General features: G+C 40.0%; 80 protein-coding genes, 3 tRNA genes, 1 rRNA gene and 3 pseudogenes. 47 read left to right on the forward strand and 40 right to left on the reverse strand.

Annotated elements, in window-relative coordinates; all coding sequences use genetic code 11:
• Nucleotides 1–68: 68 nt before the first annotated feature.
• The 6 genes and pseudogenes from rrf to BKK54_RS11655 all read left to right on the forward strand — a co-directional run.
• A 5S ribosomal RNA gene (gene rrf, locus BKK54_RS08320) occupies nucleotides 69–184 on the forward strand.
• A 12-nt stretch (nucleotides 185–196) separates the two neighbouring features.
• Nucleotides 197–273, forward strand: a tRNA-Asp gene (locus tag BKK54_RS08325).
• Between the two features lie 17 nt (nucleotides 274–290).
• Nucleotides 291–366 (forward strand) — tRNA-Trp (locus BKK54_RS08330).
• A gap of 68 nt (nucleotides 367–434) precedes the next feature.
• Complete coding sequence (gene mazG, locus BKK54_RS08335) at nucleotides 435–1,253, forward strand: nucleoside triphosphate pyrophosphohydrolase (protein ID WP_077542625.1); 819 nt, start codon at nucleotides 435–437, stop codon at nucleotides 1,251–1,253.
• 534 nt (nucleotides 1,254–1,787) lie between these two features.
• Nucleotides 1,788–2,254: pseudogene (locus BKK54_RS12275) on the forward strand (IS481 family transposase); the annotation flags it as partial.
• Between the two features lie 56 nt (nucleotides 2,255–2,310).
• Nucleotides 2,311–2,592, forward strand: a pseudogene (locus BKK54_RS11655) (transposase); the annotation flags it as partial.
• Between the two features lie 112 nt (nucleotides 2,593–2,704).
• Here the strand turns inward: BKK54_RS11655 and pckA are convergent.
• Together pckA and asnA are read right to left on the reverse strand one after the other, a co-directional pair.
• Nucleotides 2,705–4,321: a phosphoenolpyruvate carboxykinase (ATP) gene (gene pckA, locus BKK54_RS08345; protein WP_077542626.1), complete on the reverse strand. Its 1,617-nt coding sequence runs from the start codon at nucleotides 4,319–4,321 to the stop codon at nucleotides 2,705–2,707.
• Nucleotides 4,322–4,604: 283 nt separating this feature from the next.
• Nucleotides 4,605–5,597 (reverse strand): aspartate--ammonia ligase, encoded by a 993-nt coding sequence (gene asnA, locus BKK54_RS08350; RefSeq protein WP_077542627.1) that lies wholly within the window; start codon nucleotides 5,595–5,597, stop codon nucleotides 4,605–4,607.
• A gap of 152 nt (nucleotides 5,598–5,749) precedes the next feature.
• On the opposite strand from asnA, the gene asnC reads away from it, so the two are divergent.
• The 10 genes from asnC to BKK54_RS12170 all read left to right on the forward strand — a co-directional run bounded on the left by asnC (nucleotide 5,750) and on the right by BKK54_RS12170 (nucleotide 14,274).
• The gene (asnC, locus tag BKK54_RS08355) at nucleotides 5,750–6,202 is read left to right on the forward strand and encodes a transcriptional regulator AsnC (protein ID WP_077542628.1); all 453 of its coding nucleotides are present in this window, start codon (nucleotides 5,750–5,752) and stop codon (nucleotides 6,200–6,202) included.
• Between the two features lie 310 nt (nucleotides 6,203–6,512).
• A complete protein-coding gene (locus BKK54_RS08360) occupies nucleotides 6,513–6,959 on the forward strand; it encodes a PTS sugar transporter subunit IIA (protein WP_244153126.1) in 447 nt (148 codons plus the stop codon).
• Complete coding sequence (locus BKK54_RS08365; RefSeq protein ID WP_077542629.1) at nucleotides 6,946–7,416, forward strand: PTS system mannose/fructose/N-acetylgalactosamine-transporter subunit IIB; 471 nt, start codon at nucleotides 6,946–6,948, stop codon at nucleotides 7,414–7,416. The genes BKK54_RS08360 and BKK54_RS08365 overlap by 14 nt, the downstream gene beginning before the upstream one ends.
• Nucleotides 7,413–8,183: a PTS mannose/fructose/sorbose/N-acetylgalactosamine transporter subunit IIC gene (locus tag BKK54_RS08370; protein ID WP_077542630.1), complete on the forward strand. Its 771-nt coding sequence runs from the start codon at nucleotides 7,413–7,415 to the stop codon at nucleotides 8,181–8,183. Before BKK54_RS08365 ends, BKK54_RS08370 begins: the two co-directional genes overlap by 4 nt.
• The gene (locus BKK54_RS08375) at nucleotides 8,180–8,998 is read left to right on the forward strand and encodes a PTS system mannose/fructose/sorbose family transporter subunit IID (protein WP_077493636.1); all 819 of its coding nucleotides are present in this window, start codon (nucleotides 8,180–8,182) and stop codon (nucleotides 8,996–8,998) included. The genes BKK54_RS08370 and BKK54_RS08375 overlap by 4 nt, the downstream gene beginning before the upstream one ends.
• On the forward strand, nucleotides 8,995–9,837 hold the full coding sequence (locus BKK54_RS08380) for a tyrosine-protein phosphatase (protein ID WP_077542631.1): 843 nt from the start codon (nucleotides 8,995–8,997) through the stop codon (nucleotides 9,835–9,837). Before BKK54_RS08375 ends, BKK54_RS08380 begins: the two co-directional genes overlap by 4 nt.
• A gap of 141 nt (nucleotides 9,838–9,978) precedes the next feature.
• Nucleotides 9,979–11,931, forward strand: a complete 1,953-nt coding sequence (locus BKK54_RS08385) for a BglG family transcription antiterminator (RefSeq protein ID WP_077542632.1) — start codon at nucleotides 9,979–9,981, stop codon at nucleotides 11,929–11,931.
• A 64-nt stretch (nucleotides 11,932–11,995) separates the two neighbouring features.
• Nucleotides 11,996–13,102 carry a YdcF family protein gene (locus tag BKK54_RS08390; RefSeq protein ID WP_077542633.1) on the forward strand — a complete coding sequence of 369 codons (1,107 nt, stop codon included), beginning with the start codon at nucleotides 11,996–11,998 and terminating at the stop codon, nucleotides 13,100–13,102.
• Between the two features lie 91 nt (nucleotides 13,103–13,193).
• On the forward strand, nucleotides 13,194–13,595 hold the full coding sequence (locus tag BKK54_RS12165) for a porin (protein ID WP_077542634.1): 402 nt from the start codon (nucleotides 13,194–13,196) through the stop codon (nucleotides 13,593–13,595).
• Between the two features lie 13 nt (nucleotides 13,596–13,608).
• Nucleotides 13,609–14,274 (forward strand): porin, encoded by a 666-nt coding sequence (locus BKK54_RS12170; protein ID WP_158074624.1) that lies wholly within the window; start codon nucleotides 13,609–13,611, stop codon nucleotides 14,272–14,274.
• 116 nt (nucleotides 14,275–14,390) lie between these two features.
• Here the strand turns inward: BKK54_RS12170 and BKK54_RS08405 are convergent, their stop codons facing one another.
• Entirely contained in the window at nucleotides 14,391–15,686 is a 1,296-nt protein-coding gene (locus BKK54_RS08405; protein WP_077542636.1) for an NAD(P)/FAD-dependent oxidoreductase, read from the reverse strand.
• A gap of 134 nt (nucleotides 15,687–15,820) precedes the next feature.
• Here BKK54_RS08405 and BKK54_RS08410 point away from each other — a divergent pair, with 134 nt between their 5' ends.
• Both BKK54_RS08410 and proS read left to right on the forward strand, forming a co-directional pair.
• Nucleotides 15,821–16,873, forward strand: coding sequence for an extracellular solute-binding protein (locus tag BKK54_RS08410; protein WP_077542637.1), 1,053 nt, complete (start codon nucleotides 15,821–15,823; stop codon nucleotides 16,871–16,873).
• 95 nt (nucleotides 16,874–16,968) lie between these two features.
• Nucleotides 16,969–18,681: a proline--tRNA ligase gene (proS, locus tag BKK54_RS08415; protein WP_077542638.1), complete on the forward strand. Its 1,713-nt coding sequence runs from the start codon at nucleotides 16,969–16,971 to the stop codon at nucleotides 18,679–18,681.
• Nucleotides 18,682–18,769: 88 nt separating this feature from the next.
• Here proS and BKK54_RS08420 read toward each other — a convergent pair whose 3' ends face one another.
• The 3 genes from BKK54_RS08420 to BKK54_RS08430 all read right to left on the reverse strand — a co-directional run bounded on the left by BKK54_RS08420 (nucleotide 18,770) and on the right by BKK54_RS08430 (nucleotide 24,936).
• Complete coding sequence (locus tag BKK54_RS08420) at nucleotides 18,770–21,544, reverse strand: M16 family metallopeptidase (RefSeq protein ID WP_077542639.1); 2,775 nt, start codon at nucleotides 21,542–21,544, stop codon at nucleotides 18,770–18,772.
• A 71-nt stretch (nucleotides 21,545–21,615) separates the two neighbouring features.
• A complete protein-coding gene (locus BKK54_RS08425) occupies nucleotides 21,616–23,979 on the reverse strand; it encodes a TonB-dependent receptor plug domain-containing protein (protein WP_077542640.1) in 2,364 nt (787 codons plus the stop codon).
• A gap of 237 nt (nucleotides 23,980–24,216) precedes the next feature.
• Nucleotides 24,217–24,936, reverse strand: a complete 720-nt coding sequence (locus tag BKK54_RS08430) for an MgtC/SapB family protein (protein ID WP_077542641.1) — start codon at nucleotides 24,934–24,936, stop codon at nucleotides 24,217–24,219.
• A 157-nt stretch (nucleotides 24,937–25,093) separates the two neighbouring features.
• Here BKK54_RS08430 and rimO point away from each other — a divergent pair, with 157 nt between their 5' ends.
• From rimO to asd, 3 genes are all read left to right on the forward strand, one after another.
• Complete coding sequence (rimO, locus tag BKK54_RS08435) at nucleotides 25,094–26,431, forward strand: 30S ribosomal protein S12 methylthiotransferase RimO (protein WP_077542642.1); 1,338 nt, start codon at nucleotides 25,094–25,096, stop codon at nucleotides 26,429–26,431.
• Between the two features lie 20 nt (nucleotides 26,432–26,451).
• The gene (locus tag BKK54_RS08440) at nucleotides 26,452–28,449 is read left to right on the forward strand and encodes a UDP-glucose:protein N-beta-glucosyltransferase (protein WP_077542643.1); all 1,998 of its coding nucleotides are present in this window, start codon (nucleotides 26,452–26,454) and stop codon (nucleotides 28,447–28,449) included.
• Nucleotides 28,450–28,598: 149 nt separating this feature from the next.
• The gene (gene asd, locus BKK54_RS08445) at nucleotides 28,599–29,714 is read left to right on the forward strand and encodes an aspartate-semialdehyde dehydrogenase (protein WP_077542644.1); all 1,116 of its coding nucleotides are present in this window, start codon (nucleotides 28,599–28,601) and stop codon (nucleotides 29,712–29,714) included.
• A gap of 107 nt (nucleotides 29,715–29,821) precedes the next feature.
• Here asd and BKK54_RS11660 read toward each other — a convergent pair whose 3' ends face one another.
• Complete coding sequence (locus BKK54_RS11660) at nucleotides 29,822–30,688, reverse strand: tetratricopeptide repeat protein (protein WP_143541446.1); 867 nt, start codon at nucleotides 30,686–30,688, stop codon at nucleotides 29,822–29,824.
• Between the two features lie 66 nt (nucleotides 30,689–30,754).
• Nucleotides 30,755–31,411: a tetratricopeptide repeat protein gene (locus BKK54_RS08455; RefSeq protein WP_077542645.1), complete on the reverse strand. Its 657-nt coding sequence runs from the start codon at nucleotides 31,409–31,411 to the stop codon at nucleotides 30,755–30,757.
• 304 nt (nucleotides 31,412–31,715) lie between these two features.
• Here BKK54_RS08455 and BKK54_RS08460 point away from each other — a divergent pair, with 304 nt between their 5' ends.
• Both BKK54_RS08460 and BKK54_RS08465 read left to right on the forward strand, forming a co-directional pair.
• Nucleotides 31,716–32,663 (forward strand): alpha/beta fold hydrolase, encoded by a 948-nt coding sequence (locus BKK54_RS08460; RefSeq protein WP_077542646.1) that lies wholly within the window; start codon nucleotides 31,716–31,718, stop codon nucleotides 32,661–32,663.
• Nucleotides 32,664–32,871: 208 nt separating this feature from the next.
• On the forward strand, nucleotides 32,872–33,918 hold the full coding sequence (locus BKK54_RS08465; protein ID WP_077542647.1) for an extracellular solute-binding protein: 1,047 nt from the start codon (nucleotides 32,872–32,874) through the stop codon (nucleotides 33,916–33,918).
• Between the two features lie 336 nt (nucleotides 33,919–34,254).
• On the opposite strand, the gene BKK54_RS08470 is transcribed toward BKK54_RS08465, so the two are convergent.
• Together BKK54_RS08470 and BKK54_RS08475 are read right to left on the reverse strand one after the other, a co-directional pair.
• The gene (locus tag BKK54_RS08470; RefSeq protein WP_077542648.1) at nucleotides 34,255–35,283 is read right to left on the reverse strand and encodes a hypothetical protein; all 1,029 of its coding nucleotides are present in this window, start codon (nucleotides 35,281–35,283) and stop codon (nucleotides 34,255–34,257) included.
• A 10-nt stretch (nucleotides 35,284–35,293) separates the two neighbouring features.
• Nucleotides 35,294–35,530 carry an AlpA family phage regulatory protein gene (locus BKK54_RS08475; protein ID WP_077542649.1) on the reverse strand — a complete coding sequence of 79 codons (237 nt, stop codon included), beginning with the start codon at nucleotides 35,528–35,530 and terminating at the stop codon, nucleotides 35,294–35,296.
• A gap of 204 nt (nucleotides 35,531–35,734) precedes the next feature.
• Between BKK54_RS08475 and BKK54_RS08480 the strand changes: the two genes are divergently transcribed.
• Nucleotides 35,735–36,142: a hypothetical protein gene (locus BKK54_RS08480; protein WP_077542650.1), complete on the forward strand. Its 408-nt coding sequence runs from the start codon at nucleotides 35,735–35,737 to the stop codon at nucleotides 36,140–36,142.
• Here BKK54_RS08480 and BKK54_RS08485 read toward each other — a convergent pair.
• Nucleotides 36,132–36,587: a hypothetical protein gene (locus BKK54_RS08485; RefSeq protein ID WP_077542651.1), complete on the reverse strand. Its 456-nt coding sequence runs from the start codon at nucleotides 36,585–36,587 to the stop codon at nucleotides 36,132–36,134. The two genes, BKK54_RS08480 and BKK54_RS08485, sit on opposite strands and share 11 nt — an antisense overlap.
• 41 nt (nucleotides 36,588–36,628) lie before the next feature.
• Entirely contained in the window at nucleotides 36,629–36,997 is a 369-nt protein-coding gene (locus tag BKK54_RS08490) for a helix-turn-helix domain-containing protein (RefSeq protein WP_077542652.1), read from the reverse strand.
• A 107-nt stretch (nucleotides 36,998–37,104) separates the two neighbouring features.
• Between BKK54_RS08490 and BKK54_RS08495 the strand changes: the two genes are divergently transcribed.
• From BKK54_RS08495 to BKK54_RS08505, 3 genes and pseudogenes are all read left to right on the forward strand, one after another.
• On the forward strand, nucleotides 37,105–38,007 hold the full coding sequence (locus BKK54_RS08495; RefSeq protein WP_077542653.1) for a hypothetical protein: 903 nt from the start codon (nucleotides 37,105–37,107) through the stop codon (nucleotides 38,005–38,007).
• A 339-nt stretch (nucleotides 38,008–38,346) separates the two neighbouring features.
• A pseudogene (locus tag BKK54_RS12035) lies at nucleotides 38,347–39,438 on the forward strand (FtsK/SpoIIIE domain-containing protein); the annotation flags it as partial.
• 1,064 nt (nucleotides 39,439–40,502) lie between these two features.
• A complete protein-coding gene (locus BKK54_RS08505) occupies nucleotides 40,503–40,856 on the forward strand; it encodes a DNA translocase FtsK (RefSeq protein ID WP_077542655.1) in 354 nt (117 codons plus the stop codon).
• A gap of 20 nt (nucleotides 40,857–40,876) precedes the next feature.
• On the opposite strand, the gene BKK54_RS12045 is transcribed toward BKK54_RS08505, so the two are convergent.
• The gene (locus tag BKK54_RS12045) at nucleotides 40,877–41,626 is read right to left on the reverse strand and encodes a tyrosine-type recombinase/integrase (protein ID WP_244153127.1); all 750 of its coding nucleotides are present in this window, start codon (nucleotides 41,624–41,626) and stop codon (nucleotides 40,877–40,879) included.
• A 124-nt stretch (nucleotides 41,627–41,750) separates the two neighbouring features.
• On the reverse strand, nucleotides 41,751–42,146 hold the full coding sequence (locus BKK54_RS12050; RefSeq protein WP_244153128.1) for an Arm DNA-binding domain-containing protein: 396 nt from the start codon (nucleotides 42,144–42,146) through the stop codon (nucleotides 41,751–41,753).
• A gap of 174 nt (nucleotides 42,147–42,320) precedes the next feature.
• Here BKK54_RS12050 and mutS point away from each other — a divergent pair, with 174 nt between their 5' ends.
• Nucleotides 42,321–44,906 (forward strand): DNA mismatch repair protein MutS, encoded by a 2,586-nt coding sequence (gene mutS, locus BKK54_RS08515; protein WP_077542656.1) that lies wholly within the window; start codon nucleotides 42,321–42,323, stop codon nucleotides 44,904–44,906.
• Nucleotides 44,907–45,318: 412 nt separating this feature from the next.
• Here mutS and nfuA read toward each other — a convergent pair whose 3' ends face one another.
• The 7 genes from nfuA to BKK54_RS08550 all read right to left on the reverse strand — a co-directional run bounded on the left by nfuA (nucleotide 45,319) and on the right by BKK54_RS08550 (nucleotide 50,318).
• Nucleotides 45,319–45,903 carry a Fe-S biogenesis protein NfuA gene (gene nfuA / locus BKK54_RS08520; protein ID WP_077542657.1) on the reverse strand — a complete coding sequence of 195 codons (585 nt, stop codon included), beginning with the start codon at nucleotides 45,901–45,903 and terminating at the stop codon, nucleotides 45,319–45,321.
• Between the two features lie 83 nt (nucleotides 45,904–45,986).
• Nucleotides 45,987–46,685 carry a ComF family protein gene (locus BKK54_RS08525; protein ID WP_077542658.1) on the reverse strand — a complete coding sequence of 233 codons (699 nt, stop codon included), beginning with the start codon at nucleotides 46,683–46,685 and terminating at the stop codon, nucleotides 45,987–45,989.
• 2 nt (nucleotides 46,686–46,687) lie between these two features.
• Nucleotides 46,688–48,061 (reverse strand): type IV pilus secretin PilQ, encoded by a 1,374-nt coding sequence (locus BKK54_RS08530; RefSeq protein ID WP_077542659.1) that lies wholly within the window; start codon nucleotides 48,059–48,061, stop codon nucleotides 46,688–46,690.
• Nucleotides 48,062–48,069: 8 nt separating this feature from the next.
• Entirely contained in the window at nucleotides 48,070–48,462 is a 393-nt protein-coding gene (locus BKK54_RS08535) for a pilus assembly protein PilP (RefSeq protein ID WP_077542660.1), read from the reverse strand.
• Between the two features lie 2 nt (nucleotides 48,463–48,464).
• The gene (locus BKK54_RS08540) at nucleotides 48,465–48,983 is read right to left on the reverse strand and encodes a hypothetical protein (RefSeq protein ID WP_077542661.1); all 519 of its coding nucleotides are present in this window, start codon (nucleotides 48,981–48,983) and stop codon (nucleotides 48,465–48,467) included.
• Nucleotides 48,980–49,510 carry a PilN domain-containing protein gene (locus tag BKK54_RS08545; RefSeq protein WP_158074625.1) on the reverse strand — a complete coding sequence of 177 codons (531 nt, stop codon included), beginning with the start codon at nucleotides 49,508–49,510 and terminating at the stop codon, nucleotides 48,980–48,982. The genes BKK54_RS08540 and BKK54_RS08545 overlap by 4 nt, the downstream gene beginning before the upstream one ends.
• Nucleotides 49,485–50,318, reverse strand: a complete 834-nt coding sequence (locus tag BKK54_RS08550) for a competence protein ComA (RefSeq protein ID WP_077542663.1) — start codon at nucleotides 50,316–50,318, stop codon at nucleotides 49,485–49,487. The genes BKK54_RS08545 and BKK54_RS08550 overlap by 26 nt, the downstream gene beginning before the upstream one ends.
• A gap of 98 nt (nucleotides 50,319–50,416) precedes the next feature.
• On the opposite strand from BKK54_RS08550, the gene BKK54_RS08555 reads away from it, so the two are divergent.
• Nucleotides 50,417–53,026 carry a penicillin-binding protein 1A gene (locus tag BKK54_RS08555; protein ID WP_077542664.1) on the forward strand — a complete coding sequence of 870 codons (2,610 nt, stop codon included), beginning with the start codon at nucleotides 50,417–50,419 and terminating at the stop codon, nucleotides 53,024–53,026.
• Nucleotides 53,027–53,237: 211 nt separating this feature from the next.
• Entirely contained in the window at nucleotides 53,238–54,083 is an 846-nt protein-coding gene (locus tag BKK54_RS08560; RefSeq protein ID WP_077542665.1) for a 23S rRNA (adenine(2030)-N(6))-methyltransferase RlmJ, read from the forward strand.
• Nucleotides 54,084–54,157: 74 nt separating this feature from the next.
• On the opposite strand, the gene hslO is transcribed toward BKK54_RS08560, so the two are convergent.
• From hslO to BKK54_RS08590, 6 genes are all read right to left on the reverse strand, one after another.
• Nucleotides 54,158–55,024: an Hsp33 family molecular chaperone HslO gene (hslO, locus tag BKK54_RS08565; protein WP_077542666.1), complete on the reverse strand. Its 867-nt coding sequence runs from the start codon at nucleotides 55,022–55,024 to the stop codon at nucleotides 54,158–54,160.
• 407 nt (nucleotides 55,025–55,431) lie between these two features.
• Nucleotides 55,432–56,538, reverse strand: a complete 1,107-nt coding sequence (locus BKK54_RS08570; protein ID WP_077542667.1) for a porin — start codon at nucleotides 56,536–56,538, stop codon at nucleotides 55,432–55,434.
• A gap of 121 nt (nucleotides 56,539–56,659) precedes the next feature.
• Nucleotides 56,660–57,610, reverse strand: coding sequence for a lipopolysaccharide heptosyltransferase RfaC (rfaC, locus tag BKK54_RS08575; RefSeq protein WP_077542668.1), 951 nt, complete (start codon nucleotides 57,608–57,610; stop codon nucleotides 56,660–56,662).
• Nucleotides 57,607–58,653, reverse strand: coding sequence for a lipopolysaccharide heptosyltransferase II (gene waaF / locus BKK54_RS08580; RefSeq protein ID WP_077542669.1), 1,047 nt, complete (start codon nucleotides 58,651–58,653; stop codon nucleotides 57,607–57,609). The genes rfaC and waaF overlap by 4 nt, the downstream gene beginning before the upstream one ends.
• 94 nt (nucleotides 58,654–58,747) lie before the next feature.
• Complete coding sequence (gene rfaD, locus BKK54_RS08585) at nucleotides 58,748–59,677, reverse strand: ADP-glyceromanno-heptose 6-epimerase (RefSeq protein ID WP_077542670.1); 930 nt, start codon at nucleotides 59,675–59,677, stop codon at nucleotides 58,748–58,750.
• Nucleotides 59,678–59,753: 76 nt separating this feature from the next.
• A complete protein-coding gene (locus BKK54_RS08590; protein ID WP_077542671.1) occupies nucleotides 59,754–60,257 on the reverse strand; it encodes a protein disulfide oxidoreductase in 504 nt (167 codons plus the stop codon).
• Between the two features lie 112 nt (nucleotides 60,258–60,369).
• Here BKK54_RS08590 and deoC point away from each other — a divergent pair, with 112 nt between their 5' ends.
• The gene (gene deoC / locus BKK54_RS08595) at nucleotides 60,370–61,041 is read left to right on the forward strand and encodes a deoxyribose-phosphate aldolase (RefSeq protein ID WP_077542672.1); all 672 of its coding nucleotides are present in this window, start codon (nucleotides 60,370–60,372) and stop codon (nucleotides 61,039–61,041) included.
• Between the two features lie 132 nt (nucleotides 61,042–61,173).
• Here deoC and greB read toward each other — a convergent pair whose 3' ends face one another.
• Complete coding sequence (gene greB, locus BKK54_RS08600; RefSeq protein ID WP_077542673.1) at nucleotides 61,174–61,653, reverse strand: transcription elongation factor GreB; 480 nt, start codon at nucleotides 61,651–61,653, stop codon at nucleotides 61,174–61,176.
• A gap of 111 nt (nucleotides 61,654–61,764) precedes the next feature.
• Between greB and BKK54_RS08605 the strand changes: the two genes are divergently transcribed.
• Entirely contained in the window at nucleotides 61,765–64,077 is a 2,313-nt protein-coding gene (locus BKK54_RS08605; protein WP_077542674.1) for a Tex family protein, read from the forward strand.
• 92 nt (nucleotides 64,078–64,169) lie between these two features.
• Here BKK54_RS08605 and BKK54_RS08610 read toward each other — a convergent pair whose 3' ends face one another.
• Together BKK54_RS08610 and yihA are read right to left on the reverse strand one after the other, a co-directional pair.
• A complete protein-coding gene (locus BKK54_RS08610) occupies nucleotides 64,170–65,699 on the reverse strand; it encodes a YifB family Mg chelatase-like AAA ATPase (RefSeq protein ID WP_077542675.1) in 1,530 nt (509 codons plus the stop codon).
• A 114-nt stretch (nucleotides 65,700–65,813) separates the two neighbouring features.
• Nucleotides 65,814–66,431, reverse strand: coding sequence for a ribosome biogenesis GTP-binding protein YihA/YsxC (gene yihA / locus BKK54_RS08615; protein WP_077542676.1), 618 nt, complete (start codon nucleotides 66,429–66,431; stop codon nucleotides 65,814–65,816).
• A 104-nt stretch (nucleotides 66,432–66,535) separates the two neighbouring features.
• Here yihA and BKK54_RS08620 point away from each other — a divergent pair, with 104 nt between their 5' ends.
• Complete coding sequence (locus BKK54_RS08620; protein ID WP_077542677.1) at nucleotides 66,536–67,402, forward strand: VirK/YbjX family protein; 867 nt, start codon at nucleotides 66,536–66,538, stop codon at nucleotides 67,400–67,402.
• Between the two features lie 66 nt (nucleotides 67,403–67,468).
• Here BKK54_RS08620 and glpK read toward each other — a convergent pair whose 3' ends face one another.
• Nucleotides 67,469–68,980, reverse strand: coding sequence for a glycerol kinase GlpK (gene glpK, locus BKK54_RS08625; RefSeq protein WP_077542678.1), 1,512 nt, complete (start codon nucleotides 68,978–68,980; stop codon nucleotides 67,469–67,471).
• 340 nt (nucleotides 68,981–69,320) lie between these two features.
• Between glpK and BKK54_RS08630 the strand changes: the two genes are divergently transcribed.
• A complete protein-coding gene (locus BKK54_RS08630) occupies nucleotides 69,321–70,064 on the forward strand; it encodes an MIP/aquaporin family protein (RefSeq protein WP_077542679.1) in 744 nt (247 codons plus the stop codon).
• Between the two features lie 97 nt (nucleotides 70,065–70,161).
• Here BKK54_RS08630 and glpQ read toward each other — a convergent pair whose 3' ends face one another.
• Complete coding sequence (glpQ, locus tag BKK54_RS08635) at nucleotides 70,162–71,253, reverse strand: glycerophosphodiester phosphodiesterase (protein ID WP_077542680.1); 1,092 nt, start codon at nucleotides 71,251–71,253, stop codon at nucleotides 70,162–70,164.
• A 146-nt stretch (nucleotides 71,254–71,399) separates the two neighbouring features.
• Nucleotides 71,400–72,842, reverse strand: coding sequence for a glycerol-3-phosphate transporter (gene glpT / locus BKK54_RS08640; RefSeq protein ID WP_077542681.1), 1,443 nt, complete (start codon nucleotides 72,840–72,842; stop codon nucleotides 71,400–71,402).
• Nucleotides 72,843–73,124: 282 nt separating this feature from the next.
• Between glpT and glpA the strand changes: the two genes are divergently transcribed.
• From glpA to BKK54_RS08670, 6 genes are all read left to right on the forward strand, one after another.
• The gene (gene glpA / locus BKK54_RS08645) at nucleotides 73,125–74,816 is read left to right on the forward strand and encodes an anaerobic glycerol-3-phosphate dehydrogenase subunit A (protein ID WP_077542682.1); all 1,692 of its coding nucleotides are present in this window, start codon (nucleotides 73,125–73,127) and stop codon (nucleotides 74,814–74,816) included.
• Nucleotides 74,806–76,089, forward strand: coding sequence for a glycerol-3-phosphate dehydrogenase subunit GlpB (gene glpB / locus BKK54_RS08650; RefSeq protein ID WP_077542683.1), 1,284 nt, complete (start codon nucleotides 74,806–74,808; stop codon nucleotides 76,087–76,089). The genes glpA and glpB overlap by 11 nt, the downstream gene beginning before the upstream one ends.
• A 9-nt stretch (nucleotides 76,090–76,098) precedes the next feature.
• A complete protein-coding gene (gene glpC / locus BKK54_RS08655) occupies nucleotides 76,099–77,379 on the forward strand; it encodes an anaerobic glycerol-3-phosphate dehydrogenase subunit GlpC (protein WP_077542684.1) in 1,281 nt (426 codons plus the stop codon).
• A 294-nt stretch (nucleotides 77,380–77,673) separates the two neighbouring features.
• The gene (locus BKK54_RS08660; protein ID WP_077542685.1) at nucleotides 77,674–78,324 is read left to right on the forward strand and encodes a cation diffusion facilitator family transporter; all 651 of its coding nucleotides are present in this window, start codon (nucleotides 77,674–77,676) and stop codon (nucleotides 78,322–78,324) included.
• Between the two features lie 50 nt (nucleotides 78,325–78,374).
• Nucleotides 78,375–78,767, forward strand: a complete 393-nt coding sequence (locus tag BKK54_RS08665; RefSeq protein ID WP_077542686.1) for a MerR family transcriptional regulator — start codon at nucleotides 78,375–78,377, stop codon at nucleotides 78,765–78,767.
• A gap of 70 nt (nucleotides 78,768–78,837) precedes the next feature.
• Complete coding sequence (locus BKK54_RS08670) at nucleotides 78,838–79,155, forward strand: DMT family transporter (RefSeq protein ID WP_077542687.1); 318 nt, start codon at nucleotides 78,838–78,840, stop codon at nucleotides 79,153–79,155.
• Nucleotides 79,156–79,212: 57 nt separating this feature from the next.
• Here BKK54_RS08670 and BKK54_RS08675 read toward each other — a convergent pair whose 3' ends face one another.
• Together BKK54_RS08675 and adhE are read right to left on the reverse strand one after the other, a co-directional pair.
• Complete coding sequence (locus BKK54_RS08675; protein WP_077542688.1) at nucleotides 79,213–79,599, reverse strand: MmcQ/YjbR family DNA-binding protein; 387 nt, start codon at nucleotides 79,597–79,599, stop codon at nucleotides 79,213–79,215.
• 120 nt (nucleotides 79,600–79,719) lie between these two features.
• A complete protein-coding gene (gene adhE, locus BKK54_RS08680) occupies nucleotides 79,720–82,344 on the reverse strand; it encodes a bifunctional acetaldehyde-CoA/alcohol dehydrogenase (protein ID WP_077542689.1) in 2,625 nt (874 codons plus the stop codon).
• Nucleotides 82,345–82,556: 212 nt separating this feature from the next.
• Between adhE and BKK54_RS08685 the strand changes: the two genes are divergently transcribed.
• Entirely contained in the window at nucleotides 82,557–83,120 is a 564-nt protein-coding gene (locus BKK54_RS08685; RefSeq protein ID WP_077542690.1) for an acetate uptake transporter, read from the forward strand.
• 77 nt (nucleotides 83,121–83,197) lie between these two features.
• Here BKK54_RS08685 and BKK54_RS08690 read toward each other — a convergent pair whose 3' ends face one another.
• From BKK54_RS08690 to BKK54_RS08705, 4 genes are all read right to left on the reverse strand, one after another.
• Nucleotides 83,198–84,499 (reverse strand): sodium ion-translocating decarboxylase subunit beta, encoded by a 1,302-nt coding sequence (locus BKK54_RS08690; RefSeq protein WP_077542691.1) that lies wholly within the window; start codon nucleotides 84,497–84,499, stop codon nucleotides 83,198–83,200.
• Between the two features lie 16 nt (nucleotides 84,500–84,515).
• Entirely contained in the window at nucleotides 84,516–86,342 is a 1,827-nt protein-coding gene (gene oadA, locus BKK54_RS08695; protein WP_077542692.1) for a sodium-extruding oxaloacetate decarboxylase subunit alpha, read from the reverse strand.
• 35 nt (nucleotides 86,343–86,377) lie between these two features.
• Nucleotides 86,378–86,638: an oxaloacetate decarboxylase subunit gamma gene (locus BKK54_RS08700; protein ID WP_077542693.1), complete on the reverse strand. Its 261-nt coding sequence runs from the start codon at nucleotides 86,636–86,638 to the stop codon at nucleotides 86,378–86,380.
• Nucleotides 86,639–86,767: 129 nt separating this feature from the next.
• A tRNA-Sec gene (locus tag BKK54_RS08705) sits at nucleotides 86,768–86,862 on the reverse strand.
• Nucleotides 86,863–86,932: 70 nt separating this feature from the next.
• On the opposite strand from BKK54_RS08705, the gene selA reads away from it, so the two are divergent.
• Genes selA through BKK54_RS08720 form a run of 3 tightly spaced genes read left to right on the forward strand, consistent with a single transcriptional unit; the run spans nucleotide 86,933 to nucleotide 91,086 of the window.
• Nucleotides 86,933–88,318 carry an L-seryl-tRNA(Sec) selenium transferase gene (gene selA, locus BKK54_RS08710; protein WP_077542694.1) on the forward strand — a complete coding sequence of 462 codons (1,386 nt, stop codon included), beginning with the start codon at nucleotides 86,933–86,935 and terminating at the stop codon, nucleotides 88,316–88,318.
• Nucleotides 88,315–90,180: a selenocysteine-specific translation elongation factor gene (selB, locus tag BKK54_RS08715; RefSeq protein ID WP_077542695.1), complete on the forward strand. Its 1,866-nt coding sequence runs from the start codon at nucleotides 88,315–88,317 to the stop codon at nucleotides 90,178–90,180. The genes selA and selB overlap by 4 nt, the downstream gene beginning before the upstream one ends.
• Nucleotides 90,181–90,189: 9 nt before the next feature.
• A complete protein-coding gene (locus BKK54_RS08720; protein ID WP_077542696.1) occupies nucleotides 90,190–91,086 on the forward strand; it encodes an RsiV family protein in 897 nt (298 codons plus the stop codon).
• A gap of 36 nt (nucleotides 91,087–91,122) precedes the next feature.
• On the opposite strand, the gene tusA is transcribed toward BKK54_RS08720, so the two are convergent.
• Nucleotides 91,123–91,362, reverse strand: coding sequence for a sulfurtransferase TusA (gene tusA, locus BKK54_RS08725; protein WP_077542697.1), 240 nt, complete (start codon nucleotides 91,360–91,362; stop codon nucleotides 91,123–91,125).
• Nucleotides 91,363–91,473: 111 nt separating this feature from the next.
• Here tusA and BKK54_RS08730 point away from each other — a divergent pair, with 111 nt between their 5' ends.
• The 3 genes from BKK54_RS08730 to hemG are packed head-to-tail and all read left to right on the forward strand — an operon-like array spanning nucleotide 91,474 to nucleotide 94,090.
• Nucleotides 91,474–92,094 (forward strand): YigZ family protein, encoded by a 621-nt coding sequence (locus BKK54_RS08730; protein ID WP_077542698.1) that lies wholly within the window; start codon nucleotides 91,474–91,476, stop codon nucleotides 92,092–92,094.
• A 2-nt stretch (nucleotides 92,095–92,096) separates the two neighbouring features.
• The gene (locus BKK54_RS08735; protein WP_077542699.1) at nucleotides 92,097–93,560 is read left to right on the forward strand and encodes a TrkH family potassium uptake protein; all 1,464 of its coding nucleotides are present in this window, start codon (nucleotides 92,097–92,099) and stop codon (nucleotides 93,558–93,560) included.
• On the forward strand, nucleotides 93,560–94,090 hold the full coding sequence (hemG, locus tag BKK54_RS08740) for a menaquinone-dependent protoporphyrinogen IX dehydrogenase (protein WP_077542700.1): 531 nt from the start codon (nucleotides 93,560–93,562) through the stop codon (nucleotides 94,088–94,090). The genes BKK54_RS08735 and hemG overlap by 1 nt, the downstream gene beginning before the upstream one ends.
• Nucleotides 94,091–94,102 lie beyond the last annotated feature (12 nt).

Here is a 94,102-nt window from a genome sequence, read left to right on the forward strand (position 1 = left end):
AGTAGGGCACCGCCAGGTAGTTATTTCTTAAATTTATTGTTCTAAGAGTAAGTTTAAGAAATAGAATTTTTGGCAGTCATAGTGCAATAGCTCCACCTGAATCCATCCCGAACTCAGAAGTGAAATGTTGTGATGCCGATGGTAGTGTAGGGTTTCCCTATGCGAGAGTAGGACACTGCCAAGTGCCAAATTTAGTGGAGTGGTAGTTCAGCTGGTTAGAATACCTGCCTGTCACGCAGGGGGTCGCGGGTTCGAGTCCCGTCCATTCCGCCAATATTTTCATATCAGATAGGGGCGTAGTTCAATTGGTAGAGCACCGGTCTCCAAAACCGGGTGTTGGGAGTTCGAGCCTCTCCGCCCCTGCCATCTAAATAAATTTCATTTTATCATAAATAAACTTTATACTAGCTCTATTTTTATTTAGGGCTTTATTTATGTCATATTCAATTCAAGACTTTATCAAACTAATCGCTCAGCTTCGTCATCCGGACAAAGGTTGTCCTTGGGATCTTAAACAAAATTATGATTCAATGATCCCCTGTTTAACAGAGGAAACTTATGAAGTCATTGAGGCAATTCAAAAGAAGGATATAGCAAATTTAAGAGAAGAATTGGGTGATTTACTGTTACAAGTTGTATTTTTTAGTCAACTTGCAACTGAGGATAACTATTTTACTTTTGATGATGTACTTAATGATGTCGCTGAAAAAATTATTCGTCGGCACCCACATGTATTTGCAAATGTTACGGCAGAAAATGAAGAGGAAGCCCTTGCCCGTTGGAATAGCATTAAAGCGTTAGAAAAATCTAAAAAACAGACTCAATCTATTCTAGACAATGTCCCTTCTGCTTTTCCCGCATTAATGAGGGCACAGAGGTTGCAAAAACAATGTGCTAAAATTGGTTTTGATTGGAGTGAGATTGGACCTGTTCTCGCAAAAGTAGAAGAAGAGCTGCAAGAAGTTAAAGAGGAATTGAATAAGAACCCACAAAATATTGAAAGAATTGAAGATGAAGTAGGAGATTTATTTTTTGCGACAGTCAATCTATCCCGGCACTTAAAATGTAATGCAGAGGAGAGTTTACGTAAAGCAAATCTTAAGTTTGAGAGACGTTTCCGTAAAATTGAACAAAAAGTAAAAGCAGAGGGGGAAAAACTAGAAAGTCTCTCTTTGATAGAAATGGATATTTTATGGGATGAAGTAAAAGGAGAAGAAAAACAGCGAGCTAGTGAACTTGCCTCAAAAAGTTAGGTTCATTTAATTCAGGACTGAGTTCTGTATTTCTCGGGGGTTAGTCCTTTTAGTTGTAGAAGATCAGACAAATCACAATAAAAAGTGAGCGTTTCCCGTTTAGAATGTGAGCGTCAACTTCAATCTACATAAAAGGAGACGCTTATATTTTATTCTAACAATCCTCTACTTAAACGCAAGACAGGTTTACTCAATTTAGTCGACGAACTGGGGAAAGGGGGATGTATCTTTATCAACGAGCTGCCGAGTAAGGTGGTGTTCAGGTTTTGCTTAGTCAAAATCGCCGTCTTTCTAACTTAAAAATTGTGTCGATGAATCCATAGAGTAAGCTGCGCTTCAATTTGCCTTAGATAATCCAGATTTTGGTCAAGTTCATGTGAGCAATGAATGACGTAAACAAGGTATTTTAGTTTTAGCAGACGATGCTCCATTCTATTTGGTTAAGACATAATTTTGCTAATTTCAAACAAAGATTGACCGCACTTGAGGAATTATTATTCTCAATGAATCCCAAGTTTAAGCCTTAGAGAGTAAAAAGAAGATGAGTTTGCTTATGGTGAAATTGAAATGGTGCATCTGGGCTATTTTGGTGCTCAGGATACTTTCTATGTGGTGAATCTTAAAGGCGTTGGGTGAATTTATCAGCAAACCTTTATAGACAATCTATAGTAAAGCGTTTGCCAAACTCACACCATGAAAACAGCGACTACATCGGCATGCTTAATGATATTGACCATACAAAAACGAAAGTAAAACATCCACAGGCAAGTGGTATCCGTGAACTTTTTCACAAACCCATTTTGCATGAGTTTTATCAAATTGCTTTCAGAAAGCGAATTTATACGGATTTGAGTACATTACAAGCTGACTTGGATGCATGGTTGGTTCATTATAACTATCATTGAACTTATCAAGGAAAAATGTATTGTGGTATAACATCAATAGAAATATTAGTTGATGGAAAACGAATTTGGACGGAAAAGAATTTAAGTTCAAATTAATTTGACAGCTACCTAATTTTAAACGGGGTTTGTCTGACTGGGGTTGAGCTTCTACAATTTATATGCTTTTGAAGATTCCTAAAAAATTGGCACTATCAAGTTTTATAGGATAGCTGAAAGGTAAATCTTCGTTGATGATATTTGAAAGGCACATGCGAATCTAAAATATCAATATGGAAATAGTCCCGATTAGGAAAAGAGGTACTATGTAAGTCCGGTAGGGGTAAACACCAAAGTGGTTGAAGTAATATATAAGAAATCAAGAAAGGGAAGATATGCTTCAGGATAATTTATTGAAGAAAAATATGTTAGTCCCCTTGAGAAAAGATAACCCATAGATTTATTGTAAGGTTGTCGATCTTTTCGTGTACTTCGAGGGGCATGTGAAGTATTAGGACCTTATAGGGCAGGCTAAAAACCGCCCGTTTTACGGGCGGTTTTTTACAACGATTATGCCTTAGGACCTGCCGCAATTAATGCTTTTCCTTCTGTGTTGGTTGCATATTTTTCAAAATTCTTCACGAAACGACCGGCTAAATCTTCTGCTTTTGCTTGCCATTGGGCTTTATCTGCGTAAGTATCGCGAGGATCTAGGATAGTAGGATCTACACCAGGTAAAGCTTTTGGAATTGCTAAATTAAAGATTGGCAACTCACCCATTTCTACTTGCTCAATGGAGCCATCTAAAATGGCATCAATAATACCGCGAGTATCTTTAATAGAAATGCGTTTACCTGTACCATTCCAACCGGTATTCACCAAATAGGCCTCTGCACCAGCAGCTTGCATCCGTTTCACCAGCACTTCTGCATATTGTGTCGGATGAAGCGTTAAGAATGCTGCACCAAAACACGCAGAGAAAGTCGGTGTCGGTTCAGTGATACCGCGTTCCGTACCCGCTAATTTCGCGGTGAATCCCGATAAGAAATAATATTTGGTTTGTTCCGGTGTTAATTTAGAAACCGGTGGCAACACGCCAAACGCATCCGCCGTTAAGAAAATCACTTTAGTCGCATGACCTGCACGGGAAACCGGCTTAACAATGTTGTCAATATGATAAATTGGGTAAGACACACGGGTATTTTCTGTTTTTGAACCATCATCAAAATCCACGGAACCGTCAGTACGTACGACAACATTTTCTAATAATGCATCACGGCGAATCGCACGATAAATATCCGGTTCATTTTCTTCTGAAAGGTGAATAGTTTTCGCATAACATCCCCCTTCAAAGTTAAAGACTCCCACATCATCCCAACCATGTTCATCATCACCGATTAATTCACGTTTTGGATCTGTTGAAAGTGTGGTTTTACCCGTACCGGATAAACCGAAGAAGACAGCAACGTCTCCCTCTTTGCCCACGTTCGCAGAGCAGTGCATTGCCGCTACGCCCTTGAGAGGGAGGAAATAGTTCATAATGGAGAACATTCCCTTTTTCATTTCGCCGCCGTACCAAGTACCACCAATTAATTGAATACGTTCCGTTAAATTAAACGCAACGAAGTTTTCAGAGTTTAATCCTTGTTCTTTCCAGTTTGGATTCGTCACTTTGGAACCATTCATCACTACAAAGTCAGGTTCAAAATTTTCTAATTGTTCTTCTGTCGGACGGATAAACATGTTTTTCACAAAGTGGGCTTGCCACGCTACCTCCGTCACAATACGCACCGCAATACGGTCTTGTTCGCTTGCACCGCAGAAACCATCAATTACAAACAAGCGTTTACGAGAAAGCTGGTTTGTCACCAAATCTTTCAAGCTTTGCCAAGTAGCCTGATTCATTGGCTTATTGTCATTTTTTGCTGCATCAGATGTCCACCACACAGTGTCTTTGGTCTTTTCATCTAATACAATGTATTTATCTTTTGGTGAACGACCAGTAAAAATTCCGGTATCCACAGCCACAGCACCCGTAGTCGTTAATGTACCTTTTTCAAAGCCTTCCAAACCAGGCTTGGTTTCTTCTTCAAATAATTGTTCATAGCTTGGGTTATAAACAACCTCTTTTACATCATAAATGCCTAATGTCTCAAGTTGTTTGATTACTTTGTTTACATCTGTCATAACTCACCTCTATCAATAAAAGTCCAAGATTTAATCTGAGGCTATTCTAAAGAAAGCCAATAAAAAAAAATGTTAAGTAGATCTCATTTTTGAAAATTGATACCAATTTTGGATTATTTTTTAGGGAGATTTGATGCTCAGTATCAAAAGTGCGGTCAGTTTTTGAATTGATTTTGGAGGCGTGACAACTATTTTGCGAATCATACCTAAATAAAAATCCCCTATCCGAACTTAGATAGGGGCGACTATGATTCTCGACTATTCAATAATAGCGATTTATACCTTAGAGAATATGTTCATATTGCTCTAACATTTCTTTTGGCCATACGCTTGATTGAACCTCACCGATATGCTTTTTACGCAATAAGAACATGGCTAAACGTGATTGACCAATTCCACCGCCAATTGAGAGAGGTAATTTTCCGTCTAGCAATTCTTGATGCCAATCCATTTTTAAACAATCTTCTTTGCCGGTTAGTTCTACTTGTAAACGAAGTGCAGATTCATCAACACGAATTCCCATTGAGGAGAGTTCAAATGCGGTATTTAGCTGTTCATTCCAAACAAGAATATCACCATTTAAACCTTTGTAACCGTTTTCGGATTCTGTTGTCCAGTCATCATAGTCCGGTGCACGTCCATCATGTGGTTTACCATCGGATAATTTACCGCCGATACCCACTAAAAATACTGCACCATATTCTTTACAGATTGCATTCTCACGTTCTTTACTAGAAAGATCAGGGTAACGTTTGACTAAATCTTCACTATGAATAAAGGTAATTTGTTTCGGCAAAATGGAAGGAATGTCAAAACGTGCTTCCACGGCAAGTTCTGTGAGACGAATAGCACGATAAATTGAATTAACGGTTTCTTTTAAATACGCAAAGTTACGGCGGCCGGCAGGAATCACTTTTTCCCAGTCCCACTGATCCACATAAACAGAATGGGTTGGATCTAAAGAATCTTCATCCGGACGCAATGCTTTCATATGAACAAATAGCCCCTCGCCTTCTTTGAAGTGAAAACGTGCAAGAGTATGGCGTTTCCATTTCGCTAGAGAATGAACCACTTCATACACAGCGTTCGGAATACATTTCACGTGGACTTGAACCGCTTTCTCAATGCCTGACAAATTATCTTGCATTCCATTGCCCACTTCACTAAGAATTGGTCCTTGAACCTCAATAATACCCAGTTGCTCGATTAGGTTTTGAGTAAAAGTGTTTTTAACAAAACTAATTTCTTGCTGTTGTAAAATAAATGTTTTCTTCATATTTTCCGCCTGTTTTAATAATCAGTAAAATTTTGACTATTATTCAACAAATCATAATTATTATTCAAGCATTTTATTTACATTCAAAATAAATTTAAATACTATCTAATTAAATAGTGATTTATTAGATAACCTCTAAAGGAGAGTGTTTTATGCACAATATTGATAATCTTGATCAAAAAATTCTGCGCGTACTGACTAAAGATGCACGCACACCCTATGCGGAAATGGCAAAAAATTTTGGCGTTAGTCCCGGCACCATTCACGTTCGTGTGGAAAAAATGCGCCAATCCGGCATTATTGAAGGCACAAAAGTGATTATTGATGAACGGAAACTCGGCTATGACGTATGCTGCTTTATCGGGATCATTTTAAAAAGTGCGAAGGATTATGAGAAAGTGATTAAAAAGCTGGAAACCTTTGATGAAGTAGTAGAAGCCTATTATACAACGGGAAATTACTCAATTTTCATCAAAGTCATGACCCACACCATTGCTGAATTACATTCAGTTCTCGCCACGAAAATTCAATTAATTGATGAAATCCAATCTACCGAAACACTGATTTCAATGCAAAACCCTATTTTGAGGGATATTAAGCCTTGACTTTATTTACTTGGTGGACGTTTACCATTTCTAATGGGCTATGCTGGCTACTTGGTTTCTTTTATCTATGAGGAAAATTTGTTTGGTGCTAAGAGCATTCATTCAGCGTTGCGAACAGAATATTATATTGGGCAACGATTCCATCAAGTTCTTTTTATTGGCAAAGTTGTACCAACTTAAGCCAATTAGCTATTTCTCAATCTACTCTGCATTCTCTGTCACCAAGATTTAGTTTGCACGATATATCGTGCAATGCTAAAAATTGAGTCTCTAGCAACTTTCTCCTACATTGTAATCAATACTTAAACTTATGGAGAAAAATACAATGCCGAAAGAAATTGCCCTAATGTTAATGAGCCACGGAAATTTTGCTAAGGCTGCAATAGAAAGTGCGGAGTTAATTGTAGGGAAACAAACTAACTTCGATACCTTATCAGTATTTACCGTAGATAATGTGGCTCATTTAAAACAAGAGCTACAAGAAAAAATTGACGCATTAGATACACAATCGGGGATTATCTTTTTAACCGATATTCTCGGTGGTACCCCTATGAATTTGGCCTCTCACTTACTCACGAAAGAAAACATCTTAGTCTGTTGTGGCTTAAATTTACCACTATTGTTAGATGTACTCATGAATCGTGATTTGCCATTTGATGAAATGAAATCACTCATTAAAAACGCCTATCAAAACGGATTAACCATTCGAGATTTCAATGATCTACAAAAACAGGAGGATGAAGATGATTTGCTTTAGTCGTATTGATGATCGCTTGATTCACGGCCAGGTCGTCACAACTTGGGTCAATCTATTCAAAGTGGAACAAATTGTGGTGCTAAACGATAAATTAGCGATAGATCAAACCCAAAAAAATATTTTGGCCATGGCAGCACCGCAAGGTATCAAAGTCGTCGTACTTACGATTGAAAAATTTGCAGAAATTTATCAAACAAAAGGACTCAGCAGACGCACAATGTTGTTGTTCACTAACAGCATTGATGTGTTATCAACCGTCAATGCTGGCGTTCCTATTAATGAACTAAATGTTGGCGGAATGCGTTTTCAAGAGGGGAGAACTCAATTAACCAAAGCTTTATCGGTGACTAACGAAGAGCGTTCTGCTTTCCAACAACTGTTGGATAAAGAGGTTACGGTTACTATTCAAATGGTACCGAACGATGAAAAAATCAACTTGACGGAGGTGATTAAATGATAGCTGCACTTTTCGTTGCATTATGGGCGGGCATTTGTGCAATTGACGATATTGGTACGCAAATGATTAGACGACCACTATTGATCGCAACAGTTGTCGGCTTGATTATGGGCGACTTACAAACCGCACTTTTAATTGGTGCAACTTTAGAAGTGATGTGGATGGGGGTAGGCAATGTTGGAGCTTATTCTGCACCGGATATGATTTCAGGCACTGCAATTGGCACCGCATTAGGGATTGCCGCCGGAGGTACGGAAGCAGCTATCGCTCTTGCCGTTCCAACATCGTTACTTGCTCAGCAGCTCTTGATTTTATACCGTTCCGGCATTGTGGCTCTAAATCCAATTGCAGAACGTTGGGCAGAAGAAGGGGATTTCGATAAGATTTTTCGGATTCAATATATTCCGATGATAATCGCTTTCTTGATTCGCGCTGTACCTACCTTTTTAGCCGTCTATTTCGGTGCGGATTTAATTGCACAAATCGTGGCGCAATTACCGGATAAAATCATTACCGGTTTGAATGTTGCCGGCAAAATCATTCCCTCTATCGGCATTGCTTTACTCATGTTAATGATGTTGAAAAAAGCAGAACTTTGGCTTTTCTTAGTCGCGGGTTTTACGTTAGCCGTTTACCTTAAATTATCCGTCTTGCCGATTACTCTGATCGCTTTACCGTTAGCATTAATTTATGACTTAGCAATTCATAAAAATACTCAAGCGATAGTTTCTAATCAAAATACTAATGATGAGGATTATGATCTATGACCGAACAAACGTCACACCAAATTACGAAACAAGATTTAAACAAAGTCTTCTGGCGAATGCAGTTACTCAATGTCACCAACAATTATCAATCTATGCAGGCAATCGGTTTTCTATCAAGTTTCATTCCTGTTTTAAAACGTCTCTATCAAGACAAGCCTAAAGAACAGAAAGTAGAGGCAATGAAGCGTCACCTAAAATTCTTTAATAGCCATGTCAATTCAGATGCGCTGATTCTAGGTATTGCCGCAGCGGTGGAAGAGTCCACCCAAGAAAGTGAAAAAGAAACGGTCACTGCAATAAAAACCGGTTTAATGGGACCGCTGGCGGGATTAGGCGACAGTATTTTGAAATTCACTTGGTTACCTATCTGTGGCAGTATCGGTGCGGCACTAGCACTAAATGGTAGCGTATTAGGCCCAATTTTAATGTTCCTGCTTTACAATATTGTGAATGTTGCGTCTAAATATTACGGCATCCATTATGGTTACCATAAAGGTATGGATATGATTAACGGTAACAGCAATGTTTTACAACGAGTCAGCAATATGGCGAATGTTGTGGGGCTAATGGTGATTGGCGCTTTAATCGCTTCGGTTGTGAGGGTGAAATTCGGTGTCGAATTTAGTGTCGGTGAAAATACGATCAAACTCCAAGAAATGTTTGATAAAGTGATGCCCGGTTTGTTCAGTTTATTAGTGACGGTGGGGATTTATTCAATACTGAAGAAAACCAATGGTAAATATGCCGCCACATTAATTATCGGCACAATGCTACTCTGTATCGCCCTCGTATATTTGGGAGTATTAGTAAAATGACGGCAAATTTACAACAGCAAGCCCAGTTACGAACCCTCTCCATAGAAGGAATGAATAACTTTCGTGATATGGGTGGGTATCTCACACGGGATCATCGAAAAGTCAAATGGCAACGGCTTTATCGTTCCGATCATTTATACAATGCGAGCGAAAATGGGATAGCAATGTTAAAACCACTCAACATTCAGGCAGTAATTGACTATCGTAGCCCCAATGAAATTGCCAAATACCCCAATAAGATTATTGGAACGGAGCAAATTTACCAATTTGATCCCAATGCCCATACGGCAGAATTGGCAGCACAATTCACCTCCTCAAAGGAAAACGAAGATGAAAATTTAGTGAATAAAATCATTGAGCAGAAACAAAACGGTAGTTTGGTACATTATGATGATATTGTGATGAGACAATACAAAAATTTTGTGGAAAAGCCGGAATGCCAACAGGCTTTTGCTTCAATGTTAAAAGTTGCCGCGAATCTGAAAGGTGGCGCTTTTATACAGCATTGTCGTGGAGGGAAAGATCGCACCGGTTTTGGAGCAATGTTACTGTTAGGGGTTTTAGGAGTCGATAAGAATCAAATAATTGATGATTATATGCTGACCCATATCAATCGCTTAGAACGCAATCGACAGAAAATGGCGGTTTATCGCCAAATCACTCAAGATCAAGAAGTATTGAATTATCTTTACTCGCTCATTGATACCAAACCTGAGTTTATTGAAATGTCGATCAATACCATTGAGCGACAATATGGTTCAATTCAATACTATGCCGAACAACTGCTTGGTATCAGTCGTGCGGAAATCCTTCAATTACAAGCGGATTATCTTGAATAATCGGGCAATATCTTCTCAAAGTGCGGTCAATTTTGCCGATATTTTTGCATTATGCCGCACTACTCACTCATTGAGGTCTAACATGACAAAATCCTGCCTTCTACTACTCTGTGCTATGAGCTTTAAAATAAAGGAAATTGAATGGACATCAGTCAAATTTTAAGGATATTAGATAAAAACAAACGGTATAAAGCGATTTTTTTACTACTATTGAGAAGTAATCAATATATCAATAGTGAAAAATTATCAACTGAAATACAGGTAAGCAGCCGAACAATAAAAAATGACATTAAATATTTGAAAGAAATGCTAGAGAAATATCATGTTGTTATTTTGTCTAAAGCGGCTTATGGTTATAAATTACATATCGAGCAAGACGAACTCGCCAATGCCTTACTTTCTCACTTTCAAATCTCGCAACTCTCTAATATTAATAATAAATTTGAACATCGGGTGAATTATATTCTACGTAGATTACTTTCCAGTGAACACTATATTAAAATTGAGCAATTGCAAGAAGCACTATTCTTAAGTTTTAATAGCTCATTAAGTAAAGAGTTATGTCAAGTGAGAAAAACACTTGAAAAGTATGATTTAAAATTAGTAAGCAAGCCTTATTATGGTATAAAAGTTGAAGGGGCAACCTTTAAGAAAATTATGCTTACAATAAGAATGTATAAGTATTTTAACTATAAAACGAAACCAAATTTTTTCATACCTCAATTTAATCAACTTTTCATCCACCCTAACAAAGAAAAAATTCGACTTATATTAAATAAAACATTAATTCAATCTGAAATTTTACTTTCCGATATTTATGCAGAAAGATTTTTATTATATTTAATCTATTTTTATCACCAATATGATCGCCAACAAGATTATCGTATTGATTTACCCGTCCTACCCTTCCATTATAAGAAAACAAAAGAATATCTATTTTTAATCCAACTGTTGGAAAATCTACAAAAAGAAGATATAGCTTACTATTTCTCCCCGGAAGTAATACGTTTTCTCACTTATGTTCTCATTATGAGTAATGATCTTTACCGTTATGCTGATTGCAGTAAGGAAAACTACAATAACCTCATCAAACAAACCGCTGAAATTCATCAATTTATTTTTAACGAAATCACCGCTATTTTATATGTAGATATTTCAACGGATCACACAGGCTTCAAGGATCTGTTTAAATTACTCATTCCGATTACAATGAAAATTTCACTTGGCATATCTGATGATGTAGATCTTGGTTTTTACAATACAAATATTACTCAATCTAACCCTTTACTACTGAAAGTTGTTGAACGTTTAAACAAGGTATTTAAACAAAAATATTATTATCAATTCTCACAGCGTGAGAATTATTTTATTTTTGATGTACTTTCCGGCATTTTCAATCGTATAAAATTGAATAAGAAAAAACTTAAACTGGCTATTATCTCAATCAATGGCAGATTAAGTACTCAACAAATAAAATTCAATTTGAGAAATTATTTTAGTGATGAGATACTTAAAATTGATACAAAGATGCTCTATGAATTAGACTTAAATAAAAATCTCGATTATGACTATTACTTATGTAATAGCTATGGTAAAAATATGGATATTCCTTATTCTCCTATTTATTATGCTGATGATAATATGAAGGAGAATGAATATGTTAGTTCACTTTCTACTATTTTCTATCATACCTACCAATATGATAAAATCTTACCCAAAATCACACCTAGCCCCATTCCAAAAGAATACAAGCTCAACATATTTCCTATTCAAGAATACTTAGAGAAAGATAAATATTATCTATGTTTAGATATTTTATCTAAAAAACAAAAAATAGGTATTTATTGTAATTTATCTGCAAAAGAAGAAACACTTGATATTCACTATTTTCACGACCGTGAAGATTTCACTTTACATAGTGAAATTGTTTTTATGGTAATTAATCTTAATATTAATCAGAATACTCAGAAGCTAAAAATGTTGATGAATATTATTAAACAAATAGCAAGGCATCAACTTGATTTACGCCAGCTTTGTTTAAGCGAAAACCCGAATTATCAATTCTTTTTTATGAAGGATGATTACAACATTTAAAGCGATAGAAAATGAAGATATTATCTTCATTATTCCCAAACTGAATATTGTTAAGGAGTGAGCCATGAAAATGTTTAAAACCCGCCAAATTTTAACCGCACTTTTATTGGGAATAGGCGCATTCTCTCTAACTGGATGCGTGCAAAATGCTCAACCGATTTCACCTCTTAGATTGACCTTATCGGACAGTATCAGTGCACCACTAGGTAAAGAAAGCGGGCGTGGGCAACCGATCGAGAATCTTGTAGTAAAATATGCAGAAGATTATGTAAATGATCCTTACTTGAGAGAAGATGTGGTGGCTTTTCGCCGTTGGGAATGGCAGAAACTTTATCATTCTTTAGATCAAAAAGTGAAAAAAACTCCCGATTATCTTAATAGTTACCGTGTTCAGGCCGAAGCCTATCTCATTAATAAAGACTACCGCCCCGCGCTTTCCCAATTAGACCAAATTTTGCGCCGTAAACCGGATGATTTACATGCACTTGCCGTCAGTATTTTGGCGGCGAAAACGCTGGAAGATGAGACACAAGTGAAACAACGTTTAAATGCCTTGGAAAAACGTTCGCCACAAGCCGCACAGGCTATGCGTGATTTTTTTCGTTTCACCGAAAGTATTCTACAGCAATCGTTTTCCGACCAACCTCAAAGCCAATTATCATTTGATGCCATTGCTGTATTCGGGCAATCCCCCAATCCGGATGGATCACCCTCAAAAGGCTTATTACAACGTTTAGAAAAAACCAAGGAAATGGCGGAAAAATATCCCAATGCCAAATTGGTGCTAAGTGGTGGGCCGGTTAAAACGCCTTACGCAGAATCCGATGTGATGGCAAAATGGCTTAAAGAAAATGGGGTAAATCCAAACCGTTTTTTACTTGATCCGATTGCCCGTGATACGCCGGGAAATGCAATTGGTATGGTCAAACTATTTAAGCAACATAACTTGCATACTATTCTCGGTATAGGGACACAACTTCATATCCCAAGAGCCACCGCTGTTCTAAAAGGTTACGCTGATTATGTGGGCTATCCACTCAAGATTGATGGCGTAGGTGGCGGTAATCCACCAAGTGCTGAGAAAAAACATATTGAAGCGCTTTATACCTATGTCAATGTTGCTCGTTCAATGGGATTATTTACTCTCAGTGATTTTCAACGTTTCCAATAATCATTAAAAACCTACAATTTTTCGAGTCATCCCTCCCCGTTTAAAAGCAAAACGGGGAAGGGCTTAACACGCTTTTTATAAGGTAAATCTGATGAAAAAACTATGTTTATTTTTACTGGTTTCGAGCATTATTCCTTCTTCTTTTGCCGTCCCGCTCTACCAACAAGAAAATTCCCGTATAGATTTACGCGGTTCACTTCGCTTTCAATTACAACATAAACAAGGTGTTCCCACAGACTTGGTCGATAACAGTTCTCGTATCAGTTTACGGCTTACCCATAAAATTAATGAAAATTTGACCGCACTTGGTAACCTAGAAATGCGTTTTACCGATAAAAGTCTCGGAGATTCAGTTTATACCCGCTATCTTTATGCAGGCTTTCAGCATAAATCACTAGGCACATTGACTTTCGGTAAACAAACCACGAATGGTGATTTACTTAGCACTGCCGATTATAGTTATAACTTAACTGATGTAAAAAAAAGTAATTAAACGAGCTGACCAAGTGATTCACCTTACATCGAAGGATTTCTATGGTTTTAAACTGGGAGCTGATTATATTTTTGGTGAAAGTGGGAAACAAACCACCGACAAAAACGGGAAAGTCAAAAACCTACCCAATACCAATGGCTATGTCCTAGCACTATTTTTCAATAAAGCTTTTCAAGATTGGAAAATAGATGTCAAAGCGGGGTTTAGCCGACAGCGAAAATCAGAAACGAATGTTGATCGCAGTTTAGGCTTCGATATGGCATTCCGCTATCAGGATTTCGCAGTCGGGTTAGATTACGGCAAGCGCCGTTATTATCAACAATACGGATTTGGCTGGCGGGGGCAACAAGTTGAATCAAAAGGCAAACAAAGTAATGCACAATTCCGTCAAGTGGAAGAATGGTTGATTGCTGCCAAATATCAACTTAATCCGAAAAGTAAAATCTTCGCCGGCTATTTATGGGGTAAAGCCCGATCACCCATTAAAAATGGAAAAGAAAATTTCACGGCGAGAAAATTAAAAGGGGTGATTTTAGGTGCAGATTACAAATTACATCGTCAGGTTGTCGCTTTTCTTGAAGGGGCGAAATACCGCTATTCGGAAGGTGAATCAGTAAAATGGAATTTTGTTAATAATTCGGACTATGTGGTTAGTTTAGGACTGAGAATTCATTTTTAAAGAAACGCATAAGGCTGCCGCTTCTAATTGATATGACAGTATCTGTACAGATACTGTCATATTGGCAAACTCATTAAATCAGCACTATTAAAGTGCGGTCAATTTTAAATCTGTTTTTAACGATATTTATCTAAAAACTGATAGTATTTTACTCCAATCTTCGTGGCTAAATTTTTCACCCATTTTCCACCATAAACAGAAGGCACTTTTAATCCCTCAAAAATTTGCAGGCGTTCATCATTGCCTAAAATCGCTTCCGCAATAATGCGGCCGGCCAATCCCGTTAACGCCACACCATGGCCTGAATAACCTTGCGCAAAATAAATATGAGGAGAAATTCGCCCAAAATGGGGGGTGGAATTCATCGTCATATCAATGGGGCCTGCCCAACCGTAGTCGATTTTTACATTTTCTAATTGGGGAAAAACGTGCAACATATTTTTCCTCATCACCTCGACCATATCTTTTTCCGAACTGGAATCGCTGCCGAAAAGTAGGCGATTGTCCGCGCTCAAGCGATAATAATCCAGTAACAGATTGTTATCGCATACTGACATACCATTGTTAATCACAGAATCCGCTACGGTTTGGCTTAATGGTTCGGTGGCAATAATAAAACTTTCTACCGGCATAATTTTTCGGTTAATGCCATGGTGAATAGATTTAGGGAGTGCATCAATATAAGCGTTGGTGGCTAAAATAACATCTTGAGAAATGACCGCACTTTGGTCGGTTTTCACCTCAATACAGCCGTTTTTTTCGATGAGATCCACCACCGGTGATTGTTCAAAAATCTGCACGCCAAGATCTAAACAGGCTTTCGCCAATCCCAAGCAATAATTGAAAGGATGCAAATGACCGGAATTGCTATCATATAAACCGCCCACATAAATATCGCTGCCCAGATGCTGTTTGAGTTTTGCCTTATCCCAAAGCTGCATATTTTGATAGCCAAAATTTTTGTGGCTGGCTTTTTCCATTTCAATCAGATCATCCATACGGCGATGGTTCAACGCAAGGGTGGCATAGCCTTTTTTCCAGTCGCATTGAATACCATACTTTGCGATACGTTCATCAATAATATCAATGGCCTCTAGCGACATTTCCCAAAGTTGACGGGCTTTATCAAAGCCAACTTGTTTAATATATTCATCAATGCCTTCTTCAAAACCGTTAATCGCCTGGCCACCACTTCGACCGGATGCCCCAAAGCCCACCCGAGCACCTTCCAATACCACGACTTTTTTTCCTTTTTCCGCCAATTCTAATGCCGCAGATAACCCAAAAAAGCCCGCCCCGATCACACAGACATCAGCGTGTTCAATTTGTGTTAAAGCGGGAAGTTGGAAATCTTGATTGCGTGAATCAAAATAATAGGAAGGAACGTGTTCTTGATGAGCAAAAGTTAGCATAAAACCTCTCGGTGATAAAAATTGGCGAAATCTTACTCTGATGGGGAAATATGTCAAACCCTTTACAAAAAAATGCTATACTGCCCCACGCGTGTATACGCTCTTATTCACTTTTACCCTAGGAGGTCAATAAATTGAAAAAATCCCTTACTCAGCAACTCAAAAATCTTTTCCTTTCTGCAACCGCACTTTTTGCGGCCTCTGCCTTTGCCAACAACAAACTTTATGTTTATAACTGGACGGACTATGTGCCTTCCGATCTCGTTGCACAGTTCACGAAAGAAACCGGTATAGAGGTCATTTATTCCACCTTTGAAAGCAACGAAGAAATGTATGCCAAATTAAAATTGACGGAAAACACCGGCTCCGGCTATGACGTAGTGTTTCCCTCAAGTTACTACGTTAACAAAATGATCAAGGAGAATATGTTACAGCCTCTTGATCACAGTAAATTAGAGAATTTAAAACAAATCCCAAAACACCTGTTGAACAAAGAATTTGACCCAGAAAACAAATTCTCCCTGCCTTATGTTTACGGTTTAACAGGTATTGAGGTCAATTCTGATGAGATTGATCCAAAAACCATCACCAGTTGGGCAGATTTATGGAAACCTGAATTTAAACACAAAGTGTTGATGACCAGTGATGCCCGTGAAGTTTTCCATATCGCCCTATTGTTAGATGGAAAATCCCCTAACACCACTAACGAAGAAGAAATCAAAGCGGCTTATGAACGTTTGGTGAACTTATTGCCTAATGTGATTACTTTCAATTCAGACTCACCGGAAGTGCCTTATGTGCAAGGTGAAGTAGCACTTGGAATGATTTGGAACGGCTCTGCCTATCTCGCCCATAAAGAAAATTCAAGCCTACAATTTATCTACCCGAAAGAAGGGGCGATTTTCTGGATGGATAACTATGCAATCCCTAAAACCGCAAAAAATGTGGAAGGGGCACACAAATTTATTGATTTCCTCCTTCGTCCTGAAAATGCCAAAGTAGTGATTGAGCGTATGGGCTTTTCAATGCCGAATGAAGGCGTGAAAGCCTTGCTGAGTCCTGAACTGGTAAATGACCCAACCTTGTTCCCACCTTCAGAAGAAGTGGAAAAAGGTATCATGCAAGGTGATGTGGGTGATGCCGTGGATATTTACGAAAAATATTGGAATAAATTAAAAACCAATTAATTTCTTCTTTCAAAAAAGTGCGGTTAAAAATGACCGCACTTTTTGTTATACTCCCACCAATTTTTTCTTAATTTAACGAATTTAAGGTTAATTCAATGCGTACAAGTCAATATTTATTTTCGACATTAAAAGAAACCCCGGCGGAAGCCGCCATTGTCAGCCACCAACTGATGCTACGCGCGGGAATGATTCGCCCTCTCGCCGCCGGACTTTATAACTGGATGCCAACAGGGTGGCGGGTACTACGTAAAGTAGAAAAAGTGATCCGTGAAGAAATGGATAAAAGCGGTGCGCTAGAAATTAAAATGCCGGTGGTGCAACCTGCAGAGCTTTGGCAAGAATCCGGTCGTTGGGAGCAATATGGCCCGGAATTATTGCGTTTTACTGATCGTGGAGAGCGTGGTTTTGTGATTGGCCCGACGAATGAAGAAGCCATTACGGATTTAATGCGTCGTGAAGTTACCTCTTATCGACAGTTACCTATTAATCTTTATCATATTCAAACCAAATTCCGTGATGAAGTCCGCCCACGTTTTGGTGTGATGCGTAGCCGTGAATTTATCATGAAAGATGCTTATTCTTTCCACACTGATAAAGAAAGTTTGCAACAAACTTATGATGTGATGTATCAAACCTATAGTAATATTTTCACTCGGTTAGGGTTGGATTTCCGTGCAGTGCAAGCAGATACGGGATCCATTGGCGGCAGCGCTTCCCATGAATTCCAAGTGTTGGCGAATAGCGGCGAAGATGATGTGATTTTCTCGACTGAATCCGATTATGCCGCCAATATCGAATTAGCGGAGGCAGTGGCGATAGGCGAACGTGCTGCCCCAACAAAAGCGATGGAATTGATTGATACGCCAAATGCTAAAACCATTGCAGAATTGGTTACACAATTTAATCAGCCTATTGAAAAAACCGTGAAAACGTTGATCGTCAAAGGGGCAAGCGAGGAGCAACCACTGGTGGCATTAATCATTCGTGGTGATCACGAGTTGAATGAGATTAAAGCGGAAAAATTAGCGGAAGTGGCATCACCTTTTGAATTTGCCGATGAAGCAGAAATTAAAGCCAAAATTGGGGCAGGCGTAGGATCATTAGGGCCGGTCAATCTTAATATTCCTGTGATTATCGATCGTTCGGTAGCACTGATGTCAGATTTTAGCGCTGGCGCAAATATTGACGGCAAACATTATTTCAACATTAACTGGGAACGTGATGTTGCCTTGCCGAAAATCGCGGATATTCGTAATGTGGTGGAAGGCGATCCGAGTCCGGATGGAAAGGGAACGCTACTGATTAAACGTGGTATTGAAGTAGGGCATATTTTCCAACTGGGCAAAAAATATTCCGAAGCCATGAATGCCACCGTGCAAGGCGAAGACGGTCGCCCAATGGTGGTAACGATGGGTTGCTATGGTATCGGGGTAACCCGTGTGGTGGCTGCAGCGATTGAACAACATCATGACGAACGTGGCATTATTTGGCCAACTGATGAAATTGCGCCTTTCACTGTGGCAATTGTGCCGATGAATATGCACAAATCTGAAAGTGTCCAACAATATGCAGAGGAACTTTACCGCACTTTACAGGCACAAGGCGTGGATGTGATTTTTGATGATCGCAAAGAACGCCCTGGCGTGATGTTTGCGGATATGGAGCTTATAGGTGTTCCGCATATGATCGTGATCGGTGAGAAAAATTTAACAAACGGTGAAATTGAATATAAAAATCGCCGTACCGGTGAGAAAGAAATGATTGCAAAAGATCAATTATTTGATTTTCTGAAAGCAAAATTAGCTTAATTTACATAAGTGATCAGCCCCTCAAAATAGCGATATTTTAAGGGGCTGATTGTTTTATGGCTAACCTAATGGTCTAAAGTGCGGTCAATTATTGGCGTAAAATTGCCTCAAAACGGGCGGGTTTAACTAGCACTTTTTTAGCAAGTGCCTCAATCTTAGGTTTACTTGCAAGTTGCTCTAAATGTTGATAGAGATAAATTGATTGCGGATCGCCTTGTTGCCAATAGCTCTCTTCAATTAAACTTGCCACCGAGACCAATGAGTCAAACTGACGTTTAATTTGTTGCTGTTGTTCCGCCTGTTTTTTGCGAAGCAAAGTTTCATCAATGCCTTGTTCAATGATCTCATCTAAAATTTGATGGGTTAATTTAATCAGTTCATCTGCTCTCTCCGGCGCACAACTAAATTCAATTTTTCCCTCAATTTGCGGCATATAAGGTTCTTGACTAAACCAACTATTCACGGAATAAATACCCGATGCTTTTTCCCTCAACACAAGGCGTAGTTTTTCTTGCACGATATCGCCAAGAATGTCTAAGGCGTATTTTTGTTCTGCTTGCCATTGGTTTTCTGCAGTAAGATAAATTTCCACATCCGCTCGTGGTTCACTTAATCCTCTCATTGAGAATGTTTTGTTCGGTGTATGGATAGGGGTAGGTTGATAAACCCGAGATTGTGTTTTCACTTCAACCGTTGCCAAATATTGTTTTGCTAATTTTTCAACATCATCTCGTGAAATATCACCAATAATGAAATAAGTGAAATCCGTTTTATCTAAGATCTTCTCTTGATAAATTTGGCTTAATTGTGCCGTAGTAAAACCCAATAATTCCGCTTGATTTTGAGTATATGCGGTGGCGATATTCGGTTGGCGTAAACGGGAAACCGCCTGCATAAATTTGGTTTCCACATCAATTTGTTTGAAATAATCTTGCGTTTCCCGGCGATATTTTTGTAGTGCGCTGTCTGAAATCGGCGCGGATTGGAGTTTTAAACGAAACAGCGTGAGTAAATTCTCCAAATCCTGTGATTTCCCTACACCGGTGAAACCTTGCTTATCATCATCAATCACTGTTGCCAACACAAGGGGATTTTGCCCAAAAAGATGATTGATATCCGAAGAGGCAAGTTCACCTACACCGGTATCATCTACCAAAATAGTCGCCGTGCGTAATAGATGATAATCTTGATTCGGAACGGTGCGTAATCCACCACTTGTTACCGCTCTAAAATGCACTTGATTTGGTGTTTTATCGCTGTAATGATAAATCAGTTTTGCCCCGTTACTTAGGCGATATTCATCAATATTGCCTTTATCCCAATGTTTTTCCAACACCAATGCACCGCCCTCAGAAGCAAAGTGCGGTCGTTTTGCTTTGTGTTTTTCGTTTTGCCAAGGGTTTTGGGTTTGACGCAGGATTTGTTCCCAAAGCTGTTCAATATCTGTGGCATTAAATGGGAGTTTTTGTTCCGGTAGCGGCTGGGTCACCAATAATAATTTGGCTTTTAATGCCAGCATCTTATTAAAGGTTTCATTAATATCGCTGAGTTTGATTTCAGTTAAAAAACGGCGATTTAGTTTGTAGCGGTCTTTGGCATTTAACGTGATTTGATGGTTGGCCGCAACAGCAATCAACTCATCAGCAATTTTTAAACTGCCGCTACGAATCTCTTTTTGTTTTTCATTGAGGCGGTGAAGTCTTGTGATTTCCTCATTGAGTTCCTCCGGGGTAAAGCCGTGTTGCCTAATTTCAGCTATAAAGGTAAAAAGTGCGGTAATATTTTTTAAATAATGCGTATTGAATAATTGCAATGAAAAAACCGTTTGTAGGGTTTCTTTACCAAGATGAGAACGGTAAAAGTTGGCTGAATCCAACCAGTCGCCTTGACGTTCCTCCCATTTTTGCAAGCGTAAATTGACTAAACGCGTAACAATTTGCTGAATGAGATCTTGTTTGTAGTCCGTCAGTGTTTCCTGTTGTTTATCCTCTTCAAAAAAACTGAGTTCCAATGCCGGAATGTTTGTGCCTTGTTCGGCAACACTTGCCACCCGCCAATGGTTTATTAGTGGAATGGAAAAATTAATTTTATCAAGGGGTGTTTGTAAGCGTGGATCAGATTGCGCTAAGGCGTTATTCAGCAAGGTTTTGACTTCATTGGGGTCAATATCCCCCACCACGATCACCGACATATTATCCGGTCGATACCATTTATAATAAAAATCCGCCACTCGATCACGGTAAATATGGCGAATAATCTTCATATCGCCAATGGGATCACGTAATACATAGCGTGATCCCACCATTTCTATAGCACTTTTTTTATCGCCGAGACGCAACATCGGGCTTAATCGGCGACGCCATTCTTCTTCAACCACACCACGCTCACCGTCAAGGTCTTTCGGCAAAATAGTGAGATGATTCATCCATTGATTGATGACATCAAAGGCAAGAGATAGCTTTTGCGGGCTGTTATCGTCCAGATTTAGGGTATAAACGGTATTTTCAAAATCGGTGAAGGCATTGATATCACGGGCAAACTTCATGCCTAACTTTTCCAATGCAGTAATGATGGTATTTTCGGGATATTTTTTCGAACCGTTAAAAGCCATATGCTCCACTAAATGGGCGATACCTTTTTGATCGTCATCCTCGTGCATTGAACCGGCATTCACCACTAAACGAAGATACACCCGATTTTTAGGCTCGCTGTTGTGCAAAATATAATATTGCAGTCCATTAGCCAACTTACCCTGTTTAATATCGGGATCGAAAGGCAATGTGTCGGCATCTGCTTTGTTTTGACAGGCGATAAGCCCGCCCAAAGTACAAAGTAGTAAAAAAAGTGCGGTTAGTTTTTTCATCATTTTTGCTTAAATATAAAAAAAGAAAATCTACGCCAATTCACATTAGCGTAGAAAGAATCAACATTAACTTAAAATTTGTAGCCGACTTCCAACCAAAATTCACGACCGGGCGTGTAGATACCGTATTCATCATTCGTTGAAATGGCTCTAACGGTTTTGGATTTACGGGTTTGATTAAGTACGTTTAGGATATCAACCTGTAAATAAACACTGTGATTACCAGTAATTGTCGGTTGCCAACGAATGCTGGAATCCCACTGAGTATGGCGACCATAATGGTATGAGCGGTAACGGGAAATATCATCGTCAAAATTACTATCCAGTAATTCGTAGCTGCGAATCGGGGCTTTCATATAAACTTTATTTGACCAAGTAATATGGTAATCCGGAATCGTCATATCCACACCCAATCGGGCAATCCAATCTTCCGTAGAGCTATTAGCTTTATTTAGCATATTGCGGCGGGTCATTAATTTACCATCAAGATAAACGGTCTCATTTGGATCAAGCTCTCGACCAATATCGGCACGTTTTGTGTTCAGCCAATCAAAGCCTAATGAACCTGTCCAGTAGGTATTTCCCCATTTCCAAGGTTCAATGTTATTGACTTGGAATGTATAAATATCCACGCTGAAATCACTGCCATTATGATAGGAATTTACTCGGTTGGCGTCGCGTTTTAATAGAATCCGATTTTTATTCTGGCGGTGAATGTAATTCAATTTAAATGCTAAATTGCCGAATTCTTGCTCTATTCCCAAACTGACTTCATCGGCATAAGGCGTTTTTAGTGAATTGAATGCTTGATATTCACGGCTGGTATCACGGTTGATTTTTAAAATTTCATTGGTCAGTTTTAATGACGCGAAAGAGCGGCCGTAATAACGGTTCAATCCTAATGTTAAACCGGTTTCTTCCCAAGGTTTATAGCGAGCCACAAAACGTGGGGCGATATTATTGTTTTGTAAATAATCATCCCTTTCGATACGTACTCCGGGGCGAAATTCCAATTTTTTCCAAGAGATTAAATCTTCCGCATAAAAGACAAAGTTTTGATAACGGGTTTTAGCACGACCGCTATAAGTGATACTGGTGCTTTCCGATGGATAAAACGGAGATTGAACAATCAGTTTTTGGCGAACATCTTGAGGTCGGTGGAATTTATAATGTGTTGCCTGATAAATACCACCAACGGAAATAGAATGGCGACTTGTGCCTAAATCAAAAGGATCAACGGCAAATTCCGTTGAGAAATGAAGATTATCTTGTGTCAGAGAACTGTTACCATAACCGCCTTTTTCATAATCGTAAAACTGCTCATCATTTTCATCAAAAACAGAAACTGTTTCTACATTGGCAGAAGAGGATTTTCGTCTATCGTTGAAACGATCATAAGCAAGGGTATTTGTCCAAACGCCAGAATCAAATGAATGCACCCATGCCAATGTCGTGCCGAAGGCTTGGTGATAGTCGCTAACATCGCTATCAATATTGGTCGTGTAATATTTTTGTTCTTTATAATTGGAATAACGGAATCCTAGTTCAAAACGATCTTTTTCACTTGCCGCTAAGTTGAAATTCAGCAATAAATTATCGGAATTGCGTAGGTGATTTTGTTTATTTAGTTTGGCTTCGGTATCGTATCCGATGAGTCGATTTTGTTGGATACGGGAATGACGTTTACTGTAACCCAGCACCATACCTAAATTATCAGTTAAGCCTTTTTCCAAAACGATGTTGAATGTTTGCTTGCGATATTTAGGCTGAAATTCGGCAACACCGGCGGCATCAGGTCTGATTTTATCCAATAAATTTTGTGCCGAATTATCGACATTCATTTTTGCCCAGCCGGAATTTGTCGTGCGATATTTGAGTGAAACACTATCTTTACCATTATATTGTTTCGTTTTGGCGACCACTGCTCCCCCCATAAAGCCACCTAGACTGGCGGAAATATTGCTGTCATGTACTTCAACTTTGGAAAGCATAGAAGCATCAAAGAAATAAGCCTGTGTATGGCTAATTCCCGGTAAGACTTGCATTGCACCGTCAAAGATTTCACTATCCACCGTTAAATCATTGTTTACATTGACATTGTCCACAAAATAAGCAGTTTGGTTTGCATCCGCACCATTAATTGAGATATTTTGCGGCTTAATTTCGCCACGTTGAAAACCGTCCTGATCGCTGTCTTCATAACGAATATGTGGGTTAGAGCGTAAATAATCGGTGATGTTGTTATTGCTTGTCGGCGTTTTTTCCATCTCTGCGGAAGTGAGCGTTTGAGTGGAGGAAAGTGATTTATTATGTTCTCCATATACCACAATTTCCGGTAGCATATTGGATTGATTGTCAGTGATTTTTTCTTCTGAAAATGTATTTGTAGCATACAAGGTCGCACAGATAAAAAGTGCGATTCTATTTTTATACATGGTATTCCTTAAAGCGAAATTAAATTGATAATGATTATCATATTATTTTGAGTAACAATGTAAAGAAAATATTGACTAACGAGAGAACGTTTGATTTTTTATTGTGCTTGAAGAAAGAAAGGGATAAAGGAATGAACAATATCTGATCATAAAACAATCAAAAGTAAAGGGTAGCATGGCAATGAAGTGATAATCTACTTTAAGATAAAAAAATAAGGGGGAATTATCCCCCTAATCTTAATTTTCAAACAACTCCACGCTCAACACCCCTTCTTCCGTTTTTAATAGGGTGTAAATATCTTTAATCATCGTGCTATCAATTGCAAAACATCGAATTTGTACACGAACTTCGTTATTAACCAAATCTTTGACCGAAAGATTTTCAATACGGTAATCGTTTTGAATTAACAAGTTAGTAATCACAGCAAGAGAAGCCGATGAGCTGAGATGAATGATAATTTTAGTTTTCTTTTTACGACCTTTACGCCTTACTAAACGTTGCACCATCGGACTGAAACGCACCGAAACCAAAATCATCACTGTTGCAATCAGCGCATCAAAAATAAAGCCTGCACCGGTTGCAATACCAATACCAGCGGCAGCCCAAATAATTGCAGCCGTTGTTAAGCCGGAAATGGCATCATTCTTTTTATGCAAAATAACGCCAGCGCCAAGAAAACCAATCCCGCTAATCACCTGTGCAGCAAGGCGCATTGGGTCGGTACGAATATTTTCTGAAACTTGCGCATAATGTTCCGCTGCTTGAATGGAAACCATGGTTAATACGCAAGTCGTAATCGCAATAATCGAACAGGTTTTGATACCGACAGGTTTGTGTTTTAACTCACGTTCCAGACCAATAATGCTCCCCAAAAGCAAGGCTAAAAACATTTTTCCGAGGATAATCAAATGATGAGAACTTAAAAGTGCGGTCAAAATAAGCGGTGAATTTTCCATAATGTCATTATTCTTAATAAAATTGGGTAAAAATTCTAACGGGTTGAAAAATAAAATACAGCTAATTTTACAATTTTTTTACCTTTAATTGATCGCCTTTCACATTGAAATTGAGTAGAATTAGACGCTTTAATATGGCTAAAGTCGAGATAAATTTATGCAAAATCCAACCGGAAATATTGGCTTCGTAAGTCTGGGTTGCCCCAAAAACTTGGTTGACTCCGAGCGAATTTTAACGGAGCTGCGAACAGACGGGTACAATATTGTGCCAAGTTACGAAAATGTTGATTTGGTCATTGTCAATACTTGCGGTTTTATTGATAGTGCCGTGCAAGAGTCCTTGGAAGCTATTGGCGAAGCGCTGGAAGAAAATGGTCGGGTGATTGTAACCGGTTGCTTAGGCGCAAAAGAAGATCGTATTCGTGAAGTGCATCCTAAAGTGTTGGAAGTAACGGGCCCTCATAGTTATGAAGCCGTGATGGCACAAGTACACAAATATGTACCTAAGCCTTCTCATAACCCTTACACGAGCCTTGTCCCAAAGCAAGGGGTGAAACTCACACCAAAACATTATGCTTATTTGAAAATTTCTGAGGGCTGTGATCATCGTTGCACTTTTTGCATTATTCCTTCCATGCGTGGTGATTTGGAAAGTCGTTCCATCACTCAAGTATTGGATGAAGCCAAACGTTTAGCCGAAGCCGGCGTGAAAGAGTTACTCGTTGTATCGCAAGATACCTCTGCTTATTCTATGGATTTAAAACGCCAAGAAGGCGGAGTAAAAACATCATTTTGGAACGGAATGCCGATCAAAAATGATTTGATGACGCTCTGTAAGCAATTGGGAAAACTCGGCATTTGGGTGCGTTTGCATTATGTTTATCCATATCCCCACGTGGATGATTTAATTCCACTGATGGCAGAAGGCATATTACTACCTTATTTAGATATACCCTTACAGCATGCCAGCCCAAAAATTCTCAAAGCAATGAAAAGACCGGGCAGTATTGACCGCACTTTAGAACGCATAAAAAAATGGCGTGAAATTTGTCCTGATTTAACCTTGCGTTCCACCTTTATTGTAGGTTTTCCGGGTGAAACCGAAGAAGATTTCCAATTACTACTTGATTTCTTAAAAGAAGCTCAACTTGACCGTGTAGGTTGCTTTAAGTTTAGTCCGGTAGAAGGTGCACCGGCAACGGAGATGGCAGATCAAATACCGGAAGAAATCAAAGAAGAACGCTACCATCGTTTTATGCAATTACAACAAGAAATTTCAGCCGAGCGGTTAAAACAAAAAATAGGTAAAACCTTGGATGTGTTAGTCGATGAAATTGATGAAGAAGGAATTGTGGGACGTTCAAAAGCGGATGCACCGGAAATTGATGGCCTAGTTTATGTCGATAACCCAAACGGCATCAATGTGAAAGTCGGTGATGTCATTAAAGTCACCATTACCCAATCAGATGAATACGATCTGTGGGGAATCTGTTAAAAATTGAGAAGGAGGGTAAAGTGTCTGAAGTGAAGAAACCGAGTGTACTGCGTTTTGAAAAAGAGGTCGCAGCTAAAAACTATGAAGCGGCTTGTGTCGAATTACTTGATATTCTGGGTAAAATTGACTCAAATTTTGGCGATATTCAAGATATTGAAATTGATTTTCCTCAGCAACTTGAGAACCTAACCAAAGAGAAAAATATCTACTTTTGCACTCGAATGGTTGTTGCCATCACTCAATTGTTTAGCGATCCTCAATTAGATATTTCCCCTTCCGGAGCACAACGTTTCTTTGTTTTACAACGTTGGTTAAATATGATTTTTGCTTCATCCCCTTTTGTTAACGCAGATCATATCTTACAAACCTACAATCGTAATCCTACACCTCAAGATCCATTAAATATTCACTTAGATACATCAGAATTAGTTAAATTCTGTATTCTCTATTTACCTGAATCAAATGTTCATCTTAATTTGGATGCATTATGGAATCTTGATCCTGAGCTTTGTGCCTCACTGTGTTTTGCATTACAGTCACCTCGTTTTATTGGTACAGAACAATCGTTTGGTAAACGTGCAACCCTCTTGCAATGGTTCCCTGAAAAATTAGCGCAGATTGAAAATCTAAACAATCTTCCTAGTGGTATTTCTCATGATGTCTATATGCATTGTAGTTATGACGTAGCCGCCAATAAACATAATGTTAAGCACGCATTAAATCAAGTTATCCGCCGTCATCTTATCGCTTCAGGTTGGACAGACCGAGATGTAACAAAATTAGGTGAGCGTAACGGTAAACCGGTAATGATTGTTCTCTTAGAACATTTCCACTCCGCCCATTCAATTTATCGAACCCACTCGACCTCTATGCAAGCGGCACGTGAGCGTTTCCATCTAATTGGAATCGGTGGCAGTGCCGTAGATGATGCCGGTCGTGCCGTCTTTGATGAATTTCACTTAATTGAAGGCAATTCCATTATCGAAAAACTCACGTTTTTAAAAACTATTTGTGAAGAAAATGGCGCATCGGTATTTTATATGCCAAGTATCGGAATGGATCTCACCACTATTTTTGCCAGCAACACCCGCCTTGCGCCTATTCAAGTCATTGCATTAGGTCACCCTGCGACTACCCATTCAGATTTTATTGAATATGTGATTGTTGAAGATGACTATGTGGGATCAGAAGAATGTTTCAGCGAAACGTTGTTACGTTTACCAAAAGATGCGCTTCCTTATGTGCCATCAGCCCTCGCACCACAGAATATAGAATATCGCTTACGCACTCATCCGGAAGTCGTGAATATCGGAATAGCCTCTACAACAATGAAATTGAATCCTTATTTCTTGGAGGCATTAAAAGCCATTCGTGATCGTGCTAAAGTGAAAGTTCACTTCCACTTTGCATTAGGGCAATCTAGCGGCATCACTCACCCTTATGTTGAGCGTTTTATTAAATCTTATTTAGGTGACGATGCCACCGCTCACGCTCACTCGCCTTACCATCAGTATCTTCAGGTTTTGTATCACTGCGATATGATGGTAAACCCATTCCCATTTGGGAATACAAACGGCATTATTGATATGGTGACCCTTGGTTTGGTGGGAATTTGTAAAACCGGGCCTGAAGTGCATGAACATATTGATGAAGGCTTATTTAAACGTTTAGGTTTACCTGAATGGCTCATTGCCAATACCGTCGATGAATATGTAGAAAGAGCGATTCGTTTAGCAGAAAACCATGAAGAACGTCTGGCTTTACGCCGTCATATTATTGAAAATAACGGTTTGCAAACCCTCTTTACTGGCGATCCAAGCCCAATGGGTAAAATCTTACTGGAAAAACTTAACGAGTGGAAAGCAGAACATTTGAGCGAAAAGCCAAAGCAAAATGCTACAGTAAAAAAATCGGTAGACAAAAAAGCCGAAACCTCTAAAACCGGCGTGAAAAAAAGTGCGGTCAAATCTAAGGCTAAATCTACGGCGAAAAAAACCACGAGAAAAACTGAAAAATAGCTAAAAATCCCCGAAAGGGGATTTTTTATTGATAACAATTAATCCACTCATAAATTTATTGCTCTCCATCATAAAAATACTTGATTTTGACCGCACTATCTTGTAATTAATAAACCCATTCAAACACAACATTAACAAAGGAAAAAACTATGAAAAACGTTGGTTTTATTGGATGGCGCGGAATGGTCGGTTCCGTATTAATGGATCGAATGGTGCAAGAAAATGATTTTGCAAACATCAACCCTATTTTCTTCACCACTTCACAAGCAGGGCAAAAAGCACCTGTTTTTGCCGGCAAAGACGCAGGTGAACTCAAAAATGCCTTCGATATTGATGAACTCAAAAAATTAGATATTATCGTTACCTGTCAGGGGGGGGATTACACTAACGAGGTCTATCCGAAATTAAAAGCAACCGGTTGGAACGGCTACTGGGTGGATGCGGCTTCCGCATTGCGTATGGAAAAAGATGCCATTATCGTGCTTGATCCGGTCAATCAAAATGTAATTGACGAAGGCTTAAAAAACGGCATTAAAACCTTTGTGGGGGGGAACTGTACCGTCAGTCTTATGCTGATGGCAATCGGTGGGTTATTTGAGCGTGATTTAGTGGAATGGGTCTCGGTGGCAACCTACCAAGCCGCGTCAGGTGCCGGTGCAAAAAATATGCGTGAATTGCTTTCCCAAATGGGCTTATTGCGTGATGCGGTGAAAGAGGAATTAGCTAACCCGGCATCTTCTATTTTAGATATTGAACGTAAAGTTACTGCAGAAATGCGTTCTGCCGATTTCCCAACAGAAAACTTTGGGGCAGCATTGGGCGGTAGCCTTATCCCTTGGATCGACAAACTGTTACTGGAAACCGGACAAACTAAAGAAGAATGGAAAGGCTATGCCGAAACCAACAAAATTCTTGGCTTAAGTGACAACCCAATTCCTGTTGATGGCTTATGTGTACGTATTGGTGCATTACGTTGCCACAGCCAAGCCTTCACCATCAAATTGAAAAAAGATTTACCATTAGCGGAAATTGAGCAAATCATTGCCTCACACAATGAATGGGTGAAAGTGATTCCAAACGACAAAGAAACAACCTTAAAAGAATTAACGCCGGCGAAAGTAACAGGCACATTAAGTGTACCAGTCGGACGTTTACGCAAACTCGCCATGGGTGGCGAATACCTCTCTGCCTTCACCGTAGGCGACCAACTCCTATGGGGTGCTGCTGAGCCGGTTCGCCGTATTTTGAAACAGTTGGTGATGTGATGTAATCTTCCCTCACGAATGTAAAAACGGTCGGTTGTTTACCCGAAAACAGCCGACCGTTTATTATTTTCTCGTTATTTATTCATTTGTTTTTCATTATTTTCTCGTTATTTATTCATTTGTTTTTCATTAATTTCACGATATTTATCACAACCTTTCTGACTACCAAAATCGCAGGCAGAACCAAAATAGTCTTTGGCTTTTGTCTGATCTTCCGTTTTCTCACCTAATTTTAACCAAAATTCAGGATCATGATTGCTGTTCATTTCTGCCTCTAAAATTGCTACCCGTTCTTGATATTCTTTCGGAATATCCATAGTCAGAATCTCGACTTTTAATTCATCAAGAGATAATTCTTCTAGAATATTCTTCACTGTTTTGTTTTGTACAAGTGAATTTCTCTCTGCTAATAACTGTTGAGCTTTGGCTTCGTTTTTCTCTGTACCAATCCCTAACAAATAGAAAATTACCAATTGTTTATAAGTATCTTCAAATAAAAGATTGGTATTTTTCGTAGCCGGTATGGATAAATCAACAGCTGCCACATTTAACGCTTTCGCCCGTTGATAAGTTTGTAACGACCAATCAAAGGCTTTCTCCCAGTTTTGTTTTACCCCGATTCCTTCTCGATACATTCCGGATAATAAGGACATTGCATGAAAATAACCTGCTTTGGCTGATTTTTCTACCAACATTGCTGCGGTGAGTTCATCATTTTCCAAATAAGAAATTGCCAAATTATAATCAGCCTTCGCATCACCTAAGGCTGAGGCTTTTTCTAACAAGGCTTTTTTATCTGATTTGTTTTCCTCAAGATTCGCCAATCCCACATAAGCACGAGTAATTTTTTGCTCTGCGGCTTTTTCATACCATTTTTTTGCTAATGTATTATTCTCACTTTCCTTATAATAATGCCCACAGGTAAACACACATAAGTGATATATACGCCAACATAGGGTAGAAAAACGATACATCCCCCTAAAATTAAAAATGCCCAAAAGGCAGCCATACCCAAAAATGATGCTAACTTTTTACGCATACTATTTCCCCTCATTCAAATTACGATACATATCACAGGCACCTTGATCACCATTCTCACAACTCTTTCCCATCCACTCTTTTGCTTTTTGCATATCTTGTCTAACCCCTTCACCCAAGAAGTACATTGTCGCCAGCATACCTTGAGCCTTTGCATGCCCTTGCTCAGCGGCTAAGCGGAACCACTTCACGGCTTGGTAGTCATCTTGTTTTACGCCCCGTCCGTTGTCATACATCACGCCCAAATTAAATTGAGCCTTTGCCTCCCCTTGCTCAGCGGCTAAGCGGAACCACTTCACGGCTTGGTGGTCATCTTGTTTTACGCCTTGTCCGTTCAAATATGCATTCCCCAAATTAAATTGAGCCTTTGCATGCCCTTGCTCCGCCGCTAAGCGGTACCATTTCACCGCTTGGTGGTCATCTTGTTTTACGCCTTGTCCATTGTCATACATCAGCGCCAAATTAAATTGAGCCTGTGCATCCCCTTGCTCTGCTAAAGGCTTCCAAAGATTGTAAGCGGTTTGAAAATCGCCTTTTTCTATAGCTTCAACGCCCTGTTGAAATTGGCTTTCACTATCCGAAAAAGCCACTTGGCTAAGCGTAGCGGTGGAAAAAGCAAAAAGTGCGGTAAAAAATAGGGTGGTTTTGTTGAATTTCACTGGGTTTTCCTCTTTGGTTAAATCATTAAATTGGTTAAAAAATGATTATAAGTTGTTTTTTTTTTGCGCAATATTTTATACTTTGGCTTGCTTTAATTGATTGAAACTTGAACGTTATTAGAATGAAATCTGAGGGAAAGAGAATGCCGAATTTGGAATAATAAATGCTATAATGCCGACTCCCCCAAATCCTTAAAGTGCGGTCGGTTTTGGCTGATTTTTCTGAATAATGGCATGACATCAAAATATGACAAAAGCCCATTAATTGCGTTATTTTTATCCAAAAGCCGTTGGAATCATGATTATGATAAGAGAACCCCGTTTTTGCCAATTTGCCTTAGTGGAATTGTTGCCTTTTTTTGAAAGTGTGCCTACCCAATATGTTGTTGGGAAAGGCAATATTCGTATTGCCTATCGCCATTTTGTTCACGAGGGAAGTGCGGTCAAAAAATTGATGGTTTTGGTGAACGGGCGGGCGGAGAATATGATGAAATGGTCGGAGCTTGCCTATGATTTTTATCATCAAGGCTATGATGTATTGCTGTTTGACCACCGTGGTCAAGGCTATTCCGAGCGGCTTTTACAAAATCCGGAAAAAGGGCATTTAGATGAATTTCGTTTTTATGTGGAGGATATGCAAAAAGTGATTGAAGAAACGACCGCACTTTTTGACTATCAAACCCAACATCTGATTTCCCATTCTCTTGGTTCATTGATTGCTGCTTATTATTTGGCAAATTGCGATCATCACATTCACAAAGCGGTGCTTTCTTCCCCTTTCTTTGGCGTGCCGTTAAAACAGCCGATTCGTGATGAGCTGATAATTGCCACCATGAATTTACTGGGGCAGGGGACGCGTTATGTTTTCGGCAAAGGGGCTTACAAACCGGCGCATCTTGAACAAAATGAGCTGAGTTTTTGTAAAACCCGTATGAAATGGATGAATAGAATCAACCGAAAATATCCCGATCTTCACCTTGGCGGCCCGACCTTCCGCTGGGTACATTTATGCCTGAGTGCGATCAAACGCTTGCCTACCATTCTTCCCCGCATTGAAATACCGGTGCTGATTTTGCAATCGGAAAAAGAAAAAATCGTGGATAACAAAACCTTGGAAAAACTGACCGCACTTTTCCCTCACGCTCATTGCGAGCTCATTCATCAAGCAAAACACGAGATTTTATTTGAACGGGACGAACGCCGAACACAGGCAATGGAAAAAATTGCCCATTTCTTGCAAAAATCATCGTAGTTTTATGGGATTTTTGGGGCTTCAAACTCATTAGACCTCTGTTCATTTCCCCTTCCAAGGCGGTTTAAATGTTATAAAAATGTTGCAAATCCGCCTTGTTACCCTACAATGGCGGAGCCTCAAATACTAAGGTTCTTCCCTCTTTGAGTGTGGCGATCTTACTTGAAAGATCTGGTTTTATTTTCTGTATTAAGGAGAATAAAAAATTATGAAAAAATTGACCGCACTTTTCACTTCAAGTGTATTTTTATTTAGCACCCACAATATCGCAATGGCGAATGACAATACGGTTTATCTCTATACTTGGAGCGAATATGTGCCGGAAGGTTTACTGGACAACTTTACCAAGGAAACCGGGATTAAAGTGATTGTTTCCAGTTTGGAATCAAATGAGACCATGTACGCTAAACTGAAAACTCAGGGTGAAAACGGTGGCTATGATGTGATTGCCCCCACTAGCTATTTTGTCTCCAAAATGATTCGGGAAGATATGCTAAAGGCATTAGATCACGAAAAACTGCCCGTTATCAAAGAATTAGATCCGAATATGCTGGATAAACCTTTTGATAAAGGCAACAAATATTCCTTACCTCAATTATTTGGGGCGACCGGTATTGCTTATAACACGGATACGCAAAATCCCGCCCAATTTCAATCTTGGGGCGATCTGTGGAAACCAGAATTTAAGGGGCGTCTGCAAATGTTGGATGATCCAAGAGAATTGTTCAATATTGCCCTGTTAAAAATGAACAAAGACCCGAATACGCAAGATCCAAAAGTCTTGGAAGAGGCTTATCAAGAATTGCTTAAATTACGTGGCAATATTTTGGCATTTAATTCGGATAACCCATCCAGCAGCTTTATTTCAGGTGAAACAGAAGTCGGTTTATTATGGAATGGCTCCGTTCGCATTGCCAAAAACGAAGGGGCAAAAATTGATATGCAGTATCCGAAAGAAGGCACAATGCTTTGGATTGATAATTTGGCCATTCCGAAAACCGCCAAAAATGTGGAAAGCGCACACAAGCTGATTAATTATCTATTGAGTGCGGATGTGGCAGAAAAACTGACTTTACAAATCGGCTATCCCACTTCTAATCTCAAGGCATTAAAACGTTTGCCAAAAGAATTAACGGATGATCGTGCAACCTTTATCACTCAAGACATGATCGATAGAAGCCAATGGCAACTTGATGTGGATGATGCCATTGAGCTGTATGATAGCTATTATCAAAAATTAAAAGCCGCTCAATAATATTGACGACAGAAAAATAAACCGCATAAAAGTGCGGTTTATTTTTTGAAATAGAAGCAAATGGCGTATTTAGGTGAAAACATACACCTGTAATTAAATTGTAATTGGCTTTTTCCTCGCTCAACCTCTAAAATACCCTACATTAAAGTCTCTATTTTTCGGTCTATATTGCCGTCCATTTTCTTATCCCAAAACAGGTAACTCAATGATTTCAGAAGATAATTTTTCTCATGATGCAGCGGGTTATGTTTATTGATTGGCAAGGGTTGGCACGTTATTAAAATAAAAAGCTACATAATAACCTACACTTATGTAGCTTTTTATTATTGGTATTTGTTATTTATAGAATGGCTCAAAACGCTTTACAATATCCTGCCATTTATCCCAATTTATATCAAGTTGAAATTTGCTTTCAGCTTTTCTTAGTTGGTCATTTAAAACAACTTGATTATGGCGAGTTGAACCATTTTGGCTTGCTAAGTAGTTCTTTATTGAAACAGGTAAGCTCCTTGCTGTTTGCAAATATGGAAGAAAACCACTAATGTTATTTTCTATCAATTCTTCATCATAAATCTTTATGAGTAAAAATGGATTGTCTAGTTTTGATAAATTATGAAGTCGATATTTTTTCCCTTTATTTTTAGGTTTTATCCTAAGCTCTAGCCTTGTTATGCGAGTTTCAATATCCTTTTCACTAACAGTTATTAGGTCTTCACTATAATAGCTATTAGAAGTATATAGTTTTACCTTTTCATAAACCAGTAGATAAAAACTTGAACGATTTGAACCAACAGCATAGTTGTTTTTAAGATTATCCTTATTATTTATAAACCTAATACCTGTTCTTGCTTTCGAGATAGAGAAGTAATAATTGGTAATAAATTTTTTACTATGAATATCAATAGTAAGATCTAGTCTTGTTATTCTAGCTCTTCTAAATAATTTCTCTATTATTCCTTTACCAATTCCTTTCTTCAGCCATTCCACGATATTAAAGATTGAATCTATTTCTGCATATTGTGGAGATAACTCAAAGCGAATAGTTGGAACATTTACCTTATACAAAGGGTCATAGGATATCAATAAATAGAAACTAGGATTGTTTTTGCAACTAATTTTAAAGTTTTCCTTATATTTATTACTAAGCCCAATCTCCTTTTTGATATTATACCTTCTTGATGTTTCTTTGGACAAGAACTCTAGTTTTCTACATATTTCCTGATATTCTATTTTTGATTTTATATCACAAACAAAAGATAATTTATCAATTCCCATACATAGATTATTGCCTCGGAATTTTCCTACTCTAATGAAGTTATTCATTTTATAAATTGCTGCCTTATTTAATAGTATAGTATTACTCATAATTCCCCCATTAATTAGTATTACTAAGTAAATATGCTTGTAGTGTGCTAATAGAATGCGAAGAAACGCACTTACAAGTGGAAGAACGCTCTTCAATCCATTCATCAATTTCTTCTTCTAACCACGCAACCGCCCTTACTGAAAGCTTTTTTGGCTGTGGAAAATCAGATGATTTGATCAAGCGATAGATTGTCGATTTTGATAACGTCGTTTTTGCCATTACCTGGCGAAGTTTTATAAGTTGCATAGCTACCTCGATAGTCATCAAAAGGCGGAATTACCTTTTGTCGAGATGCATTTACAAATATGGGAAAATCAGTCTGAATTAGCTGAATTTTGGCTTTTTTATGAGTTAAAAACTGACAGTCAGTTATAAATAACTAAAATTTGCTGATTGTCAGTTTTGATAGGTATATACTGACAGTCAGTTGAATTTAAGAGAGGTATCAATATGCATAAGAATTTAATAGGTCAGACTGCTGAGCAAAAAAGAAACTACAAAGAGCAAAGAAAGCGGAGAGAGGAGATTAAAAAGAAATTCCCTAAGACAATAACTTACTATACCTATGAACCTATCAATAAAAAGATTGAGAAAAAAGCTGAAAGATTTACTGCAATTTTTGAAAAATTAAAGATTAAATATAGAAAAAGTGAACTAAAATCACTAGCTATTACTTACTATATCCATACTTATAAAAAAGAACATTTGAGAAAGTTATTTTTATTTATATATAAAAAATTAGTTACAGATGAAGCTAGTGTAGATGACTTAATTCGACATTTAAATCGGAAGTTCTCTGAAATAGAAAGAAAATGGAATAAAGAGTTGATTATTAAGTATCTACTATTCAAGAATTAAATGAGATAAAGAAAACTGATGTAGGTAGAATTTCTGATATATTAATGCTTTTTATTGAGCAGCTATCAAATAGTATTAATTCTTCATCAGTATAATTGTTGATTACACTCCAATGAGAATAAGTAGAGAATAAAACACCTGCGTTTGGAGATTGTAAGTGGGTAATAATGTTAGATTTTAGAGTTGAACGTCGCTTTATTTCATTAGGCTGAATTTTGATCTTTTTATATAACTTAGATATATGGTTGAGTAAATACTCCATTTGGTAAATATCTAAACCGTTAGTGAGGAGATCATAAACTCCCCAATTATTCATATAAGCAAGTAGTAACTCATTGAATAATGGTTTACGTTTTATTTTTCTATTTGATACGAAATAAACAGCATTCACAATGCTATAAATCCCACATAAACAGTCAAGTTCACCTTGTTGCAATGCTTTCATATTAAAATTATATATCAATATGTTAGCATATTTATTGCTATCTACAAAACTGTCTCTAAAAAGACTAAAAGCCCTCGTTTTTTATCTGCACTTAGACGAGCTAAGTGTGCCGCTAATCGATTTTGCACACTATCCTCTGAAACAGGAATAAACTTCCATTTGTCATTACTTTTAATATCGGATACACAATCAATAAAGAACCACCCGATTTCAGTGTTTAAGGTGGTTGCAATTTCGACTAAGTGAGCCACATTGATTTTATTTTCTCCACGTTCGTAGCGAGAAAGCTGCTGTTGGGCGATACCTATCTGTTCCGACAACTCTGAGGCGCTAAATCCAAGTTCTTTTCTTTTTTGTTGAATCCTTTTACCTATCAATCTATCCGTCTCTGTTACTGAAAGTTTCGACATTGCTCAAGCCCTAAATTATCATTTATTGCTATTTTGTAAGTGTTTTACTCCTTTAAAAATATCGGTTATAGTATCTTTGTTCTATTTTACTTAATTAAGGGGTTATTATGCCGTCTCAATCACAGGTTATCGATGCTTTCTATCGTTTGTATCAGGCTTATCATAATAAGCGGTTTACAAAGACGCTCAATTTTACTGAAAAGACAGAGCGTGAATTACTCCCGTTAGTAAGAAATTACCTATTTGGTTATTTTGATCATCTTGAACCGGAAGCTGGGGTACAGATTACTACAAATGTTCAAGGTCGCTTTGATTTCCTCATTAATAATATCGCGGTTGAATTTGCAATCAGATCGGCAAGAAAAGGAGGAAATAACCTTAAAGCTGAAAAGAATGTGGGTGAAATTAAAAAATTAATTAGACATCCGGATCATTCTTTAATGATTTTATTTGACTTTAAAAAATCTATTACGGATGAAGAGGTCAACAAAACCCTTGAAGAATATAGAAAAATTCCTTCTCTAGGGCGAGGAAATCCTCACAGATATCCATTTACAGTCGCTTACTTTTATCAAGATGAATCGGGGGATCTATCGTATGACACAAGGAGAATCCGAGTAAAAAGACGACCGATTAGTCTATGTGAAGATAAAGATATTATTGAGCAAATCAACGTTATTAACCAACGAGATTTGACTGCTATAGAATTTGATTTTAATACTGGAGATTATATTTGTACATACTTGGTTGAAGTGAGGCTGAAAAAAGAGGGAGAATTAACGATTGAATATCAGGATAGTGAAGGAAATTATCATCAATATAAGGGCTGTGAAACAAAGAATAATACTTATGAGTTAATCTCGGCTGAAAACTCGTTGAATAAAGCCACAGTATCTTTGTCTCTTGATGAAGAAGATAAAACGTTGACGATTGAAGGGACACTAATAGAAGATGGTTATAAAAAAGAGTGGTTTATCGAAAATAATACTGAAGTAAATAATAAAAAATAGCATGATTTTTCACTTTATTCTACTAGACAAATAGATATGATGAGTAAAACAAACGATGATAGTTCATTAAAAAATGAACAAATTATCCAAAAATTAGAAGAATTTTATAAAGAGTATAATATCAATATAAAATTTAAATCAGTAACTACTTATTTTCACTTTAATTCTTACAATTTTGAAATTAAAAAAAGTCAGGATTTTTCAACAATAAAATCCTTAGAGAAAAAATTATATAAAGCATTTCAATTACCTTCAATCTTGATTACACAACAAGAAAGTACTGATGTTTCCTTTCAAATCATTCATCAAGATAGAAAACCTTATGTATTTTTAGAGGCGGTTCAAAGTGAAGCTTTCCAAAATCCAAAAGATATGCAACTTCCTTTCTTGTTAGGAGAAAGAAATGGAGCATTCGTAGCAAATTTGGCTAAATTTCCTCATTTGTTAATTAGTGGATGTGTAGGTGCGGGAAAATCAATGTTTATTCATAATTTAATATTAAGCCTGCTACATCATCAATCGCCAGAAAAATTAAAATTGATCTTAGTTGATCCTAAAGTAGTAGAATTAAGTATATATAATGACATTCCCCATTTGCTGACACCCGTGGTTACCGATATGAAAAAAGCGGCAAATGCCTTACGTTGGTGTGTGGATGAAATGGAACGCCGTTATCAATTACTTTCTGCTTTGCAGGTGCGTAATATTGAAGGCTTTAATGAGAAAATTGATGAATATGAAGGAATGGGAATGCCGATTCCAAATCCGATTTGGAAACAGGATGATACTTCGGATCAAATGCCGCCGGCATTGAAAAAATTTAGCTATATCGTGGTGATTTTGGATGAATTTGCTGATCTTGTGATGGTTGCCAGCAAGCAAATTGAAGAGTTAATCGCCCGACTTGCACAAAAAGCACGTGCGGTTGGTATTCACCTTATTTTGGCAACGCAACGCCCTTCCGGTGATGTGATTACGAAGCTGATTAAAGCCAATATTCCAAGTCGTATTGCATTTACGGTTACTTCGGCAACTGATTCTAGAATCATTATAGATTGTAATGACGCTGAATGTTTGTGTGGTAGAGGTGATATGTTGGTTTCTCTACCTGGAAATTACGCTCCCCTTAGAGTTCAAGCACCTTTCATTAATGATGATGATATTTCACTTTTTACAGAAAGGTTACGTTTGCAAGGAAAACCGAAATATATTGATTTTCCTAAAGATTTTTCTAAAAGAATGGAAGAAAAACCGAAATATGATCCAATAATTCCCGATGTATTAAAATATATTCTTGATAGCCAAAATACCTCGATATCTGCGATTCTACGTCAATTTCATATCGGTTTTAATCGAGCTGCAAGAATTTTAGATTCTTTGGAAGATAAAGGTTTTATTTCTCCTTCTTATAACAACAAACGGAAAATCTTAATCAATGAATTTAGTGAGGCAGACTTACCACAAGAAATACTAGAGAGTAAACTACCGGAAGTTGTAGAAAATAAGCCTAGTTTACAAATAGGATTAATTACATTTGGAAAGTTTTCAGATAGCTTAATAAATAATATTGATGAATATAACATCACTTATTATTCTTATGGCGACATTGATTATAATGCTATAGTTAATATGGATGTTTTTATATTAGTTGGTGATATAAATGAGAAAATATTAACAAATAAAAAGTTAGAAAAAATAATAGAAAATAATACCGAATTAATTACTTTTATTATATCTTTCAATAAAGATAAGGATTTTTTAGATAAATTTAATATTCCATATTTTATAGGAGATGAAAATAATTCTGATAAGATTAATGAGTTAATAAGATCTTTATGCAATATGTCAGTTAATCCAGGGATGATTAATGTGGATATTGTTGATATTAGTTTAGCTTTTTCAGATTGTAGAAATGTGAAGTATTTATGTGTAAAAGATAGCACCAAAGAATATCGTCATAATATAAAAAATTATTTCAATAAATCAAATAAAAAGATATTATCTTCATTAGTGAATATTGAATCTGACTTTAGTTTATCTTTTGATATTATGTGTTCGATTACGGATTGGATTGCGGAGCAAGTTAATGAAAATGCAAGGATTGTCTGTGGAACATCATTGAATTTTGCTCTTAAGGATGAATTAAAAATTCATATTTTTTATGCAGAAGAATAAATAATTTTTATCTGAAAATCTAAATTCTCAGTCGATCTTATTAAAAACAAGTGCATCTTCCTCTATTGGGAAGTTTGGAAGAGGGGATTCTAAAAGCGGAGCTTTCATAGACAGGTGGGGAAAGCTCACCTATTTTATTTAGACCATATAAATGATGAGACCGGCTCTTTGAGCTTAATTATCCATCGTTTCTTATTGTTAATGGCTTTTTTCTCTTATTACTCATAGAATAGACCCCTAAAAGGCAAGACATAGTTCGGCTTTATCAATATTTAAGCATTAAAATGACTTTGAGATTAAGAGAAAGAAAGTGAATTTAAATGAAACATTATCCCAACACACCTGATTTAACAAGAATCCACAGTGCTTTTGTCAGTGATGAAGAAATTATGGCTATCACAGATTTCCTGCGTATGTTTGGACTACCTCGATATCAAGAAGATATTTTTACTGGTGAAACATTGTCATTATTAAATGACGAACTGGATCCTTTATTTGATAAAGTACGCAAATTCGTGATTAAAACAGAAACTACTTCAATCTCGGCAATTATACGCAAGTTTAGCATTGGTTTTAATCGTGCTGCTAATATTATGGCGCAGCTTGAAGCAGAAGGGGTTATATCAGAACCATTAAAATCGGGAAAACGAGAGTTACTCATATCAAAAAATTAAAGTAATAGGCAGGAAACTGCCTATTTCTCAATTACTAAATCATCTAAATAATCAGCCCATTTCTGTAACCAAATACGGCATTCTTTGTCATAACTATGTAAATTATAAGTTCCTTCAATTCCTTTTTTTGAATGTCCTAAAATAGCCTCTCCAACTTCATTTGGACAGCCTAAACGGGCTAAGCCGGTACGAACCGTTCTGCGTAGATCGTGTGGAGACCAATGTTCAATATCTAACATTAAGCCATTTTTTCTTAAAGCCCACATTCTTTCTGTTAGATACTTTTGTTGTATTGGCTTTTCTTGTAATCTCATTTGAAATAGGTATCTCGTTGAATGATCAAATGTTTTTATGAGTTCTATTGCTTGTGTAGAAAGTTGGACATAGCGGGAAGTACCTGTTTTTGTTTCTCTCAAGAAAATTGTTTTCATTTCTAAATCAATATCATCCCACTCTATTGTACAAATTTCTCCTGTTCGGCATCCGGTGAGTAATGTAAGCAAAAATACATTTTGGATTTTTTCAGTTAAGCGAGATTTTTTTATCCATTCTAAGAATATGCTAAGCTCTCTATGATCAAATGCTCGCGTTCCCCGATTATTAGTTAGCTTAACAGTACTCATTTTTAACGTTTCTTTTGCTAAAAGTGCAGGATTAACAAAATTTTCATCAAACTTGTCTAATCCTATTGCAAAACGGTAAGCTAAAGCCCACTCACGAAGAACGTTACCCGCTTGAACATTAGCTCCTCTTTCATTTACAATCTTCAAGATATGCTCGGCAATTTCTTTTCTAGTTATAGAAGACGCTAACCTATTACCAAAAGGAATGACAACATCATTATGTAATGTTCGACGAACTTCATCTGTCCTTTAGGTTTTCTTGCACCGACTATCAAACGACCATTTTCACTATAGTGATCTTCAATATACTGTGATAGATAGAGTTCAATAAGATCTTTAACATAGAACGGTTTTTTTGATTAGCTTGTTCTTTCTTGTATTTTTTTAGTTCTGATGCGGGACAGCGACCTGCAAGTCGAATATGTTTCAATTCTTTAAGCTGCTTTCTCGCTTCTGCTAAACTGACAGCAGGAAATGAGCCAATTTTTACTTGAGTAAGTTTTTGAGTTATCGGGCTTGAATAACGATAGAAAAAGGTTTTCAGCCCTGTCTTGCCACAGGTAACTCTTAGACCTGAGTATTCTCCAATATCAGCTTTATCGGGATCTTTGGGCTTCATCGCCTCAATAGTTTTTGTCGTTAATGGCTTTTTTATACTATTACTCATAAAATATCTCCTTAAAAGTGCTTATATATTATACTATAGGTTTATAGGAGCCTACAAATAAACCTATATTTAAGTATGGGTTTTTATAAGACTTTATGAAACTTTGATAAACTTTATGAAACGATGAACTTATTTAAAATCATTTAATATCAATAACTTAATTAATTTAATAATATGAATTTAAACGAAAAAATGTCACAACATACCCCAATGATGCAGCAATATCTCAAACTCAAAGCGGAAAATCCGGATATTTTGCTGTTTTATCGTATGGGGGATTTTTATGAGCTGTTTTATGATGATGCGAAAAAAGCGGCGGCATTATTGGATATCTCCCTAACCAAGCGGGGACAATCTGCGGGGCTGCCCATTCCGATGGCAGGGGTGCCTTATCATGCCATAGAAGGTTATTTAGCAAAATTGGTTCAGTTGGGTGAGTCTGTCGCTATTTGTGAGCAGGTGGGGGATCCGGCAACAAGCAAAGGGCCGGTAGAACGTCAAATTGTACGGATTGTAACGCCAGGCACAGTGAGTGATGAAGCCTTGTTACCGGAACGCCAAGACAATTTAATTGCTGCTATCTATCAAGAAAAAGATCAATTTGGTTTAGCCACATTAGATATGACATCCGGCCTTTTTCAACTGTGCGAGCCTGAAAATAAAGAAACGCTACGTGCGGAATTACAACGCATTGCTCCGGTGGAGTTGCTCTATTGCGAAGATTTCAGCGAAATGGCAATCATTGAACATTGTAAAGGATTACGCCGTCGCCCCATTTGGGAATTTGAACTTGGTACGGCGATTAGCCAGCTCAACCGTCAATTCGGCACGAAAGATTTGCGTGCCTTTGGCGTAGAAAAATCACCACTTGGACTAAGTGCAGTGGGCTGTTTGTTGCAATATGCGAAAGAAACTCAACGTACCGCCTTACCGCATATTAACAGCATTAGTGTGATTCAAAATCAAGATTATATTCAACTGGATGCCGCTACAAGACGCAATTTAGAACTCACTCAAAATCTTGCCGGTGGCACAGAGAATACGCTTGCTTCAGTGTTGGATAAATGTGTCACCCCAATGGGAAGCCGTTTGCTCAAACGTTGGATTCATCAACCTATTCGGGATACCCAAAAACTTCGCCAACGCCAACAGGCGATTGCAGAAATTTTAAATTTTGATCTAGTAGATGAATTACAACCCTATTTAAAACAAGTGGGGGATATGGAACGTATTTTGGCTCGAGTGGCATTGCGTTCGGCACGTCCACGGGATCTCACCCGTTTGCGTACTGCATTGGAGCAACTCCCCGAATTACAAGCGATCATTCAGCAAAAAACACCGCCATTTTTGACCGCACTTTTTACTCAGATCGCAGATTTTAGTGAACAGTGTGATCTCCTACAACGTGCCATTATTGACTTGCCACCACTTTTGATTCGTGATGGTGGGGTGATTGCACAAGGATACAATGAAGAATTGGACGAATGGCGAACCCTTTCTGATGGTGCAACTCAATATTTAGAGAATCTAGAAAAACGAGAGCGGGACAATACTGGGATCGATACCTTAAAAATCGGTTTTAATGCCGTTCACGGTTATTATATTCAAATTAGCCAAGGGCAAGCTCATAAAGCACCGATTCATTATGTTCGCCGCCAAACCTTAAAAAATGCGGAACGCTACATCATTCCGGAACTGAAGGAATATGAAGATAAAGTGCTGAAATCCAAAGGGGCAGCGTTGGCGTTGGAAAAACAGCTTTACGAGGAATTATTCGATTTACTGCTCCCACATTTAGGCGCTTTACAACTGGCAAGCCTTGCCTTATCGGAATTAGATGTATTAGTGAATTTGGCGGAACGTGCAGACCGATTAAACTATGTGATGCCTACATTCTGTGATGAAATCAGTATGACGATTGAAAACGGCCGTCATCCGGTGGTGGAACAAGTGCTTAAAGAGCCGTTTATCGCCAATCCGGTTGAACTCAATAAAGATCGTCATTTACTCATCATTACCGGCCCTAATATGGGGGGGAAAAGTACTTATATGCGTCAAACCGCCTTGATTGCGTTAATGGCGTATATGGGAAGTTTTGTTCCGGCAGATCAGGCAAAAATTGGGCCGATTGACCGCATTTTCACCCGTATCGGTGCCTCTGATGATCTTGCCTCCGGTCGTTCAACCTTTATGGTAGAAATGACGGAAATGGCGAATATTCTCCATCAAGCCAGCGCACAAAGTTTGGTACTAATTGATGAAATTGGACGAGGCACTTCTACCTATGATGGGCTTTCCCTTGCTTGGGCATGTGCAGAATGGCTGGCGAAAAATATCCGTTCGCTCACCTTATTTGCCACCCATTATTTTGAATTAACTGCTTTGCCGGAACAATTTGCAGGCATTGTGAACGTGCATTTAGATGCCCTTGAGCATAATAACACCATTGCTTTTATGCACAGTGTACAAGAAGGGGCGGCAAGCAAAAGTTATGGTTTAGCGGTTGCCGCCTTAGCCGGGGTACCGCAACAAGTCATTAAACTGGCGAAGCAAAAATTGACACAATTAGAAAAAATATCGGGTCATGCTGCCGATCAACAAATTCAAGCTTTGCGAGAAGCTCATCAACACCAGGGAGAGCTTGCCTTTGAACAAGAAATGGAGGCGTTACGAACAGCAATTGAAAAACTTGATCCTGATGAATTAAGCCCTAAACAGGCATTGGCGTATTTGTATCAACTGAAAAAAATGGTGAACTAAAACGCTCATAAAAACGACCGCACTTTACACAATTCGATCTGATATAAAAGTGCGGTCAATTTTTGAAAAGATTCTGTTGTTATGCAGGACAACACTGATTTTTTGTTTGCTTGCAGAGGCACGCAGTGTGTGTCCGAATTTTAACATATTGAAATGATTTGATTTTATAACGGACACACGCAGTGTGTCCCTACTAACCACGTTATTTAATATTGAATAGGTAATATTAGTCTTTCACTTAACGGGATTAGCAAAATAAAACGGACGCACATTGAGTTTCCTTTATAAAAAACAATTTCAACAAGTTATAAAAAATGACATACATAGTGTGTCCTTAAAAACAACTCAAAATGTTGTAAAAGTGCGGTTGTTTTCACTGATTTTCCCACCGTCTATGGTGGGAGGTGTGTTGTTAATAGTAGGAATGTTCGCCTCGTTGATGTTCTGTCACATCTTTTGCCCCTTTCAATTCATTCGGGAATAGACCGACTAATTGTTTTTCCACTCCATCTTTTAAGGTGACATCCACCATTGAACAACCATTACAGCCCCCTCCAAATTGTAAAACGGCATAGCCGTCTTCTGTAATTTCAATGAGGGTGATTTTTCCACCATGGCCGGCTAACTGTGGATTAATTTGAGTTTGAATGACATATTCCACACGTTCAATCAAAGGCGCATCATCTGCAACCTTACGCATTTTTGCATTTGGTGCCTTTAACGTGAGCTGCGCTCCCAATTCTTCAGTTACATAATCAATCTCGGCGTCTTCTAAAAACGGGAGGCTGATCTCATCCACAAAGGCTGAGAACGTACTATATTTCATTTCAATATCACTTTCTTCCACTGCACTCGGGGGGCAATAAGATACCCCACATTCTGCATTCGGCGTGCCAGGGTTTACTACAAAAATACGAATATTCGTGCCTTCTTCTTGTGTATCCAATAATTTACGAAAATGTGCCTGTGCCGCTTCCGAAATAGCAATTTGTTCCATAAAGCTTCCTTAATACTTGAGAAAATTTGTCAGATGATACGCCTACCTCGGTATTTTTTCCACTTTTTTGTCGCTCAATCTCATTAAACACGTGCCAATCCCCATACTTGTATTTCTTGAACACCCAATTGACGTAGTAACGTGGCTATTTCGTTAAGTGTGCTGCCTGTTGTAATCACATCATCTACAAGTGCTATCCGCTTATAAGGAAAGGGAGATGAAAGAGTAATTTTAAACGCATTGTTCAAGTTTCGGCAACGGGCTGTTGCACTTAAACCACGTTGGGTCGGTGTATTTTTTACTCGCTTAACAATATGGGATAAACAAGGAATATTAAGCCATCGACTGAGCACTTTCGCTAATAAATCAGACTGATTATAGCCCCGTTGCCATTGGCGGAGATGGTGGAGCGGTACAGGAATAATGGCTTGAGGAAAGGTTAATCCGTATATTCGCCTTGCCTCATAAAGCTCAAGTAATAATAAACGGGCTAAAGTTCGATCAAGCCAAAATTTTTTTTGAAACTTAAAATGATGAATTAAATGGGAAAGTGGCTCATCATAACGCCCGATAACCACGAGCCGATCCCAAATAAAGGCATGACGATAGCAATTTCCACAATAACCGGCAACATATTGCAAAGGTGCGCCACAACGGCCACAGTAGGTATATCGTGGGATTTGTCGTTGGCACCTTGAACACAAGCCATTTGCCCCCAGTTTTAACGGAGATTGGCATAGCACACAGCTAAATTGGAAAAATTCACTAAAATTTAACCGCACTTTTATTTTCCTGATTGGGTTTCTGTTTTTGGTTTTATCCCTTGTAAGCTTCCCCCTTGTTTTAGAATCCTTGGTGTAACAAAAATGACAAGCTCACGCTTCTGATGCCGCTCGGTTTCCTTACTAAATAATCGCTTGACTAACGGTATATCGCCCAATACGGGGACTTTATCAACACCTTTGGTGATCGTATCGTGAAACACACCGCCTAATACAATGGTTTCTCCGTCTTTCGCAAAGACTTGCGTATTGATTTCTTGTTTATCAATGGACACCACTTCATTATTCTGCTGCCCATAAGATAGCCGGCTTCCCGGTGAATTCTGGCTTACCAATAAATCCAACAGAATATTATTATCTTTCGAAATATGTGGTGTGACTTCTAACCCTAATACGGCTTCACGAAACTCAACGGATTGTGTCTCGTTTTTGCCATTTGTCACCACATAAGGAATTTCCGTACCTTGTTTAATACTGGCGCTTTTCTTATTTGTGGTCAGCAACCTTGGGCTTGCAATAATTTCGACATTATTTTCACGCTCAAGGGCGGTCAATTCTAAATCTAATAGTCTCCCATTAATTTTTGCCACTTGTAATGCAAGCGAACCTGCCGGTGTGATATTAGTCGCAAAATTGACATTCAAGTTATCCGTTAAATTCGAAAAACCATTCGCCGCAAGGCTTCCGCTGACACGATGAGCATTTTCTGCCGGTGAAAAAATGCCCCAACGAACCCCCAACTCTTTAAGGCTTTCATCCGTGATGGTGACAATACGAGCTTCAATGGCAATTTGCTCTATGGGTTTATCCAGTTCGGCAATCAGTTTTACCAGATTTTTGACGGATTTTGCCTCATCTTGAATAATCAATACATTACTCCGATCATCAAATGCAATACTTCCCACGGTAGAGAGTAATGAGCCGCTACCGGTCGTAAGTGATTTCATCACTTCGGAGGCTTTCGCAAAATGAAGTTTAATGGTTTTATTCACAAGGGGAGAGGAAGGTATTTTTATGTGATCCAAGACCTCTTGCCCTGTGGGTAATGATGACATTGCCGTAGAAGCCAAGGTTTTTTTTCCTAAGTAATGAATTCCATCTTCCAATCGTAAGGAAAGCCCTTTCATTTTTGCGACAGAACGCAATACCCGCTCAAAATCAACATGATCTAATTGTAATGAAAGCGAACCTTCTAATTCGTCATCAATAATTAAATTACGTCCCTGTGCCAACGCAAGTTCTTGTAGGCTAGACACCATAGGGGCTTGCTTCAATCGAATAGAAAAAACCTGATTATCCGCGAATTCTGCCGCAAACAAATCGGCACAATAAAAACTTAGTAAAAAGAGACCGCACTTTTTAAGCCATATCTTCATATTTTCTCCTAAAATCTAAGTTCTAAGGGGGTAGTTTGTTCACATTGCCCTACTTTTGAACGCAATAACGTTATGCCACTTTTTTCGATCTGCTGTACTAAATACCCTTCTTGCCCTAACCTGTAACCCTGTTTAACCATGATCAATTGTTGTTGAGGATCTAAAAACAGCGCCTCCGGTCTATTTTTGTAAAGTATTACACCCACTAATTTCAGCTGTTCAAAAGCACTTTCTGTGGCAAAGGAGGGTTCTTTAAACGCACATTTTTCTTTTGTTATTTTAGGGAGATTCACTTTATTTTCCCCAGTTTGGCGTTGAGTGTGATCAAAGGGATCTGCGGCGACCGCATTAAGGCTGAAAAGTAGGCAGCCCAATTCTAAAAAATGACGAGCTTTCAACATCCTTATTCCTCCCTTTTAAGTTGTAAAACAATGTTGCTTTGTACCTTTCCACTTTCTGCTTTTTCCATCGCAAGTTGCACGAAAGAAAGTGAGCGTTGTTGTACTAAAAGTGCGGTAAGAAAATGATATAAATATTGAAATTGCCCTTCTAATTGAATCTGCAAAATCGGGCGTGAGGAAAAATCCCATTGGTAAACGATCAGTTCAATGTCATTACTCATTAATTGATGAATTTGTTCATCTAAAGCGACAATTTGCTTGGTGAGCTGAGGTGATAATTCATGCTGATTAGAATGTTTTTTCAAAGTGGAAAGTAATTTGTCTTGATGAGCTAATTCTATTGATTGCTGTGCGATTTCCTGTGCTAACGTTTGCCGTTGCCGCTCAGTTTTCCAGCCCTCCAAAAGAATAGAAAAATTGACTGCACCTAAACAACAGATAAAAAAGCCCCAATGATACATTTTTGGCAATATCAACCACTTTTCAATAATGGGTATTCGCTGTTTAATTAGACGTCTCATTTATCACCTCTTACTATTTCTAGGGAGAGATCAACCTGAAAAACCAAGCGTCCTTGTTCTGTTTTAAATTGTGTCAATTTAACGGTGTTGAAATGCGAACTCAGAAATTCGTGCAATAATTCAAATTCCTGTTGTGATAAACAAAACCCATTCAGCTGAATCCGTTCTTCATTAAGACTGAATATTTCCAGCTCACCTTGTTGAAAAGGAAATTGAGGTAACAAAGACAAAACTTGTTCAACCGTATCAGATTCAATGGCTTGCCACCCTGTTAAAGAGTGTATCCTCTGTTTTATTTGGGCAATATTTTGGACAGTTTGCGTTAGATGACTTTTTTGTTGTTCAAACTGCTGTAATTGCACATTTAATGCCTCTTTTTGTTGGTGTTGAAACCAACTCAGTGCAACATATAGCAAAAAAGCAATTCCCAACACGATAAACGTTTTGAGCCAAAACAGAAACAGCAATTGCCGATATTTCTCTAGCCGCCAAGGCAGTAAATTAATGCCGTTCATTAAGATTCTCATTTAAAAGTGCGGTCGAAAAATCAACATTATTTTGAGGTAAATCCCTTTGCCACAACGCATTTCCTAAGGCAATAAAAGGCAAGTTTATAGTAACCCGTTGCCAATTTTCCGGTAAATTTATTTGTTCAGTGTCGGATGTTTGATATACATAAACATGCGCAATCTCAACCTCAAAGCGTTGGCAAAATTGTGTATAAAGTGCGGTTAAGTTTTCCCTTGTTTGTAAGACCTGCAATCCTTGGGGGGCGGGACGGATAGCAAAACAATGGCATTCATCTTGGTATAAATACAATGAATCCTCTTGTTCTTCACCTAAAAGGAAACGAAATGTACGTAAAATGGCATGATAGGCGACATCTAATACATCGAGAGATAAGCGTCCATAGATTTTTTGCGTTTCCTGAGCCACTTGTCGGCGAACGGCATAAATTTCTAAACGAAAACCTTGTTTTAACGGTGTTGAAATGTAATCAAACCACAGTTCTTCAAAAGGGATCGGCAATTCTTTTTGTAGGACAAAACGACATTGTTGCTCACATTCTTGCACATTCAATCTATGAGGTAAAAGTAAGGTTTTTGACCAAATCAAATGAGGCAAAATACAACCTACACAGCGTAATTTTAAACGGGTTTGTGGAAAATCCTGCACGAGACGTGCCATGACTTGGGCTTCAATATTCCTTTCATCGTCCGGAAGTGAAAAAGATTGGACTTGATTTTGGCTGTTCAACCAAACAAATTGAAATTGATCCCGTTGTTGATGAACGCCAATTTGTATTATTTGCCGTTTTTTATAAGGTATTGGCATATGCTTTTCCTATTATTTAGGCGGTGAATCTTTTATACTTATTAGCCAAATCATAATGTGATTTTATTTATTATCATCAATCAAGAGAGAATTTTACGATGAGGATCGCAAAATTAATATTTAGTAGCCTCTTAACCCTATGTATTTTAGGGCTAGTCGCGGGCGGTGTATTTTATCTCCACTTAAAGTCTGAATTACCTTCAGTAGAAACGTTGAAAAATGTCGAATTGCAACAACCGATGCAGATTTACACGGCGGATGGAAAATTAATCGGAGAAGTGGGGGAACAGCGTCGTATTCCGGTGAAATTAGAAAACGTACCGCCACGTTTAATTGAAGCTTTCTTAGCCACTGAAGATAGTCGTTTTTATGATCACCATGGGATTGATCCGATAGGTATTGCCCGAGCATTGTTTGTCGCACTCAGCAATGGTGGGGCTTCTCAAGGTGCCAGTACGATTACTCAACAATTAGCACGTAACTTTTTCCTAACACCGGAAAAGACACTTATACGTAAAGCTCGGGAAGTGGTGCTTGCCATTGAAATTGAAAACGCCTTAAACAAGCAGGAAATTCTTGAACTTTATTTGAACAAAATTTTCTTAGGCTACCGTTCTTATGGTATTGCAGCAGCGGCACAAACCTATTTTGGTAAATCCTTGGATGAGCTGACTTTGTCGGAAATGGCAATGATTGCAGGTTTACCTAAAGCCCCTTCAACAATGAATCCTTTGTATTCTCCAAAACGTGCTGAAGAGCGTCGTAATATTGTTTTGGCACGAATGCTTGATGAAAAATACATCACGAAAGAGGAATATAACACGGCGCTCAAAGAGCCGCTCACCGCAACCTATCATGGTGCAAAATTTGATTTCAGGGCAGATTATGTCACGGAAATGGTACGTCAAGAAATGGTAAAACGTTTTGGTGAAGAGAATGCTTATACCCGCGGTTATAAAGTTTTCACAACCGTCCTTTCCAAAGATCAAGCCGAAGCACAAAAAGCCGTACGTGATAATTTGATCAACTATGATATGCGTCATGGTTGGCGTGGCGGTGCACCGTTGTGGAAAAAAGGCGAGACGGCATGGGAGCATGAACGTATCGTTGCTTTCTTGAAACAACTTCCAAATTCAGATCCTTTTATTCCTGCGGCCGTCACCGCATTAAATAAAAATGGGGCAGAATTATTGCTAGCGAATAATCAAACGATGCACCTTTCAAGCAATGCGATGCGTTGGGCAGGAAAATCACCGGTCAAAGCGGGTGAACAAATTTGGATTCGCCAACGTGATAATGGTGAATGGATTTTAGGACAAATTCCGGCAGCCAACTCTGCTCTCGTTTCTTTAAATTCCGACAATGGCGCCATTGAAGCATTAGTGGGTGGTTTTAGCTTTGAGCAAAGCAAATTTAACCGTGCAACACAATCATTGGTTCAAGTCGGTTCTTCCTTCAAACCCTTTATTTATGCGGCCGCATTGGAAAAAGGCTTAACCCTTTCCAGTGTGTTACAAGATAGCCCAATCTCGATCTCCAAACCGGGGCAAAAGGTATGGAATCCAAAAAACTCACCGGATCGCTATGATGGGCCAATGCGTTTACGGGTAGGATTAGGACAATCAAAAAATATGATTGCGATTCGTGCCTTACAAACCGCTGGTATTGGTTTTACCGCTGATTTCTTACAACGTTTTGGCTTTAAGCGTGAACAATATTTTGCTAGTGAAGCCCTTGCTTTGGGCGCAGCCTCCTTCACTCCGCTTGAAATGGCACGGGCTTACGCTGTATTTGATAATGGTGGCTTTTTAATTGACCCTTATATTATTGAAAAAATTCAAGACAATAATGGTAAGGATTTATTCATTGCAAATCCTAAAATTGCTTGTATCACCTGCCACGATATTCCGGTCATTTACGGTGAAACAAAAGACAAAATTGATGGCTTCCAGAATATTGCCAAACCTGATGATTTAAAAGTGGCAAAAGGTAATACTAACACGGATACGGAAGAAGATGTTCAACCTGAAAATGTGCCTGACTTACCGGAACTGCAAGCACAGAGTGGCGTGTTAAATGAGGGGGCGGTTAATCTGATGGCTGATGCAAAAGACGAAAGTGCCAGAGTGCAATATGCACCACGTGTTATCAGTGGAGAGCTAGCATTTTTAATTCGCAGTGCATTAAATACGGCCATTTACGGAGAGCAAGGATTAAGTTGGAAAGGAACCAGCTGGCGGATGTCAAAAGAAATGAAATACCGCAGTGATATTGGCGGTAAAACCGGAACAACAAATAGTTCAAAAGTGGCTTGGTATGCCGGTTTTGGGGCAAATCTCGTTACCACTACCTATGTCGGCTTTGATGATAATAAGCGTGTATTAGGCCGAGGTGAATCCGGAGGTAAAACAGCAATGCCTGCATGGATCGCTTATATGAAAGTTGCGCTTGCCGATACCCCTGAAAGAAACCTTAATTTACCGCCAAATATTATGGAAAAAACGATCGACAGTAACTCCGGATTACTCTCGGAATACGGTGGGCGGAAAGAATACTTTATCGTAGGTACAGAACCAAAACGAACCTATGTGGCCGAAATGAAGGAACGTGGTTATTACGTACCACCTGAATTACAACAACGCTTAAACGGTGGAACAGGAAAAATACAAGATGCCACCCCGGTTGCACAACCGGAAGAATTATTCTAATCAGAGTATTACGTTGCTATGGGATTTGGTTTTAAAACGGATACTCTCGGTGTCCCTACGAATAAAACAAAAATCCGGTTTGAACAGCAATGTGACGCTATATCATCACTAAAGTGCGGTTAATTTTATTCACTCCTTTGGCGCTATTGGAAAAGCCAACATTCAAAAAACTTGTTTTTTGTAACCGCACTTTTTAACGAAAAGGACAACTATGCTGAGTTATCGTCATTCCTTCCATGCAGGCAATCATGCCGATGTGTTAAAACATATTGTGCTTATGCTCATTTTGGAAAATCTGAAACTCAAAGAAAAAGGGTTTTATTATTTGGATACACACTCTGGTGTGGGACGTTATCGTTTATCCTCAGACGAATCGGAAAAAACCGGTGAATATAAAGAAGGAATTGGTCGCTTGTGGGGACAAAGCGATTTACCGGAGGAAGTGAGCCGCTATGTGGATCTAATCAAAAATCTTAATTATGGTGGAAAAGTACTTCGTTATTATGCCGGCTCTCCGATGATTGCCGCACAATTACTACGCCCGCAAGATCGTGCATTATTCACAGAATTACACCCAAGCGATTACCCGCTCTTACGCAATAATTTTAAAGAATTTAAAAATATTACTGTAAAGTGTGACGATGGTTTTCAACAAGTTAAATCAACCTTACCTCCAAAGGAACGCCGTGGATTAGTATTGGTTGATCCGCCCTATGAGCTTAAAGAAGATTATGATTTAGTCGTCAAAGCCATAGAGGAAGGTTATAAACGTTTTGCTACCGGTACTTATGCTATCTGGTATCCCGTGGTGCTACGCCAACAAACTAAACGTATTTTTAAAGGATTGGAAGCAAGCGGTATTCGTAAAATTCTGAAAATTGAACTGGCAGTTCGCCCTGATAGCGATCAGCGGGGGATGACAGCAAGCGGTATGATTGTGATTAACCCGCCTTGGACGCTAGAAAATCAAATGAAAATGCTCCTGCCTTATCTCTCTAAAATTTTAGTACCTGAAGGTACAGGAAGTTGGAAAGTGGAATGGATCACGCCTGAATAAAACTCGGCAGGATTTGACCGCACTTTTGATTCAAAAAATCCCGATTTCTCGGGATTTTTTGTTGGTTACTCTGCTTATGTGGCTGATTTTAACGCGGTGATAGCGTCTTTATTAAAGAAATAATGAGTACCACAACATTCGCATTGCATATCAATACTGCCTTTGTGTTCTTCTAAAATTTCATCAATCTCCGCATCAGGAATCAATAATAATGCGGCACCGGAACGCTCTGCCGAACAACCGCAAAAAAATTGAATGGCTTGTGGCGCATAGACTTCTACCGTTTCTTCGTGATAAAGTCGATACAGCATTTCTTCCGCCGGTAAACCGAATAATTCCTCATCTTTTGCCGTTGCCGCTAATGTGGCAAGATGTTCAAAATCCTCAGGCGAACCTTCACCATCAGGCATAATTTGTAATAACATTCCGGCTGCCACAGGTTTACCTGCATACTCCCCAGTGCGAATAATTAACTGGGTTTGAAGCTGCTCGGAGCGGGCAAAATAATCCTCTAAACATTCGGTAATGGTTGGCTTATCTAATCCAATGACGCCCTGATAACGCTCACCCTCTTTCGGTGCAATGGTGATCACCAATACACCTTTGCCAATCATTTCATGCAGGGTCATTTCGGTTGATATTTCCCCTTCCACTCGAGCCAAAGCACGAATTTGTTGCTGATCATTGCCATTCACTAATGCAAGGCGAAGTGGACCGTCACCTTGAATTTGTACGGTAATATTGCCTTCAAATTTTAATGTCGCCGTAAGCAATGTGGTTGCCACCATCATTTCACCCAATAAATTCTGTACAGATTGTGGATAATGATGAGTGTTTAAAGTATCGACAAAACTTTGATTTAAACGCACCCATTCCCCACGAACAGCACGATTTTGGAAAAGATAGCGATAAAGTTTGTCATTGTCTTGTGTGTCATTCATATTTTGTTCCTTATTAAAGTGAACTAGAAAGTGCGGTCACTAAAAACAAAGTTTTTTAAACGTTAGCTCTGCCAACGGATCCAAAGGAATGAATAAATCACTTAGTGATTTATGAATAATTTTCGGTATTATGTAGCAGTTGCACAAATTTGTTTTTGAGTTAGCTTGTAGGGACACACTGCGTGTGTCCGTTATAAAGTTAAATCATTTCAATATGTTAAAATGCGGACACACGCAGTGTGTCCCTACATATCGTTGAAATTTCTATTTCTGGGCATTTGTTACATAATACCGAGAATTTTTACCGTACTTTTAGCTTGTGCTGTATTATGGGGGCATTTTAGGCAATTGCAATCCTAAAGAAAAAGCGAGCCACTTCTGACTCGCTTTGATAGCGGTAAATTTGATTACCAGTATGCCCGTAAACCGACGACAGTTTTTAAATCACGGCTACGATCAATACTGCTATTTTCATACTTCGTGCGTGTTGCCTGCCACTCTAAGAATGGTTTTAGTTTCAGCGAACCTTGTTTATAAACATAATATTCGGTTCCCACCATAAATTGGCGTTTTGTCGCTTTGTTCTCTAAACCGGAGGTCGGTTCAAATTTGTCCGTTTTATAGGCATACATCGCATAGACATTCCAATCATCATTCAAACCCTGGCGAATAACAGCACGTACTTCATTTTTGGTTTGTTTGTTCCCAATCGATGCTTTGTTTTTTATTACTTGTTGCTCAACATCTAAACCATAGGTAGTGTGGGAAAAATTGTAAGCTAAGCCTAGTGCATAAGCATTCTGTGAAAATGAAGAGGAAATAGATTGGTTTGCAGAAATCTCACGGGTAAACCCTGTTGCAAGGGTAAAATTTTGAATATCATCAATTTTGTGATTAAAAATAAATGCCGTTCCCCAAACATTTTTACGTCGATTATCCAAATCTAAATTGGTATCACCCCGTTTACTTGCCCCACCGTAATACACACCAAATTTGACTTTATTATCGCCATAGTGACCTCTATAAGTGTATTGAAGTACACGGCGGGCAGCTGAATCTAATAAACCATCGGATAAGCTATAGGTGTTTGGTAAGTCGGTTTGCTTCACTTCATCCGTAATTGTCGTCATATTACCATAAACCAATTCTCCAAATTGTTTATGCCCAAAACCGGCATAAAGCTGGCGGGTATAAATATGATCAAAATCATGCTGTGACGGAGCCTCACCACGGAAACGCCATTCAACACGACCTAATGCATAAAAATCACCGCCTAGATTTTGTTTTACCTTAAAGCCAAAACGTGAACCGTTGTTATCGACGGCGTGATTAATATGTTCTTTGGTTTCCACGCCATTCACATAATTTGTTTTATTGGAAGTGCTCTCCCACTTCACACGAAGAGAACCACTGAAATCAATATCGGTGCCGGTTTCTTTGATGTTGAATTGGTAGGCTTGTGCTGAACCGGCTACGAATGCAGCAACAGTTAAAGCAAGAAGTGTTTTTTTCATAATGCTTTCCTTATAAAAATGAAGAAAAAAATTGAACTTTTTGGAGTTTATTCTTTCCCTAAGAAGGGATCAAGCAATTTTTCATCTATGATATAGCGAAAAAACATGAGTCCATTTAATTTCATCTGATCAATGTATTCAGATATTCAAAAACCTGAGTCGCAGAAATTCTATCCATCGAACCTGCCGATAAATAATGCTGATTGTTTCCATAACAACCGATTAATTTAGGATCTGTTGCACCATAAAGAGTGATATTGGGTTTATCCAACGCCGCCGTTAAATGTGCTAATCCTGTATCCACAGAGACCACGGCAGTTGCATTCGCAATTTGCTTTGCCAACTCGGTGAGCGTTAGCTTTGGCAGTACTTGAACATTCGGATAATTTTTTGCTAAGCGTTCCGCCCGTTCTTTTTCTTTTTCATTCCCCCAAGGTAAACGGATTTGTATGGAAAGTGCGGTCATTTTTTCAATTAAATTTTCCCATTCCGATTCAAGCCAATGTTTATCATCTCGGGTAGTGGAATGAAAAAAAATCACATAAGGCTCAATGGAGGTAACGGTAAAATGTTGTGCAATACCATAATCACCTTGTGAATACGGCAATTCATAATTAAGGCTTAGTGCGAATAACTGCCGAATACGTTCAACAGCGTGTTGCTGATAGGAAATGGCGTATTTTTTATCATAAAAAAGAGAGGCTATCGGTTCTCGGATACTATGACGATCATAGCCATGCGTTGTGCCCTTTGCGAGACGGGTAGCAAAAAACGCACTTTTAAATAATCCCTGCGCATCAATCACGGCATCATAATGCTCTTTTTGGAGTAAAGTGCGGTAAGTTTTCCACTCATTTTTTGTTTGTGAGGAAAAAGGGGACTTCCGCCAACGACGGAGGGCAATAGGGATCACGCAATTCACCGCCGAATGCCATTGGGGAATTTCAGCAAAATTTTCTTCTACTACCCAATCCACGGCTAAATTTGGGATCATTTGTTGGGCATCGGTTAATGCGGGCAATGTGTGGATAACATCGCCCATAGAGGAGGTTTTAATTAAGCAAATTTTCATGATTTTGCTAATAATGTGTTTAATTTTTCCATCACCATTTGAGGGGGAATATCAATCAAACTTTGATGATACCCCTCGGCACTATCTTTGCTTTTACGTACTTTAATTAAATCCCCCTCAATTAATCGAATAATCACCGCTTTATCGGAAAGAGGTGGCGTGTAAGTCGGGCTGGTCGGGCCGTAAAGGGCAACTAACGGGCGATTGGTTGCGGCAGCAATGTGCATTAAACCGCTATCGTTGCTCACCACTGCCGTACAATTTGCGATAAGATCGACCGCTTGATTTAGATTCGTTTGCCCCGCTAAATTCACACAAAAGCGTTGCTGCTCTTGAGGCAAGGTATGACGGATTTGCTCACCCGCCTCAATATCTTTTGGCGAACCGAAGATTTCGACTGCGTAGCCTTGCTCAATGAGCATTCCCGCCAGTTCAGCATAATGATAATGAGGCCAACGTTTTGCCGGCCCAAATTCCGCTCCCGGACAAAAACCGATAATCGGGCGTTCGTCTAAAAGTGCGGTCTGTTTTTCAAATTTTTTTAAGATTTCTGTCTGTTGCTTTTCATTTACGCTTAAATAAGGGGTTAATACAGGAATATTTGCCGCCTCGGGAACATTATTTTTTTCAAATGCGAGCGCAACATAGCGCTGTACCATCATCGGATAATCCCGCTTGTTGTTGCGTAAATCATTCAATAAAAAATAGCGACTTTCTCCCTTCCAACCACGTCGTACAGCAATTTTCGCAAAGAGCGGAATCAGTGCGGATTTCAATGAATTCGGCAACACAATCGCCATTTCATATCTCCCACGCAATGCTTTTCCCAGACGATAACGCTCACCAAGAGCAAAAGTGCCATGCCCTAAAGGCATTTCAATGGCATTGCGTACTTCAGGCATACGGGCAAGTAAAGGTTTACACCAATTCGGCGCCATGACATCAATGTTGCAATGAGGATACTGAATTTTGAGTTGTTGATATAAACTGTGCGACATCATCATGTCGCCAACCCAGGAAGGACCAATAACGAGAATATTCATTTTTCACCTTGTAAAAAGTGCGGTAAAAAACAAATGAATTTTTGACCGCACTTTGCTTTTTAAATGTCGCAGATAAACTCAATCCAATGAGCGATTAATTTTTATTGAGCCATGCCATATAGGCCGTTGTCCCTTCGGCGACAGATTTAAATTCACCTTTATAACCTGCCGCACGTAATGCAGTTAAATCCGCTTGAGTAAAGGTTTGGTAGCGGGATTTGAGATGGTCGGGGAATGGGATTGTTTCAATTTTTCCTTTACCGTGGAATTTAATCACCGCTTCCGCAACAGCTTGGAAGGATTCCGCATTGCCGGTGCCGAGATTGTAAATGCCGGAAATACGATTTTGCCACGCCCAAATATTGACTTTCGCGACATCTTCCACATAAACAAAATCACGGAGAAACGTTTCCGAACCGGCAAATAATTTTGGATTTTCCCCTTTCAACATTTGATTATTTAAATGGAATGCCACACTTGCCATCGAGCCTTTGTGTTGTTCTCTCGGGCCATAAACATTGAAATATTTGAACCCGCAAACCGGCGATTCTACCGTTGGTAAAATTTTTCTCACATATTCATCAAATAAGAATTTTGAGTAGCCATAGGCGTTGAGCGGACTTTCAAATTCCCGTTTTTCAATAAAATTATCGGTACGTCCCCCATAAGTTGCCGCACTTGAAGCATAGAAAAAGGGAATTTGGCGATCTAAGCAATAATGCAACAATTCTTTGGAATATTCATAATTGTTCTGCATTAAATATTTGCCGTCCCATTCTGTGGTGGCAGAACACGCCCCTTCGTGGAATACGGCATCAATATCGCCAAAATCATCACCGGCAATAATGGAAGCGATAAAATCTTCTTTGTCACAATAATCGGCAATATCTAAATCCACCAAATTAATAAATTTAGTTCCATCTTTTAAGTTATCGACGACTAAAATATCTTTACGTCCTATTTCATTTAATGCTTTGACAATGTTGCTGCCAATCATACCAGCGCCACCGGTTACAATAATCATAATGCTGTCCTTTATCATCGTATAAAATTGTTGCCATTGTAATTGATTTTCAAGTGAAGGTAAAAGCAACCATCTTTTAACCTAAAAACTCGGTGAAAAACAACCGCACTTTTAACCCACAGTAACTTGTCCATCCTGTGGTGGCAAGATCCATTTTCCCTTTATTCAAAATAATGATCGTTGGCGTGACATTGGCTTGCCATTTTTGTGCGATTTCCCCTTGAGGATCATTGACTGTGGTGAAAATATAATTGTGTTCGCTTAAATACGCTTTCACCTCACTTGCATTCCCTGAACGTAGGGCAATAGAAATCACCGGATAACCTTCTTTTGCCAAATCATTAATTGCCGGGGAGGTATATTGACAATAACCGCACCAAGTTCCCCAAAAATAAATCAATGTAGGCTTATCTTGAGCAATTTGTGGGAGAAAGAAGGCATTACCCTGCAAATCATATAAGGCTGTGGTATTAATTTCCGGTGGAATCTCAGGCTTACGGATAAAATCCAAAATACTACTGACGATAATGAACGTAAGCACAAGGGAAATGCTATTTTTGAGTAATTTTGCTAATTTCATAAAATGTTCAATAAAAAAGAATGGCGATAATTTATCATAAAAGTGCGGTCAAATTTCACAATATTTTGCTATCATAGCCAGGCAAATTTTTACTGTATAAAGGAGAACCAAAATGGACAACAAAACCCTTGCAAAATATATTGATCATACCGCGCTTACCGCTGATAAAAATGAGCAGGATATTTTAATGCTCTGTGATGAAGCGGTGAAATACGGTTTTTACTCTGTTTGTATCAATTCGGGTTATATCCCCTTAGCAAAAGAGAAATTAGCAGGATCTGATGTGAAGATTTGTACCGTTGTCGGTTTTCCGCTTGGCGCTAATTTAACATCAGTGAAAGCCTTTGAAACGCAAGAAGCCATCAAAGCCGGTGCAAATGAAATTGATATGGTCATCAATGTGGGTTGGATTAAATCAAATAAATGGCAAGCGGTAAAAGACGATATTCAAGCTGTATTAAATGCCTGTAATGGAATACCGCTGAAAGTGATTTTAGAAACCTGTTTATTATCTAAAGAAGAAATCATTAAAGCCTGTGAAATTTGTCTGGAATTAGGTGTGGCGTTCGTCAAAACTTCTACTGGATTCAGCAAAGGCGGAGCTACCGTTGAAGATGTCGCATTAATGAAAAAAATCGTGGGTAATATTGGTGTAAAAGCCTCGGGCGGGGTACGTGATACGAAAACGGCATTAGCCATGATTGAAGCCGGTGCAACACGTATTGGCGCCAGTGCAAGTGTTTCAATTATTGGCTGCACTAATGAAGCACAAAGTGATTATTAAACAAAAATCCGCACATATTATGTGCGGATTTTTGTTTCTATATTTTTGAAAATCTTCTATATAAGAAATGAAACCTTTTTAGAATTTGAGGCATGTTATTTTCAATATTGATAATCTTCAATCTATAAAGTTTTAGGTAGTTTCATACCAAATTCGGTTAACGTAGTATGTTATACGCCCTGAAGGTGTTTTCACATTCACCTCATCATCAATGCTTTTACCAATTAAAGCACGTGCTACAGGGGAGTCAATAGAAATCCAGTTTTTTGCCGGATCAAACTCATCGCAGCCGACCAGACGATATTGCTTTATCTCTCCTGCGTCATCTTCTAATTCCACCCATGCGCCAAAAAAGACTTTACCTTCTTGTTTAGGGTTGTAATCCACAATTTGTAAAACTTCTAGGCGTTTGGTGAGAAAACGCACACGGCGATCAATTTCCCGCAATCGGCGTTTACCATAAATATACTCGGCATTTTCACTGCGATCCCCTAACGCTGCCGCATCAGACACCGCTTGAGTGACTTTGGGGCGTTCCTCTTTCCACAAAAATTTGAGTTCTTTGTCCAAAGCGTTCCAGCCTTGGCGTGTGATGTAGTTTGATTTTGCCATTTATTTTATAAAGGTCGGAAAATTTATTGAATTATATTTGAGCCAAGGTATCAAAACCAGTATTCTATGCCCGATTTTCATTAACTTTATTTTCAACAAAGACGTATTCCGATGTTAAATCAACAAATCAGTCAAATTATCGCAACAGAGCTTAATGTTGCACCTAATCAAATTCTCTCTGCCATTCAACTTGTCGATGACGGCAATACTATTCCATTTATTGCACGTTATCGTAAAGAGGCTACCGGTGGTTTAGATGATACTCAACTACGCCATTTTGAAACCCGTTTAGGCTATTTACGTGAGCTTGAAGAACGCCGTCAAAGTATTTTGAAATCTATTGATGAACAAGGCAAACTCACCGATGAATTACGTGCCCAAATTGAAGCGACACAAAGCAAAACTGAACTTGAAGACCTCTATTTACCTTATAAACCTAAACGTCGTACAAAGGGGCAAATTGCTATTGAGGCAGGGCTTGAGCCTCTTGCCGAGTTACTTTGGAACGAGCCAAAAAATGAGCCGGAAACGACCGCTCTTTCTTTCGTTGATACTGAAAAAGGTGTCGCTGACACGAAAGCTGCGTTAGATGGGGCACGCTATATTTTAATGGAACGTTTTGCCGAAGATGCACAATTATTGGCAAAAGTACGTCAATATTTGCAGCAAAATGCACAAATTGAATCGAAAGTAGCAGAAGGAAAAGAACAAGAAGGGACAAAATTCCAAGATTATTTTGACCATCAGGAATTATTGAAAAATGTGCCTTCTCACCGTGCTTTGGCGATGTTCAGAGGGCGTAATGAAGGCATTTTACAGATTACCTTAAATGCAGATCCTGATGCAGAAGAAGGAACACGCCACAGTTATTGTGAAGACATTATTCGAGAACACTTGGGCGTGCGTTTCAGCGCTCTGCCGGCGGATAAATGGCGTGAACAAGTCATTGCTTGGACGTGGAAAATTAAAGTCTCTCTGCATTTAGAGACGGAATTAATGAGCGCCTTGCGTGAAAAAGCGGAGGAAGAAGCCATTGATGTTTTCGCCCGAAATCTGACCGCTCTTTTAATGGCGGCACCAGCCGGGTCAAAAAATACTATGGGGCTTGACCCGGGGTTACGCACCGGGGTGAAAGTTGCCGTGGTGGATAACACAGGGAAATTATTGGATACAGCGACCATTTATCCTCACACCGGTCGTGAGAGTGAAGCGCGAATGACCTTATTCAGCTTGATTTGTCAGCATAATGTGGAACTTATTGCCATTGGTAATGGCACAGCCTCTCGTGAAACGGAACGTTTTGCGAAAGAGGTGATTAAAGAAATTAAAGACAATAAACCGCAAACTGTAGTGGTGAGCGAAGCGGGCGCTTCAGTTTATTCCGCTTCCGAATTTGCCGCCAATGAATTTCCAAATTTAGATGTTTCCTTGCGTGGGGCGGTATCCATTGCCCGCCGATTACAGGATCCTTTGGCAGAGCTGGTGAAAATCGAACCCAAGGCGATTGGCGTGGGGCAATATCAACATGATGTCAATCAATCTCAATTAGCCCGTAAATTAGATGCGGTCGTTGAGGATTGTGTGAATGCAGTAGGCGTTGATTTAAATACGGCTTCCGCACCATTACTTGCCCGAGTAGCAGGCATGACAAAAACCTTGGCGCAAAATATTGTGGCTTATCGTGATGAAAACGGTCGCTTTGACAGCCGTGAGCAACTAAAGAAAGTGCCTCGTTTAGGACCAAAAGCCTTTGAACAATGTGCCGGTTTTATGCGTATTGCAGACGGAAAAAATCCACTGGATGCATCAGGGGTTCATCCGGAGGCTTATTCATTGGTAGAAAAAATCTTACAAGCGACTCAACAATCCATTCAAGAATTAATGGGAAGCCATACGGTGCGTCAGCTTAACGCCGCACAATTTACCGATGAACGTTTTGGGTTACCAACGGTACAAGATATTTTCAAAGAATTGGAAAAACCGGGACGTGATCCTCGTGGTGAATTTAAAACCGCCACCTTTATTGAAGGTGTGGAAGACATCACCGATTTAAAAGCCGGAATGATTTTAGAAGGCACAATCACGAATGTCACCAATTTTGGCGCATTTGTAGATATTGGGGTACACCAAGACGGGCTGGTACATATTTCATCACTCAGTGATAAATTTGTAGAAGATCCACATCAAGTGGTGAAAACCGGTGATATTGTGAAAGTCAAAGTGTTAGAGGTGGATATTCCTCGTAAACGCATTGCACTGACCATGCGATTAGATGAAAGTGCGGTAAAAAATACCGATAAATCTGACCGCACTTCATCGGCTAAACCAAAGGCGAATATATCACGTCAAGATCGAAGCTCACGCCCAAATAATAGTGCAATAGGCAATGCCTTTGCGGATGCCTTGAAGAACTGGAAAAAATAGTATGTTTATCTTCCGAGGGATTTATTCTTCGGAAGATTGACTTTAAGGGAGATGGACGTTTTATTTGTTGCTACATTGGAAAGAGTTGTTTATCACATATTTGCTAATTTTTGTAATAACCTATCCATTGCCCGATATCCTAACGCTTCGGCTAAATGAAGCTGGGAAATGTGTTTTTCTTCATTCAGATCGGCAATGGTACGGGAGACTTTGAGAATACGGTGATAGGCACGCACTGAAAGTCCGAGTTTATTCAATGCATTTTCAAGAAATAATGCGTCTTTTTCGCTCAATCTACAATCACGTTCAATTTCTTTACCGGTTAAATAGGCGTTGATTTTGCCGGCTCGAGCTAATTGAATTTCTCGTACTTTTAATACTTTTTCCCGCACTTGTGCACTGGTTTCACCTCGATCGCCTGAATGTTGTAAACTCCCTTGTGGTAATAGCGGCACTTCAATGGATAAGTCAAACCGATCTAAAAATGGGCCGGATAATCGGTTTAAGTAGCGTATAATTTGCTGCGGTGATGTGCGATTATGTGTGCCGGTGTAATGTCCCGTGGGGCTAGGGTTCATTGCGGCAACCAATTGGAAACGTGCAGGAAATTGAATTTTTGCATTGGCTCGTGAGATGACAATTTCGCCACTTTCCAAGGGTTGGCGTAAAGCATCAAGGACTTTTCGCTCAAATTCCGGTAGTTCATCTAAAAAAAGCACACCATTATGCGCCAAGGAAATTTCTCCTGGTTTAGGGATCGTACCACCGCCCACGAGTGCGGGTAGTGAGGCACTATGATGTGGAGAACGGAAGGGACGTTGTTTCCAATTGTGGAGATTGAGTTCATTTTGCACAAGGCTTGTCACAGAGGCGGTTTCAATGGCTTCTTGATCACTCATTTCTGGTAATAGTGCTGTTAGACGGCTTGCTAGCATAGTTTTCCCCGTTCCCGGAGGGCCAAGCAAAAGTAAATTGTGTTGTCCTGCAGCGGCAATAGTGAGTGCCCGTTTAGCATGTTGTTGCCCAATAATATCTGTTAAGTCTAAGTGATTTTTATACTGAAAACTTACCGCTCTTTCTCTCGTTAATTCCGTGGCAGTCGGCAATTTTTCCTGATTATTAAGAAACTGCACAACATCAAGTAGGGTTTGAGCGAAGTAGGTGTTTTGTTCTGAGACTAATGAGGCTTCATTAGCATTTTGCTTGGCAATAATAAGTTCTCGTTTGGATTTTTGTGCAGAAAGAATGGCCGGAATGACTCCATGAACACCTCTTAAATGCCCAGTGAGCGCAAGTTCACCTAAAAATTCAAATTGTTTTAAACGACCGACATCTAATTGATCGGATGCCGCGAGAATTCCGATAGCAATAGGTAAATCAAACCGTCCCCCTTCTTTGGGTAAATCTGCCGGTGCAAGGTTTACGGTAATACGCTTTGCCGGATATTTAAATTGTGCGTTCATTAATGCACTACGTACGCGATCTTGCGCTTCTTTGACTGTTTTTTCAGGTAATCCTACGAGCGTAAATCCTGGTTTCCCGTTGCTCAAATGGACTTCAATGGTAACAAGTGGGGCCTGCACGCCCATAGAGGCTCGGCTATAAACGATGGCTAGGGACATAGGAATCCTAAAAGTGCGGTTAAAATTTAAAAAGTTTTCGTACTATAAAAAAAGCCAGTGGTGAAATCACTCATCACTGGCTTTTTTTGCGATCTTACTCGCAAAATTTAGATTTTATTCAGCGAAAACCGGCGAGAACCAACTATCTAATTTTGTTGCAAGTTTATCAATACCAATTTTATTTTGTGCTGAAAAGGCTTCCACTTGTATATCGCCTTGGAAAGGAAGAATAGCTTCCCGCACCATTTTCACTTGTTTACTCCGAGCGCTTTGGCTTAATTTATCTGCTTTGGTGAGCAGGAGTAAAATCGGTAAATCTGCGGAAACCGCCCATTCAATCATTTGTTGATCGAGATCTTTTAGGGGGTGACGAATATCCATCAATACGACTAAACCAGCTAAACATTCCCGTTTTTGCAAATATTCTCCTAAGGATTTTTGCCACTGAATTTTCATTTGCTCCGGTACGGCAGCATAACCGTAGCCCGGTAAATCCACAAGTTTACAATTCGGTTCGACTTCAAATAAGTTGATAAGCTGAGTTCGCCCCGGGGTTTTAGAGGTGCGAGCCAGGTTTTTTTGATTTGTTAACGCATTGAGTGCGGTAGATTTTCCCGCATTTGATCGACCGGCAAAGGCGATTTCAATACCGCTATCTTCCGGAATTGAGCGGATATTCGGGGAGCTAGTGAGAAAATGGGTTTTGTGATAATTCAGTTTAATTTCAGACATAATTTTTCCTTTGATATTGTGGCGTAAAGCATACCATAGATCGTAATTTTGCTGAAATTGTGTAAAATAGTTTTGCTTAAGAATCTATTCACATAACAATAAAAATGACGACAAAACAGCAATATACTTGGGTAAAAGCGAATGTTATTCATCCCGACCGCCCCGGTCGTTCTGATTATTTAAAACGTTTTCGCTATAATTTACGCAGCCTTTTGCATTGGTATTGGATCAAACGATTTGAGGGCTTTATTAAGCGGCATCCTGCCCTTATTCCGATATTGAATGAGCGTGTAAATTATGCCTATCCATTGGTGTCTCGTTTTTTAGATAAACGCTTTAGCGCATCTAAACGCTTTCAATGTATGTGTGATAACCTTCTGTTTTTATCTGAAAAACTAACCGCACTTTCTAAAGCATTATGGGAACAACCATTAAGTTTTGGTGAGGTTATCCCCGACTTTGAAATTACATTAAGTATGACGACACATCAACCGATGGAGGGGTATTGGGTGCTCGAACTGTGGCACAAACCTCAAAATGAATTGGTGTATTTGCTCACCTTCGCCAAACTTGAAAATGCCTTGCTTATTGCTGTTGTACAAGGGTCGAATTTTGAAGGCTCAAAAGAAATGGTGAAACACCTGACTAAATCTTGCCATGGTTTACGTCCGGCTTACTTGATGGTAGAAACGATGAAAGCCCTCACTAAGATTTTAGGTTTTAAAACATTACTTGGCATTCCTCAAAAATATCAAAATAAATCTCGCTTTATTCAATCGAAAAGCTATACCGTGAATTATGATGCCATTTTTTCAGAATCAGGCGGACAACGAAAAGATTATTGGGTTTTACCTTTGGAAGAGAATAGAAATCTTGATGATGTGCCAAGTAAAAAACGTTCTATGTATCGGAAACGCTATGCTATGTTGGATAATTTGGCAAAATCTATGACGAAAAAATTAGGACTTTAAGAATAAAAAAGTGCGGTGAAATTTGACCGCACTTTTGCTTTTACACTCTTTAAGGATTATTTCCCCTTATTCCGAATCTTCCTTCGCCCATTCTAATGAGCGTTTTACTGCTTTTTTCCAGCCTTTGTAGCGGCGTTCGCGTTTTTCATTGTCGTTATCCGGTGTGAAAGTACGCTCTACCCGTGCTTTATCACGAAGTTCGTCTAAGTCTTTCCAAAAACCGGTAGCAAGACCCGCCAAATAGGCAGCCCCTAGTGCGGTCACTTCTTTCACCACAGGGCGTTCTACATTCACATCCAAAATATCTGCTTGGAATTGCATTAAGAAATTATTGTTCGTTGCACCGCCATCGACACGGAGATATTGTAGGCGTTCGCCTGAATCGGATTGCATGGCTTCCAATACGTCACGAGTTTGATAGGCGATAGATTCAAGGGTTGCACGTACAATATGATTACGGTTTGCACCACGGGATAGTCCAAAAATTGCTCCACGAGCATAAGGATCCCAATAAGGTGCGCCTAGACCGGTGAAGGCAGGGACAACGTAAACACCGTTGCTGTCCGATACTTTTTGGGCAAAGTATTCGGAATCAAAACTATCGTGAACAATTTTAAGTTCATCCCGTAGCCATTGAATAGAAGCACCGGCAATAAATACAGAACCTTCCAAGGCATATTCCGGTTCGCCTTTCGCATTACAGGCGATGGTGGTAAGCAAGCCGTTTTTTGAGGTGATCGCTTTATCACCGGTGTGGAGCAACATAAAACAGCCTGTGCCGTAAGTATTTTTAGCCTGTCCGGCATGTACGCATAAATGACCATAAAGTGCGGCTTGTTGGTCACCGGCAATACCTGCTACCGGAATACGTACACCGCCTTTACCGCCAATGTTGGTTTGACCGTAAATTTCAGAAGAATTACGCACTTCCGGCAACATGGAACGTGGAATATTCAAGATTTCAAGCATCTTGTCATCCCACTGTTTAGTGTGAATATTAAATAACATAGTGCGTGAGGCATTGGTGTAATCGGTGACGTGAACACGACCTTGAGTCAGTTTCCACACAAGCCAAGTATCCACTGTACCAAATAATAATTCGCCACGCTCTGCTTTTTCTCGTGCCCCTTCCACGTTGTCCAAAATCCATTTCACTTTTGTTCCGGAAAAATAAGGATCTACCACTAATCCTGTGGTGTGGCGAATATAATCTTCATAACCGTCAGCTTTGAGTTTATCGGTAATATCAGCGGTACGGCGACATTGCCAAACAATAGCGTTATAAACGGGTACGCCAGTCGCTTTTTCCCACACAATCGTGGTTTCACGTTGGTTAGTGATACCAATCGCAGCGATTTCATCAGAAGTGATGCCTGCTTTGGCAACGACTTCATTGAGAGTGGAGCTTTGCGTCGCCCAAATTTCCATTGGGTTATGTTCGACCCAACCTGCACGCGGGTAAATTTGAGTAAATTCGCGTTGGGCAATTTCAACAATGTTGGCGTTATGATCCAATAATACGGCTCGAGAGCTAGTTGTACCCTGATCTAGAGCGATAATATATTTTTTGTCGGACATGGTGAACTCCTTGGAATACGTTCTTTAATGATAAACGAGTAGTTTGAGCTAAAACGAACAAATTGCGCTCGTAACCTAATTGAATTTTTATTAAATTTAAATACCCATTTTGTTATTTTATGACGGTGATCACAAAAATTTTTTCTTTTACGATAAATTATGTGATCAAGTTCTCATTTCTAAAATTTAGTTCAAATACCTACTTGATATGTAGGGCTTTTATCAGATAATGAGCGCGCTCACATTGAGTTTCTTACATTTGATCGAATAACGAACACAATTGCCTATCTGCGTTTCTTTTTAGGAATGCCTTCTTCAATCATTGTATGGAGATTCTCTTATGAACATTTATTTTGCTGAATTTTTCGGCACCGCACTTATGATTCTCTTAGGGAACGGCGTGGTTGCCAATGTTTGTCTTGATAAAACGAAAGGACAAAGTTCAGGTTGGATTGTGATTACGACTGCATGGGCGTTTGCGGTATATGTGGCAGTTGTCGTTGTTGGACCTTATAGTGGGGCGCATTTGAATCCTGCCGTTACTTTAGGACTTGCCGCAAAAGGTGCATTCGATTGGAGCTTAGTACCGGGTTACGTGATTGCTCAAGTTTTTGGTGGTATGGTGGGGGCATTGTTGGTTTATGTGATGTATCGTAGTCATTTTCTCGCCACAGAAAATGAAGGTTTAAAACGTGCTTGTTTCTGTACGGAACCTGCAATTCGTCATTATCCAAGCAACCTTGTGAGTGAAATTATCGGCACATTTGTCTTGATCTTTGTGATTTTCTACATCGTTGGGGCTGATATTACCTTGCCGGGGACAACAGAAGCGACGCCTATTGGCTTAGGCTCTATCGGCGCATTACCTGTGGCGATTCTCGTTTGGGCGATTGGTTTGAGTTTAGGGGGAACAACCGGCTATGCCATCAACCCGGCACGGGATTTCGGACCGCGTTTAACCTTAGGGCTTTTCCTCAGTCGCCAATTAAACACCAAACCGGATTGGGCATATTGTTGGGTACCGATTGTAGGGCCGATCATCGGGTCATTATTGGCAGCGGCTGTTTATGCAGTGGTGATGTAGCTAAGTCGAAAAACAGGTTGTAAAACAACCGCACTGTTCAAGCATAAAAAAGAACCCAATCTATAAAAGATTGGGTTCGTTCTTTTGTGCAGAAAAATTATTGTTTACCTTTCAAAAATTCAACGCCGGTATCAGGGAAATCTGTAAACACGCCTGTTGCACCGGCCTTATTCAGCAAGGCGTCATACATTTGATTCACATCGGTAAAAAATTCCGGTAGGGCATCTTTACGCACGGTATAAGGATGTAACTCCACATTATATTGTGCTAACTCTTTCACTAATGGCGTGTATTGAATATTACCGACTTTTGATTTTTCTTTATCAACTAACATATACCAACCCGGCCCTACGCCATCTGCATATTTCACTACTTCCGCCATTGCGCCCGGTTTGAACATCCAATCATAATCATAGTTCACCCATTTGCCTTGTGCATTTTTTTCTTCTGTTTCATGCCAATCGGTGTATGCCACTAATTGAACTAATTTCAAATCCATTCCCATTTTCGGCAGTAATTCGGTTTTGATGCGTTTTAACTCGTTGAAATCAAAGGTTTGTAAATAAACTCTACCGGTTTTTTTGTCATAACCATATTTTTTCAATACCTTGAGTGTTTCGGTAGCAATATCTTTACCGTTTTGGTGATGGAACCAAGGCGCTTTAATTTCAGGGTAAATACCCACTTTTTTACCGGTGGATTTTTCTAAACCTTGAATAAATTCAATTTCATCTTCAAAAGTATGGATTTTGAAATGGGATTTCCAAAGTGGGAAACGGTTCGGATAAACGGCAACTTGCTTACCATCTTTGGTTTCAAAGTTTTCCGTCATATTCAAACTTTGAATTTCTTTTAAGGTGAAGTCAATCACATAATAACGACCGTCTTTACGATGACGGTTCGGGAATTTTTTTGCCACATCGGTTAAACCGTCTAAAAAGTGGTCATGAATGACAATAAGACGACCATCTTTTGTCATGGCTAAATCTTGTTCTAAATAATCCGCTTGTTGACCGAAAGCGAGGGCTTTGGATTCCAGCGTATGCTCCGGTAAGTAGCCGCTTGCACCACGGTGAGCGATAATGATTTTTTCTGATTTCATATTATTTACCATCATTGAAGTTTGGCTGCTACAAGCGGCTAATACGCTAGTGGCCAGTAAAGAAAAGACTAATGTTTTAAGTTTCATAACTATTTCTCCTTGAAGAAGTGCGGTTAATTTTAAGACTGTTTTCGTGAATGAATAACATTGAATTAATATAATCTACTGATGTTAAAGATTTATTAAATAAAAAAGGCGACTTTAGCATTTGCTTGTCGCCTTTTTTACACGAATTATTTCGTGCCGTAGGTATCACCTAATTTTGCTTTGTGTTTGCCTTCTTCAATCATTACATTGAGAAGTAATAACACCGCTAAGATACCGCCGGCAATCATCACGTAGAAACCGCCATCCCAGCCGTAGTATTCAGCTGCCCAACCAACTACCGCAGAGGCTGATACTGTACCGCCTAAATAACCGAATAATCCGGTGAAACCGGCTGCCGTACCTGCGGCTTTTTTCGGTGCGAGCTCAAGGGCGTGTAAACCGATTAACATCACAGGACCATAAATTAAGAAGCCGATGGTTGTCATTAAAATGAAGTCGGTTAGTTGATATGGGTTTTGATACCATGCACTGTAGCTGGCAATCTCTGCTTCAGGCGTAGCCGGGTTTTTCCATAAAGCGACAACGGCAATAGTGGTTAATATCATAAAGATGAAACCGGTTAATCCGCGTTTGCCTTTGAAGACCTTATCCGATACCCAACCGCATAATAATGTACCCGGAATTGCCGCCAATTCATAAATGGTGTATGCCCATGCTGTGCCTTTAATGTTGAAGTGTTTGACTTCACCTAAGTAAACAGGCGACCATTTCAACACACCGTAGCGGATTAAGTAAACGAACACGTTAGCAATAGCGATGTACCATAATAGTTTGTTTTTCAACACATAAGTCATAAAGATTTCTTTGGTAGAAAGCTCATGCTCGTAAGTTTTTTCGTTATAGTCGTCTGGATAGTCATTACGCCATTTTTCAACTGGCGGTAAGCCGCAAGATTGTGGGGTATCTTTCATCACAAGATAAATTGGAATGGCGATGATCATTGCGGCAATACCCGGATAGTAAAGCGCTTGTTGCCATACATCTTTTGCCGTTGCTTCAACACCATGTGTGCTGAAATAAATTGCACCGGCTAGAAGTACCATCGCACCCGGCACCATGCCGCCGAGATTGTGTGCGGTATTCCAAATAGAAACGATAGTTCCACGTTCAGATTTAGACCACCAGTGAACCATAGTACGTCCGCATGGCGGCCAGCCCATTCCTTGGAACCAACCGTTTAAAAAGATCATAATCCACATGATCACGATGCCGGAGGTTGCCCACGGGAATAAACCCATCATGGTCATACATAAACCGGATAGCAATAAACCGAAGGGTAAAAAGACTTTCGGGTTAGAACGATCCGAAAGCATTGCCATAAAGAATTTTGACAAACCGTAGGCTAAACCGGCAGCCGTGCCGACAAGTCCCAACTCAGCTTTGTTATACATACCGGCTTCAATTAAACCTTTTTGAGCCAAGTCAAAGTTTGCACGCACAAAATAGTAAGCAGCATAACCAAAGAAGATCCCAGCAAATACCTGCCAGCGTAAGCGTTTGTAAGTAGAATCAATTTTTTCCGCCGGAAGTTCCGCAATATGCGGTGCGGGTTTAAATGGTCCAAACATAATTTTCTCCAACATTTATAATTATGGTTTTCCCTTCCAAATAAAGAGGAAAGGGCTGGGTGCATAATAATGAAAAATAAAAAATAAGAAAGTTTGATAACTAAAAAATGTGAACCAGTTCACAAAAAATTTATTTAACATGAGCGAATGAGAAAATAATTGTGATCTATCTCACATATTTATTTTCTTTTTCGCTCAAAATGTTGTTTATTTAGGCATTATTCTCTACAATCCATTTAGTTTTGTATTTTCTATAGTTTTTTGTGGGCTTTGGGGGTAAACATGGGATTATCGCCTAATTTATATCGAGATGTTGGAGAGTTTTCTTCCTTATCAACAGATGTGATTATCATTGGTGGCGGAGCCACAGGCGCAGGCATTGCACGTGACTGTGCATTACGTGGTATTAATTGCATTTTATTAGAACGCCGTGATATTGCCACGGGGGCAACAGGACGTAATCACGGGCTTTTGCATAGTGGCGCACGTTATGCGGTGAACGATCAGGAATCGGCGGAAGAATGTATTAAAGAAAACCGTATTTTGCGCAAAATTGCTCGTCATTGCGTAGATGAAACGGAAGGGTTATTTATCACTCTGCCTGAAGATTCCCTCGACTATCAAAAAACCTTCATTGAAAGCTGTACAAAATCCGGTATTGAGGCGGTTGCCATCGATCCCGAGCTCGCCAAAATTATGGAACCTTCCGTTAATCCAAATTTAGTGGGCGCAGTGGTGGTGCCGGACGGCTCCATTGACCCTTTTCGTTTAACTGCCTCTAATATGATGGATGCCGTGGAAAACGGTGCCAAAGTATTTACCTATTGTGAAGTGAAAAATCTCATTCGGGAAGGTGGGAAAGTCATTGGTGTGGATGTTTATGATCATAAAAATAAAATTAAACGCCAATTTTTTGCGCCTGTGGTAGTAAATGCCAGTGGAATCTGGGGACAGGGCATTGCGGAATATGCCGATCTCAAAATAAAAATGTTCCCAGCAAAAGGGGCATTATTAGTGATGGGGCATCGCATTAATAAAATGGTGATTAACCGCTGCCGTAAACCTGCTGATGCGGATATTCTTGTACCGGGTGATACCATTTGTGTGATTGGCACAACATCCAGCCGTATTCCTTATGATCAAATCGACAATATGGAAGTTACCCCCGAAGAAGTGGATATTCTTTTCCGTGAAGGCGAAAAACTGGCACCAAGTTTGCGTCATACCCGTGTGCTTCGTGCTTATGCGGGGGTGCGTCCATTGGTGGCGACCGATGACGATCCGTCCGGTCGAAATGTCAGCCGTGGTATTGTCTTGTTGGATCACGCAGAGCGTGACGGTTTAGAAGGATTTATCACGATCACCGGCGGTAAATTGATGACTTATCGTTTAATGGCGGAATGGGCAACGGATTTGGTGTGCAAAAAACTGAACAAAAATACACCTTGTGTCACCGCAGAACGCCCTTTACCGGGCTCGACAGAAAGCCGCCAAGAAACCAATCAGAAAGTGATTTCATTGCCAAGCACTATTCGTTATTCCGCTGTATATCGTCATGGTGCAAGGGCAAGCCGATTGCTGCAAACAGACCGTTTGGATCGTTCCATGGTGTGCGAATGTGAAGCGGTGACAGCAGGTGAAGTGCGTTATGCCATTGATGAACTTGACGTGAATAATCTGGTGGATTTACGCCGCCGTACCCGTGTAGGCATGGGAACCTGCCAAGCGGAACTTTGTGCTTGCCGTGCAGCCGGTTTGATGAATCGTTTTGAGGTTGCCACCCCTCGTCAATCCACCACACAACTGAATGCTTTTATGGAAGAACGTTGGCGTGGTATTCAACCTATCGCTTGGGGCGAGGCGATTCGTGAAGCGGAATTTACTGCTTGGATGTATGGCAGCGTATTGGGGCTGAATGATGTGAAACCGCTTGAGGAAAAAGCACAACAGGGGACGGATAGCAATGAATTTTGATGTAGCAATTATTGGCGGAGGGTTGGCAGGATTAACTTGCGGCATCGCCCTTCAACAGCGTGGTAAACATTGTGTGATTATCAATAACGGACAAGCCGCCATGGATTTTGCTTCCGGTTCTTTTGATTTATTAAGCCGTCTGCCGGACGGAAGTGCGGTGGAAAATTTAAAAGAAAATTTGACCGCACTTCGCACCGCATTACCGACTCATCCTTACAGTTTGTTGGGCGAAGAACAAGTGATGAGTAAGGCTCAGGCGTTTGAAAACCTAGCCCAATCCCTCAACCTTCATTTAGTGGGGGAGAGTGAAAAAAATCACTGGCGTATTACCGGACTGGGGAGTTTGCGTGGCACATGGCTCTCCCCGAATAGTGTTCCGACCGTGGAAGGAAACGAGCCTTTCCCCCACAAACGCATTGCGGTGTTGGGGATTGAAGGTTATCACGATTTCCAACCGCAACTATTAGCGGCAAATTTAGTGCTTAATGCACAATTCGCCCATTGTGAGATAACTAGCGGTTTCTTGAATATTCCTCAGTTGGACGAACTTCGCCAAAATGCCCGAGAGTTCCGCAGTGTGAATATCGCACAGCTTTTAGAACATAAATTGGCTTTTGATGATTTGATGAAAGAAATTGTGGACTCGGCGAAAGGTGCGGAAGCCGTATTTTTACCGGCGTGTTTTGGGCTAGAAAATCAAGAATTTATGGCCGCACTTCGCAAAGCCACAAAACTCGCTTTATTTGAATTACCGACTTTGCCACCATCATTACTGGGAATGCGCCAACGTATTCAATTACGCCGCCAATTTGAATCTCTAGGGGGCTTAATGATGAATGGTGACAGTGCCGTGAAAGCCCATTTTGATGGTGATCGTGTGCGTTGCATTATGACACGCTTGCACAATAAGGAAGAAATCATTGCCGATAATTTTGTGCTTGCTTCAGGTAGTTTTTTCAGTAAAGGGTTGATGTCCGAATTTGATCGAATTTTCGAGCCGGTATTTGATGCTGACATCACGGGCGTACAAGGTTTTAATGCAAAAGATCGTTTCACTTGGACGGATAATCGTTTCTCTAATCCGCAACCTTATCAATCTGCCGGCGTGGTGATTAACGAGCATTGCCAAGTACAAAAGAGCGGTGAATTTTTAACGAATTTATACGCGGTGGGGAATGTCATCGGCGGTTTTAATGCGTTAGAACTGGGTTGCGGTTCCGGGGTAGCCGTGGTCACGGCACTGACTGTAGCAGATGAAATTTTGGCGAAATAGGGGGCGATGATGGATACGAACATTCAACGATTAATTGACAGTGCAAAGCAATCGCTCAATTCACCGGCAAGCCATCAGTATATTGATGAAAGTTTTGAAAGCTGCATTAAATGCACCGCTTGTACTGCCGTTTGTCCGGTTTCCCGTAATAATCCCCTTTACCCAGGCCCGAAACAGTCCGGTCCTGATGGTGAGCGTTTGCGTTTAAAATCTGCCGAACTTTATGATGAAGCCCTCAAATATTGTACGAACTGTAAACGTTGTGAAGTGGCTTGTCCGTCCGATGTCAAAATCGGCGATCTGATTGTTCGGGCGCGTAATAATCATCTGGCACAACAGAAAAAACCGATGATGCACAAATTGCGTGATGCCATTTTAAGTAACACCGACATCATGGGGAAACTCAACACGCCTCTTGCACCTATTGTGAATACTGTCACCGGATTAAGTGCTACCAAATTTGTGCTTGAGAAAACCCTTAATATCAGTAAAAAAAGAACCTTACCAAAATATGCTTTTGGCACGTTCCGCAGTTGGTATATGAAAAATGCCTTAGAAGAGCAGAAAAACTTTGAACGTCAAGTGGCGTATTATCACGGCTGTTATGTGAACTATAATAATCCCCAACTGGGCAAAGAATTTTTGAAAGTATTCAATGCCATGGGGATAGGCGTAATGTTGTTGGAAAAAGAAAAATGCTGCGGTTTGCCTTTAACCGTGAACGGCTTTCCTGAACGCGCCCGTAGCATTGCCCGATTCAATACTGACTACATTGGCAAAATGGTGGATGAAAAGGGCTTAGAGGTAATTAGCGAAGCCTCAAGTTGTGCCCTAAATTTACGGGATGAATATCATCATATTTTAGGTATCGATAATGCCAAAGTACGCCCGCACATTCATATGGTGACCCCTTTCCTATATCAGCTTTTTAAAGAAGGAAAAACCTTACCGCTTAAGTCGCTGAAATTAAGAGTGGCGTACCACACAGCCTGTCATGTGGAAAAAGCCGGCTGGGCGCCTTACACATTAGAAGTATTAAAACAAATTCCTGGCTTGGAAATCATTATGTTGCCGTCACAATGCTGCGGCATTGCCGGTACCTACGGTTTTAAAGCGGAAAACTACGACACCGCCCAATCTATCGGCAAAACCTTGTTTGATAATATCAATGAGGGCGGATTTGATTATGTCATTTCCGAATGCCAAACCTGTAAATGGCAAATTGATATGTCCTCCAATGTCACCTGCATTCACCCATTGACCTTACTTTGTATGTCGATGGAGGGGTAGGAAGTAAAAGTGTGGTTAAATTGATCTGCATCTAATAAGGTTGGGTTACAATCCTGCTGAGTAAGGTGCAGATTTTTTACAACTAATCCAGCCCATTATTCAGATTGAAACTCATTGAAATTTATTCTTTAAATAGAAAAATTATTCAAATATCTTCTATTTCATCTCCATTTTATAAATAGTGTATTTTTTCGAACTGTTGTATTTCTCACAAATATTCCCTTGACTCCGTACCCACTACAGGCTTTACACTGATGTTCACTTAATCAACTTGCTCCTAAAAAGGAAAGATAAATGAAAAATGTACATCAAGAACACGGGCATTCCCACCCTCACTCTCATACCCCAAAGAACAAAAGGATTTTAGGGATCAGTTTTATGATTATCACTGGTTATATGATGGTGGAGTTTTTAGGGGGATACTTTTTTAATAGCCTTACTTTAATGGCTGATGCCGGGCATATGGCAAACGATAGCCTATCGCTTTTTTTATCCCTAGTTGCGTTATTTTTAAGCCTGAAATGGCAAAAAGTATTTGCTTTAGTCAATGGTATATCATTAATAGGTGTTGCAGTTTGGGTTTTATTTGAGGCGCGAGAGCGTTGGCAAATGGCGACTGAAATGTTGGTATTACCCATGTTGGGCGTGGCCGTTATGGGATTGCTTGTAAATCTTTTAGTTGCTTGGATGATGTTCAAAAGCGATCAAAATAACCTAAATATTCGTGCTGCTTATTTACATGTTTTAGCCGATTTATTTGGTTCTGTCGTAGCGATTTTGGCGGGGTTGAGTGTGTGGTGGTTTAATTGGCAGTGGGTTGATGTGGTCGCAAGCGGTATCTTGAGTGTGTTAGTACTACGCAGTGGTGTGTTAGTCACGTTGCAGGCGATTAGGGCGTTACAAGATCCCACAGGGTCTATTTCAATGACACCTCATTCTCATTAATGAGGGGATTTTGGTAAAATCTTGCAAGAATTAATCGTTTGGGGAGTATGATGAAAATCAATGAATTGAGCAAGTGTACGGGGATTAATCTTGAAACGATTCGTTACTATGAAAAACAAGGTATTTTACCCGAACCTAAACGGTTAGCGAATGGTTACCGTCAGTATCATGAAGAAAGTGTTAAGCAGCTAAATTTTGTTAAAAATTGCCGGGCATTAGGGTTTTCACTTGAAGATATTCGTGAACTTAATCGTTTGAAGTTCGGCAATGCTGATCATTATTATGCAGATCAGATGGTTTTAAAGCAGCTTGCTCGGGTGGAAGAAAAAATTGCTCAACTTCTAGACATTAAAATGTTTCTGCAATCGATCGCAACAGAAGAACCGCACTGTGAATCGGAATGTAAAGCCATGTTGGGATTAAAAGAAGGCAAGTGCGGTTAAATTTGCAGAATTTTTTTCAATCAATACAATACCCTCTCAATTTTATTGGTAAAAAATGAGGTCGTTGTATATGGCGTGGATTTATCTAGTGGTCGCAGGATTGATGGAGATTGGTTGGCCGCTCGGCTTGAAGTTGGCACAACAAGCGGGTTGGCGTTGGCAAGGCGTTGTTATAGCGATTTTATTTATGGCAGGCAGTGGCACATTACTTTTTTTAGCACAAAGAAATATTCCAATGGGAACCGCTTATGCGGTGTGGACCGGCATTGGTGCATTAGGTGCTTTCGTTGTGGGCGTGATGTTCTTAGGTGATGCATCTACAATGGGAAGGTGGGTTGGCGCTTTACTTATCGTTTCCGGTGTGATTGTGATGAAATTATCCAGTTAAAAGTTAGATATTGAAAATTAGTCCCAAAAATGACCGCACTTTTGATGATCGCCGTCATCATGTGATGTAACGAACACATTGTGATGGCGATTTTTTCATTGTTAGCGTAAAGCTCTCATCCAGCAATTCAAACAACAATCCTTCATCAATTTCCGCAAGATTTAAGCTGATCCAATGCTCTTTATTCATATGGTAAGCGGGATAAATGCCTTTTATCATCCGAAGAGAGCCAATTTCTTCTGGCTTGGCTTTTACATTCATGATTGAAACTTTCCCTTCCCTTAATATCCCTATTTTACTCGCTTCCACGACCATTAAAATGGCGAACCACTTACGATGACTTTGATGGCGGAAGACGGCATAATCAGGAAACTTTGCCCATGGATATTCCGCTTGGATGTGATAACGTTGTTCGATTTGAACTAAAAGCGTAGAAAGATTCATTTTACTCTTTGTGTTGCAAAAATTTTGTTTGATAAAAAATCTGCCCCTTAATAAGTTGGAGAGGATTTCCAACATTGGGGCAGATTAAAGTGCGGTTGATATACCTTATTTTTTTAATGCTTAGTAATCTTCAGCATTATAGCCATGGTAGGCGCGCGTTAAAATGTTTTCCATATCTGCTACTAACGGCAAGCGAGGGTTTGCCGGAGAACATTGGTCTTCAAAGGCGAGCAATGCAATATCACGGCGTGCATCTAACCAATCTTTTTCATCCAAGCCTTGCGCTTTGAAAGACATTTTGATACCGCAACGTTCTGCTAAGTTATAGCAGGCTTGGGCAAAGGATTTTACTCCCTCTTCCGGTGTCGCACAAGGTAAGCCGAGCATACGGGCGATTTCTTGGTATTTCACATCCGCCTTGTAGTAGTTGTATTTTGGCCAAGTTGATGTTTTTTCCGGTCTGGTACCGTTATAACGAATGACATGTGGCATTAAAATAGCATTAGTACGTCCGTGTGGTGTATGAAAACGACCGCCAATTTTATGTGCCAAGGAATGGTTCATGCCTAAGAATGCATTAGCAAATGCCATACCTGCTATGGTGGAGGCATTGTGCATTTTCTCGCGTGCTTCAGGATCTTTTTCTTTCACAGAGCGCTCTAAGTTTTCAAATACCAATTTGATGGCTTGCAATGCTAAACCGTCAGTAAAATCGTTGGCAAGTACAGAGACATAGGCTTCAGTTGCATGAGTTAGCACATCCAGGCCTGTGTCAGCGGCAACGTGAGCCGGTACGGTCATCACCAATGCCGGATCAACTATTGCCACGGTTGGCGTTAAGGAATAGTCGGCAATCGGATATTTTTTGTCGCCTTCGGTAATAACGGCAAATGGTGTCACTTCAGAACCGGTACCGGAAGTGGTTGGAATACCGATAAAGCGAGCTTTACGCCCTAATTGTGGGAATTTAAAGGCACGTTTGCGAATGTCCATAAATTTTTGCACAAGATCACGGAAATCTACTTCAGGTTGTTCGTAGAATAACCACATCACTTTTGCCGCATCCATTGCTGAGCCACCACCAAGGGCAATGATGGTATCAGGTTGATAGCTGCGTAATAATTCTGTACCACGACGCACGGTTTCGATTGATGGATCCGGTTCAACATCAGCAAAAAGTTGGTAGGTGACGTGGTTACCGCGAGCGGTAATTTGTTTCGCAATTTTTTCAACAAAGCCTAAATCTACCATGGTACGGTCGGTTACGATCACCACACGTTCCATACCTTTCATTGATTGTAAATACTGAATTGAATCACGCTCAAAGTAGATTTTTGAAGGCACTTTAAACCATTGCATATTATTTCTCCGTCTTCCCACGCGTTTTATGTTAATTAAATTGACCGCACTTACATTGTTGCCGACCGAGTTTTTCCCGTAAGAGCCACAACCGAGCGTTAACGATGGAAGGAAAGAGTTATACACATCACCAATTCCACCGAAAGTAGAAGGGGAATTCCAAATCACACGAATGGCTTTAACACGTTCGCCAAATTCTTTGGCCAATTCGGCATTATTGGTATGGATTGCCGCAGAGTGACCCAAGCCATGAAATTCCACCATTTGCTCCGCTTTATTTAAGCCATCTTCCGTTGAGGTGGCTTTCACTAAGGCAAGTACAGGTGATAATTTTTCACGGGTAAGAGGTTCTTTTTCGCCCACTTCTTTACATTCGGCCAATAAAATATTGGTGCGTGGCGGCACTTTAAAGCCCGCTTGTTCCGCAATCCAAGTGGCAGGTTTACCCACAACATTGGCATTAAGTTTTGCACCGGAACAATTTTTACTGTCTGCTTTCACACCAAACATCAATTCTTCCAGCATTGCTTTTTCTTTTTTGTTCACCAGATAGACACCGTAAGATTGCATTTCTTTCACAAAATCAGCGTAAATTTCTTCATCGACAATGGCTGCTTGTTCGGAAGCACAGACCATCCCGTTATCAAAGGATTTTGACATCACAATATCGTGAACGGCTTGTTTTAAGTTGGCGGATTTTTCCACATAAGCCGGGACATTACCTGCTCCAACACCAAGTGCCGGTTTTCCGCAAGAATAGGCTGCTTCCACCATGGCATTACCGCCTGTGGCTAAAATGGTCGCAATGCCGGGATGTTTCATTAGGGCAGAGGTACCTTCTATGGACGGATGTTCGATCCATTGGATACAATCTTTTGGTGCACCGGCTGCTACGGCTGCTTCATAGACAATACGTGCAGCGTGAGCAGAAGACTGTTGAGCAGACGGGTGGAATGCAAACACGATAGGGTTGCGGGTTTTTAAGGCAATTAATGATTTGAAAATAGCGGTTGATGTTGGGTTAGTGGTTGGAGTTATCCCACAAATCACACCGACCGGATCCGCAATTTCCGTGATACCCGTTACGTCATCTTCGCTAATCACGCCAACGGTTTTTAAGTTGCGCATATTGTTCACCACATACTCACAGGCAAACAGGTTTTTGGTGGCTTTATCCTCAAATACACCACGACCGGTTTCTTCGTAGGCGTGCATTGCCAGTACACCGTGCTGATCGAGGGCGGCAACGGAGGCTTTTGCCACAATATAATTGATCTGTTCTTGATCAAGTTGGCGGAATGCTTCAAGTGCAACTAAGCCTTTTTCTACCAAGGCATTGACTTCTGCTTGAGCCGGGGTGATGGCATTTTCAACTGCATTACTCATTGTTTTCTCCTAAAAGTTTAAAATCTAACTAAAAAGGATTATACGCCTTCATTTCTGTGATCTCGATCACATAAAAGACCTATTTAATGAAAAGCTGATCTTGATCAAGTTCAATAACGTAGCGTAGATTTTTTTCTGTTTTACTCTTTATTTTCTGACCGGATTTCGCCATAATGCGCAACTTTCATACTCAAAATTATTAAGGAAAATTTATGTCAGCGAAAGATGGTTTGGCTAATCCGGGTCCTCTAGGGTTATGTGGTTTTGCTTTAACAACTTGGTTATTATGTTTAGTCAATGCCGGTATTTTTGATGGTTCAAACCTAGGTTTGGTATTGGGAATGGCATTCGCTTTTGGTGGAACTGCACAAATGGTCGCCGGGATGTTCGAATTTAAAAAAGGGAATACTTTCGGCTTTACTGCATTTATCAGTTATGGTGCATTCTGGTGGTCTTGGGCGCTATTTGTTGCTTTCTTTAAGGGGGAGACTTCCGCACAGTTTGTGGCTTGGTATTTAGCATGCTGGGGAACATTCACCTTAATGATGTTTTTAGCGACTTTCCCAAAACCGCGTGCATTACAAGCGATTTTCTTCTTTTTAACCTTAACGTTTTATGCATTAGCCATTGGTGATGCAACAGGCAACCATGCCATTGTGAATATCGGGGGATATTTAGGGTTAGTCACCGCACTTTGTGCATTCTATTTAGCTGCGGCTGAAGTGTTAAATGAATCCTATGGCAGAACAGTATTGCCAATTGGTGAGAAAAAATAATTTTTAACGATTGGTTTGAATAAAAGTGCGGTCATATTTTCGAGAGAATTTATGGCCGCATTTTTTATTTTTAACTATCACATTCCGGCAATATATTTCAACATCACACCTGCTGCAATAGCCGAACCAATCACGCCAGCAACGTTTGGCCCCATGGCGTGCATCAGTAAGAAGTTTTGATGATCTGCTTCTAACCCGACTTTATTTGATACTCTTGCTGCCATAGGCACGGCTGAAACCCCGGCGGACCCAATAAGCGGGTTGATTTTGTTTTTGCTGAATTTATTCATCAATTTTGCCATCAATACGCCACTTGCCGTGCCAATACTAAAGGCGACAACACCGAGTAACAAAATCCCTAGCGTTTGAGGTTGGAGGAATTTATCCGCGACCAATTTCGCCCCGACCGATAATCCCAATACAATCGTGGTAATGTTGATTAAGGCATTTTGGGTGGTATCGCTTAACCGTTCTACTACACCGCTGACGCGCATTAAGTTACCAAAACAGAACATCCCCAATAATGGCGCCGCATCCGGTAAAATTAAGGCAACCAGTAGTAATAAGATGATAGGAAATAATACCTTCTCACGTTGGCTCACTGGACGAAGTTGTACCATACGGATTTTCCGTTCTTCTTCTGTTGTTAAGGCTTTCATAATCGGTGGTTGAATCAATGGTACAAGCGCCATGTAAGAATAAGCCGCCACCGCAATCGCACCAAGTAACTCAGGGGCGAGTTTACTGGTGAGATAAATTGCTGTTGGGCCGTCTGCCCCACCAATAATCCCAATTGCTGCTGCCTGTGGAAGGCTGAAGGAAATCACTCCCAGCCAGTTTAATGCTAATGCACCTAGCACAGTGGTGAAAATGCCAAATTGAGCCGCTGCACCTAACAACAGGGTTCTTGGGTTGGCAAGAAGCGGGCCGAAGTCCGTCATTGCTCCCACGCCCATAAATATGACAAGCGGTGCAACACCATAGCCAATGGCCACTTTATAGAATAAGGCGAGAATACCTGCGCTATATCCCATATCACCGGCTAAGGTTTCCAACTCTGCAATCTGCGATGGTAATGCGCTATTCAGTGCATTCTTAATTGCAACCGGATCGGCTACAGTATTAAGTTTTGCCGCAATAATGGCAAGTTGGTGCGCCGCGCCGGAATGGATAAGATTATCCAATGCGGTCATCGCAATTCCGGCTTCGGGAATGTTGGACAGCAGCCCGCCAAACCCTATAGGCAATAATAACAACGGTTCAAATTTTCGGGAGATCGCCAACCAAAGTAGGAGCAAGCTCACACCGATCATTACGGCTTGCCCCCATTCCAGATGCATGATCCCCATGCCTTTAAATAATGCAATAATACTGTCCATACTTCCTACCTACCACTTATGCGATGGTCATTAAGGTATCACCAACGGTGACGCTATCGCCCGCTTTAATGGTGATATTTTGAACGATACCACCTTTGGAGGCTCGGATTTCAGTTTCCATTTTCATGGCTTCCAGTACGAGTAATACATCGCCTTCTGCGACGGTCTGCCCTTCGCTGGCAACCACTTTCCAAATATTACCCGACATCGGTGCGGTAACCGGTTCGGCTGTGGCGGATTGTGCCTGTGCAGAAGGTGTTGGAGAAGGGGCAGAGGTTGATTGGGCTGAAGGTGCGGTTGGGGTGATATTTGTCACATCTCCGCCCTCGCTAACTTTTACCACAAAGGCTTTGCCTTCTAATTCCACAGTATAAACTGCGGCACCACTAGCTTTTTTGTTTGAAAGTGCGGTTGGTTTTTCTGAAGTTTTTTCCGTTGCTTGATCTGCCTCTGGAGCAGGTTCAAAGGCGTCAGGATTGCCACGATTTTCTAAGAATTTTAAGCCGACCTGTGGGAATAAGGCGACAATCAGCACATCATCAATTTCATTTGAAGCCAAGCTAATGCCTTTCTCCTTCGCAAGTTGTTTCACTTCTGCAGTGAGTTTATCCATTTCAGGTGCAAGATGATCGGCCGGGCGATCGGTGATAGGTTGAGCCCCTTCTAAGACACGAGCCTGCAACTCGCTATTTACCGCAGCCGGCGTACGACCATACTCACCTTTTAAAATACCGGCGGTTTCTTTGGCGATAGTTTTGTAACGTTCTCCCATCAACACGTTAATTACCGCCTGTGTGCCGACAATTTGCGAAGTTGGTGTAACAAGCGGGATGAAACCGAGATCTTCACGGACTCGCGGGATTTCTTGTAACACTTGGTCGAGTTTGTCTGAAGCATTTTGTTGTTTGAGCTGGCTTTCAAGGTTGGTGAGCATTCCGCCCGGCACTTGCGCGACTAAAATGCGACTATCAACGCCTTTTAATTGACCTTCAAATTTCGCATACTTTTTACGAACGGTACGGAAATAATCCGCAATTTTTTCCAGTTTAAGAATATCTAAACCTGTGTCATAGCCTGTACCTTGTAAGGTTGCAACCAATGCTTCAGTGGCTGGGTGTCCGTAAGTACCGCTCATAGAGGAAATTGAAGTATCAACACCGTCAGCTCCCGCTTCCACACCTTTTAGCAGTGCCATTTCAGCCATACCGGTCGTGGAGTGGCAATGTAGATGGAGACGAATATCGTAGCGTTTTTTGATTTCACTGACTAATTCATAGGCGGACATCGGCGTTAAAATGCCTGACATATCTTTAATCACAAGAGAATCAATACCGATTTCTAATAATTGTTCTGTGGTATCCAACCAAGTCTCTAAAGTATGAACTGGACTGGTGGTATAACTTAGCGTTCCTTGTGCATGACCGCCTTGTTTACGGACGGCTTTCAATGCCTGTTGCATATTGCGTGGGTCATTCATTGCATCAAATACACGGAATACACTCATTCCATTGGTGACTGCACGTTCGACAAAACGGTCAACCACATCATCGGCATAATGACGGTAACCCAACAGATTTTGCCCGCGTAAAAGCATTTGTAATGGGGTTTTTGGCAAGGCTTTTTTCAATTCACGCAAACGAACCCAAGGATCTTCACCTAAAAAACGAATGCAACTATCAAAGGTTGCGCCACCCCATGCCTCTAATGACCAATAGCCAATGTCATCTAGCGCCGATGCAATAGGGAGCATATCCTCAAGGCGCATACGGGTAGCAAAAAGCGATTGATGTGCATCACGTAATACCACATCGGTGATAGCAATTTTTTTATGTTGAGCAGTCATAAAATACCTCTTCCTTAGCCTATTAAATGAAAATGTTATTTTAGATCTTGTTGGCGACGGTGGTGTGCAATCGCTGCAACAATAACCGGACGCAGCCGAGCGATATCATCACTACTAGACACGGCTGCCGATTGATTCGATTGTGAGGCGGGAACCTCGTTTTCGGGAAAGAATCGATTAATGATTTTTGATGCAAATTCAATAGCATAGATAAGTAGGAAGAGAAAAAAGATGACGAATCCCATTCCTGCAAACATTAAATTGATCCCTTCAAGCATGAGCTCTGAACTTGTCATAATTACCTCAAAAAATTGAAAACGTAGTGAATATACTAGCTTTTTTCTATAAAGAAAACTTTGACATAGTTCACAAAATCATAAATGGGGGGAAAACATAGGAAAATGGGAGGGATTTTTGAGAGGGGTTGGCGGAAGGTCATGGGAGTCGAACCCACCCGAGAACGCTGGCGTCCTCAACAGGATTTGAAGTCCTGCCACCTCACCGGAGATGACGACCTTCCGTGGTTGAAATTGGCGGTACTTTAGCGTAAATTATTTGCCAATTCAACGTTATTTTAAACGGATTCAAAAATGACCGATCTTTTTCAACAGCTGCCTGCCGTTGATAAACTTCTCAAAATGCCACAAGGTGAACAGCTTACCGCAGAGTTTGGACATTCAGCCGTGGTGGCTATATGTCGGGAATTACTGACGCAGGCACGTCAATATATTCAAAAAAATCATCAACTGCCTGAATATTTCTCTGATTTTGACCGCATTTTTTTCGAACTTCGATCATATTTAAATCAGCAAAATACCGTGCAAATTAAAACCGTGCATAATCTTACCGGCACGATATTACACACTAACTTGGGTCGTGCAATATGGGCGAAAGCCGCTCAGCAAGCGGCATTGTCTGCGATGCAAGGCAATGTTGCACTAGAGTATGATTTAGAGGAAGGCAAACGGAGTCATCGTGATAATTATATCAGCGAGCTTTTATGTAGATTAACCGGCGCAGAGGCGGCTTGTGTGGTGAATAACAATGCAGCGGCAGTATTTTTGATGTTAGCAACGGTTGCACCGGGAAAAGAGGTGGTCATTTCTCGTGGTGAACTCATTGAAATCGGTGGGGCGTTCCGTATTCCTGATATTATGACACAGGCTGGTTGTCGCTTGGTTGAGGTGGGCACGACCAACCGCACGCATTTAAAGGATTATCGTGATGTGATTGGTGAAAATACGGCCTTATTAATGAAAGTTCATAGCAGCAATTATCAAATTTGCGGTTTTACCTCATCAGTTTCGGAACAAGAATTGGTTGAATTAGGGCGAGAAGTGAACGTCCCCGTAGTGACTGATCTCGGCAGTGGCGCTCTCATTGATTTAACCCAATACGGCTTACCCAAAGAACCAACAGTACAAGAAAAAGTGGCTCAGGGTGTGGATTTAATCACCTTCTCCGGTGACAAATTATTGGGTGGTGTGCAGGCCGGTATTATCGTGGGAAAAAAAGAATGGATTGCCAGACTGCAGGCTCATCCACTAAAACGGGTATTGCGTTGTGATAAAGTGACCCTGGCCGGTTTAGAAGCGACATTACGCTTGTATTTAAATCCTGAAAAATTAACGGAACATTTACCCACATTACATCTGCTTACACAATCACTCGAAGCATTACAGAATAAAGCAGAACAGCTTAAAGTGCGGTTGGAAAAACGGTTAGATTCACAGTTTGACATTCAAATTGAAGAAAGCCTTGCACAAATTGGTAGTGGCTCACAACCGATGGCGCGTATCCCTTCCCTTGCAGTTACGATTGCCGAAAAAACAAATGGTAAATTAACCACACTTTCCGAGCGTTTCAAACAACTCTCTCAGCCCATTATCGGACGTATGGAAAACGGCAAATTATGGTTGGATGTTCGCAGTGTTGCGACAATGGAAAGGTTATTACAAGTGGTGGATGAACTATGATTATTGTCACCTCAGGACACGTTGATCACGGCAAAACGGCGTTACTTAAAGCGCTAACCGGCACTAATACCGCTCATTTGCCGGAAGAAAAAAAGCGCGGAATGACGATCGATCTTGGCTATGCCTATTTACCTCTCGGTGAGAGCAAGAAAACCCTCGGTTTTATTGATGTACCGGGACATGAAAAATTCCTTTCAAATATGCTGGCAGGATTAGGCGGTGTTCATTATGCCATGCTGATTGTCGCGGCAGATGAGGGCATTGCGGCACAAACCAAAGAACATTTGGCGATTTTACGTCAGTTACAATTCCGTGAAATTATGGTGGTGCTTACCAAAGCGGATCGTGCAGATTCGGTGCAAATCGACACATTAATCCACAAAATTAAGCGGGATTACCCGTTTTTATGTCAGGCAAAATATTTCATTACTTCTGCAGAAAACGGTCAGGGTATTGAGGAATTGCGTAATTATTTACATCAACTGCCGGAATTGGCGGAAACACAAAAGCCATTTCGTTATGCCATTGATCGGGTTTTTAGCGTCAAGGGGGCGGGTACGGTCGTGACCGGCACTGCTTTTGCAGGAAGAGTACAAGTGGAAGATGAACTTTATCTCTCCACTGGGCAAAAAGTGCGGGTGAAAGCGATTCATGCGCAAAATACGCCGAGTGAACAAGGTTTGGCAGGGCAGCGTTTAGCATTAAATCTCAATGTGGATTTAGATCGTACATTGATAAAACGCGGTGATTGGTTATTGCAGGGCATTCCCCCTTTGCCCACGACACGCATCAGTGTGCAAATTTGGGTGGAAACACCACTAAATGAAAGCCAACCGATACATATTTATCATGCTGCCAGTCGTACGACAGGTCAGCTTGTTTTGTTACAAAGTAAAAATGTCGCCCAAAATGACCGCACTTTGGCAGAGATTATTTTGGATTCCCCCTTGTTTTTAGCCTTTGGCGATAAGCTTATTTTGCGCAGTGGTGATGCGAAAACACTTGTGGCAGGCGCTAGGGTGTTGGAAATTAACTCGCCAAAACGCCATAAGCGGACAGCGGAACGGTTGAGTTTCTTGGCAAATTTAGCTTTAGCGAAAAATGCTCCACAACGTATTGGATTAGCCCTTCAACATAATGCAATTGAAGCTAACCAAGTCATGTGGGGAGAACAGCTCAGTGTTATATCGCTAGACGAGGCACTGGCACAATGTGGTGCGATGCGCTATCAGGATTGGTGCTTTAATGCGGATTATCAAGCTGAAAAAACACAGCAAATTTTGACCGCACTTGCTACCTATCATGAGCAACATAATGATCAGTTAGGGGTGAGCAAAGCCCGTTTGTATCGTATAGCGCTGCTTAATCAGCCGGAACATTTGATTTATCACTTGATCGATGAGATGTTGGATAACGGTAAACTTCAACAAACCCGAGGTTGGTTGCATTTGCCCGAACATAAAATTCGTTTCGATGAGGAAGAACAGCATCGTTGGCAATGGGTATTAAAGGAATTTGAAAAGGCTAATGGGCAAGCGATTTGGGTGCGTGATATGGCAAATGCCTTAGTCATGGATGAAAACAAAATGCGTAATTTTATGTATAAAGCCGGGAAACTAGGTTATCTTACGCCGATTGTAAAAGATCGTTTCTTTTTAACTGAAACGATTTATGCTTATGCGCGTCTTATTAAGCAAATCGCTGAGGAAAAAGGGAAGGTTTCCGTTAATGAGGTGCGTGACCGCTTGAATTTTGGTCGCAAGCTCACCGTGCAACTTATGGAATATTTTGATCGTATCGGTTTTTTACGTCGTAAAGGCAATAATCACATTTTGCGTGATAAGAATATCTTTGATTTATAAGGAGAAAATATGAAAAGAACATTAATTCCAGCCGTAATTTTTACCGCACTTTTAACCACCGGTTGCCAAGATAAAGACGCTCAGACCAAAATTGAGCAGCTTAATCAAACGGTGGCCCAACTCACGGCAGAAAATACGCAATTAAAAGCAGAAAAATCGCTGGTGGAGAACGTGATCCCGGCGATTTTTGCTGAAGAAGATGTTGTGTTTAAAAAGTCGGAAACCATTCAATACCCGAAACCTAAGTCGGAAGAAGATTATTCGTCGGAAGAAGGAAAAATTGAGTATTCCATTTCGATGTTGAAAACTAATATTGATTGGTTAAATACCCTATTATGGGAAGAATTAACACGTGATGAAGATAATAAAGGCAAGGTACTCACACGTGAACAGCTTGTGGCGGAGTTACAAGAAAATTTTAATGAAACCTATGAGGGAATGAAAGAAGAAAAAACAATGGGCGTAGAACGCCGTCTTTGGGTAGATTTTATTGGGCAAAAAGAAAAATTAGCGACATTTTCGGTCGGAACTTATGAATATGAGGGCGGGGCACATGGTATGGGAGGTAATCTTTATTTGACCATTGATCTCACCTCTCATAAAATCTTGAAGCTCAATGATTTATTTGATGAGAAAGTGTTGCCGAAGGTGAAGGAATTACTGTGGGCGAATTATACACAAGATGGTGCGGTAAAAGATGACGAAACTTTTACGAAAAAAGCCGATTTTAATGTATCAGATAATATTTATTTAGATTCGGAAGGGGTGCATTTTATTTATAGTGCCTATGAAATCGCGCCTTATGTGGCAGGTGAACCTGATCTCACACTGAATTGGTGGCAATTAAAGGATTTGTTAAAACCGGATTTTAAACAACAAAGCTATGTGAAATTTAGGGAAGAATAAATGAGAGAAAGTGCGGTGAGTTTTCACCGCATTTTTTTATTTGCCTTTCTTTACCCAGTATTTAAAGGGGGGAGTGTCCATTTCGCTTTGTATTAGGGTATGTTCCATAAATTGACAAAAACTCGGAATATCGCGTGTAGTGGCGGGATCATCGGCTAGGATCAACAATATATCCCCATCGTTTAAATGACGGATGGTTTTACGCACTAACATCACAGGTTCAGGGCAACGCAAACCCAAGGTGTCAAGCGTTTGGGTAATCGTAATTTCAGACATTGCTTTCTCTTTCTACAAAATAATGCGCATAATACCACTTGTTTGGAAATTTCGACAAATCCCTATCATCAGTGATAGACTAGCACGATTGAAATTACTTAAAGAAATATCATGGCGGAATATCTTATTCCTAAAAGTGCGGTTATTTTTGAAGAAGAAATTAAAAAAAGCCGCTTTATCACCTATTTGCAGCACACAGAAGGTTTAGCTGAAGCGAGGACTTTTTGGGCGAAGATTAAGCAGGCGCACCCCCATGCACGGCATCATTGCTGGGCAACGGTTGCTGGCAATCCGGAGGATGCCCTGCAATTTGGTTTTTCTGATGATGGTGAGCCGGCAGGTACAGCGGGAAAACCGATGTTAAGTGCGTTACAAGGAAGTGGCGTTGGAGAAGTGAGTGTGGTCGTTGTACGCTATTTTGGAGGAATATTGCTAGGAACCGGAGGGCTTGTACGCGCTTATAATAGTGGTGTTCAACAAGCGTTAAAACTTTTAGAGACTGAAATTAAAGTGGAACGTAGCCCTTTTCGTTTGGATTGTGATTATGGACAATGGGGTTGGCTACAGCTGCTTTGCGAAAAATATCAGATAGTGATTTTATCACAGGATTTTCAGGCTCAGATTCACTTGATCTTAGGCATTAGTGAAAAAATGGTTGAATCTTTTGTCTCTGAATTAACCGAAAAATCAGCCGGTAAATTGATTATCCAACCTTTAGACACAGGCGAATAATTGTGCATATTTTATCTATCATTCGAATTATTGGCATTTTGGTTATGTGTTTTTCCGGTACGATGTTAATTCCTGCATTCGTCGCGTTGATTTATGGTGATGGTGGCGGAAAAGCATTTATGCAGGCTTTCGTTTTAAGCTTAACTGTTGGCTCGTTACTATGGTGGCCTTGCCATCATCACAAGCAGGAATTGCGTTCACGTGACGGTTTTTTGATCGTCGTCGCTTTTTGGTTTGTATTAGGCGGCTTGGCAACACTGCCACTTTTGTTATTTGATGCGCCTCATTTAACCTTGGCGTCCGCTGTATTTGAAGCGTTTTCTGGGTTAACGACAACGGGTGCAACGGTAATGACGGGATTGGATAATTTACCTAAAGCGATTTTATTTTATCGCCAATTTTTACAATGGCTAGGCGGTATGGGAATTATTGTATTGGCAATCGCGATTATTCCGTTATTAGGGATTGGTGGGATGCAACTTTATCGTGCGGAAATGTCTGGTCCGATGAAAGAGCAAAAAATTCGCCCAAGGATTGCTGAAACGGCCAAAATATTGTGGATAATTTATCTTTCACTGACAATTTCTTGTATGCTGGCTTATTGGTTGGCGGGAATGGATCCTTTTGATGCGTTGACCCATAGTTTCTCAACCGTCTCCATTGGTGGTTTCTCGACACATGATGCGAGTATCGGCTATTTTAATAGCCCGTTGATTAATGGGATTACCGTCTTGTTTTTATTGATTTCTGCCTGTAATTTTGGCTTGCATTTCCGTGCGTTTTCAACAATTGGGCGTGAAAATTTTGCCAAAATTTATTGGCGGGATCCCGAATTCCGTTTTTTTATTCGCTCTCAGATCATTTTGGTGGCGATATGTACTTTTGTTATGTGGAGCCATAGTTATTTTTCATCCTCCTGGCAAGATTTTGAACAAGTCCTGTTTCAAGCCGTATCAATTTCTACTACGACGGGCTATACGACATCCGATTTTACTGTATGGCCCTCTTTTGTACCGGTATTACTAATTCTCGCCTCTTTCATGGGGGGCTGTGCTGGCTCTGTCGGGGGAGGGCTACGTGTAGCACGAGTGTTAGTACTTTATTTACAAGGAAAACGGGAACTAAAACGTGTTGTTCATCCGAATTTAGTTTATCCCATTAAATGGGGTAAAACGGTACTTGATGAGAGAGTCATTGGGAGTATTTGGGCGTTTTTTTCTGCATACCTTTTAGTCTTTTTAGCTTGTTTACTCGGGGTGATTGCCTGTGGTGTTGAACCTTTTGATGCATTTAATGCGGTTTTAGCTTGTTTGAATAATCTAGGGCCTGCGCTAGGCTCTGTCAGCGGCAATATGATGGCGATCCCAGATAGTGCAAAATGGATTTTAACCGTAGCCATGGTATGTGGACGCTTGGAAATTTTTACCCTGTTAGCTTTATTTACCCCTGCATTTTGGAAAGCCTAATGAAAACATTAATTCTTTATTCAAGCCATGATGGACAAACAAAAAAAATTGCTGAATTTTTAACCGCACTTTTAGAAGGTGAGGTAATCGTTGATGCGTTACGAGAAGATTATAATATCGAAGCTTTTGATCGTGTGATTATTGGAGCTTCCATACGTTATGGGCATTTTAGTAAAATGCTTGACCGTTTTGTTATGAGTAACCATAAGCATTTGTCACAAAAAAGTGCGGTATTTTTTGGCGTTAATTTAACGGCGCGCAAAGAGGGAAAAGATAACCCGGAAACTAACGTATATGTACGTAAATTTTTGCAACGTACAAAATGGCAACCCAAATTATCGGCGGTGTTTGCTGGCGCATTATTATATCCACGTTATAAATGGTTTGATCGTGTGATGATCCAATTCATTATGAAGATCACAGGTGGGGAGACAGATACAAGCAAAGAAATTGAATATACGGACTGGGAAAAAGTTAAGGTATTTGCTCAACGAATTAATAAGTTGGATAAATCATCAAAATTCAGCTAAATTTCATTCAAA

The sequence above is a fragment of the Rodentibacter genomosp. 1 genome (genome assembly GCF_001999285.1).
In the GTDB taxonomy this organism is placed as follows: Bacteria; Pseudomonadota; Gammaproteobacteria; order Enterobacterales; family Pasteurellaceae; genus Rodentibacter.

What these genes read in the sequence shown, in the direction of transcription:
- mazG (WP_077542625.1), top strand. Translation starts at nt 435, where the DNA reads ATGTCATATTCAATTCAAGACTTTATCAAACTAATCGCTCAGCTTCGT.
- pckA (WP_077542626.1), bottom strand. Translation starts at nt 4,321, where the DNA reads ATGACAGATGTAAACAAAGTAATCAAACAACTTGAGACATTAGGCATT.
- asnA (WP_077542627.1), bottom strand. Translation starts at nt 5,597, where the DNA reads ATGAAGAAAACATTTATTTTACAACAGCAAGAAATTAGTTTTGTTAAA.
- asnC (WP_077542628.1), top strand. Translation starts at nt 5,750, where the DNA reads ATGCACAATATTGATAATCTTGATCAAAAAATTCTGCGCGTACTGACT.
- BKK54_RS08360 (WP_244153126.1), top strand. Translation starts at nt 6,513, where the DNA reads ATGGAGAAAAATACAATGCCGAAAGAAATTGCCCTAATGTTAATGAGC.
- BKK54_RS08365 (WP_077542629.1), top strand. Translation starts at nt 6,946, where the DNA reads ATGATTTGCTTTAGTCGTATTGATGATCGCTTGATTCACGGCCAGGTC.
- BKK54_RS08370 (WP_077542630.1), top strand. Translation starts at nt 7,413, where the DNA reads ATGATAGCTGCACTTTTCGTTGCATTATGGGCGGGCATTTGTGCAATT.
- BKK54_RS08375 (WP_077493636.1), top strand. Translation starts at nt 8,180, where the DNA reads ATGACCGAACAAACGTCACACCAAATTACGAAACAAGATTTAAACAAA.
- BKK54_RS08380 (WP_077542631.1), top strand. Translation starts at nt 8,995, where the DNA reads ATGACGGCAAATTTACAACAGCAAGCCCAGTTACGAACCCTCTCCATA.
- BKK54_RS08385 (WP_077542632.1), top strand. Translation starts at nt 9,979, where the DNA reads ATGGACATCAGTCAAATTTTAAGGATATTAGATAAAAACAAACGGTAT.
- BKK54_RS08390 (WP_077542633.1), top strand. Translation starts at nt 11,996, where the DNA reads ATGAAAATGTTTAAAACCCGCCAAATTTTAACCGCACTTTTATTGGGA.
- BKK54_RS12165 (WP_077542634.1), top strand. Translation starts at nt 13,194, where the DNA reads ATGAAAAAACTATGTTTATTTTTACTGGTTTCGAGCATTATTCCTTCT.
- BKK54_RS08405 (WP_077542636.1), bottom strand. Translation starts at nt 15,686, where the DNA reads ATGCTAACTTTTGCTCATCAAGAACACGTTCCTTCCTATTATTTTGAT.
- proS (WP_077542638.1), top strand. Translation starts at nt 16,969, where the DNA reads ATGCGTACAAGTCAATATTTATTTTCGACATTAAAAGAAACCCCGGCG.
- BKK54_RS08420 (WP_077542639.1), bottom strand. Translation starts at nt 21,544, where the DNA reads ATGAAAAAACTAACCGCACTTTTTTTACTACTTTGTACTTTGGGCGGG.
- BKK54_RS08425 (WP_077542640.1), bottom strand. Translation starts at nt 23,979, where the DNA reads ATGTATAAAAATAGAATCGCACTTTTTATCTGTGCGACCTTGTATGCT.
- BKK54_RS08430 (WP_077542641.1), bottom strand. Translation starts at nt 24,936, where the DNA reads ATGGAAAATTCACCGCTTATTTTGACCGCACTTTTAAGTTCTCATCAT.
- rimO (WP_077542642.1), top strand. Translation starts at nt 25,094, where the DNA reads ATGCAAAATCCAACCGGAAATATTGGCTTCGTAAGTCTGGGTTGCCCC.
- asd (WP_077542644.1), top strand. Translation starts at nt 28,599, where the DNA reads ATGAAAAACGTTGGTTTTATTGGATGGCGCGGAATGGTCGGTTCCGTA.
- BKK54_RS11660 (WP_143541446.1), bottom strand. Translation starts at nt 30,688, where the DNA reads ATGTATCGTTTTTCTACCCTATGTTGGCGTATATATCACTTATGTGTG.
- BKK54_RS08460 (WP_077542646.1), top strand. Translation starts at nt 31,716, where the DNA reads ATGATAAGAGAACCCCGTTTTTGCCAATTTGCCTTAGTGGAATTGTTG.
- BKK54_RS08465 (WP_077542647.1), top strand. Translation starts at nt 32,872, where the DNA reads ATGAAAAAATTGACCGCACTTTTCACTTCAAGTGTATTTTTATTTAGC.
- BKK54_RS08470 (WP_077542648.1), bottom strand. Translation starts at nt 35,283, where the DNA reads ATGAGTAATACTATACTATTAAATAAGGCAGCAATTTATAAAATGAAT.
- BKK54_RS08475 (WP_077542649.1), bottom strand. Translation starts at nt 35,530, where the DNA reads ATGCAACTTATAAAACTTCGCCAGGTAATGGCAAAAACGACGTTATCA.
- BKK54_RS08480 (WP_077542650.1), top strand. Translation starts at nt 35,735, where the DNA reads ATGCATAAGAATTTAATAGGTCAGACTGCTGAGCAAAAAAGAAACTAC.
- BKK54_RS08485 (WP_077542651.1), bottom strand. Translation starts at nt 36,587, where the DNA reads ATGAAAGCATTGCAACAAGGTGAACTTGACTGTTTATGTGGGATTTAT.
- BKK54_RS08490 (WP_077542652.1), bottom strand. Translation starts at nt 36,997, where the DNA reads ATGTCGAAACTTTCAGTAACAGAGACGGATAGATTGATAGGTAAAAGG.
- BKK54_RS08495 (WP_077542653.1), top strand. Translation starts at nt 37,105, where the DNA reads ATGCCGTCTCAATCACAGGTTATCGATGCTTTCTATCGTTTGTATCAG.
- BKK54_RS08505 (WP_077542655.1), top strand. Translation starts at nt 40,503, where the DNA reads ATGAAACATTATCCCAACACACCTGATTTAACAAGAATCCACAGTGCT.
- BKK54_RS12050 (WP_244153128.1), bottom strand. Translation starts at nt 42,146, where the DNA reads ATGAGTAATAGTATAAAAAAGCCATTAACGACAAAAACTATTGAGGCG.
- mutS (WP_077542656.1), top strand. Translation starts at nt 42,321, where the DNA reads ATGAATTTAAACGAAAAAATGTCACAACATACCCCAATGATGCAGCAA.
- nfuA (WP_077542657.1), bottom strand. Translation starts at nt 45,903, where the DNA reads ATGGAACAAATTGCTATTTCGGAAGCGGCACAGGCACATTTTCGTAAA.
- BKK54_RS08530 (WP_077542659.1), bottom strand. Translation starts at nt 48,061, where the DNA reads ATGAAGATATGGCTTAAAAAGTGCGGTCTCTTTTTACTAAGTTTTTAT.
- BKK54_RS08535 (WP_077542660.1), bottom strand. Translation starts at nt 48,462, where the DNA reads ATGTTGAAAGCTCGTCATTTTTTAGAATTGGGCTGCCTACTTTTCAGC.
- BKK54_RS08540 (WP_077542661.1), bottom strand. Translation starts at nt 48,983, where the DNA reads ATGAGACGTCTAATTAAACAGCGAATACCCATTATTGAAAAGTGGTTG.
- BKK54_RS08545 (WP_158074625.1), bottom strand. Translation starts at nt 49,510, where the DNA reads ATGAGAATCTTAATGAACGGCATTAATTTACTGCCTTGGCGGCTAGAG.
- BKK54_RS08550 (WP_077542663.1), bottom strand. Translation starts at nt 50,318, where the DNA reads ATGCCAATACCTTATAAAAAACGGCAAATAATACAAATTGGCGTTCAT.
- BKK54_RS08555 (WP_077542664.1), top strand. Translation starts at nt 50,417, where the DNA reads ATGAGGATCGCAAAATTAATATTTAGTAGCCTCTTAACCCTATGTATT.
- BKK54_RS08560 (WP_077542665.1), top strand. Translation starts at nt 53,238, where the DNA reads ATGCTGAGTTATCGTCATTCCTTCCATGCAGGCAATCATGCCGATGTG.
- hslO (WP_077542666.1), bottom strand. Translation starts at nt 55,024, where the DNA reads ATGAATGACACACAAGACAATGACAAACTTTATCGCTATCTTTTCCAA.
- BKK54_RS08570 (WP_077542667.1), bottom strand. Translation starts at nt 56,538, where the DNA reads ATGAAAAAAACACTTCTTGCTTTAACTGTTGCTGCATTCGTAGCCGGT.
- rfaC (WP_077542668.1), bottom strand. Translation starts at nt 57,610, where the DNA reads ATGAAAATTTGCTTAATTAAAACCTCCTCTATGGGCGATGTTATCCAC.
- waaF (WP_077542669.1), bottom strand. Translation starts at nt 58,653, where the DNA reads ATGAATATTCTCGTTATTGGTCCTTCCTGGGTTGGCGACATGATGATG.
- rfaD (WP_077542670.1), bottom strand. Translation starts at nt 59,677, where the DNA reads ATGATTATTGTAACCGGTGGCGCTGGTATGATTGGCAGCAACATTGTC.
- BKK54_RS08590 (WP_077542671.1), bottom strand. Translation starts at nt 60,257, where the DNA reads ATGAAATTAGCAAAATTACTCAAAAATAGCATTTCCCTTGTGCTTACG.
- deoC (WP_077542672.1), top strand. Translation starts at nt 60,370, where the DNA reads ATGGACAACAAAACCCTTGCAAAATATATTGATCATACCGCGCTTACC.
- greB (WP_077542673.1), bottom strand. Translation starts at nt 61,653, where the DNA reads ATGGCAAAATCAAACTACATCACACGCCAAGGCTGGAACGCTTTGGAC.
- BKK54_RS08605 (WP_077542674.1), top strand. Translation starts at nt 61,765, where the DNA reads ATGTTAAATCAACAAATCAGTCAAATTATCGCAACAGAGCTTAATGTT.
- BKK54_RS08610 (WP_077542675.1), bottom strand. Translation starts at nt 65,699, where the DNA reads ATGTCCCTAGCCATCGTTTATAGCCGAGCCTCTATGGGCGTGCAGGCC.
- yihA (WP_077542676.1), bottom strand. Translation starts at nt 66,431, where the DNA reads ATGTCTGAAATTAAACTGAATTATCACAAAACCCATTTTCTCACTAGC.
- BKK54_RS08620 (WP_077542677.1), top strand. Translation starts at nt 66,536, where the DNA reads ATGACGACAAAACAGCAATATACTTGGGTAAAAGCGAATGTTATTCAT.
- glpK (WP_077542678.1), bottom strand. Translation starts at nt 68,980, where the DNA reads ATGTCCGACAAAAAATATATTATCGCTCTAGATCAGGGTACAACTAGC.
- BKK54_RS08630 (WP_077542679.1), top strand. Translation starts at nt 69,321, where the DNA reads ATGAACATTTATTTTGCTGAATTTTTCGGCACCGCACTTATGATTCTC.
- glpQ (WP_077542680.1), bottom strand. Translation starts at nt 71,253, where the DNA reads ATGAAACTTAAAACATTAGTCTTTTCTTTACTGGCCACTAGCGTATTA.
- glpT (WP_077542681.1), bottom strand. Translation starts at nt 72,842, where the DNA reads ATGTTTGGACCATTTAAACCCGCACCGCATATTGCGGAACTTCCGGCG.
- glpA (WP_077542682.1), top strand. Translation starts at nt 73,125, where the DNA reads ATGGGATTATCGCCTAATTTATATCGAGATGTTGGAGAGTTTTCTTCC.
- glpB (WP_077542683.1), top strand. Translation starts at nt 74,806, where the DNA reads ATGAATTTTGATGTAGCAATTATTGGCGGAGGGTTGGCAGGATTAACT.
- glpC (WP_077542684.1), top strand. Translation starts at nt 76,099, where the DNA reads ATGGATACGAACATTCAACGATTAATTGACAGTGCAAAGCAATCGCTC.
- BKK54_RS08660 (WP_077542685.1), top strand. Translation starts at nt 77,674, where the DNA reads ATGAAAAATGTACATCAAGAACACGGGCATTCCCACCCTCACTCTCAT.
- BKK54_RS08665 (WP_077542686.1), top strand. Translation starts at nt 78,375, where the DNA reads ATGAAAATCAATGAATTGAGCAAGTGTACGGGGATTAATCTTGAAACG.
- BKK54_RS08670 (WP_077542687.1), top strand. Translation starts at nt 78,838, where the DNA reads ATGGCGTGGATTTATCTAGTGGTCGCAGGATTGATGGAGATTGGTTGG.
- BKK54_RS08675 (WP_077542688.1), bottom strand. Translation starts at nt 79,599, where the DNA reads ATGAATCTTTCTACGCTTTTAGTTCAAATCGAACAACGTTATCACATC.
- adhE (WP_077542689.1), bottom strand. Translation starts at nt 82,344, where the DNA reads ATGAGTAATGCAGTTGAAAATGCCATCACCCCGGCTCAAGCAGAAGTC.
- BKK54_RS08685 (WP_077542690.1), top strand. Translation starts at nt 82,557, where the DNA reads ATGTCAGCGAAAGATGGTTTGGCTAATCCGGGTCCTCTAGGGTTATGT.
- BKK54_RS08690 (WP_077542691.1), bottom strand. Translation starts at nt 84,499, where the DNA reads ATGGACAGTATTATTGCATTATTTAAAGGCATGGGGATCATGCATCTG.
- oadA (WP_077542692.1), bottom strand. Translation starts at nt 86,342, where the DNA reads ATGACTGCTCAACATAAAAAAATTGCTATCACCGATGTGGTATTACGT.
- BKK54_RS08700 (WP_077542693.1), bottom strand. Translation starts at nt 86,638, where the DNA reads ATGACAAGTTCAGAGCTCATGCTTGAAGGGATCAATTTAATGTTTGCA.
- selA (WP_077542694.1), top strand. Translation starts at nt 86,933, where the DNA reads ATGACCGATCTTTTTCAACAGCTGCCTGCCGTTGATAAACTTCTCAAA.
- selB (WP_077542695.1), top strand. Translation starts at nt 88,315, where the DNA reads ATGATTATTGTCACCTCAGGACACGTTGATCACGGCAAAACGGCGTTA.
- BKK54_RS08720 (WP_077542696.1), top strand. Translation starts at nt 90,190, where the DNA reads ATGAAAAGAACATTAATTCCAGCCGTAATTTTTACCGCACTTTTAACC.
- tusA (WP_077542697.1), bottom strand. Translation starts at nt 91,362, where the DNA reads ATGTCTGAAATTACGATTACCCAAACGCTTGACACCTTGGGTTTGCGT.
- BKK54_RS08730 (WP_077542698.1), top strand. Translation starts at nt 91,474, where the DNA reads ATGGCGGAATATCTTATTCCTAAAAGTGCGGTTATTTTTGAAGAAGAA.
- hemG (WP_077542700.1), top strand. Translation starts at nt 93,560, where the DNA reads ATGAAAACATTAATTCTTTATTCAAGCCATGATGGACAAACAAAAAAA.